This is a genomic window from Pseudomonas saxonica, from assembly GCF_007858365.1.
Taxonomy (GTDB): Bacteria; Pseudomonadota; Gammaproteobacteria; order Pseudomonadales; family Pseudomonadaceae; genus Aquipseudomonas; species Aquipseudomonas saxonica.
The window spans coordinates 1427747-1543089 of record NZ_VFIO01000001.1 but is presented as its reverse complement, the minus strand read 5'-3'; the positions used below and the strand labels follow the sequence as shown (position 1 = coordinate 1543089).

112 protein-coding genes (1 of these 112 cut by a window edge) are annotated in these 115343 nt (G+C 56.4%); 77 read left to right on the top strand and 35 right to left on the bottom strand.

Annotated features, from left to right (window positions below):
- The 40 genes from rplK to bfr all read left to right on the top strand — a co-directional run.
- Nucleotides 1–264, top strand: partial view of a 50S ribosomal protein L11 gene (gene rplK / locus FJD38_RS07195; RefSeq protein WP_003210097.1) — the 3' portion only. It extends 168 nt beyond the left edge of the window; 264 of the gene's 432 nt are visible here — the last part of the coding sequence; the start codon falls outside the window, past its left edge; its stop codon occupies nt 262–264.
- A complete protein-coding gene (gene rplA / locus FJD38_RS07190; RefSeq protein WP_122785688.1) occupies nt 264–959 on the top strand; it encodes a 50S ribosomal protein L1 in 696 nt (231 codons plus the stop codon). The genes rplK and rplA overlap by 1 nt, the downstream gene beginning before the upstream one ends.
- A 195-nt stretch (nt 960–1154) precedes the next feature.
- Nucleotides 1155–1655, top strand: a complete 501-nt coding sequence (rplJ, locus tag FJD38_RS07185) for a 50S ribosomal protein L10 (protein ID WP_122785687.1) — start codon at nt 1155–1157, stop codon at nt 1653–1655.
- Between the two features lie 80 nt (nt 1656–1735).
- Entirely contained in the window at nt 1736–2101 is a 366-nt protein-coding gene (rplL, locus tag FJD38_RS07180) for a 50S ribosomal protein L7/L12 (RefSeq protein ID WP_048378431.1), read from the top strand.
- A gap of 219 nt (nt 2102–2320) precedes the next feature.
- Nucleotides 2321–6394 (top strand): DNA-directed RNA polymerase subunit beta, encoded by a 4074-nt coding sequence (rpoB, locus tag FJD38_RS07175; RefSeq protein ID WP_122785686.1) that lies wholly within the window; start codon nt 2321–2323, stop codon nt 6392–6394.
- A 64-nt stretch (nt 6395–6458) separates the two neighbouring features.
- Nucleotides 6459–10658 carry a DNA-directed RNA polymerase subunit beta' gene (rpoC, locus tag FJD38_RS07170; RefSeq protein WP_122785685.1) on the top strand — a complete coding sequence of 1400 codons (4200 nt, stop codon included), beginning with the start codon at nt 6459–6461 and terminating at the stop codon, nt 10656–10658.
- A gap of 215 nt (nt 10659–10873) precedes the next feature.
- Entirely contained in the window at nt 10874–11245 is a 372-nt protein-coding gene (gene rpsL, locus FJD38_RS07165; protein ID WP_002555494.1) for a 30S ribosomal protein S12, read from the top strand.
- A 123-nt stretch (nt 11246–11368) separates the two neighbouring features.
- Entirely contained in the window at nt 11369–11839 is a 471-nt protein-coding gene (rpsG, locus tag FJD38_RS07160) for a 30S ribosomal protein S7 (RefSeq protein WP_019824369.1), read from the top strand.
- 30 nt (nt 11840–11869) lie between these two features.
- On the top strand, nt 11870–13975 hold the full coding sequence (gene fusA, locus FJD38_RS07155; RefSeq protein ID WP_122785684.1) for an elongation factor G: 2106 nt from the start codon (nt 11870–11872) through the stop codon (nt 13973–13975).
- Between the two features lie 35 nt (nt 13976–14010).
- Nucleotides 14011–15204: an elongation factor Tu gene (tuf, locus tag FJD38_RS07150; protein WP_146384565.1), complete on the top strand. Its 1194-nt coding sequence runs from the start codon at nt 14011–14013 to the stop codon at nt 15202–15204.
- 141 nt (nt 15205–15345) lie between these two features.
- Nucleotides 15346–15657 (top strand): 30S ribosomal protein S10, encoded by a 312-nt coding sequence (rpsJ, locus tag FJD38_RS07145; RefSeq protein ID WP_003186070.1) that lies wholly within the window; start codon nt 15346–15348, stop codon nt 15655–15657.
- 81 nt (nt 15658–15738) lie between these two features.
- The gene (rplC, locus tag FJD38_RS07140) at nt 15739–16374 is read left to right on the top strand and encodes a 50S ribosomal protein L3 (protein WP_003444377.1); all 636 of its coding nucleotides are present in this window, start codon (nt 15739–15741) and stop codon (nt 16372–16374) included.
- A gap of 12 nt (nt 16375–16386) precedes the next feature.
- Nucleotides 16387–16989, top strand: a complete 603-nt coding sequence (rplD, locus tag FJD38_RS07135) for a 50S ribosomal protein L4 (protein ID WP_019409903.1) — start codon at nt 16387–16389, stop codon at nt 16987–16989.
- Nucleotides 16986–17285, top strand: a complete 300-nt coding sequence (gene rplW / locus FJD38_RS07130; RefSeq protein WP_003444375.1) for a 50S ribosomal protein L23 — start codon at nt 16986–16988, stop codon at nt 17283–17285. The genes rplD and rplW overlap by 4 nt, the downstream gene beginning before the upstream one ends.
- Before the next feature lie 14 nt (nt 17286–17299).
- The gene (gene rplB / locus FJD38_RS07125; RefSeq protein WP_095037963.1) at nt 17300–18124 is read left to right on the top strand and encodes a 50S ribosomal protein L2; all 825 of its coding nucleotides are present in this window, start codon (nt 17300–17302) and stop codon (nt 18122–18124) included.
- A gap of 16 nt (nt 18125–18140) precedes the next feature.
- Nucleotides 18141–18416, top strand: a complete 276-nt coding sequence (gene rpsS, locus FJD38_RS07120) for a 30S ribosomal protein S19 (RefSeq protein ID WP_003232420.1) — start codon at nt 18141–18143, stop codon at nt 18414–18416.
- Between the two features lie 13 nt (nt 18417–18429).
- Entirely contained in the window at nt 18430–18762 is a 333-nt protein-coding gene (rplV, locus tag FJD38_RS07115) for a 50S ribosomal protein L22 (RefSeq protein WP_003444373.1), read from the top strand.
- 13 nt (nt 18763–18775) lie between these two features.
- The gene (rpsC, locus tag FJD38_RS07110) at nt 18776–19462 is read left to right on the top strand and encodes a 30S ribosomal protein S3 (protein WP_003176422.1); all 687 of its coding nucleotides are present in this window, start codon (nt 18776–18778) and stop codon (nt 19460–19462) included.
- Nucleotides 19463–19474: 12 nt separating this feature from the next.
- Complete coding sequence (rplP, locus tag FJD38_RS07105) at nt 19475–19888, top strand: 50S ribosomal protein L16 (protein ID WP_003444372.1); 414 nt, start codon at nt 19475–19477, stop codon at nt 19886–19888.
- The gene (rpmC, locus tag FJD38_RS07100) at nt 19888–20079 is read left to right on the top strand and encodes a 50S ribosomal protein L29 (RefSeq protein WP_003444371.1); all 192 of its coding nucleotides are present in this window, start codon (nt 19888–19890) and stop codon (nt 20077–20079) included. Before rplP ends, rpmC begins: the two co-directional genes overlap by 1 nt.
- Before the next feature lie 2 nt (nt 20080–20081).
- Nucleotides 20082–20348: a 30S ribosomal protein S17 gene (rpsQ, locus tag FJD38_RS07095; protein WP_003194644.1), complete on the top strand. Its 267-nt coding sequence runs from the start codon at nt 20082–20084 to the stop codon at nt 20346–20348.
- A gap of 23 nt (nt 20349–20371) precedes the next feature.
- A complete protein-coding gene (gene rplN, locus FJD38_RS07090; RefSeq protein ID WP_002555479.1) occupies nt 20372–20740 on the top strand; it encodes a 50S ribosomal protein L14 in 369 nt (122 codons plus the stop codon).
- 11 nt (nt 20741–20751) lie between these two features.
- The gene (gene rplX, locus FJD38_RS07085) at nt 20752–21066 is read left to right on the top strand and encodes a 50S ribosomal protein L24 (protein ID WP_003444369.1); all 315 of its coding nucleotides are present in this window, start codon (nt 20752–20754) and stop codon (nt 21064–21066) included.
- Nucleotides 21067–21088: 22 nt separating this feature from the next.
- Nucleotides 21089–21628 carry a 50S ribosomal protein L5 gene (rplE, locus tag FJD38_RS07080; RefSeq protein WP_003186044.1) on the top strand — a complete coding sequence of 180 codons (540 nt, stop codon included), beginning with the start codon at nt 21089–21091 and terminating at the stop codon, nt 21626–21628.
- A gap of 13 nt (nt 21629–21641) precedes the next feature.
- Nucleotides 21642–21947: a 30S ribosomal protein S14 gene (rpsN, locus tag FJD38_RS07075; RefSeq protein WP_019409906.1), complete on the top strand. Its 306-nt coding sequence runs from the start codon at nt 21642–21644 to the stop codon at nt 21945–21947.
- Between the two features lie 211 nt (nt 21948–22158).
- Nucleotides 22159–22551, top strand: a complete 393-nt coding sequence (gene rpsH, locus FJD38_RS07070) for a 30S ribosomal protein S8 (RefSeq protein WP_122782089.1) — start codon at nt 22159–22161, stop codon at nt 22549–22551.
- A 12-nt stretch (nt 22552–22563) separates the two neighbouring features.
- Nucleotides 22564–23097, top strand: a complete 534-nt coding sequence (gene rplF / locus FJD38_RS07065) for a 50S ribosomal protein L6 (protein WP_016779180.1) — start codon at nt 22564–22566, stop codon at nt 23095–23097.
- Between the two features lie 10 nt (nt 23098–23107).
- Complete coding sequence (rplR, locus tag FJD38_RS07060) at nt 23108–23458, top strand: 50S ribosomal protein L18 (protein WP_122782088.1); 351 nt, start codon at nt 23108–23110, stop codon at nt 23456–23458.
- 3 nt (nt 23459–23461) lie between these two features.
- Entirely contained in the window at nt 23462–23962 is a 501-nt protein-coding gene (gene rpsE / locus FJD38_RS07055) for a 30S ribosomal protein S5 (RefSeq protein ID WP_003186035.1), read from the top strand.
- Nucleotides 23963–23964: 2 nt separating this feature from the next.
- Entirely contained in the window at nt 23965–24141 is a 177-nt protein-coding gene (gene rpmD / locus FJD38_RS07050; protein ID WP_003444363.1) for a 50S ribosomal protein L30, read from the top strand.
- A gap of 3 nt (nt 24142–24144) precedes the next feature.
- Nucleotides 24145–24582 carry a 50S ribosomal protein L15 gene (gene rplO / locus FJD38_RS07045; RefSeq protein ID WP_003444362.1) on the top strand — a complete coding sequence of 146 codons (438 nt, stop codon included), beginning with the start codon at nt 24145–24147 and terminating at the stop codon, nt 24580–24582.
- Nucleotides 24583–25911 (top strand): preprotein translocase subunit SecY, encoded by a 1329-nt coding sequence (gene secY / locus FJD38_RS07040; RefSeq protein WP_003444361.1) that lies wholly within the window; start codon nt 24583–24585, stop codon nt 25909–25911.
- 28 nt (nt 25912–25939) lie between these two features.
- Complete coding sequence (rpmJ, locus tag FJD38_RS07035; RefSeq protein WP_002555468.1) at nt 25940–26056, top strand: 50S ribosomal protein L36; 117 nt, start codon at nt 25940–25942, stop codon at nt 26054–26056.
- Between the two features lie 129 nt (nt 26057–26185).
- Nucleotides 26186–26542 (top strand): 30S ribosomal protein S13, encoded by a 357-nt coding sequence (rpsM, locus tag FJD38_RS07030; protein ID WP_016779184.1) that lies wholly within the window; start codon nt 26186–26188, stop codon nt 26540–26542.
- Between the two features lie 30 nt (nt 26543–26572).
- The gene (gene rpsK, locus FJD38_RS07025) at nt 26573–26962 is read left to right on the top strand and encodes a 30S ribosomal protein S11 (protein ID WP_007924177.1); all 390 of its coding nucleotides are present in this window, start codon (nt 26573–26575) and stop codon (nt 26960–26962) included.
- An 18-nt stretch (nt 26963–26980) separates the two neighbouring features.
- On the top strand, nt 26981–27601 hold the full coding sequence (rpsD, locus tag FJD38_RS07020) for a 30S ribosomal protein S4 (protein ID WP_003444359.1): 621 nt from the start codon (nt 26981–26983) through the stop codon (nt 27599–27601).
- 22 nt (nt 27602–27623) lie between these two features.
- Nucleotides 27624–28625, top strand: coding sequence for a DNA-directed RNA polymerase subunit alpha (locus FJD38_RS07015; RefSeq protein WP_003176403.1), 1002 nt, complete (start codon nt 27624–27626; stop codon nt 28623–28625).
- A 42-nt stretch (nt 28626–28667) separates the two neighbouring features.
- Nucleotides 28668–29054, top strand: coding sequence for a 50S ribosomal protein L17 (rplQ, locus tag FJD38_RS07010; RefSeq protein ID WP_016779185.1), 387 nt, complete (start codon nt 28668–28670; stop codon nt 29052–29054).
- A gap of 179 nt (nt 29055–29233) precedes the next feature.
- Entirely contained in the window at nt 29234–30682 is a 1449-nt protein-coding gene (locus tag FJD38_RS07005; RefSeq protein ID WP_122782087.1) for a catalase, read from the top strand.
- 155 nt (nt 30683–30837) lie between these two features.
- Entirely contained in the window at nt 30838–31302 is a 465-nt protein-coding gene (gene bfr, locus FJD38_RS07000) for a bacterioferritin (RefSeq protein ID WP_122782086.1), read from the top strand.
- 65 nt (nt 31303–31367) lie between these two features.
- Here bfr and uvrA read toward each other — a convergent pair whose 3' ends face one another.
- On the bottom strand, nt 31368–34202 hold the full coding sequence (gene uvrA, locus FJD38_RS06995) for an excinuclease ABC subunit UvrA (RefSeq protein ID WP_122782085.1): 2835 nt from the start codon (nt 34200–34202) through the stop codon (nt 31368–31370).
- A gap of 197 nt (nt 34203–34399) precedes the next feature.
- Between uvrA and FJD38_RS06990 the strand changes: the two genes are divergently transcribed.
- Both FJD38_RS06990 and FJD38_RS06985 read left to right on the top strand, forming a co-directional pair.
- The gene (locus tag FJD38_RS06990; protein ID WP_122782084.1) at nt 34400–35791 is read left to right on the top strand and encodes an MFS transporter; all 1392 of its coding nucleotides are present in this window, start codon (nt 34400–34402) and stop codon (nt 35789–35791) included.
- Between the two features lie 9 nt (nt 35792–35800).
- Entirely contained in the window at nt 35801–36331 is a 531-nt protein-coding gene (locus tag FJD38_RS06985) for a single-stranded DNA-binding protein (protein ID WP_122782083.1), read from the top strand.
- A 132-nt stretch (nt 36332–36463) separates the two neighbouring features.
- On the opposite strand, the gene FJD38_RS06980 is transcribed toward FJD38_RS06985, so the two are convergent.
- Nucleotides 36464–38902, bottom strand: coding sequence for a membrane-bound PQQ-dependent dehydrogenase, glucose/quinate/shikimate family (locus tag FJD38_RS06980; protein ID WP_122782094.1), 2439 nt, complete (start codon nt 38900–38902; stop codon nt 36464–36466).
- Between the two features lie 683 nt (nt 38903–39585).
- Here FJD38_RS06980 and FJD38_RS06975 point away from each other — a divergent pair.
- A complete protein-coding gene (locus FJD38_RS06975) occupies nt 39586–40875 on the top strand; it encodes a carbohydrate porin (protein WP_122782082.1) in 1290 nt (429 codons plus the stop codon).
- 65 nt (nt 40876–40940) lie between these two features.
- Here the strand turns inward: FJD38_RS06975 and FJD38_RS06970 are convergent, their stop codons facing one another.
- The 18 genes from FJD38_RS06970 to FJD38_RS06885 all read right to left on the bottom strand — a co-directional run bounded on the left by FJD38_RS06970 (nt 40941) and on the right by FJD38_RS06885 (nt 61968).
- Nucleotides 40941–42518 (bottom strand): aldehyde dehydrogenase (NADP(+)), encoded by a 1578-nt coding sequence (locus FJD38_RS06970; protein WP_146384631.1) that lies wholly within the window; start codon nt 42516–42518, stop codon nt 40941–40943.
- Nucleotides 42519–42598: 80 nt separating this feature from the next.
- Nucleotides 42599–44038: an FAD-binding oxidoreductase gene (locus FJD38_RS06965; protein ID WP_146384564.1), complete on the bottom strand. Its 1440-nt coding sequence runs from the start codon at nt 44036–44038 to the stop codon at nt 42599–42601.
- A complete protein-coding gene (locus FJD38_RS06960) occupies nt 44035–44577 on the bottom strand; it encodes a permease (protein ID WP_146384562.1) in 543 nt (180 codons plus the stop codon). Before FJD38_RS06960 ends, FJD38_RS06965 begins: the two co-directional genes overlap by 4 nt.
- 47 nt (nt 44578–44624) lie before the next feature.
- Nucleotides 44625–45713 (bottom strand): ABC transporter permease, encoded by a 1089-nt coding sequence (locus tag FJD38_RS06955; RefSeq protein ID WP_146384560.1) that lies wholly within the window; start codon nt 45711–45713, stop codon nt 44625–44627.
- Nucleotides 45706–46710 carry an ATP-binding cassette domain-containing protein gene (locus tag FJD38_RS06950; protein ID WP_208727495.1) on the bottom strand — a complete coding sequence of 335 codons (1005 nt, stop codon included), beginning with the start codon at nt 46708–46710 and terminating at the stop codon, nt 45706–45708. Before FJD38_RS06950 ends, FJD38_RS06955 begins: the two co-directional genes overlap by 8 nt.
- A gap of 2 nt (nt 46711–46712) precedes the next feature.
- Nucleotides 46713–47774 (bottom strand): TauD/TfdA family dioxygenase, encoded by a 1062-nt coding sequence (locus FJD38_RS06945; protein WP_158637852.1) that lies wholly within the window; start codon nt 47772–47774, stop codon nt 46713–46715.
- Nucleotides 47775–47799: 25 nt separating this feature from the next.
- Nucleotides 47800–48462: a class I SAM-dependent methyltransferase gene (locus FJD38_RS06940; RefSeq protein WP_122782076.1), complete on the bottom strand. Its 663-nt coding sequence runs from the start codon at nt 48460–48462 to the stop codon at nt 47800–47802.
- 78 nt (nt 48463–48540) lie between these two features.
- Complete coding sequence (locus tag FJD38_RS06935; RefSeq protein ID WP_146384556.1) at nt 48541–51543, bottom strand: citrate/2-methylcitrate synthase; 3003 nt, start codon at nt 51541–51543, stop codon at nt 48541–48543.
- Between the two features lie 36 nt (nt 51544–51579).
- Nucleotides 51580–52575, bottom strand: coding sequence for a hypothetical protein (locus tag FJD38_RS06930; RefSeq protein WP_146384554.1), 996 nt, complete (start codon nt 52573–52575; stop codon nt 51580–51582).
- A gap of 4 nt (nt 52576–52579) precedes the next feature.
- Entirely contained in the window at nt 52580–54154 is a 1575-nt protein-coding gene (locus FJD38_RS06925) for an acyl-CoA ligase (AMP-forming), exosortase A system-associated (protein WP_146384552.1), read from the bottom strand.
- Between the two features lie 10 nt (nt 54155–54164).
- Nucleotides 54165–55340, bottom strand: a complete 1176-nt coding sequence (locus FJD38_RS06920) for a type III PLP-dependent enzyme domain-containing protein (RefSeq protein ID WP_146384550.1) — start codon at nt 55338–55340, stop codon at nt 54165–54167.
- Nucleotide 55341: 1 nt separating this feature from the next.
- Complete coding sequence (locus FJD38_RS06915; protein ID WP_146384548.1) at nt 55342–56319, bottom strand: beta-ketoacyl-[acyl-carrier-protein] synthase family protein; 978 nt, start codon at nt 56317–56319, stop codon at nt 55342–55344.
- Between the two features lie 13 nt (nt 56320–56332).
- A complete protein-coding gene (locus FJD38_RS06910) occupies nt 56333–57322 on the bottom strand; it encodes a ferritin-like domain-containing protein (protein ID WP_146384546.1) in 990 nt (329 codons plus the stop codon).
- Between the two features lie 2 nt (nt 57323–57324).
- Nucleotides 57325–57894, bottom strand: a complete 570-nt coding sequence (locus FJD38_RS06905) for a hypothetical protein (protein WP_146384544.1) — start codon at nt 57892–57894, stop codon at nt 57325–57327.
- Nucleotides 57894–58772, bottom strand: a complete 879-nt coding sequence (locus FJD38_RS24650; RefSeq protein ID WP_208727494.1) for a hypothetical protein — start codon at nt 58770–58772, stop codon at nt 57894–57896. The genes FJD38_RS06905 and FJD38_RS24650 overlap by 1 nt, the downstream gene beginning before the upstream one ends.
- Nucleotides 58773–58803: 31 nt before the next feature.
- The gene (locus FJD38_RS06895; RefSeq protein ID WP_122782068.1) at nt 58804–59055 is read right to left on the bottom strand and encodes an acyl carrier protein; all 252 of its coding nucleotides are present in this window, start codon (nt 59053–59055) and stop codon (nt 58804–58806) included.
- A gap of 27 nt (nt 59056–59082) precedes the next feature.
- Nucleotides 59083–60012 (bottom strand): hypothetical protein, encoded by a 930-nt coding sequence (locus FJD38_RS06890; RefSeq protein ID WP_146384542.1) that lies wholly within the window; start codon nt 60010–60012, stop codon nt 59083–59085.
- Between the two features lie 228 nt (nt 60013–60240).
- Nucleotides 60241–61968 (bottom strand): AMP-binding protein, encoded by a 1728-nt coding sequence (locus tag FJD38_RS06885; RefSeq protein ID WP_146384625.1) that lies wholly within the window; start codon nt 61966–61968, stop codon nt 60241–60243.
- Between the two features lie 674 nt (nt 61969–62642).
- Between FJD38_RS06885 and FJD38_RS06880 the strand changes: the two genes are divergently transcribed.
- From FJD38_RS06880 to FJD38_RS06870, 3 genes are all read left to right on the top strand, one after another.
- Nucleotides 62643–64766 (top strand): mechanosensitive ion channel family protein, encoded by a 2124-nt coding sequence (locus tag FJD38_RS06880; protein WP_146384540.1) that lies wholly within the window; start codon nt 62643–62645, stop codon nt 64764–64766.
- 134 nt (nt 64767–64900) lie between these two features.
- Nucleotides 64901–65785, top strand: coding sequence for a sugar nucleotide-binding protein (locus tag FJD38_RS06875; RefSeq protein ID WP_146384538.1), 885 nt, complete (start codon nt 64901–64903; stop codon nt 65783–65785).
- Nucleotides 65778–66707, top strand: a complete 930-nt coding sequence (locus FJD38_RS06870) for an NAD-dependent epimerase/dehydratase family protein (protein ID WP_146384536.1) — start codon at nt 65778–65780, stop codon at nt 66705–66707. Before FJD38_RS06875 ends, FJD38_RS06870 begins: the two co-directional genes overlap by 8 nt.
- 58 nt (nt 66708–66765) lie before the next feature.
- On the opposite strand, the gene FJD38_RS06865 is transcribed toward FJD38_RS06870, so the two are convergent.
- From FJD38_RS06865 to FJD38_RS06845, 5 genes are all read right to left on the bottom strand, one after another.
- On the bottom strand, nt 66766–67464 hold the full coding sequence (locus FJD38_RS06865) for an OmpW/AlkL family protein (protein ID WP_122782062.1): 699 nt from the start codon (nt 67462–67464) through the stop codon (nt 66766–66768).
- A 307-nt stretch (nt 67465–67771) separates the two neighbouring features.
- The gene (locus FJD38_RS06860) at nt 67772–68299 is read right to left on the bottom strand and encodes a DUF3299 domain-containing protein (protein WP_122782061.1); all 528 of its coding nucleotides are present in this window, start codon (nt 68297–68299) and stop codon (nt 67772–67774) included.
- Between the two features lie 10 nt (nt 68300–68309).
- Nucleotides 68310–69575: an ABC transporter permease gene (locus FJD38_RS06855; RefSeq protein ID WP_122782060.1), complete on the bottom strand. Its 1266-nt coding sequence runs from the start codon at nt 69573–69575 to the stop codon at nt 68310–68312.
- Nucleotide 69576: 1 nt separating this feature from the next.
- Nucleotides 69577–70287, bottom strand: coding sequence for an ABC transporter ATP-binding protein (locus FJD38_RS06850; protein ID WP_146384534.1), 711 nt, complete (start codon nt 70285–70287; stop codon nt 69577–69579).
- A 78-nt stretch (nt 70288–70365) separates the two neighbouring features.
- Nucleotides 70366–70929 (bottom strand): DUF2796 domain-containing protein, encoded by a 564-nt coding sequence (locus FJD38_RS06845; protein WP_122782058.1) that lies wholly within the window; start codon nt 70927–70929, stop codon nt 70366–70368.
- A gap of 133 nt (nt 70930–71062) precedes the next feature.
- On the opposite strand from FJD38_RS06845, the gene FJD38_RS06840 reads away from it, so the two are divergent.
- Nucleotides 71063–71422 carry a hypothetical protein gene (locus FJD38_RS06840; protein WP_146384532.1) on the top strand — a complete coding sequence of 120 codons (360 nt, stop codon included), beginning with the start codon at nt 71063–71065 and terminating at the stop codon, nt 71420–71422.
- Between the two features lie 156 nt (nt 71423–71578).
- Here FJD38_RS06840 and trxA read toward each other — a convergent pair whose 3' ends face one another.
- On the bottom strand, nt 71579–72454 hold the full coding sequence (trxA, locus tag FJD38_RS06835) for a thioredoxin (protein WP_146384530.1): 876 nt from the start codon (nt 72452–72454) through the stop codon (nt 71579–71581).
- Between the two features lie 60 nt (nt 72455–72514).
- Nucleotides 72515–72964, bottom strand: a complete 450-nt coding sequence (locus FJD38_RS06830; RefSeq protein WP_146384528.1) for a hypothetical protein — start codon at nt 72962–72964, stop codon at nt 72515–72517.
- 139 nt (nt 72965–73103) lie between these two features.
- On the opposite strand from FJD38_RS06830, the gene nrdR reads away from it, so the two are divergent.
- The 10 genes from nrdR to FJD38_RS06780 all read left to right on the top strand — a co-directional run bounded on the left by nrdR (nt 73104) and on the right by FJD38_RS06780 (nt 80652).
- Nucleotides 73104–73568, top strand: a complete 465-nt coding sequence (gene nrdR / locus FJD38_RS06825; protein WP_167654236.1) for a transcriptional regulator NrdR — start codon at nt 73104–73106, stop codon at nt 73566–73568.
- On the top strand, nt 73565–74698 hold the full coding sequence (gene ribD, locus FJD38_RS06820) for a bifunctional diaminohydroxyphosphoribosylaminopyrimidine deaminase/5-amino-6-(5-phosphoribosylamino)uracil reductase RibD (RefSeq protein ID WP_208727493.1): 1134 nt from the start codon (nt 73565–73567) through the stop codon (nt 74696–74698). The genes nrdR and ribD overlap by 4 nt, the downstream gene beginning before the upstream one ends.
- A 46-nt stretch (nt 74699–74744) precedes the next feature.
- Nucleotides 74745–75407, top strand: a complete 663-nt coding sequence (locus FJD38_RS06815) for a riboflavin synthase (protein ID WP_122782053.1) — start codon at nt 74745–74747, stop codon at nt 75405–75407.
- 15 nt (nt 75408–75422) lie between these two features.
- Nucleotides 75423–76514: a bifunctional 3,4-dihydroxy-2-butanone-4-phosphate synthase/GTP cyclohydrolase II gene (gene ribBA, locus FJD38_RS06810; protein WP_122782052.1), complete on the top strand. Its 1092-nt coding sequence runs from the start codon at nt 75423–75425 to the stop codon at nt 76512–76514.
- Between the two features lie 91 nt (nt 76515–76605).
- Nucleotides 76606–77082 (top strand): 6,7-dimethyl-8-ribityllumazine synthase, encoded by a 477-nt coding sequence (gene ribH / locus FJD38_RS06805; protein WP_003444275.1) that lies wholly within the window; start codon nt 76606–76608, stop codon nt 77080–77082.
- Complete coding sequence (gene nusB, locus FJD38_RS06800) at nt 77079–77579, top strand: transcription antitermination factor NusB (RefSeq protein WP_122782051.1); 501 nt, start codon at nt 77079–77081, stop codon at nt 77577–77579. The genes ribH and nusB overlap by 4 nt, the downstream gene beginning before the upstream one ends.
- A gap of 15 nt (nt 77580–77594) precedes the next feature.
- Complete coding sequence (gene thiL, locus FJD38_RS06795) at nt 77595–78554, top strand: thiamine-phosphate kinase (protein ID WP_146384526.1); 960 nt, start codon at nt 77595–77597, stop codon at nt 78552–78554.
- 273 nt (nt 78555–78827) lie between these two features.
- Entirely contained in the window at nt 78828–79445 is a 618-nt protein-coding gene (ribA, locus tag FJD38_RS06790) for a GTP cyclohydrolase II (protein ID WP_167654235.1), read from the top strand.
- Nucleotides 79442–79861 (top strand): MFS transporter, encoded by a 420-nt coding sequence (locus tag FJD38_RS06785; RefSeq protein WP_146384524.1) that lies wholly within the window; start codon nt 79442–79444, stop codon nt 79859–79861. The genes ribA and FJD38_RS06785 overlap by 4 nt, the downstream gene beginning before the upstream one ends.
- The gene (locus FJD38_RS06780; RefSeq protein WP_146384522.1) at nt 79861–80652 is read left to right on the top strand and encodes a cobalamin-binding protein; all 792 of its coding nucleotides are present in this window, start codon (nt 79861–79863) and stop codon (nt 80650–80652) included. The genes FJD38_RS06785 and FJD38_RS06780 overlap by 1 nt, the downstream gene beginning before the upstream one ends.
- A gap of 140 nt (nt 80653–80792) precedes the next feature.
- Here the strand turns inward: FJD38_RS06780 and FJD38_RS06775 are convergent, their stop codons facing one another.
- The 4 genes from FJD38_RS06775 to FJD38_RS06760 form a co-directional block, all read right to left on the bottom strand.
- A complete protein-coding gene (locus FJD38_RS06775) occupies nt 80793–82637 on the bottom strand; it encodes a TonB-dependent receptor domain-containing protein (protein WP_146384520.1) in 1845 nt (614 codons plus the stop codon).
- 118 nt (nt 82638–82755) lie between these two features.
- Nucleotides 82756–84654 (bottom strand): 1-deoxy-D-xylulose-5-phosphate synthase, encoded by a 1899-nt coding sequence (gene dxs / locus FJD38_RS06770; RefSeq protein WP_146384518.1) that lies wholly within the window; start codon nt 84652–84654, stop codon nt 82756–82758.
- A gap of 132 nt (nt 84655–84786) precedes the next feature.
- Entirely contained in the window at nt 84787–85674 is an 888-nt protein-coding gene (gene ispA, locus FJD38_RS06765; RefSeq protein WP_122782044.1) for a (2E,6E)-farnesyl diphosphate synthase, read from the bottom strand.
- The gene (locus FJD38_RS06760; RefSeq protein WP_122782043.1) at nt 85671–85913 is read right to left on the bottom strand and encodes an exodeoxyribonuclease VII small subunit; all 243 of its coding nucleotides are present in this window, start codon (nt 85911–85913) and stop codon (nt 85671–85673) included. The genes ispA and FJD38_RS06760 overlap by 4 nt, the downstream gene beginning before the upstream one ends.
- A 414-nt stretch (nt 85914–86327) precedes the next feature.
- On the opposite strand from FJD38_RS06760, the gene tssA reads away from it, so the two are divergent.
- From tssA to FJD38_RS06665, 19 genes are all read left to right on the top strand, one after another.
- Nucleotides 86328–87884 carry a type VI secretion system protein TssA gene (tssA, locus tag FJD38_RS06755; RefSeq protein ID WP_146384516.1) on the top strand — a complete coding sequence of 519 codons (1557 nt, stop codon included), beginning with the start codon at nt 86328–86330 and terminating at the stop codon, nt 87882–87884.
- 35 nt (nt 87885–87919) lie between these two features.
- Nucleotides 87920–88426 (top strand): type VI secretion system contractile sheath small subunit, encoded by a 507-nt coding sequence (gene tssB, locus FJD38_RS06750; protein WP_146384514.1) that lies wholly within the window; start codon nt 87920–87922, stop codon nt 88424–88426.
- A 28-nt stretch (nt 88427–88454) separates the two neighbouring features.
- A complete protein-coding gene (gene tssC / locus FJD38_RS06745) occupies nt 88455–89930 on the top strand; it encodes a type VI secretion system contractile sheath large subunit (protein ID WP_122782040.1) in 1476 nt (491 codons plus the stop codon).
- Between the two features lie 12 nt (nt 89931–89942).
- Nucleotides 89943–90350, top strand: a complete 408-nt coding sequence (tssE, locus tag FJD38_RS06740) for a type VI secretion system baseplate subunit TssE (protein ID WP_122782039.1) — start codon at nt 89943–89945, stop codon at nt 90348–90350.
- 55 nt (nt 90351–90405) lie between these two features.
- Entirely contained in the window at nt 90406–92193 is a 1788-nt protein-coding gene (gene tssF / locus FJD38_RS06735) for a type VI secretion system baseplate subunit TssF (protein ID WP_146384512.1), read from the top strand.
- Nucleotides 92157–93164 (top strand): type VI secretion system baseplate subunit TssG, encoded by a 1008-nt coding sequence (gene tssG, locus FJD38_RS06730; protein WP_122782037.1) that lies wholly within the window; start codon nt 92157–92159, stop codon nt 93162–93164. Before tssF ends, tssG begins: the two co-directional genes overlap by 37 nt.
- A 6-nt stretch (nt 93165–93170) precedes the next feature.
- Complete coding sequence (tssH, locus tag FJD38_RS06725) at nt 93171–95765, top strand: type VI secretion system ATPase TssH (protein WP_167654234.1); 2595 nt, start codon at nt 93171–93173, stop codon at nt 95763–95765.
- 10 nt (nt 95766–95775) lie between these two features.
- Nucleotides 95776–97290, top strand: coding sequence for a sigma-54 interaction domain-containing protein (locus tag FJD38_RS06720; RefSeq protein WP_146384508.1), 1515 nt, complete (start codon nt 95776–95778; stop codon nt 97288–97290).
- An 85-nt stretch (nt 97291–97375) separates the two neighbouring features.
- The gene (locus tag FJD38_RS06715) at nt 97376–97516 is read left to right on the top strand and encodes a type VI secretion protein (protein ID WP_122782034.1); all 141 of its coding nucleotides are present in this window, start codon (nt 97376–97378) and stop codon (nt 97514–97516) included.
- A gap of 17 nt (nt 97517–97533) precedes the next feature.
- The gene (gene tagH / locus FJD38_RS06710) at nt 97534–98733 is read left to right on the top strand and encodes a type VI secretion system-associated FHA domain protein TagH (RefSeq protein ID WP_146384506.1); all 1200 of its coding nucleotides are present in this window, start codon (nt 97534–97536) and stop codon (nt 98731–98733) included.
- The gene (gene tssJ / locus FJD38_RS06705; RefSeq protein ID WP_208727492.1) at nt 98730–99233 is read left to right on the top strand and encodes a type VI secretion system lipoprotein TssJ; all 504 of its coding nucleotides are present in this window, start codon (nt 98730–98732) and stop codon (nt 99231–99233) included. Before tagH ends, tssJ begins: the two co-directional genes overlap by 4 nt.
- 2 nt (nt 99234–99235) lie before the next feature.
- Nucleotides 99236–100567 carry a type VI secretion system baseplate subunit TssK gene (gene tssK, locus FJD38_RS06700; protein ID WP_122782031.1) on the top strand — a complete coding sequence of 444 codons (1332 nt, stop codon included), beginning with the start codon at nt 99236–99238 and terminating at the stop codon, nt 100565–100567.
- A gap of 5 nt (nt 100568–100572) precedes the next feature.
- Complete coding sequence (icmH, locus tag FJD38_RS06695; RefSeq protein ID WP_146384504.1) at nt 100573–101469, top strand: type IVB secretion system protein IcmH/DotU; 897 nt, start codon at nt 100573–100575, stop codon at nt 101467–101469.
- Between the two features lie 12 nt (nt 101470–101481).
- Nucleotides 101482–105012 (top strand): type VI secretion system membrane subunit TssM, encoded by a 3531-nt coding sequence (tssM, locus tag FJD38_RS06690; protein WP_146384502.1) that lies wholly within the window; start codon nt 101482–101484, stop codon nt 105010–105012.
- Nucleotides 105012–105740: a PP2C family protein-serine/threonine phosphatase gene (locus tag FJD38_RS06685; RefSeq protein WP_146384500.1), complete on the top strand. Its 729-nt coding sequence runs from the start codon at nt 105012–105014 to the stop codon at nt 105738–105740. The genes tssM and FJD38_RS06685 overlap by 1 nt, the downstream gene beginning before the upstream one ends.
- Nucleotides 105737–106606, top strand: coding sequence for a serine/threonine-protein kinase (locus tag FJD38_RS06680; RefSeq protein WP_146384498.1), 870 nt, complete (start codon nt 105737–105739; stop codon nt 106604–106606). Before FJD38_RS06685 ends, FJD38_RS06680 begins: the two co-directional genes overlap by 4 nt.
- Nucleotides 106607–106701: 95 nt before the next feature.
- Complete coding sequence (locus tag FJD38_RS06675) at nt 106702–107481, top strand: acetoin reductase (RefSeq protein ID WP_122782028.1); 780 nt, start codon at nt 106702–106704, stop codon at nt 107479–107481.
- Nucleotides 107482–107706: 225 nt separating this feature from the next.
- On the top strand, nt 107707–107973 hold the full coding sequence (locus tag FJD38_RS06670) for a helix-turn-helix domain-containing protein (protein WP_146384496.1): 267 nt from the start codon (nt 107707–107709) through the stop codon (nt 107971–107973).
- Entirely contained in the window at nt 107970–109307 is a 1338-nt protein-coding gene (locus FJD38_RS06665) for a type II toxin-antitoxin system HipA family toxin (protein ID WP_146384494.1), read from the top strand. Before FJD38_RS06670 ends, FJD38_RS06665 begins: the two co-directional genes overlap by 4 nt.
- A gap of 56 nt (nt 109308–109363) precedes the next feature.
- On the opposite strand, the gene FJD38_RS06660 is transcribed toward FJD38_RS06665, so the two are convergent.
- A complete protein-coding gene (locus tag FJD38_RS06660; protein ID WP_122782027.1) occupies nt 109364–109714 on the bottom strand; it encodes a DUF6124 family protein in 351 nt (116 codons plus the stop codon).
- A gap of 433 nt (nt 109715–110147) precedes the next feature.
- A complete protein-coding gene (locus tag FJD38_RS06655; RefSeq protein ID WP_146384492.1) occupies nt 110148–111086 on the bottom strand; it encodes a hypothetical protein in 939 nt (312 codons plus the stop codon).
- A gap of 309 nt (nt 111087–111395) precedes the next feature.
- On the opposite strand from FJD38_RS06655, the gene FJD38_RS24440 reads away from it, so the two are divergent.
- The gene (locus FJD38_RS24440) at nt 111396–111746 is read left to right on the top strand and encodes a hypothetical protein (protein WP_158637851.1); all 351 of its coding nucleotides are present in this window, start codon (nt 111396–111398) and stop codon (nt 111744–111746) included.
- A 365-nt stretch (nt 111747–112111) separates the two neighbouring features.
- Here FJD38_RS24440 and FJD38_RS06645 read toward each other — a convergent pair whose 3' ends face one another.
- On the bottom strand, nt 112112–113122 hold the full coding sequence (locus tag FJD38_RS06645) for a helix-turn-helix transcriptional regulator (protein WP_146384488.1): 1011 nt from the start codon (nt 113120–113122) through the stop codon (nt 112112–112114).
- A gap of 94 nt (nt 113123–113216) precedes the next feature.
- Nucleotides 113217–115328 (bottom strand): AAA family ATPase, encoded by a 2112-nt coding sequence (locus tag FJD38_RS06640; RefSeq protein WP_146384486.1) that lies wholly within the window; start codon nt 115326–115328, stop codon nt 113217–113219.
- Nucleotides 115329–115343: the final 15 nt, after the last annotated feature.

Sequence of the window (115343 nt, the reverse complement as noted above, 5' to 3'; positions counted from 1 at the left end):
GTGATCATCACTGTATACAGCGACCGTAGCTTCACATTCGAAACCAAATCGACTCCTGCTTCGGTTCTGCTGAAGAAGGCTGCCGGTTTGACTAGCGGTTCCGCTCGTCCAAACACCGTTAAGGTCGGCACTGTTACTCGTGCACAGCTGGAAGAAATCGCGAAAACCAAAAACGCGGATCTGACTGCTGCTGACATGGATGCAGCCGTGCGTACCATCGCCGGTTCTGCTCGTAGCATGGGCCTTAACGTGGAGGGTGTGTAATGGCTAAGCTGACTAAGCGCCAAAAGGCTATCGCCGGTAAAATTGAAGCTGGCAAGTCTTACAACTTTGTAGACGCTGCTGCTCTGTTGGCCGAGCTGTCGACTGTTAAGTTCAGCGAGTCTTTTGACATCGCTATCAACTTGGGCGTAGACCCACGTAAATCTGACCAGGTTGTTCGTAGCGCTACTGTGCTGCCACACGGCACTGGCAAGACTGTACGTGTAGCTGTGTTCACTCAGGGTCCAGCTGCTGAAGCTGCTCTGGCAGCCGGCGCAGATCGCGTTGGTATGGACGACCTGGCCGCAGAAATGAAAGGCGGCGACCTGAACTATGACGTAGTTATTGCCTCCCCGGACGCAATGCGTGTTGTAGGTCAGTTGGGTCAGATCCTGGGCCCACGTGGCCTGATGCCTAACCCGAAGGTTGGTACTGTAACTCCAGACGTAGCTACTGCGGTTAAGAACGCAAAAGCTGGTCAGGTTCGTTATCGCACCGACAAAAACGGTATCATCCACACTTCCGTTGGCAAGGTCGGTTTCGACGCTGTCAAGCTGAAGGAAAACGTTGAAGCCCTGGTCGCTGATCTGAAGCGTATCAAGCCAGCTTCCTCGAAAGGTATTTACGTTAAGCGCGTTACCCTGAGCACCACTATGGGCCCAGGCTTGGTCATCGACCAAGGTTCTTTGGACGCGTAAAACAAATTGGCGCAGCATGCTGCGCCAATGAAAGATTGGGGTCCCTGCCTGGCGGGGGCTATCCAAGACCGTAGGCGGTGAAAGCCTTAAACCTCAAGCCTACGCAGATGGTGCTCCCGGTTCCTTACCGAATCAGACACCAAAACGACATCCGACCCAGGTTGGATGAAACGGTAACAAGCAGGAGTTAAACCCGTGGCAATTAAACTCGAAGACAAGAAGGCCATCGTCGCTGAAGTCAACGAGGCTGCCAAAGTTGCCCTGTCCGCTGTTGTGGCTGATGCCCGCGGTGTGACAGTAAGCGCTATGACCGGACTCCGTAAAGAGGCTCGTGAAGCTGGCGTATACGTACGTGTTGTACGTAACACCCTGCTAAAGCGCGCTGTTGCTGACACTGAATACAGTGTTCTCAACGACGTGTTCACTGGCCCGACCTTGATTGCATTCTCCCAAGAACATCCGGGCGCTGCTGCTCGTATCTTCAAAGAATTCGCAAAAGGTCAGGATAAGTTCGAGATCAAGGCAGCTGCGTTCGAGGGCAAGTTCCTCGCAGCTAATCAGATCGACGTACTGGCAAGTCTGCCGACCCGTGACGAAGCAATTTCTCAGCTGATGAGCGTGATTCAAGGCGCTACCAGCAAATTGGCTCGTACTCTGGCGGCACTTCGCGACCAGAAAGAAGCTGCTGCAGCCTAAGGCTGAGCGACTTTTTTCGGCGTTTATTGTTTATTTCGATGGCCGCTTAGGCTGTCACCCCAATACAGGAATTAATAGTCATGTCTCTGACTAACGACCAAATCATCGAAGCAATCGGCGAAAAATCCGTTCTGGAAATCGTTGAACTGATCAAAGCAATGGAAGAGAAGTTCGGCGTTTCCGCTGCTGCTGCTTCTGCTGGTCCTGCTGCTGCCGCTGCTGTTGTTGAAGAGCAAACTGAATTCAACGTCATGCTGCTGGAAGCTGGCGAGAAGAAAGTTAACGTGATCAAGGCTGTTCGTGAACTGACTGGTCTGGGCTTGAAAGAAGCCAAGGCAGTAGTTGACGGCGCTCCAGCTATGGTTCTGGAAGCTGTTGCTAAAGACGCAGCTGACAAAGCCAAGGCTACCTTGGAAGAAGCAGGCGCTAAAGTCGAGCTGAAGTAAGCATCGACCTTGCGTCTCCAGCCCAGGCGTTAAGCTGAGGCTGATGGCTGGTGGCTCTTGCCACCGGCCTTTTTCCGTTATTGGCAACCGACTAGGTTGGTGCCTTTGACGTGCTGTAACCACCCTGTGCGGTGGAGCAAACCAAGGGGTTTGCACGATTTTCTGGCTGCTCCCGTCGGGAGAGGCCAAACAAGCAGGTGACCAAGCTGGGGAACGCTGATGGCTTACTCATATACTGAGAAAAAACGTATCCGCAAGGACTTTAGCAAGTTGCCGGACGTCATGGATGTGCCGTATCTCTTGGCAATCCAGCTGGATTCGTATCGTGAATTCTTGCAGGCGGGAGCGACTAAAGATAAGTTCCGCGACGTGGGCCTGCATGCGGCCTTCAAATCCGTTTTCCCGATCATCAGCTACTCCGGCAATGCTGCGCTGGAGTATGTCGGTTATCGCTTGGGCGAGCCGGCATTTGATGTCAAAGAATGCGTGTTGCGTGGCGTAACGTACGCCGTACCTTTGCGGGTAAAAGTTCGTTTGATCATTTTCGACAAAGAATCGTCGAACAAAGCGATCAAGGACATCAAAGAGCAAGAAGTCTACATGGGTGAAATCCCCCTGATGACTGAAAACGGTACCTTTGTAATCAATGGTACTGAGCGTGTAATTGTTTCCCAGCTGCACCGTTCCCCGGGCGTGTTCTTCGATCACGACCGCGGCAAGACGCATAGCTCCGGTAAACTGCTTTATTCCGCGCGTATCATTCCTTACCGTGGTTCGTGGTTGGACTTTGAGTTCGACCCGAAAGATTGCGTGTTCGTACGTATTGACCGTCGTCGCAAGCTGCCTGCATCGGTATTGCTGCGCGCGCTGGGTTATACGACTGAGCAGGTGCTGGACGCGTTCTACACCACCAACGTATTCCACGTTCAGGGCGAAACCATCAGCCTGGAACTGGTACCACAGCGTCTGCGCGGTGAAATCGCGGCTATCGATATTACCGATGACAAAGGCAAGGTTATTGTCGAGCAAGGTCGTCGTATTACTGCTCGCCATATCAACCAGCTGGAAAAAGCCGGTATCAAGCAGCTTGTTATGCCTCTGGACTACGTCCTGGGTCGCACAACGGCCAAAGCTATCGTGCATCCGGCAACTGGTGAAATCATTGCAGAGTGCAACACCGAGCTGACCACCGAGATTCTGGCGAAAATTGCCAAGAGCCAGGTTGTTCGCATCGAAACGTTGTACACCAACGATATCGACTGTGGTCCATTCGTTTCCGACACGCTGAAGATCGACTCCACCAGCAATCAATTGGAGGCGCTGGTCGAGATCTATCGCATGATGCGTCCAGGCGAGCCGCCAACCAAGGACGCTGCCGAGACTCTGTTCAACAACCTGTTCTTCAGCCCTGAGCGCTATGACCTGTCTGCGGTCGGCCGGATGAAGTTCAACCGTCGTATCGGTCGTACCGAGATCGAAGGTTCGGGCGTGTTGTGCAAAGAAGACATCGTCGCGGTACTGAAGACTCTGGTCGACATCCGTAACGGCAAAGGCATCGTCGATGACATCGACCACCTGGGTAACCGTCGTGTTCGCTGTGTTGGCGAAATGGCAGAAAACCAGTTCCGCGTTGGCCTGGTACGTGTTGAGCGTGCGGTCAAAGAGCGTCTGTCGATGGCTGAAAGCGAAGGCTTGATGCCGCAAGACCTGATCAACGCCAAGCCTGTGGCTGCTGCGGTGAAAGAGTTCTTCGGTTCCAGCCAGCTGTCCCAGTTCATGGACCAAAACAACCCGCTGTCCGAGATCACCCACAAGCGCCGTGTTTCTGCACTGGGCCCGGGCGGTCTGACGCGTGAGCGTGCTGGCTTTGAAGTTCGTGACGTACACCCGACTCACTACGGTCGTGTATGCCCGATTGAAACGCCGGAAGGTCCGAACATCGGTCTGATCAACTCCTTGGCTGCTTATGCTCGCACCAACCAGTACGGCTTCCTTGAGAGCCCGTACCGTGTTGTGAAAGATGCATTGGTGACCGACGAGATCGTTTTCCTGTCCGCTATCGAAGAAGCTGATCACGTGATCGCTCAGGCTTCGGCCACGATGAACGACAAGAAAGTGCTGATCGACGAGTTGGTAGCTGTTCGTCACTTGAACGAATTCACCGTTAAGGCGCCGGAAGACGTCACCTTGATGGACGTTTCTCCGAAGCAGGTAGTTTCGGTTGCAGCGTCGCTGATCCCGTTCCTGGAGCACGATGACGCCAACCGTGCGTTGATGGGTTCCAACATGCAGCGTCAAGCTGTACCGACCCTGCGTGCTGACAAGCCGCTGGTAGGTACCGGCATGGAGCGTAACGTAGCTCGTGACTCCGGCGTTTGCGTCGTGGCTCGTCGTGGCGGCGTGATCGACTCTGTAGACGCTAGCCGTATCGTGGTTCGTGTTGCTGATGATGAAGTAGAGACTGGTGAAGCCGGTGTCGACATCTACAACCTGACCAAATACACCCGCTCCAACCAGAACACCTGCATTAACCAGCGTCCGCTGGTTCGCAAAGGTGATCGTGTACAGCGTAGCGACATCATGGCTGACGGCCCGTCCACCGATATGGGTGAGCTGGCACTGGGTCAGAACATGCGCATCGCGTTCATGGCCTGGAACGGTTACAACTTCGAAGACTCCATCTGCCTGTCGGAACGAGTTGTTCAAGAAGATCGCTTTACCACGATCCACATTCAGGAACTGACCTGTGTGGCACGTGACACCAAGCTTGGGCCTGAAGAGATCACTGCAGACATCCCGAACGTGGGTGAAGCTGCACTGAACAAACTGGACGAAGCCGGTATTGTTTACGTAGGTGCTGAAGTTGGCGCTGGCGACATTCTGGTCGGTAAGGTTACTCCGAAAGGTGAGACTCAGCTGACTCCAGAAGAGAAGCTGTTGCGCGCAATCTTTGGTGAAAAAGCCAGCGACGTTAAAGACACTTCCCTGCGTGTACCTACCGGTACCAAAGGTACTGTTATCGACGTGCAGGTCTTCACTCGCGACGGCGTTGAGCGTGATGCTCGTGCCCTGTCGATCGAGAAGACCCAGCTGGACGAGATCCGCAAGGACCTGAACGAAGAGTTCCGCATCGTTGAAGGCGCCACTTTTGAACGTCTGCGCTCTGCACTGGTTGGCCGTATAGCCGAAGGTGGAGCTGGTCTGAAGAAAGGTCAGGAAATCACTAATGAAATCCTGGACGGTCTTGAGCATGGGCAGTGGTTCAAACTGCGCATGGCTGAAGACGCTCTGAACGAGCAGCTTGAAAAAGCTCAGGCCTACATCATCGATCGCCGTCGTCTGCTGGACGATAAGTTCGAAGACAAGAAGCGCAAACTGCAGCAGGGCGATGACCTGGCTCCGGGCGTGCTGAAAATCGTCAAGGTTTACCTGGCAATCCGTCGTCGCATCCAGCCGGGTGACAAGATGGCTGGTCGTCACGGTAACAAAGGTGTGGTCTCCGTGATCATGCCGGTTGAAGACATGCCGTACGATGCCAATGGCACCCCGGTTGATGTGGTCCTCAACCCGTTGGGCGTACCTTCGCGTATGAACGTTGGTCAGATTCTTGAAACTCACCTGGGCCTCGCAGCCAAAGGTTTGGGCGAGAAGATCAACCTCATGATTGAAGAACAACGCAAGGTCGCTGACCTGCGTAAGTTCCTGCATGAGATCTACAACGAAATTGGCGGTCGTCAAGAAAGCCTGGATGACTTCTCGGATCAAGAAATCCTTGATCTGGCGAAGAACCTTCGCGGCGGTGTGCCAATGGCTACCCCGGTGTTCGACGGTGCCAAAGAAAGCGAAATCAAGGCAATGCTTCGTTTGGCAGACCTGCCAGACAGCGGCCAGATGACGCTGACTGACGGTCGTACCGGCAACCAGTTCGAACGTCCGGTTACCGTTGGCTACATGTACATGCTGAAGCTGAACCACTTGGTAGACGACAAGATGCACGCTCGTTCTACTGGTTCTTACAGCCTGGTTACCCAGCAGCCGCTGGGTGGTAAGGCTCAGTTCGGTGGTCAGCGTTTCGGGGAGATGGAGGTCTGGGCGCTGGAAGCTTACGGCGCGGCATACACTCTGCAAGAAATGCTCACAGTGAAGTCGGACGATGTGAACGGCCGTACCAAGATGTACAAAAACATCGTGGATGGCGATCACCGTATGGAGCCGGGCATGCCCGAGTCCTTCAACGTGTTGATCAAAGAAATTCGTTCCCTCGGCATCGATATCGATCTGGAAACCGAATAACACGTGACGCGAATCGAGAGCGGGGCTGTTCTGCCCGCTCTCTGCTCCGCCAGGAGGAAAGGCCTTGAAAGACCTACTGAATTTGCTGAAAAACCAGGGTCAAGTCGAAGAGTTCGACGCCATCCGTATTGGATTGGCATCGCCTGAGATGATCCGTTCGTGGTCGTTCGGTGAAGTTAAAAAGCCGGAAACCATCAACTACCGTACGTTCAAGCCTGAGCGTGACGGCCTGTTCTGCGCCAAGATCTTTGGCCCGGTAAAGGATTACGAGTGCCTGTGCGGTAAGTACAAGCGCTTGAAGCACCGTGGTGTGATCTGTGAGAAGTGTGGCGTTGAAGTCGCACTGGCCAAGGTCCGTCGCGAGCGCATGGCTCACATCGAACTGGCTTCGCCAGTTGCTCACATCTGGTTCCTGAAATCGCTGCCGTCCCGTATCGGCTTGCTGATGGACATGACCCTGCGTGATATCGAACGCGTTCTCTACTTCGAGAGCTATGTCGTTATCGATCCGGGCATGACCACTCTGGAAAAAGGTCAGCTGCTGAACGATGAGCAGTATTTCGAAGCGCTGGAAGAGTTCGGCGACGACTTCGATGCCCGTATGGGTGCTGAGGCTGTTCGTGAGCTGCTGCACGCTATCGACCTGGAGCACGAGATTGGCCGTCTGCGCGAAGAAATTCCGCAAACCAACTCCGAAACCAAAATCAAGAAACTGTCCAAGCGCTTGAAGTTGATGGAGGCCTTTTTGGGCTCCGGCAACCTTCCTGAGTGGATGGTTCTGACCGTTCTGCCGGTTCTGCCGCCAGATCTGCGTCCTTTGGTTCCGTTGGATGGTGGTCGTTTCGCGACTTCCGACCTCAACGATCTGTACCGTCGAGTGATCAACCGTAACAACCGCTTGAAGCGCCTGCTTGATCTGTCCGCTCCGGACATCATCGTGCGTAACGAAAAGCGTATGTTGCAAGAAGCCGTCGATGCATTGCTCGACAACGGCCGTCGCGGTCGCGCTATCACAGGTTCCAACAAGCGTCCTCTGAAATCCTTGGCTGACATGATCAAGGGTAAACAAGGTCGTTTCCGTCAGAACTTGCTCGGTAAGCGTGTTGACTACTCGGGTCGTTCGGTAATTACCGTAGGTCCGACCTTGCGTCTGCACCAGTGCGGTCTGCCGAAAAAAATGGCACTCGAGCTGTTCAAGCCGTTCATCTTCGGCAAGCTGGAAATGCGTGGTCTTGCTACCACCATTAAAGCCGCCAAGAAGATGGTTGAGCGCGAGCTGCCGGAAGTTTGGGACGTTCTCGCTGAAGTCATCCGCGAACACCCAGTGCTTCTCAACCGTGCACCGACCCTTCACCGTCTGGGTATCCAGGCGTTTGAACCCGTACTGATCGAAGGTAAAGCTATCCAGCTGCACCCGCTGGTCTGTGCTGCGTACAACGCCGACTTCGACGGCGACCAAATGGCTGTTCACGTACCGCTGACGCTGGAAGCCCAGTTGGAAGCACGTGCGCTGATGATGTCGACCAACAACATTCTGTCGCCAGCCAACGGTGAGCCAATCATCGTTCCGTCGCAGGACGTTGTATTGGGTCTGTACTACATGACGCGTGAAGCGATCAACGCTAAAGGCGAGGGTCGTGTATTCGCTGACTTGCAAGAAGTTGACCGTGTATTCCGTGCCGGTGAAGCCGCACTGCATGCCAAGGTCAAGGTTCGCATCAGCGAAACTGTCAATGACCGTGATGGCGGCAGCGTGAGCAACACCCGTATCGTCGACACCACTGTCGGCCGTGCGCTGTTGTTCCAGGTTGTGCCAAAAGGTCTGTCGTACGACGTCGTCAACTTGCCGATGAAGAAAAAGGCGATCTCCAAGCTGATCAACCAGTGCTACCGCGTGGTTGGTTTGAAAGAGACCGTGATCTTCGCTGACCAGTTGATGTACACCGGTTTTGCTTACTCGACCATCTCTGGCGTATCCATCGGTGTTAACGACTTCGTTATCCCGGATGAGAAAGCTCGCATCATCGCGGCTGCAACCGATGAAGTGAAAGAGATCGAAAGCCAGTACGCCTCGGGCCTGGTAACACAGGGCGAGAAGTACAACAAAGTAATCGACCTTTGGTCGAAGGCTAACGACGAAGTTTCCAAGGCCATGATGTCGAACCTCTCGAAAGAGAAGGTTATTGATCGTCACGGTGTTGAAGTTGAGCAAGAGTCGTTCAACTCGATGTACATGATGGCTGACTCCGGTGCTCGGGGTTCTGCTGCGCAGATCCGTCAGCTGGCCGGTATGCGTGGTCTGATGGCCAAGCCAGACGGCTCCATCATCGAAACGCCGATTACTGCGAACTTCCGTGAAGGTTTGAGCGTACTTCAGTACTTCATCTCGACTCACGGTGCTCGTAAGGGTCTGGCGGATACCGCCTTGAAAACAGCTAACTCCGGTTACCTGACGCGTCGTCTGGTAGACGTTGCGCAAGACTTGGTGGTGACTGAGGTTGACTGCGGTACCGAACACGGTCTGCTGATGACTCCGCACATCGAAGGCGGTGACGTTGTTGAGCCGTTGGGTGAGCGCGTTCTGGGTCGAGTGATCGCCCGTGACGTATTCAAGCCGGGTACTGAGGAAATCATTGTTCCTGCAGGCACTCTGGTTGACGAGAAGTGGGTTGAATTCATCGAGCTGAACAGCATCGACGAAGTGATCGTTCGCTCGCCAATCAGCTGCGAAACCCGCTTCGGTATCTGCGCCAAGTGCTACGGCCGTGATCTGGCTCGTGGTCACCAGGTGAACATCGGTGAAGCTGTCGGCGTAATCGCTGCACAGTCGATCGGTGAGCCGGGTACACAGCTGACGATGCGTACGTTCCACATCGGTGGTGCGGCAAGCCGGACCTCTGCTGCTGACAGCGTTCAGGTGAAGAATGGCGGTACTGTCCGTCTGCACAACCTGAAGCACGTAGAGCGTGTAGATGGTTGTCTGGTAGCGGTATCGCGTTCCGGTGAGTTGGCGATCGCTGATGACTACGGTCGTGAGCGTGAGCGTTACAAACTGCCGTACGGCGCCGTTATTTCGGTTAAAGAAGGTGACAAGGTTGACGCTGGCTCTATCGTAGCCAAGTGGGATCCGCACACTCACCCAATCGTTACTGAAATGAAAGGTACCGTGACCTACGTGGGCATGGAAGAAGGCATCACGATCAAGCGTCAGACTGACGAATTGACCGGTATGACCAACATTGAAGTGCTCGATGCCAAAGACCGTCCAGCTGCCGGCAAGGACATTCGTCCAGCCGTCAAGATGGTTGGTGTTGATGGCAAGGATCTGCTGTTGCCAGGTACCGACGTACCGGCTCAGTACTTCCTGCCAGCTAACGCCTTGGTCGGTGTAGCGGATGGTGCGGAAATCGCGATCGGCGACGTTATCGCTCGTATTCCGCAAGAAACTTCGAAGACTCGAGACATCACCGGTGGTCTGCCACGGGTTGCTGACTTGTTCGAAGCGCGTCGCCCGAAAGAAGCCTCGATTCTGGCTGAAGTCAGCGGCACCATCGCGTTCGGTAAAGAAACCAAAGGCAAGCGCCGTCTGGTTATTACCCCGAACGACGGTACTGATCCGTACGAAGAGCTGATTCCAAAGTGGCGTCACCTGAACGTCTTCGAAGGCGAGCAAGTGAACCGCGGTGAAGTTATCTCCGACGGTCCTAGCGATCCACATGACATCCTGCGTCTGCTGGGTGTGAGTGCGCTGGCCAAGTACATCGTTAACGAGATTCAGGACGTTTACCGTCTGCAAGGCGTAAAAATCAACGATAAGCACATCGAGACGATTCTGCGTCAGATGCTGCGTAAAGTTGAAATTGCCGAGTCTGGTGATTCCACCTTCATCAAGGGCGACCAGATGGAGTTGACCCAGGTGTTGACTGAGAACGAGCGTCTGAGCACTGAAGACAAGTTTGTCTCCAAGTTCACTCGTGTTCTGCTGGGTATCACCAAGGCGTCGTTGTCGACTGAATCGTTCATCTCCGCGGCCTCTTTCCAAGAGACTACGCGAGTACTGACCGAAGCAGCGGTAACCGGCAAGCGCGATTACCTGCGCGGCCTGAAAGAAAACGTGGTCGTGGGTCGTTTGATCCCGGCTGGTACCGGTCTGGCTTATCACAGCGAGCGTAAGCGTCGCCGTGATGCTGACAAACCGTTGCGCGTAAGCGCCAGTGAAGTGGAAGCTGCACTGACCGAAGCGCTGAACTCGAGCGGTAACTGAGTTCTGCGGTAAATGATGGGCGGGCCCCGGCAGTTCCGTTCATCGAATCCTGGCAATTGTCTGGGTTTGGTGAGTGGAAGTGTCGGGGCCTTGCCTTGACTGGGGACAAGATCCTCTTTAGACTCTTGTACCCCTAAATTTGGCGGGAATTCGTTCCTGCCATTTTGCTTTTCTTGCAAGACAATAGCGTCGCAAGACAACAGTGGAGCTAGTAGATGGCAACTATCAACCAGCTGGTACGTCAGCCGCGTAAGCGTATCGTCGAGAAATCCGACGTACCTGCGCTGCAAAACTGCCCGCAACGTCGTGGCGTATGCACCCGTGTGTATACAACTACGCCGAAAAAACCTAACTCGGCACTGCGTAAAGTATGCCGTGTGCGCCTGACCAACGGTTTCGAGGTTTCCTCGTACATCGGTGGTGAAGGTCACAACCTGCAAGAACACAGCGTGGTACTGATTCGTGGCGGTCGTGTAAAAGACTTGCCAGGTGTTCGTTATCACACCGTTCGCGGCTCTTTGGATACTTCCGGCGTTAAAGGTCGTAACCAAGGTCGTTCGAAGTACGGTACCAAGAAGCCGAAGTAGTTTTCGGTTACTGGTAAAAATTGCAGATTTCTTTTTTTCTGAGTCGATAAGAGTAAGGTCGGGCGTGCATCCTCTGGGTGTAATGGTTCCGAGCTAACCTGAAGACCGTTTGAGGGCTTATCCATGCCAAGAAGACGCGTAGCAGCCAAGCGCGATGTGCTTGACGATCCAAAATACGGAAGCCAAATTCTGGCCAAGTTCATGAACCACGTAATGGAAAGCGGCAAAAAAGCCGTTGCCGAGCGTATCGTTTATGGCGCGCTGGAAAAGGTTAAAGAACGCAAGAACAGCGATCCCCTGGAAATCTTCGAGAAAGCTCTCGACGCCATCGCTCCGCTGGTCGAAGTGAAGTCGCGCCGTGTAGGCGGTGCTACTTACCAGGTTCCGGTCGAAGTTCGTCCGTCCCGTCGTAACGCCCTGGCAATGCGCTGGTTGGTAGACTTCGCCCGCAAGCGCGGCGAGAAGTCTATGGCTCTGCGCTTGGCTGGCGAACTGTTGGACGCTGCTGAAGGCAAAGGCGCAGCAGTTAAGAAGCGTGAAGACGTGCACCGTATGGCTGAAGCCAACAAAGCTTTCTCGCACTACCGCTTCTAATTTCAGCGCAACTCATTTTGCGAGGGCTTTATGGCTCGTACTACTCCGATTAATCGCTACCGTAACATCGGTATCGTTGCTCACGTGGATGCTGGTAAAACCACCACCACCGAGCGCGTCCTTTTTTACACTGGCAAAAGTCACAAAATGGGCGAGGTGCATGACGGCGCCGCGACCACAGACTGGATGGTTCAGGAGCAGGAGCGTGGTATTACCATTACTTCTGCTGCTATTACCGCCTTCTGGCAGGGTTCCGTTAAGCAGCACAAAGACCAGTATCGTTTCAACGTAATCGATACACCGGGCCACGTTGACTTCACTATTGAAGTTGAACGTTCCCTGCGTGTACTCGACGGCGCGGTCGTTGTGTTCTGCGGTACTTCGGGCGTTGAGCCTCAGTCGGAAACCGTATGGCGTCAAGCCAACAAATACGGCGTTCCACGTCTTGTTTATGTAAACAAGATGGACCGTGCTGGTGCCAACTTCCTGCGCGTGATCGGTCAGATCAAGCAGCGTCTGGGTCATACTCCGGTGCCAATCCAATTGGCTATCGGTTCAGAAGACAACTTCCAGGGTCAGATCGACCTGATGTCCATGGAAGCTGTTTACTGGAATGACGCTGACAAGGGTATGACTCCACGTCGTGAGGCGATTCCTGCTGAATTGCTGGAATTGGCTGAAGAGTGGCGCGGTAACATGGTTGAGGCTGCGGCCGAAGCCAGCGAAGAGCTGATGAACAAGTACCTCGAGGGTGAAGAACTCACCAACGAGGAAATCAAGGCCGCTCTGCGTCAGCGTACTATTGCTGGTGAGATCGTTCTGGCTGTTTGCGGTTCTTCGTTCAAGAACAAGGGTGTTCCCCTGGTTCTCGACGCCGTTATCGACTACCTGCCTGCTCCTTCCGAGATTCCTGCCATCAAGGGTACTGACCCGGATGACGAGACTATCGAGCTGGAGCGTCATGCAGACGACAACGAGCCGTTCTCGGCTCTGGCGTTCAAGATCGCTACTGACCCATTCGTGGGTACTTTGACCTTCGTTCGAGTTTACTCGGGCGTGTTGAACTCCGGCGACGGCGTAATCAACTCGGTTAAAGGCAAGAAAGAGCGTGTGGGTCGTATGGTGCAAATGCACGCAAACGCCCGTGAAGAGATCAAGGAAGTACGCGCTGGTGACATCGCGGCCTTGATCGGCATGAAGGACGTCACCACTGGTGAAACCTTGTGCAGCGCTGACAAGCCAATCATTCTGGTTCGTATGGACTTCCCGGAGCCGGTTATTTCGGTTGCCGTTGAGCCTAAGACCAAGGATGACCAGGAAAAAATGGGTATCGCTCTGGGCAAACTTGCTCAGGAAGATCCATCTTTCCGCGTAAAAACTGATGAAGAGACCGGTCAAACGATCATCTCTGGCATGGGCGAGCTGCACTTGGACATCCTGGTTGACCGGATGCGCCGTGAGTTCAACGTCGAAGCCAACATCGGTAAGCCTCAGGTTTCGTATCGTGAGCGCATCACGAAGAGCTGTGAGATCGAAGGCAAGTTCGTTCGTCAGTCCGGCGGTCGTGGTCAGTTTGGCCATTGCTGGATCCGTTTTGCACCTGCTGACGAAGGTCAGGAAGGTCTGCAATTCGTGAACGAAGTGGTAGGTGGTGTGGTTCCTAAGGAATACATCCCGGCTATCCAGAAGGGTATCGAAGAGCAGATGAAGAACGGTGTTGTTGCCGGCTATCCGCTGATCGGCCTGAAGGCTACCGTGTTTGATGGTTCTTACCACGACGTCGACTCCAACGAGATGGCGTTTAAGGTGGCTGCCTCCATGGCTACCAAGCAACTGGCCTCCAAAGGCGGTGGTGAGTTGCTTGAGCCGATCATGGCGGTAGAGGTTGTTACACCTGAAGACTATATGGGTGACGTGATGGGCGACTTGAATCGTCGTCGCGGCATGATCCAGGGTATGGAAGATACGGTCTCCGGCAAAGTAATTCGTGCTGAAGTTCCGTTGGGTGAAATGTTCGGTTATGCGACCGACGTTCGTTCCATGTCTCAGGGTCGCGCAAGCTACTCTATGGAATTCAAAAAATACGATACAGCTCCGTCGCACATCGTCGAAGCTGTTACTAAAAAACAAGGCTGATTTAGTTCAGTCCTTTAGGCAAGGAGTTAATTGTCGTGGCTAAAGAAAAATTTGATCGTTCCCTACCGCACGTCAACGTTGGCACTATCGGTCACGTTGACCATGGTAAAACCACACTGACCGCAGCTCTGACTCGTGTTTGCTCCGAAGTTTTCGGTTCGGCAATCGTTGACTTCGATAAAATCGACAGCGCGCCAGAAGAAAAAGCTCGTGGTATCACGATCAACACTGCGCACGTTGAATACAACTCGCTGATCCGTCACTACGCTCACGTTGACTGCCCAGGTCACGCTGACTACGTGAAGAACATGATCACCGGTGCTGCTCAGATGGACGGCGCTATCCTGGTTTGTTCGGCCGCTGATGGTCCGATGCCACAAACCCGTGAGCACATCCTGCTGTCCCGTCAGGTTGGCGTTCCGTACATCGTGGTTTTCCTGAACAAGGCTGACCTGGTAGACGATGCTGAGCTGCTGGAACTGGTTGAGATGGAAGTTCGTGACCTGCTGTCGACTTACGACTTCCCAGGCGACGACACTCCGATCATCATCGGTTCGGCTCGTATGGCGCTGGAAGGCAAAGACGACAACGAAATGGGCACCACTGCCGTTCGTAAACTGGTAGAAGTTCTGGATACTTACATTCCAGATCCAGTTCGTGTTATCGACAAGCCGTTCCTGATGCCAATCGAAGACGTGTTCTCGATCTCTGGTCGCGGTACTGTTGTAACTGGTCGTATCGAGCGCGGTATCGTTCGCGTTCAAGACCCACTGGAAATCGTTGGTCTGCGTGACACAACTGTTACCACTTGCACCGGCGTTGAAATGTTCCGCAAGCTGCTTGACGAAGGTCGTGCAGGCGAGAACTGCGGCGTTCTGCTGCGTGGTACCAAGCGTGACGACGTTGAGCGTGGCCAGGTTCTGGTTAAGCCAGGTTCGGTTAAGCCGCACACCAAGTTCGAAGCTGAAGTTTATGTTTTGAGCAAGGAAGAAGGCGGTCGTCACACTCCGTTCTTCAAAGGCTACCGTCCTCAGTTCTACTTCCGTACAACTGACGTAACTGGTAACTGCGAACTGCCGGAAGGCGTTGAGATGGTAATGCCGGGCGACAACATCAAAATGGTTGTTACCCTGATCAAAACTATCGCAATGGAAGACGGCCTGCGTTTCGCAATCCGTGAAGGCGGTCGTACTGTAGGCGCTGGCGTTGTAGCCAAAATCATCGAGTAATCGTTGATCGCTTAAAAAGGCCCCCGCTCAGCGGGGGCTTTTTTATTGAGTTGACACCCGCTGGGGCCGTCTATAGAATTGCGCCTCCTTTTAACGGGCGTATTGCGCTCGGTGGGAACAGCAATCGGAGTCTGAAATCCAATGCAAAATCAGCAAATCCGTATCAGGTTGAAGGCTTTTGACCATCGCCTGATCGACCAATCAACCCAGGAAATCGTGGAAACCGCGAAACGTACTGGTGCTCAGGTTCGTGGTCCTATTCCACTGCCTACTCGTAAAGAGCGGTTCACTGTTCTGGTTTCCCCGCACGTCAACAAAGACGCGCGTGACCAGTACGAGATCCGTACTCATAAGCGCGTACTGGACATCGTTCAGCCAACGGATAAAACCGTTGATGCTCTTATGAAGCTAGATCTGGCGGCCGGTGTGGAAGTACAGATCAGCCTCGGCTAAGACTTGGGTCTTAGTCGTGTAACGCTCTGAAATGGGCGGCCATAGCGGGTGAAAGCCCCGTACACTCATGAGGTTTACAACATGACTATTGGTGTAGTCGGTCGTAAATGCGGTATGACCCGTATTTTCACCGAAGAAGGTGTCTCCATTCCGGTCACGGTCATTGAGATCGAGCCGAATCGCGTCACCCAGTTCAAAACTGAAGAAACCGATGGCTATCGTGCAGTGCAAGTCACTGTCGGCGAGCGTCGCGCTTCGCGCGTAACAGCTGCTCAAGCGGGTCACTTCGCTAAAGCAAACGTTGCTGCTGGTCGTACCGTAATGGAATTCCGCCTTGAAGAAGGCGAGTACCAGGCAGGCGATCTGATCAACGCTGAAATCTTCACCGCAGGTCAGATGGTCGATGTGACCGGTCAGTCCAAAGGTAAAGGCTTCCAGGGTACGATCAAGCGTTGGAATTTCCGTGGCCAAGATAACACTCACGGTAACTCCGTTTCCCACCGCGTCCCGGGCTCTATTGGCCAGTGCCAGACTCCTGGTCGTGTATTCAAGGGCAAAAAAATGTCCGGTCATATGGGCGCTGAGCGCGTGACCGTGCAGTCCCTCGAAGTAGTGCGCGTCGACGCTGAACGCAATCTGTTGTTGGTCAAGGGTGCTGTTCCTGGCGCTACTGGCGGCAACCTGGTTGTACGTCCGGCGGCCAAGGCTCGCGGTTAAGGGGAAGCTGACATGCAATTAAATGTAAATGACGCTCAAGCGATCGAAGTTTCCGAACTGACATTCGGCGGCGAGTTCAATGAGACGCTGGTTCACCAAGCAGTCGTGGCCTACATGGCCGGCGGCCGTCAAGGTAGCAAGCAGCAAAAAACCCGTTCCGACGTTCGTGGTGGCGGTAAGCGCCCTTGGCGTCAGAAAGGTACTGGCCGTGCTCGTGCCGGTACTATCCGTAGCCCAATCTGGCGCGGCGGTGGTACTACTTTCGCAGCTCGCCCACAAGATCACTCTCAGAAGCTGAACAAGAAGATGTATCGCGCAGCAATGCGTTCCATCCTTGCTGAGCTGGTGCGTACTGATCGTCTGGTCGTGGTTCAGGACTTCGCTGTTGAAGCGCCGAAAACCAAAGATCTGCTGAACAAACTGACTGGCATGGGTCTGACAGACGTTCTGATCGTGTCTGAAGTTGTTGATCAGAACCTGTACCTGGCTGCTCGTAACCTGCCACACGTTGATGTACGTGACGTGCAAGGTTCCGATCCAGTTAGTCTGATCGCATACGACAAGGTGTTGATCACCGTGTCGGCCGTGAAGAAATTCGAGGAGCTGCTGGGATGAACCAGGAACGCGTATTTAAAGTTCTGCTTGGCCCGCACGTTTCCGAGAAGGCTACGGTTCTGGCAGACAAGAAAGGCCAGTTCGTTTTCAAGGTTGCTACTGATGCAACCAAGCTGGAAATCAAGAAGGCCGTCGAAAGCCTGTTCAGCGTGAAAGTTGAGCGTGTTACTACCCTGAATGTTCTGGGTAAGAGCAAGCGCACCGCTCGCGGCGTGGGCAAGCGTAATGACTGGAAGAAGGCAGTAATCTCCCTTCAGCCAGGCCAAGATCTCGATTTCAGCAGCAGTGCTGAGTAAGGAAGGGGTGCATCATGGCAATCGTTAAATGCAAACCGACTTCCCCTGGCCGCCGTCATGTGGTCAAGGTGGTCAACCAGGAGCTGCATAAAGGCGCTCCTCACGCACCGCTGCTCGAGAAAAAATCGAAGACTGGTGGTCGTAACAACAATGGCCGTATTACCACTCGTCACATCGGTGGTGGTCATAAACAGCATTACCGTATGGTCGACTTCCGTCGCAACGACAAAGATGGCATTCCAGCCACTGTTGAGCGTATCGAATACGATCCAAACCGTACTGCTCACATTGCTCTTATGTTGTACGCAGACGGCGAACGCCGTTACATCATCGCCCCTAAAGGCGTGAGCGCTGGCGACCAGCTGATTTCGGGTGCTTTGGCTCCGATCAAGCCAGGCAACCAGTTGCAGCTGCGCAGCATTCCAGTTGGTAGCACCGTACACGGCATCGAATTGAAGCCGGGCAAAGGCGCACAGATCGCTCGTTCCGCTGGTGCTTCGGCTCAGCTGGTCGCTCGTGATGGTGTCTACGTGACCCTGCGTCTGCGTTCCGGTGAAATGCGTAAAGTATTGGCTGAATGCCGTGCAACGCTGGGCGAAGTCTCGAACTCCGAGCACAGCCTGCGTTCGCTGGGTAAAGCTGGTGCCAAACGCTGGCGTGGCGTTCGCCCAACCGTTCGTGGTGTTGCCATGAACCCGGTTGACCACCCACATGGTGGTGGTGAAGGTCGTACCTCTGGTGGTCGTCATCCGGTATCGCCATGGGGCTTCCCGACTAAGGGCGCGAAGACTCGTGGTAATAAGCGTACCGACAAAATGATCGTCCGTCGTCGCAAGTAAATAGAGGGATACGACAGTGCCACGTTCTCTGAAAAAAGGTCCTTTTATTGATCTTCACCTACTGAAGAAGATCGAAGTGGCGGCGGAAAAGAACGATCGCAAGCCGGTGAAAACCTGGTCGCGTCGTTCGATGATCCTGCCACAAATGGTCGGTCTGACCATCGCTGTGCATAACGGTCGTCTTCATGTCCCAGTTCTCGTGAACGAAGACATGGTTGGCCATAAACTAGGCGAGTTTGCCGGTACCCGCACTTATCGTGGGCACGTGGCAGACAAGAAAGCCAAGCGTTAAGGGGTAAGGAACGATGGAAGTAGCCGCTAAGTTGTCGGGCGCTCGAATCTCCGCCCAGAAAGCCCGCTTGGTCGCCGACCAGATCCGCGGGAAGAAGGTGGGCGAAGCGCTCAACCTGTTGGCTTTCAGCAACAAGAAAGCCGCCGAGATCATCAAGAAAGTGCTGGAGTCGGCCGTAGCCAACGCCGAGCATAACGAAGGCGCAGACGTAGACGACCTTAAAGTCGCCACCGTTTTCGTCAACGAAGGGCGTTCGCTGAAGCGCATCATGCCGCGTGCCAAAGGCCGCGCTGATCGCATCGTCAAGCGGTCTTGCCATATCACTGTCAAGGTTGCTGACAAGTAACGGAGTCGAAGAGATGGGTCAGAAAGTACATCCCATTGGCATTCGCCTGGGAATCGTCAAGGAGCACACCTCCGTCTGGTACGCAGACGGTCGGACTTATGCGGACTACTTGTTCGCAGATCTGAAGGTGCGTGAATACCTCCAAGACAAACTAAAAAGCGCGTCCGTAAGCCGTATCGATATCCATCGTCCGGCCCAAACTGCACGCATCACCATCCACACTGCTCGTCCAGGTATTGTTATCGGGAAGAAAGGTGAAGATGTTGAGAAACTGCGTCAGGACCTGACCAAGCAAATGGGTGTGCCTGTGCACATCAATATCGAAGAGATCCGCAAGCCGGAACTCGACGGTATGCTGGTTGCGCAGAGCGTAGCTCAGCAGCTGGAGCGTCGTGTAATGTTCCGTCGCGCGATGAAACGCGCTGTACAGAACGCTATGCGCATTGGTGCCAAAGGCATCAAAATCCAAGTGAGCGGTCGTCTCGGCGGTGCTGAAATTGCACGTACTGAATGGTATCGCGAAGGTCGTGTGCCATTGCACACCCTGCGTGCCGACATCGACTATGCCAACTACGAAGCTCACACCACTTACGGTGTGATCGGTGTAAAGGTTTGGATCTTCAAAGGCGAAGTAATTGGTGGTCGCCAAGAAGAACTGAAGCCACAAGCACCAGCGCCTCGTAAAAAAGCTGCTAAGTAAGGGGTACGCCAAATGTTACAACCTAAGCGTACGAAGTTCCGCAAGCAGATGACTGGCCACAACCGTGGCTTGGCATTGCGCGGTAGCAAAGTCAGCTTCGGCGAATATGCGCTGAAGTCTGTTGCTCGTGGTCGTCTCACCGCTCGTCAGATCGAGTCAGCGCGTCGTGCACTGACCCGTCACGTTAAACGTGGCGGCAAGATCTGGATCCGTGTATTCCCGGACAAGCCTGTAACCAAAAAGCCACTCGAAGTTCGGATGGGTAAAGGTAAGGGTAACGTGGAATATTGGGTTGCCCAGATTCAGCCAGGCAAAGTCCTGTATGAAATCGAGGGTGTTACTGAAGAGCTGGCGCGTGAGGCTTTCGCCCTGGCTGCTGCAAAGCTGCCGCTCGCCACCTCCTTTGTTAAACGGACGGTGATGTGATGAAAGCGAATGAACTTCGTGAAAAATCCGCACAGCAGCTGAACGAGCAACTGCTCGGCTTGCTGCGCGACCAGTTCAATCTGCGTATGCAGAAAGCAACTGGCCAGTTGGGGCAGTCGCATCTGCTCTCGCAAGTTAAGCGTGACATTGCTCGCGTGAAGACTGTGCTCAAACAGCAGGCAGGTAAGTAATCATGGCTGAAGCCGAAAAAACTGTCCGTACGCTGACTGGCCGTGTTGTCAGCGACAAGATGGACAAAACCATCACCGTTCTGATCGAGCGTCGCGTTAAGCACCCGATCTACGGTAAATACGTTAAGCGTTCGACTAAGCTGCACGCGCACGACGAAACCAATCAGTGCCACATCGGCGACAAAGTCACTATTCGTGAAACTCGTCCGATGGCCAAGACTAAGTCTTGGGCATTGGTTGATGTTCTCGAACGCGCTGTGGAAGTCTAAGGACTAGGGGTCGGAGAAATTATATGATTCAGACTCAATCCATGCTCGATGTGGCCGATAACAGCGGCGCACGCCGCGTTATGTGCATCAAGGTGCTGGGTGGCTCCCATCGTCGTTACGCTGGTATCGGTGACATCATCAAAGTTACCGTGAAGGAAGCAATTCCTCGCGGTAAAGTGAAAAAAGGCCAAGTGATGACTGCTGTTGTAGTCCGCACTCGTCACGGCGTACGTCGTGCTGATGGCTCCATTATCCGCTTTGATGGCAACGCTGCTGTTCTTCTGAACAACAAGCAAGAGCCGATCGGCACCCGTATCTTTGGGCCAGTGACCCGTGAACTTCGTACTGAGAAGTTCATGAAGATCGTCTCGCTCGCCCCAGAAGTGCTGTAAGGAGATCCGACATGCAAAAGATTCGTCGTGACGACGAGATCATCGTGATCGCCGGCAAAGACAAAGGTAAGCGCGGTAAGGTGCTTAAGGTTCTCGCTAACAACCGTCTGGTTATTGGCGGTCTGAACCTGGTAAAGCGTCATACCAAGCCTAACCCGATGTCGGGCGTACAAGGCGGTATCGTCGAGAAAGAAGCTCCACTGGACGCTTCTAACGTAGCCATTTTCAACGGCGAAACCAACAAGGCTGACCGCGTTGGTTTCAAAGTAGAAGAAGGCAAAAAAATTCGTGTCTTCAAGTCGACCCAAAAAGCGGTTGATGCTTGAACACTGCTAGGTAGATAAGACCATGGCACGACTAAAAGAGATTTACCGGAAGGAAATCGCTCCGAAACTTAAGGAAGAACTTAAGCTTTCGAACGTGATGGAAGTTCCGCGCGTTACCAAAATCACCCTGAACATGGGTTTGGGCGAAGCGATCGGTGACAAAAAAGTCATCGAGCACGCTGTAGCTGATTTGGAAAAGATCACTGGTCAAAAAGTTGTTGTGACCTACGCTCGCAAGTCCATCGCAGGCTTTAAAGTTCGCGAAGGCTGGCCGATCGGCGTCAAAGTAACTCTGCGCCGTGAGCGTATGTACGAATTCCTGGATCGTCTGCTGTCGATCTCCCTGCCTCGGGTACGCGACTTCCGCGGCCTGAATGCCAAGTCCTTCGATGGTCGTGGTAACTACAGCATGGGCGTAAAAGAGCAGATCATCTTCCCGGAAATCGACTACGACAAAATCGATGCCCTCCGCGGTCTGGACATTACCCTGACCACCACTGCTCGGACAGATGATGAAGGTCGCGCCTTGCTGCGTGCTTTCAAATTCCCGTTCCGCAACTGATTGGAGTAGGACCATGGCTAAGATGAGCATGAAAAACCGCGAGCTGAAACGTCAGCTCACGGTTGCCAAGTTCGCCAAGAAGCGTGCTGAGCTGAAAGCTATCATCGTGGATCTGAACGCAAGTCCAGAAGCCCGTTGGGAAGCTCAAGTTGCTCTGCAGAAGCAGCCACGTGACGCAAGCGCTGCGCGCATGCGTAACCGCTGCCGCCTGACTGGCCGTCCGCATGGTGTTTACCGCAAGTTCGGCCTGGGCCGTAACAAATTGCGTGAAGCAGCAATGCGCGGCGACGTACCAGGTCTGGTTAAAGCCAGCTGGTAAGGCGCACAGGCAAAGTTATCGCTGCCAGGGTCTCAAGATCCTGACAGCCGGTGACCTTGAATATGAATCAAGCCCCTATTGGGGCTTGATTCATTTCTGACGTGTGTCTAGAATGACCGGCTCGCCTGAGCCCGTGCTTTTTGAGCATTGAGTACTCGGCGAAAGTTGTAGCCGCAAGGCTAATTTTTTTTGTATCAGGAGCATCTAGCCCATGAGTATGCAGGACCCGTTAGCGGACATGCTAACTCGAATCCGTAATGCCCAGATGGCTGAAAAGTCCGTCGTAAGCATGCCGTCTTCCACGTTGAAGGTAGCTGTAGCCAAAGTTCTTAAAGACGAAGGTTACATCGCGGATTATCAGATCAGCAGCGAAACAAAACCTCTGCTGTCTATCGAGCTGAAGTACTTCGAAGGCCGTCCGGTTATCGAAGAAGTTAAGCGCGTTAGCCGTCCAGGCCTGCGTCAGTACAAGTCCTCCGATGATCTGCCGAAAGTTCGTGGCGGTCTTGGTGTGTCTATCGTCTCCACCAACAAAGGTGTGATGACGGATCGTGCTGCGCGCGCTGCCGGTGTCGGCGGCGAAGTTCTTTGCACTGTGTTCTAAGGGGGGATAAGCATGTCACGCGTCGCTAAGAACCCCGTTAAGCTGCCAGCTGGTGTCGAAGTAAAATTCGCCGGCCAACAGCTTTCGGTGAAGGGTGCCAAGGGCACTCTAGAACTGAACATCCATTCGTCCGTTGAAATTGTTGAAGAAGCTGGTGAGCTGCGTTTCGCTGCTCGCAATGGCGATCAACAAACACGTGCAATGGCTGGTACCACTCGTGCGTTGGTAAACAACATGGTCCAAGGCGTAAGCCAAGGCTTCGAGCGCAAGCTCCAGCTGGTCGGTGTTGGTTACAAAGCGCAAGCAAAAGGCACAGTGCTGAACCTGGCTCTTGGCTTCTCGCACCCAGTGGATTACGAATTGCCGGAAGGCATCACCGCTGAGACCCCAAGCCAAACCGACATCCTGATCAAGGGTATCGATAAGCAACTGGTAGGTCAGGTGGCCGCTGAGATCCGCGGTTTCCGTCCACCAGAGCCTTATAAAGGTAAGGGTGTACGTTACGCGGACGAAGTCGTCCGTCGTAAAGAAGCCAAGAAGAAGTAGGGCATAGCAAATGACCGACAAAAAAGTTACTCGACTGCGTCGCGCTCGCAAAGCACGTCTGAAAATGCACGAACTCGAAGTCGTGCGTCTCTGCGTGTTCCGCTCGTCTCAGCATATATACGCCCAGGTCATCTCGGCCGACGGCAGCAAAGTCTTGGCAAGCGCCTCGACTTTGGACAAAGAACTGCGTGATGGTGCCACTGGCAACATCGACGCGGCCACAAAGGTTGGCCAGCTGGTCGCTACGCGTGCAAAAGCCGCTGGCGTCTCGCAGGTGGCTTTCGACCGCTCTGGCTTCAAGTACCACGGCCGCGTGAAAGCGCTGGCTGAGGCTGCTCGTGAAGCTGGGCTGGAGTTCTAAGTTATGTCAAATAACGACCAAAAGCGCGACGAAGGCTACATTGAGAAGCTGGTTCAAGTTAACCGCGTAGCCAAAACCGTTAAAGGCGGCCGTATCTTCACTTTCACCGCGTTGACCGTGGTTGGTGATGGTAAAGGGCGCGTTGGCTTCGGCCGTGGCAAGTCACGTGAAGTGCCTGCTGCGATCCAGAAGGCAATGGAAGCTGCTCGCCGCAACATGATTCAAGTGGACCTGAACGGCACCACTCTGCAGTACGCCATGAAATCCGCCCACGGCGCTTCCAAGGTTTACATGCAGCCTGCTTCTGAAGGTACCGGTATCATCGCTGGCGGCGCTATGCGTGCTGTCCTCGAAGTTGCTGGTGTTCAGAACGTACTGGCCAAGTGCTACGGCTCGACTAACCCGGTAAACGTGGTTCACGCCACTTTCAAAGGTTTGAAAGCTATGCAGTCTCCTGAGTCTATTGCCGCTAAGCGTGGCAAAAGCGTTAAGGAGATCTTCTGATCATGGCTACCGTTAAAGTAACGCTGATCAAAAGCATGACCGGCCGCATCCCTAATCACAAACTGTGCATTAAGGGTCTGGGTCTGCGTCGCATCGGTCACACTGTAGAAGTACTTGATACTCCCGAGAATCGCGGGATGATCAACAAGGCTTACTACATGCTGCGTGTAGAGGGTTAATCGATGAAACTCAATGATCTGAGTCCAGCGCCGGGTTCCCGTCGCGAAAAGCATCGTCCGGGCCGTGGTATCGGTAGTGGTTTGGGTAAGACTGGTGGCCGTGGTCACAAAGGTCAGTCCTCCCGCTCCGGTGGCACTATTGCTCCAGGCTTTGAAGGCGGTCAACAGCCGCTGCATCGCCGTCTGCCTAAGTTCGGTTTCGTTTCCCTGAAAGCCATGGATCGCGCAGAAGTGCGTTTGTCCGAGCTGGCTAAAGTGGAAGGCGACATCGTTACTGTGCAGACCCTGAAAGATGCCAACGTGATCAACGTCAACGTACTGCGTGTGAAAATCATGCTGTCCGGTGAAGTTACTCGCGCTGTCACAATCGGCAAGGGAATCGGCGCCACCAAAGGTGCGCGTTCGGCTATCGAAGCAGCTGGCGGCAAGTTCGAGGAATAAATGGCTAAGCAAGGTGCTCTCTCAGCGCTCAGCAAAGGCGGGTTGTCCGAGCTCTGGGCTCGTCTGCGATTTCTATTCTTGGCGATTATCGTCTACCGAATAGGCGCACACATCCCAGTTCCAGGTATCAACCCGGACCGGCTAGCGGACCTGTTTCGACAGAATGAGGGGACCATACTTAGCTTGTTCAACATGTTTTCCGGCGGTGCGCTGGAGCGGATGAGTATTTTTGCGCTGGGGATCATGCCGTACATTTCGGCATCGATCATCATGCAGCTTATGTCCGCTGTCAGCCCACAGCTGGAGCAGTTGAAGAAGGAAGGTGAAGCTGGTCGTCGCAAGATAAGCCAGTACACCCGCTACCTCACTGTCGCTCTTGCTCTTGTCCAGGCCATTGGCATGTCCATTGGTTTGGCAGGGCAGGGCGTCGCGTTCACTGGTGATCTAGGCTTCCATTTCGTTGCAGTTACCACGTTTGTGGCAGGTGCAATGTTCATGATGTGGCTGGGTGAGCAGATTACTGAGCGCGGAGTTGGCAACGGTATCTCGATGTTGATTTTTTCGGGTATCGTCGCCGGTCTTCCGAGAGCAATAGGGCAGTCTTTCGAGTCTGCGCGTCAGGGTGATATCAATATCTTCGCTCTGGTTGCTATCGGTTTGCTGGCAGTAGCGATTATCGGTTTTGTGGTGTTCATTGAGCGTGGCCAGCGTCGTATTGCTGTTCACTACGCCAAGCGTCAGCAGGGCCGCAAGGTGTTTGCTGCACAGACGAGCCACCTACCGCTGAAAGTGAATATGGCCGGTGTTATTCCGGCTATTTTTGCGAGCAGCATTTTGCTGTTCCCGGCTTCGCTGGGTGCCTGGTTCGGTCAGTCTGAAGGTATGGGCTGGTTGCAGGACATCTCGCAGTCGATCGCTCCTGGTCAGCCGTTGAATATTCTGCTGTTTAGTGCAGGGATTATTTTCTTCTGCTTCTTCTATACGGCGTTGATGTTCAATCCGAAAGACGTAGCGGAAAACCTGAAGAAGTCCGGTGCCTTTATTCCGGGTATCCGTCCAGGTGAGCAGTCGGCACGCTATATTGATGGCGTTTTGACTCGTTTGACTCTGTTCGGTGCTCTTTATATGACGGCCGTGTGCTTGTTGCCCCAGTTCCTGGTGGTTGCAGCAAACGTTCCGTTCTACCTTGGCGGGACCTCGTTGCTGATCGTTGTCGTGGTTGTTATGGACTTCATGTCCCAAGTACAATCGCACCTCGTTTCACACCAGTACGAATCCCTGATGAAGAAAGCCAACCTGAAGGGCTACGGCAGCGGAATGCTTCGCTGAAGTGTCCATAAGGTGATAGGAGTTGGTGATGAAAGTTCGTGCATCGGTGAAAAAGCTGTGCCGTAACTGCAAGATTATTCGCCGCGAAGGTGTTGTTCGAGTAATTTGCAGCGCGGAACCACGTCACAAACAGCGCCAAGGCTGAGTGTGATCTGTTTGAAGCCCAGCAGCTAGTGCGCTGCTGGGTTGATTATTTGTTATTACAGCGATATTATCTCGCGCCCTATTTCTTGGCTTCCGGGGCGTAGGTAGCTGTCAATTGGAGTCCCACTGAATGGCCCGTATTGCAGGCGTTAACATTCCAGATAACAAGCACACTGTTATCTCGCTGACCTACATCTATGGTGTTGGTCGCACTACCTCACAGAAAATCTGTGCGGATGCTGGTGTAAACCCAGCCGCTAAGATCAAGGATCTGAGCGACGAGCAGATTGAGTTGCTGCGTGGCGAAGTGGCGAAGTTCACCACTGAAGGTGACCTGCGTCGTGAAGTCAACATGAAAATCAAACGCTTGATGGACTTGGGCTGCTATCGCGGTCTGCGCCATCGTCGTGGTCTTCCAGTACGCGGTCAGCGTACCAAGACCAACGCGCGTACTCGCAAAGGTCCGCGTAAGCCGATCCGCAAGTAATCGCACCAGCGAATCGACAGGAATTTAGTCATGGCAAAACCTGCTGCTCGTCCTCGTAAGAAAATTAAAAAGACAGTGGTTGATGGCATCGCCCACATCCACGCGTCTTTCAACAACACCATCGTGACCATCACCGACCGTCAGGGTAATGCGCTTTCTTGGGCAACCTCCGGTGGTTCGGGTTTCCGCGGTTCTCGCAAGTCCACCCCGTTCGCTGCTCAAGTAGCTGCTGAACGTGCTGGTCAAGCTGCGCTGGAATATGGCCTGAAAAACCTTGACGTTAACGTTAAGGGCCCAGGTCCAGGTCGTGAGTCCGCTGTCCGTGCTTTGAACGGCTGTGGCTATAAGATCGCCAGCATCACCGACGTGACGCCTATCCCGCACAACGGGTGCCGTCCGCCGAAGAAGCGCCGCGTGTAATCCAGGAGACTGTAAAGAATGGCTCGTTACATTGGTCCAAAATGCAAACTGGCACGTCGTGAAGGCACCGATCTCTTCCTGAAGAGTGGTGTGCGCGCTATCGAATCGAAGTGCAATATTGAAGCTGCTCCAGGCATCCACGGCCAACGCCGCGGTCGCCAATCCGACTACGGTACCCAACTGCGTGAAAAGCAGAAGGTCCGTCGTATCTACGGCGTTCTCGAGCGTCAGTTCAGCGGCTACTACAAACAAGCTGCTGGCAAAAAAGGTGCAACCGGTGAAAACCTGCTGCAACTGCTCGAATGCCGCCTGGATAACGTCGTATACCGTATGGGTTTCGGTTCTACTCGTGCCGAATCTCGTCAGTTGGTATCGCACAAGTCGATCAGCGTTAACGGTCAAACCGTAAACGTTCCGTCCTACCAGGTTCGTGCTGGTGACGTGGTCGCTATCCGCGAGAAAGCAAAGAACCAGCTTCGCATTGTCCAAGCTCTCGATCTGTGTGCCCAACGTGGCCGCGTAGAATGGGTAGAAGTAGACACTGAGAAGAAGTCGGGCGTTTTCAAGAACGTTCCTGCTCGCAGTGATCTGTCCGCCGACATCAACGAAAGCCTGATTGTCGAGCTCTACTCCAAGTAAGGGCTAGAAAATAGGTGCATCCATGCAGATTTCGGTAAATGAGTTCCTGACACCTCGCCATATTGATGTGCAAGTTGTCAGTCCAACCCGCGCTAAAATCACTCTCGAGCCTCTCGAGCGTGGTTTTGGCCACACCCTGGGCAACGCGCTGCGACGCATCCTGTTGTCCTCAATGCCAGGCTGTGCAGTAGTCGAGGCCGAGATTGATGGTGTGCTCCACGAGTACAGCGCCATCGAAGGTGTACAGGAAGACGTAATTGAAATCCTGTTGAACCTTAAAGGTCTGGCTATCAAGCTGCACGGCCGTGACGAAGTTACGCTGACCTTGTCGAAGAAGGGTTCGGGGGTGGTTACCGCTGCCGATATTCAGCTGGATCATGATGTCGAGATCGTTAATCCCGATCACGTAATCGCCAACCTGGCGTCTAACGGCGCCTTGAACATGAAGCTCACCGTAGCTCGTGGTCGTGGTTATGAACCAGCAGACTCGCGTCAGAGCGATGAAGATGAAAGCCGCAGCATTGGTCGCTTGCAGCTTGACTCTTCGTTCAGCCCGGTTCGCCGTATCGCATACGTGGTGGAAAACGCCCGTGTCGAACAGCGTACTAACCTGGACAAGCTGGTTATTGATCTGGAGACCAACGGTACCCTGGATCCTGAAGAGGCTATCCGTCGTGCTGCAACCATTCTGCAACAGCAGTTGGCTGCATTCGTCGACCTCAAAGGTGACAGCGAGCCAGTGGTTATCGAACAGGAAGACGAGATCGATCCGATCCTGCTTCGTCCGGTTGACGATCTGGAACTGACCGTGCGTTCGGCCAACTGCCTTAAGGCGGAGAACATTTACTACATCGGTGACCTGATTCAGCGCACCGAAGTAGAACTGTTGAAGACTCCGAACCTGGGCAAGAAATCCTTGACTGAAATCAAGGACGTTCTGGCCTCCCGTGGTCTGTCCCTCGGCATGCGCCTCGACAACTGGCCGCCTGCAAGTCTTAAGAAGGACGACAAGGCGACTGCCTGATCGTCGTAATCACCGAACGTTGTGTTTGGTAAGGAATGAACCATGCGTCATCGTAAAAGTGGTCGTCACCTGAGCCGCACTAGCTCGCACCGCAAGGCTATGTTTCAAAACATGGCAGTGTCGTTGTTCGAGCACGAGCTGATCAAAACGACTCTGCCGAAAGCCAAAGAATTGCGTCGCGTTGCTGAGCCGCTGATTACTCTGGCCAAGATTGATTCTGTTGCTAACCGCCGTCTGGCTTTCGACCGTACTCGTTCGAAAGCTATGGTTGGTAAGCTGTTCAACGATCTGGGCAAGCGTTATGCAACTCGTGAGGGTGGCTACCTGCGCATCCTCAAGTGCGGTTTCCGCGCTGGCGACAACGCGCCTATGGCGTACGTCGAGTTGGTTGATCGTCCAGTTGGCGGTGAAGCTGTATCCGCTGAGTAAGACGTCAGTCTCTACAGAGAACCGGGCCTAGTGCCCGGTTTTTTGTGCGCGTCATTTAGCTATTGTTATTTTCTATTGGTTCGTGAAGTTCAATGCATTTGCCCGTTTAGAGATCGTGGTCAATACTCGTCCTCAGCCGATTAGCCGGCAGCATCAAGACTGACTGAGGAAGGATTAGCATGAGCCTGACCAAAACGCTTACGACCGCCAGTGGCGCCCCTGTTGCTGACAATCAGAACTCGCGATCGGCTGGGCCTCGTGGCCCCCTGTTGCTCGATGACTTTCATCTGATTGAGAAGCTCGCGCACTTTAATCGCGAAAATATTCCCGAGCGTCGTGTGCACGCCAAAGGTTCAGGTGCTCATGGCACCTTCACCCTGACCCGTGATATTGCGCAGTACAGCAGTGCCAAGCTGTTTGATACCGTTGGCAAGCAAACGCCCACCTTTATGCGATTTTCGACAGTAGGTGGCGAGCGCGGCTCCGCTGACACCGAGCGAGACCCGCGTGGTTTTGCGATCAAGTTCTACACCGAAGAAGGGAACTGGGACATTGTGGGTAACAACACTCCAGTGTTTTTTATCCGTGACCCGCTTAAATTCCCCGACTTTATCCACACCCAAAAACGTCTGCCGCAAAGCAATCTGAAAAGTGCGCAAATGATGTGGGACTTCTGGTCGCACTCTCCTGAGTCACTGCACCAGGTCACGATCCTGTTTTCTGATCGCGGGATTCCCGATGGCTACCGTCACATGCACGGTTTCGGCAGCCACACTTACAGTCTGATCAATGCGGCGGGTGAACGGCACTGGGTGAAGTGGCACTACAAGACCAAACAAGGCATCAAAAATCTACCGCCCGCTGAAGCAGCACGTCTGGCAGGCACCGATCCCGATTATGCTCAGCGCGACTTGTTTGAGGCGATAGAGCGCGGTGATTTCCCTAAATGGCGTGTGTGCATGCAAGTCATGACCGAAGCGCAAGCTGCGTCCCATCATGACAACCCGTTCGATGTGACCAAAACCTGGTCGCAGAAAGAGTTTCCGCTGATCGAAATTGGCGAGTTGGAGTTGAACCGCAACCCGTTGAACTACTTTGCTGAAGTTGAGCAGGCGGCATTCGGCCCAAGCAACATGATTCCCGGTGTGGGTCTCTCGCCTGACCGCATGCTGCAAGGGCGGGTGTTCGCTTATGCCGATGCGCATCGCTACCGTGTGGGCACCAACCATCAGCACTTGCCGGTCAACGCGCCACGTGTACCTGTGCACACCTATCAGCGTGATGGTTCGATGGCCTACGGTAACAACGGCGGCGCTGCACCTAACTATGAGCCTAACAGCTACGCCGATGCACCCAAGCAGGCTCCTCAATTTGCAGAGCCGCCACTGGCGTTGAGCGGTGCAGCCGATCGTTACGATCACCGCGAAGACTCGGACTACTACAGCTATGCCGGTGCACTGTTTCGTTTAATGAGTGACGAACAGAAGACGCTGTTGATCAACAACATTGCAGGCACCATGGCCAATGTATCAAGTGATGTCGTAGAGCGTCAGTTGCAGCATTTTTACAATGCCGACCAAGCCTATGGCGAAGGCATTGCCAAAGCACTGGGCGTAACTGGGAACTAACTCTAAGTGAGAAGCAGAACCGCCCTCAATTGGGCGGTTTTTGCGTTATTTAGCCTCATTTTCTACGCATATTGGATGTTTTATTGCGATTGATCCGTGACCTCTCGGTCGGCTTGGTTCAAACTACAGACTTTCAAGCAGGGAGATGTGCGGCGATGCAAGGGCACCCGGACGTAATCGATTACCTCAACACGTTGCTCACCGGTGAGCTGGCTGCACGTGACCAATACTTTGTCCATTCCCGTATGTACGAGGATTGGGGCTTCACCAAGCTTTACGAGCGTATCAACCACGAAATGGAAGAGGAGGCACAACACGCTGATGCGTTGATGCGCCGGATTCTGATGCTCGAAGGTACGCCGCGCATGCGCCCCGATGACCTGGACGTAGGCACTACAGTGCCCGAGATGTTCGCAGCTGACCTGCGCCTTGAGTACAAGGTGCGCGCTGCACTCTGTAAAGGCATTGCGTTATGTGAGCTGCACAAAGACTACGTGAGCCGAGACATGCTGCGTATTCAGCTGGCTGATACGGAAGAAGACCATACCTACTGGCTCGAAAAGCAGCTGGGTCTGATCAAATCGATTGGTTTGCAGAACTACCTCCAGTCGCAGCTCTGATCGATTCAAGCCTCAAAAAAAGCCCCTGCCATCTTTCGGTGACAGGGGCTTTTTCGTGGGTCAATTTAAGCCTTGTCGCGAATCAGCAATGGCTTCAGGTAGAAACCCGTATGCGACTGCTTCATCTCGGCAACCTCTTCAGGCGTACCCGTCGCAATGATCTGACCACCCTTGGAGCCACCTTCCGGCCCAAGATCCACCAACCAGTCAGCAGTTTTGATCACGTCCAGATTGTGCTCGATCACGACCACCGTATTGCCGTGATCACGCAAGCGATGCAGCACATCCAGTAACTGTTGAATGTCGGCAAAGTGCAGACCAGTTGTAGGTTCATCAAGGATGTACAACGTCTTGCCGGTATCACGCTTGGACAGCTCACGAGACAGCTTGACCCGCTGCGCCTCCCCGCCTGACAGCGTCGTGGCGGATTGCCCCAGCTTGATATACGACAAACCTACATCCATGAGCGTTTGTAGCTTACGAGCGAGCGCAGGTACAGCGTCGAAGAACACGCGGGCTTCTTCGATCGTCATCTCGAGCACTTCGTGGATGCTCTTGCCCTTGTATTTTATTTCCAGGGTTTCGCGGTTGTAGCGTTTGCTCTTGCACACATCACAAGGCACATAGATGTCCGGCAGAAAGTGCATTTCTACCTTGATCAAGCCATCACCCTGACATGCCTCGCAACGCCCGCCCTTCACATTGAAGGAGAAACGCCCTGGGCCGTAGCCCCGCGACCGAGACTCAGGCACGCCTGAAAACAACTCACGGATCGGGGTAAACAGGCCGGTGTACGTCGCCGGGTTGGAGCGGGGTGTGCGTCCAATCGGGCTTTGATCGATATCAACTACCTTGTCCAGATGCTCCAGACCTTTAATGCTGTCGTGAGCAGCTGCTTCCAGCGTAGTCGCGCCGTTCAAGGCGGTGGCGCTTAGCGGGTAAAGCGTATTGTTGATCAGCGTAGATTTACCCGACCCCGATACGCCGGTGACACAGGTCAGCAGGCCAATCGGGATTTCAAGATCCACGTTGCGCAAGTTGTTGCCGCGCGCACCTTTGAGTGACAGCGTCAGCTTTTTGTTGCGTGGTGTACGTTTGGCAGGCACGGCGATTTTCACACGGCCAGACAAATACTTGCCTGTCAGCGAGTCAGGGTGCGCCATCACTTCTGCCGGAGTGCCTTGGGCAACGATATGGCCGCCATGAACGCCCGCACCGGGGCCAATATCGACCACGTAGTCCGCCAGGCGAATAGCGTCTTCATCGTGTTCAACCACAATCACGGTGTTGCCGATATCACGCAGATGTTTGAGCGTGCCCAGCAAACGATCGTTGTCGCGCTGATGCAGACCAATCGAGGGCTCATCGAGGATGTACAACACGCCGACCAGGCCCGCGCCGATCTGACTGGCCAAGCGAATACGCTGCGCTTCACCGCCGGACAACGTATCGGCGCTGCGATCCAGCGACAGATAATCGAGCCCCACATTCACAAGGAACTGAAGGCGTTCGCGGATCTCCTTAAGGATTTTGTCTGCAATTTCACCGCGTCGCCCGGTCAGGCTCAGGGAGCTGAAGTACTCGGTCGCATCGCCAATAGGCATGCTGGTCACGGCAGGCAGTGTTTTCTCGCCCACCCATACGTGACGGGACTCGCGGCGTAAACGAGTACCACGGCAATCAGGGCATGACTGGGTACTCAAAAACTTCGCCAGCTCTTCGCGTACAGTGGCGGACTCGGTTTCACGATAACGCCGCTCAAGGTTCGGCACGATGCCTTCAAAAGGGTGCGCACGTTTCACGATATCGCCGCGATCATTCAGATAGCGAAAATCTACATTCTGGGTGCCGCTGCCATACAAAATGACCTTTTGCTTATCGGCAGGCAACTCACCAAACGGCACTTCCAGACTGAAATCGTAATGCTTGGCCAGCGCTCCGAGCATCTGGAAGTAATAAACGTTTCGTCGATCCCAGCCGCGTATGGCGCCTTCGGCAAGCGTCAACTCGCTATTGACCAGCCGCTTGATATCGAAAAACTGCTTCACCCCCAAGCCGTCACAAGTCGGGCAGGCACCCGCAGGGTTGTTGAACGAAAAGAGCTTGGGCTCCAGCTCACTGATCGCGTGACCACAGATAGGGCAGGCGAAGCGCGCAGAGAAGATCATCTCTTCGCCAGGCTCGTCGTCCATCGGAGCGACCAGCGCAATACCATCAGCCAGTTTTAGAGCGGTTTCAAACGATTCGGCGAGGCGTTGCTGCAAGTCGGCACGCACTTTAAAGCGGTCGACCACCACATCAATCGTGTGCTTTTTCTGCTTGTCGAGTTTCGGCAACTCGTCCAGCTCGCACAACTTGCCGTCAACGCGAGCGCGCACGAACCCCTGAGCTCGCAGCTCTTCAAAGACCGAAAGGTGTTCACCTTTACGCTCTCGGATCACCGGGGCCAGCAGCATCAGTTTGCTGCCTTCAGGCTGCGCCAGCACCAAATCAACCATTTGGCTGACGGTCTGGGCTTCCAGCGGAATATCGTGATCCGGGCAGCGCGGGATACCGACGCGGGCATACAACAGGCGCAGGTAATCGTAAATTTCAGTGATGGTGCCGACTGTCGAACGCGGGTTGTGCGACGTCGATTTCTGTTCGATGGAAATTGCCGGCGACAAGCCCTCGATCGTATCAACGTCAGGCTTTTCCATCATCGAAAGAAATTGCCGGGCATAGGCCGACAGTGACTCGACATAACGGCGCTGGCCTTCGGCGTACAACGTGTCAAACGCCAGGGATGATTTGCCGGAGCCAGACAGTCCGGTGATGACGATCAGTTTGTCCCTTGGCAGGGTCAAGTCGATGTTCTTCAGGTTGTGGGTTCGTGCCCCACGTATCAGGATCTTGTCCACTGCGGCCTCGCTTGGCGGGCATTACGTAAACGAATGAGTATACGGTTCTGTGCGAAAAGTGTGCAGGCCCTTAATGGCACGATGTCATTAAAGGCCATTTATAACTTTTACGTGACAAAGCGTCGCGCCTCTCTCGTGTGTGTGCTGTTACACGATGGGACTGGTAGAATCGCCGCCGGTTCACATGAGGTTTTTCCATGCACGATCCCCACAGCGAACGCATGAGCAGCGGCGAGACCCGAGCAGCAAGTGGTCTGGCCCTTGTGTTCGCCTTCCGTATGCTTGGCATGTTTATGGTATTGCCGGTGTTGGCGACCTACGGGATGGACCTCGCCGGTGCGACGCCTGCCCTGATTGGCTTGGCCATTGGCGCTTATGGTCTGACTCAGGCGCTTTTTCAGATTCCTTTCGGTGTCATTTCTGACCGTATCGGTCGCCGGCCCGTGATCTACCTTGGCTTGATCGTCTTCGCTCTCGGCAGTGTGCTGGCAGCTAACTCTGACTCGATCTGGGGTGTTATCGCTGGACGAGTCCTGCAGGGTGCAGGCGCGATCTCCGCAGCAGTGATGGCGCTGCTATCAGACCTGACCCGCGAACAGCACCGCACCAAAGCCATGGCCATGATTGGTATGACCATTGGTTTATCGTTTGCTGTCGCAATGGTTGTAGGGCCACTGCTGACCAACGCTTTTGGTTTGTCCGGCCTGTTTCTGGCTACGGCTGCAATGGCATTGGTGGGTATCGTGATCGTCATGTTCATGGTGCCGCGCTCAACCGGCACCTTGCAGCATCGTGAGTCCGGCGTAGCCAGGCAGGCGCTGTTGCCAACACTGCGTCATCCCGACCTGCTGCGACTGGACCTGGGCATCTTTGTGTTACATGCCATGTTGATGTCCAGCTTTATTGCGCTGCCGCTGGCGCTGGTAGAAAAGGCCGGCCTGCCCAAAGAGCAACACTGGTGGGTGTACCTGACCGCATTGCTGATTTCTTTCTTCGCCATGATCCCATTCATCATCTATGGCGAAAAGAAACGCAAAATGAAACGAGTTTTGCTTGGCGCTGTGGGTACGTTGATGCTCACTGAGCTATTCTTTTGGCAGTTCGGTGACAGCTTGCGAACATTGGTGATTGGCACTGTGGTGTTTTTTACCGCGTTCAACTTGCTGGAAGCTTCATTACCTTCGCTTATCAGCAAGGTGTCACCGGCAGGCGGCAAGGGCACGGCGATGGGAGTTTATTCCACCAGCCAATTCCTCGGCTCAGCATTGGGCGGCATACTCGGCGGCTGGTTGTTCCAGCATGGCGGTTTGTCGGTTGTGTTCCTGGGAGGCGCAGGTCTGGCTGCACTCTGGTTAGCCTTTGCTGTTACCATGCGCGAACCACCCTACGTAACAAGCTTGCGCTTGCCGTTGTCACCTGAAGCGTTGCGCGAAGCAGGTCTGGCTGAGCGTTTAAAGGCTGTTACGGGCGTTACAGATGCAGTGGTCGTTGCCGAAGAGGCCGCGATTTATATCAAATTGGACACCGAACTATTGGATCGCGCGACACTCGAGCAGTTGGTTAACCCAGCGCCGACGTGCGAAGCCTAGGAGAACGTTATGGCCCGTGGGGTTAACAAAGTTATATTGGTCGGCACATGCGGCCAGGATCCCGAAGTTCGCTACTTGCCTAACGGTAATGCCGTGACCAACCTGAGTCTGGCAACCAGCGAACAGTGGACTGACAAGCAAACCGGCCAGAAAGTCGAAAAGACTGAGTGGCACCGTGTATCGATGTTCGGCAAAGTTGCCGAAATTGCTGGCGAATACCTGCGCAAGGGTTCGCAGGTGTACATCGAAGGTAAGCTGCAAACCCGTGAGTGGGAAAAAGACGGTATCAAGCGTTACACCACTGAAATCGTGGTCGACATGCAAGGCACCATGCAACTGCTGGGTGGCCGTCCACAAGGCGACCAACAGAACCAGGGCGGCGGTAACAACTACCAGCAGCCACAGCAGTCCGCTCCGCGTCAGCAGGCTCAACGCCCTGCACCGCAGCAGCAACCGCAGCAACAACGTCAAGCGCCGCAACAACAGGCTCCACAGCCTGCTCCGGATTTCGACAGCTTCGATGACGATATTCCGTTCTAGGTCTTGCCTTAGGCTTAACAGCTTCAGCGTTACCTAAAAAGCCCCAAGAGTTCTGCTCTTGGGGCTTTTTGTTTGCCTCAAAAATAATCCCCGTAAACGGGGATTATTTTTTACATAAACGCAACCAGCCGTTTATTTTTCAGCGCTGTCCGGTAATGCATACGCAATGATGTAATCACCTACGTCAGGGGAGTGGCTCATGCCCCCTGCAGAGATCACCACGTATTGTTTGCCGGTAACCGGTGATTTGTAGATCAGCGGTGCGGCGACTGCGCCGACAGGCAAGCGTGCTTTCCACACTTCTTTACCGGTTGCCGAGTCGAGTGCACGCAGGTAGTAGTCTTGAGTCCCTGCAAAGAACACCAGGCCCGAGGCTGTTGAGGTTGGACCACCCAGTGTTGGCATGCCCAGCGGTATCGGCATGTGGGTTTTAATTCCCATAGGGCCGGTATCTTGGACGGTGCCCATAGGCACTTGCCACACCAGTTTCTGAGTATTGAGATCAATCGCACTCATGCTGCCGAACGGAGGTGTATTGCACGGCACGCCCAGTGGGGATTGCAGAATGTCGATTCTCACGCCGCCATAGATACCGGCGACTTGTGGACGAATGGTTCCCATGAAACCGGGCACTTCGTCAGTCGATACTTTGAACTTGCTGGTGTCTTCCTTCGTCACCAGCGACATCCGCAGGGGCACACGCATGTCGTTAACAAACATCATGCCTGTATTTTCGTCGATGGAGATGCCGCCCCAGTTCATGCCGCCCAACAAGCCTGGCCATTCGATGTACGGTTTCTCGGACGGAGGTGTAAACGGGCCCACGTAAACGGAGTCCTTGAACATGATCCGGCAGTACAGTTGATCGAAAGTCGTCACGCCCCACATGGACTTCTCAGTCAGTGGCTCAACACCAATAGTTGGCATTCCGACCGAAAACGGTTGAGTCGGTGACAGGTGCTCGCCTTCAGCGGCAGGTGAGGTTGGAACCGGACGTTCTTCAACTTCGGTAACAGGTTTGCCTGTACGGCGGTCCAGAACAAAAATATTGCCTGTTTTGCTGGTCTGGATCAAAACCGGCGTTTTCTCGCCGTCAGCGTTCTTCCAGTCATACATGACTGGCTGCGAAGGCAGGTCGTAATCCCACACATCGTGGTGAACGATCTGGTAAACCCACTTGGCTTTACCGGTCGATGCATCCACCGCTACAACCGCCGAGCCATATTTTTCTTTGGCCGCGTTGCGATCACCGCCCCAGTAGTCCGGAGGGCCATTGCCTGTTGGCAGGTAGACCAGGTTCAACTCTTTATCGTAAGTAGGAATAGTCCATACGTTAGGCGTTTCCAGCGTGAACTGGTGGTCGTCGGCAGTAGCGTCCTTACCCTCAGGTGCGCCAATGTCCCATGCCCAGGCCAAATCACCTGTCAGCACGTCAAAGGCACGCACGGCCCCTGAAGGCTCGCCCGCTACAATGTCACGCACCCAGCCGCCGACCACGGTCAGATGACCCATCACAACCGGCAGAGAGGTTGGGTGATAGCGTTTGCTCTTCTCGGTCGGGCCCATGCCTTTCTTGAGATCGACATAACCGTTCTCACCAAAGCTCGAACACAGGGCACCGGTGTGCGCGTCAAGCGCAAACAGACGGGCATCTACCGACGACACCAGAATGCGCTGACGGCATTGTTGGTCGTTGTCGTGCGAAGCCTTGACCTCAGCACTCAGGCTGTCGTCTTTATCGATGTCGTAATAACCCACGCCGCGGCAGGTGACGTGTTCTTCGGTTTTGGCTTTAGGGTCGAACTTCCAGAGAGGAGCCCCAGTATCACCATTCAGTGCGGTGATCAGATTCTCCGGTGTGCATGAATACAGCACGTTGCCAATCTGCAACGGCGTGTTTTCGTCTACGCCCGCACCAGCCCCGGTCGTTCTGCGCCCTGTTCTGTATGTCCAGGCGACCTGAAGGTCCTTGACGTTTTCTGGGGTGATCTGCGTGTAAGGCGCAAACCGGGTACCCGATGCGCTGCGACCATAGTATTCCCAATTTTCAGGCGTATCGGCAGTAGGTTCCTTCGGCTCGGATGCCTTCGACGCGACCACAGGATTTGAAATCGCACCGTGAGGGTAAAACGCAGCAATAAAGGTGGCGATCAACGCGGCAAATACCGCAAAGCCAAACCGGTTAGCCACGCGCTGAGTCGTCAGGGATGTACCCGGGAACGTCGCGCCCACCCACAAACTAAGTGTCAGGATAATGGCTGGAACCACAAGGCGTGGCAGCAGTTCCCAATAACTGAACTGGCCTACCTCATAAAATGCCCAGACGCATGTAGCAAGGAATATAAGTGCCGAAAATATAATGCTGAAACGTTTACGCCATAACAATAACGGGGTTAGTACCAAATAAGCCAACCCGGCTATTAGATAATAACTTGATCCGTCCAGAGCCAATAACTTGACCCCGCCGTATATCAATGTCAGTGCAACAGCAAAAACGAAGAGAGAAAATATTACTCTCGCGAGCGAGCTTATTGCCCGTCTTTTAGTGGGTGATTGATTGTCATCCGTCATTTTCATGAATGCTCTATGGGTGAATACAAAACTGTTCGTTGTCGGTGCGAACAGCCCGGCCGAATGATCGATTCGGTCGTAACTGGTTGGGCGTAAATCCTCTGGAGCCTCGTCATTCAGGCGTTAAAGCGCTGAAAAACCAGGCCGTTGCCCGGTGAGTCGGTTGCTGAACGCGCAGTTGCACGCAAAGGACTGAAGGTTCTACGAAACCTGGAGCGGAGCGTCAGAGCTCTATAGGGTTGGGTTTTGTGACTTTGTTTGTGCAAGCAGGCTTATTTTAATCGGATGATGTCTCGGATAAATCCAGCGCATTGGAAAACAATATTGATGAAACAGTAATAATCCAGTAGCCGTGAGCGACTCAATATGTGCCGAGCGTCATCGGTGCTGGGTGGCCAACGAACAGTGAGCTATTGACGCGATGAGCAAATCTGGCGAGTCAGCGGTTCAGGTTCGTGCCTGTTAGTTCAAGAGCTGGCATTAAGGTGAATTGTTACGAACGCACCAACAATGTTTCTTGCAGAGTTGGATTTATTCCCAAAAAGCTAATGCTTACACTTAAGCGTTGCTACTAACTTCAAGCGACGCTATCCAATCCTGTCCTTACACCCTGACGCAAGCAGTATTAGGCGACTTGCAAACAGCCTTGATCATCTGCGTTTTTTCAACGGAGCACCTTTCGAATGTTTTTTTCTTTCCGCGCGCTGACTACCAGCCTGTGCAGCGGTTTGTCGTTCTGTATGTTGGCCCCTGCTCCAGCGTTGGCGGATTCTACGGACTTGATGAGTCGCTCAACACTCACCGGCGATTGGGGAGGGGAGCGACAGAAGCTGGTCGACAAGGGGATTAAGCTGACGGGTGAATACAGCTCTGAGACGATTTCGAACCTGCACGGCGGGATAAAGCGCGGCACTCGCTATGCGCAACAAATACGCATTGGCGCGCAGTTTGATCTGAGCAAGTTACTCGACACTCCGGATGCTGGCGTGGTGCAGATCATTATCAATGACCGTCGTGGCCACAGCGCCACGGAAGATTTGCTCGGTAACCGCTTGTCAGCTCAGGAAAACTATGGGGGTGAATACACCCGGCTGACCGAGTTCAGCTATCAACGCAATCTGTTTTCCAAAGACCTGTCTGCCAAGGTCGGATATATGGTCATGGGCACCGAATTTGGGGGGATGCCCATCTTGACCAACTTTGTGAGCGCCGGTTTTTGTGCACACCCGTTAACCATGTCCAGCGGCAGTGGCTGGGGTAACTATCCGACGGCACACTGGGGGGGAGAACTGCGTTACGACGTTAACCCGTCGCTCACGCTGCAAACCGCTGTGTTCCAAGTCAACCCGGAGCACAACGCACGCCCTTCTGAAGCGTTTTCCATGCCCAGCAACGACACCACCGGGGCTATTTTGCCACTGGAGGCGATTTTTAATAATCATGCCTTTCTGGATGGTCAGTACAAAGTCGGTTGGTATTACGACACCTCCAATTACCAGAAAATTGGCAGCACACAAAAGAGCAGCAACCGTACCGGGGCTTACGTGTTGTTTGACCAGGCCATCTGGAAGGACGAGCAAGACCCTGAAAGCGTATTGCGCCTTTTCGGGCAAGCGGCCACCAGTAACGCTGCGACTTCACCGATGCGTCGTTGGTATTCGGTGGGTCTGGTCAAGCAAAAACCCTTTGCAAACCGTCCCAAAGATACTATCGCCTTTGGTTATGGCCGCGCCGTGATCAATCCGCGCACGCGCGATGAGCAAGAAGCGGCTGCAATCAATTTTGGTGAGTCAGACATGATCGCCAGCCTCGACAACGGCGAACAGATGCTTGAACTCAACTATGGCGCGCAAGTCACGCCCTGGCTGCTGGTGCGACCGGACATGCAGTACTACATCGAACCGGGCGCGTTCTTCGGCAAAAAAAGAGGAAACGCATTGGCTGTAGGGCTACAGATCAAAGCGACTTTTTAACCGACGGGCTGGCGCTTTGTGTGTTGCGAACCTGAAAGGGCAGGCCATGAAGCGATCTGCGCGACTCATGCCAGCACACATTGGCCATTGACCGTCCGCCAGAGTTCTAGCGGATTGCCATCTTGTAGCGCAGTCGGCATCAAGGCCGCAGGCAGGTCCTGATAACACACCGGCCGCAAGAATCTGTCGATAGCACTGGCGCCCACGGCGCTACTGCGACTGTCCGAGCTGGCCGGGAACGGGCCGCCATGCACCATCGCGTGAGAAACCTCGACGTTGTTCGCAAAACCGTTCACTAAAATGCGGCCCGCCTTGCGCTCAAGGATGGGCAGCAGTTTTCTGGCCAGCGCAAGATCAGCGTCATCCAGTAGCAATGTCGCTGTCAGCTGTCCTGACAGGTGCTCGGCGACAGCCAGCATTTCATCTTCATTCTTGCAGGCGACTATCAGCGAGCTGGGCCCGAATATTTCGTCGCCCAGTCGTTCTGTCGTCAGAAAGGTGGCTGCATCCGTTACGAACACTGTGGCTTGTGCTGCACATGGCTTTTGGGCAGTGCAACCTTGCGCCAGCGTCGTCACACCTTTGATATTGCCCGTCTCCTCGATACCGGTGAGGTAGGCATGATGAATGCCTGGCGTCAGCAGGGTTGCCGCGGCCTTTTTGCACAGGGCTTCCTGGGCGGTGTTGCAAAACTCGGTCAGAGGCTGACCTTCCAGGGCAATCACCAATCCGGGATTAGTACACAATTGCCCGGCACTCATTGTCAGCGCGTCCACATATGCACGGCCGATTTCGCTGGCGCGCATTGACAGTGCATGGGGCAACAGGAACATGGGATTGATGCAGCTCATTTCGGCGTATACCGGAATCGGCTCGCTGCGTTGCGCCGCTGTACGCATCAGCGCCAAGCCGCCTTGTCGCGATCCCGTGAAGGCGACGGCCTTGATTGCGGGATGACTGACCAGAGTCTGGCCGAACAGATTACTGTCGCCTATGAGCAGGGAAAACACGCCCTCTGGCAAATGGTGGGCAGCAACCGCCTGCTGAATCACCCGGCCTACCAGTTCAGACGTACCTGGATGAGCTTCATGCGCCTTGACCACTATCGGGCAGCCAGCGGCCAACGCTGCGACGCTATCGCCGCCGGCAACCGAAAACGCCAGGGGAAAATTGCTTGCACCAAATACAGCAACCGGACCGAGTGCGATCTTGCGCAACCTCAGATCGGAGCGAGAAGGGATGCGCGTCGGTAAAGCGCTGTCCAGGGTGGCGCCGAGGTATTGGCCATTGCGCACAACCGTTGCAAATAGCCGTAACTGGCTCACGGTACGGCCCCGTTCGATGATCAGGCGCGCGGCAGGCAAGCCAGACTCCAGGGCCGCGCGCTCGATCAGCGTGATCCCGAGCGCCAGGATGCCCGTGGCGATCGCTTCGAGGAATTGAGCACGCTGCTCTGCGGTGGTTTCGCGGTAGCGATCAAAGGCCTGCTGCGCCAGCGTGCAGGCCTGCTCAATGTCAGCGATACCGCCCACGCCGAAGTTGGGGGTCAGCGTTTCATGGGTGGCAGGATTGATTGCAGACAGTGATCCTTTGTCGCCACGCACTGCCGACTGACCGATAAGCATATTGCCGGTAATCATCATATTTCCTATAGCGTGCTGTGCCATCGTCAGACACGTATGGCTTGAATTGATCGGTGCAGGGGTTTCAGATTTCTTTGGCGCTATGTGTAGCGGTAGCGGCCCAACACAGCCTGCGGGTCCATCAAATGCTGCATAGCCCTGCTGATTTCCTGCACCTTAGGGGCCGTGTACTTACTGTAATAAGCGGCATTTACGGGCCCGACGCCATGCTCTGCACTGAAGCAGCCGCCGTTTTCCGACACCAGCTTGTAGAGGCCGCTACGCAAAGCGACCACCTTGGCGATGCCGTACTGGGCGATACAGGCGTGCGGGATTAGCACAATCAAATGGCAGCCGCCGTCGGCAAAATGGCCGAAATCGTAAAGCTGCAGCAGCGGATGTTCGTGCTGTAACCACTGTGCAGCTTGATCGCGGAAAGCGACCAATCGCGAGCGCGAAAATGCCACGTCGAACGAGAGCGGGAGACCTTCCTTGGCGATGGCCAGCGGCAGGTTGTCTCGCAGCGGCCAAAAGCTGCTGGTATTGCCCAAGGCGGCGTCGAGAATCCGGTCGCTTTCATAGAGCTGTTCCAACACCTGTTCCGTTCGTTGCGCAAAAATCGTGTGCAAGCCAGGCATGCTGCTGGCGATCTCTATCAGGGCATAACAACCTGCCGACGATTGGCCGAACGGGTGGCGCAGCGTGGGGAAGTTGCGCAAGGTAATGGCCAGAGCCGCGTCGGATATCACTTCGAAAGCGCCCAGTAGATCGCCAAAATGAAGCTCGAAGGCATGCAGCACCTCAAGCGCTGCCGCATGGTCAGGCAAGGCTACAAACATGCTCTGCGTCGACTGGTCGATGCGCTGGAGTTCCAGCGTCGCCGCCGTAATGATCCCGAAGGCGCCACCGGTGCCGACAAACAATTGCTTGAGGTCAAGCCCGGTATTGTTCTTGCGCAGCGGTGCCAGCAGCTGCACCACGGTGCCGTCACCATCGGCCAGAACCGCCTCGATACCGAGCAGGTTATGACGCACGTCGCCATGCTTGAGCAAGCGGCTGCCGCCGGCATTGGCGCCGATTAATCCGCCTATCGCCGGATCGCTGCCGATATCGACAGGAAAATACAGCGAGTGGGTTTCCAGTGTGCGATTGAGTTCTGACAAGAGTGCGCCGGCTTCGACAATGACCGTGCGGTTCAAGGGATCAATCTCGCGCACTCGGCGCAGGCGCGAAAGGGAAACGATCACTTGCTTGCCGGAGTTGTCGGTGATGGCACCGCCCACCAATCCGCTGCGGTTGCCTTGGGCGATCAGCCGTATGCGATGGCGCACAGCGATGCGCATCAGCGCGCTGACCGCGTGGGTATCGCGCGGGATGACGACCGCCGCCGCTTTGCCACGGCAATGAGCAACGTCAATTTCATAGGGGGCACAGGCCGCTCCGGTCAGCAGTGACGCCTGCCCCAACACTTCGGCGACTTCGGCCAGGAACGCGTCGAGTCCCGAGGCTTGTCTGTCCACGGTTTTTTCCAGGTCGCTCATTGCGTGGCAACCATGCGTTTGAGCAACTGGCTGCGTACCAGCACCAGTGCGACGATGGGCAATACGCCTCCCAGCAGCGTGTTATGGCGAAACGTCAGCGACACCGCGACTGCGATTGCCGCGCCAGCCAGCAGCATCACAGAGAGTTTTCGGACCAACCCCTGATCGCTGCTGGTTTCGCCGATGAAACCGAGAGGAGAAAGCCGGGTGGCAGCTATGCCAATCACGAATACACAAGCCAGCACGGGCGCTGCCCCAAGCTCCTGCCCCCACACTTGCAACGCTGCAGTAGAGACCGAGGCCAACAGGGCGCCAATCATCAGATACAGGTCGACGCTCAGTGCGATCCAATGGCCAGGGCGGTATTTGAACAGCCAGAACATATGCGCAATGCTGATAACACCGCTGACCACATACGCGGTCTCCCAGCGCACGCCTGCCTCACCTGGGCCGAAACGGCCATACAACAGGAACACGATCACCGGAATGAATGCACTGGCATTCGACAAATAGGCACGGCCTAACTGGCTGACAGACATGCTGGTTTCCTTGAATAGAGGTGCAATGAAATGCCTGAGTCCCGGGCTTAACTCTTGTGCCAGCGGAACATTAAGGTTGCTGCGGTGAGAAACAATGCGGTCCAGCCTGCCATGGTCAACAAGGGCAGCCACAGCGAAGGCAACGAAGCACCTTCGAGCATCACTTGACGCAGTACCGAGACAAACTGGTTGATCGGAATCACCGAGAGAATGTTTTTGATCCAGGCGGGCGCATCGTTCAACGGGATGGTCAGGTTGCCGAAGAACAGGGCCGGGTAATGGATCAGATGGCAAAGCAATTCGGTTTCTTTTACCGAGGAGGTTCGGCTGGCCAGCAGGGTGCCGAGGCACAGCAACATGGCGCCGCCCAGCAGAATGACCGGCAACGCACGCAAGGTTTGCGAACTCCACAGCGAGATGTCGATGCCGTATCCATAACGCGCCACCAACAGCAAGGTGCCCACCGAAATCAGCATCATGACGACCCGAGACAGGAGGATCGAGGCCAGAAACACCAGCTTCGGCACGGGAAAGCAGGCGTAGATCTTGAGTGCATTGTGCTCACGCAAGCTTGCAATCGATAAGGCGGTGGACATGATGCCCAGTGACATCAAACAGATGACCAAAATGCCGGTTGTGAAAAACTGGCCGTAGTCGAAGGGCTTGGCGCCGGAGGCCGTATCTTCGAAACGCACCAGGTCTGTCGACACAATCCCGCGCTTGGCCGCCGAACACCTGACCGCGGCGATCTCGATCACGCGCGCGGCGGCGCGTACCGCGAGCTGACCCTTGAAGTCATAGTGCACCTGCAGCGGTTCGGCGCCTGCCGCAAATACGATGCGTACCGTATCTGCTGCGGAGGCAGCCGTGCTGCTGACGGTTGAAAAACTGGCCTTTACTGGATCTCCTCCCGCAAATGCCTGCTCAATCGCCAACTGGCAGCTGGTATCCGAGCTGGCCTGGTCAGCGTCCACAAACTGGACATTGACCGTGCCGAGTGAGCCAGGATGACCGAAAGCCATCAGCATCACGGTCAGCAGCAGAATGGGAAAGGCCAGCGCCCAGAACAACGCCGATTTGCTGCGAAAAAACCCCAGCAGCTCGTTGCGCGTCAATATCGCCAGTATGCTAAACATGCTGTTCCCCCTGGGCGCAGAGGTGCAACATATCGCGGTAGTGGGTGGGGCCGAACTCAAAGTGCTGGAACGCGACATGACCGATCAGGGTGCGTATCGACCGGTCCAGTTCCTGGGTGCCATAGACGCTGATTTCATTACTTGAAGGCCTCGACAGCCGCAGCGTGGCGCCTTCGCGTTCCAACTGTTGATAGATGGCGTTGATCTGATCACGGTCGTCCAGCTGCAAATAGGCATGGAAGGCGCCAACCAGGCGGTTCTTCAATGCTTCTTTATCGCCCCGATACTCAACCCCGCCGTTGCACACCCACACCACATCGCTTGCTGTATCCAGTTCCTCAACCGAGTGGCAAATCATAATGATGGTCAGGTCAGCCAGCTCGTACCGCAGCAGGTGTGCGACGCGTTCGATATACGCCCGGTCAAGCCCGGTAAAGGGTTCGTCAAGGATTGCAATTTCCGGATGGTGAGCCAGCGCCACGAACAAATCGAGCCGCTGCTTCTGGCCACGTGACAGTGCCCGATAGGGGAGTGTGCGCAGCGCTTCGATATCCAGTGCCTGCGCCACCTGTGGGTCTTGCTTGCCGTACAGGGCCAGATGCAAATCGAGAATCTCTCTGACATTGGACGAGTCTTCATATTCGACCCGCTGCAGTTGCACCCCCAGTCGCTTGCGGTGCCGGGTGCTTTGCAGAAAACGCGCCGCTGGAACCCCCAGAATCTGAGCGCCTTCCAGATGCGCCTGCCGGAACCCGAGCAAGGCTTCGATCAGGGTGCTCTTGCCGGCCCCATTGGGGCCGATGATGGCGGTATGGCGACCGCGTTCGAAATACAGATCGCGGACCTCGAAGCGGAAACTGCCGGCGCTGACCTGGATAAGTTTGGCCGCCGCCGCATAGGGTTCATCAATGCGCGTGCGTGCGTGCTGCCTCTCAGGATGCAGGGCATTTTCGGACAGCCCGGGTTTGTCGTCCGTCATCAGGCGTTGACTGTTCATGTTCAATCGAACAACGCGACTTGGACATCGCGTTTGCCTTTGAAGGGATTGCGGCCATGGGCGACGGCAATGTTATCGATCAACAGCAGGTCACCGCTGTGCCAGGGAAAGGCGATCTCCTGCGCCTCCAATGCGTCGTAAATAGGCGCGATTTCAGCCTCCGAGATCGGCGTACCATCGCCGAGCCGCACATCGTACGGGCGTGCCAGTTTGTCCTGATAGGCGTGCTGGATGTAGGTGTAACCCGGCTTGCCGAGGGAGCGGGTGTTGTTATGTTGGGTCGACAGTTGATTGAACCATATAGGTTCGCCCGTCAGCGGATGTTTTAAAACGGCGTCACCGGTATGCGACACCGTGATGCTGCCATCTTCGAGCCACTGGTAATCGAGGTCAGTATCGCGGCACAGCTGTTCCACCCGCTGCGGATCATCGGTCAGGAACGCTTCATCCCAGGGCCGGTGGTATTCGCGCATGTGGGTGTTGCGCGGTTCATTCTCGGGCGTGCTGGGTGCCCGGAAGTTGCGCAAGTACAAAATGCGCGCGGCGCAGAGACGTTCGATCAGTGACGGTGGCAGGCGGCGGGTAACGGCTCGCATGTCACACAGTATGGTTTCGCCGCCTTGTTCGGAGGGATGTTTGCAAAAGAAGGCCAATTTCTGTGGGTAGTGCGCCATGTAGGCCTTTTCCTGATGCAGACCGATTTTCAGGGTGGCCGGGATACGAGTCGATTCGTAGACTCTGCCCTCGATGTTCTTGCGTGGCGTGGCGCCGCCGATATAACCGAACGCATGCTCAGGATAGTTCTGCGCAATAGCCTGGAAGTCCGCGTTTTCGCGCAGTGGAAAGCCACGGAACAACAGGCAACCGAATTCCAGCAGCATGCTGTCGAAGACCGCCTGATGGTGGCGATACCACGTCGCAAAAACCTCGCGGTCACCGCTTAGCGTGCTGTCTACAGGCGTAATGACGAGCGGCATGCGCTCAGGTGACAGAAAACCACACTGTACCTGCGAGCTGCCCAGCATTTCCTGAAAGTGCTCAGCCCGATCTGTACGTTGGTCCATAGTCTTTCCCCTGGCGAGTTGCATATCAAGCCAACACAGGCTTTTTAATGAGGATTTCGAAACCCAGCGCACCCATGCCGGAGCTGGGGCTGGTCACTACCGTGCAGTGGTCCAGACCGGCCTCGACGACCAGCGCGCGCGCTTCTTCGAGGGTGACTTTTTCTTCGACATGGGTCGGTGGATAACCCACTGAAGCGCGCATTTGAGTGAATTTTTCCAGCAAGTCGGGGGCGACGTCGCGGCGCATGTCGTGCACCAGGCCAACTCCGCCCGGCTGCAATACGCGATACATCTCCGTCAGGCTTTTCACCTTGTCCGGCAAGTGATGCAAGGTGGCGCGGCTGACAGCCATTGTCAGACTGTTGTCCGCGAAGGGCAGGTCCAGGGCGTCGCCCACCTTGAGTTCGATGGCATCGCTCAGGCCCAAGGCTTCGATGCGCGGCCGGCCCCCTTCGAGCATGGTTTCGTCCAGATCCAGGCCGATGAAATGCCAGCCCTTTAATACGGGGTCGGCCGCCAGGCGCACCGGGACCACGACGGTGGCGGTGCCGATATCGACCAGAGCGCCGGGCTGCAAGTCGCGGGCAATCTGGCGGATGCGGGTGACGAACAACACATCCCAGGGTTCCAGTGCTTGCGAGGCAAAGCGGTCGTATTCGTCGGCAGGTCGTAGATTTTTCAATAACATGTAAACGTTCTCGTCGTGGATGGCGTTGGAAGAAAATTCAGCGTTTGAATATCAGGTGCGGCTTGCTCGTTTCTTGTCCTACAGCCAACCCACTGGCACGGTGGCCAACAACTTGCGCGCGGCTTTGCTGTTCACACCGAAAGCAGGGCGATCACGTCGCTCGATGGCATGCGCGACCATGGCAGCCACCCGGCCACAGAGCCCCAGGCCAACACTCCAGCGGGCCTGCGTCACGCCGAGATCGAGCAGGGCCGCGGCGGTGATGAAATCTATATTCGGACGTAAGCCTTTACGTTCCAGGACGTGGGCACAGACGACGTCGAAGATCTCCAGGTAGCGCCCCCCGAAGCCCCATTTGGCAAACAGGTCACTGATATGCGGCGGCCGTGGATCCTGCACAAACAGCGGATGGCCGAAGCCGAATAGCAAGTTGCCCGGTTGATCCAGCGCGTGGTCGACCGCTTGCCGTATGTCCGCATGGCTGTCTTGTGCACGGATGGTCTTGAGCCAGGTCATTGCCTCTTCTGCTGCGCCGACATGTTTCGGCCCGCTGGCCATGAAACCGGCCGCCACGGCCTGCGCAAGGGTGACGCCGGTGCCGATGGCGGTACGTGGAACCAGCACCGTCGGCGTGATGTAGCCGAAACCGGCGTGCCAGGCCACCAGCAGGGCGTCGACGACACGAATGGATACTGGATCGATATGGGGCGCACCCATTGCAGTCAACACGGCCTCGGCGTGCTGGGTTGATGGTGCGCCGGGGGCTGCATACCCGAGCGCCGCGTGCAGGAAATGCGGGGTTGAGGCAACGCTGATCAGGCCCAGGATGAAATCCTGATGCGTGGGCAAACCGCGCGCGGTCGCTTCGCTCAGGGCGATAGTTTCCAGCGCTGCCAGATCGCCGAGCAGGCCGCAGGCTGCGGCTTGAACGATGCCTGCACCGCTGTCGGCGACGGCTTCGATACCACGCCGATAGGCGGGGGCTTGCGACAGGTGGTCGGCAATGTGCACCAGCACGGCATCAACGGCCTGGCTCTGTGCAGTGGACGGCATGCTGCCAAACCACGCCAGCCATAGTGCAGTGGGGAAGTCGACGATGCCGATCAGGTCATTGAGGTTGCGACCCCTGACCCACAGGCCTTCATTTGGCTCTATCGTGGCGCCGTCGATATTAGTGCCGCGATACAGCGTGCGCGGTCCGCCAAACAGGCTCTGCGGCGATGCGGGTGTCGGAGTGTCTGTCTGTACCAACTCATCAAGCCCAATGCTGCAGTGAGCGACCAGCAGGTTTTCCAGGGTGTGGGCGTGTTGCGTAACCGTCGGCAGGATGTTGGCGAAAAAATAGTGCGCGGTTTTGACCTTGCCACGGTAAAAAGCGGCTTCTTCGGCACTCTGTGGCTGGAGCAACTGACGCTCTGCCACGCAGGCCGATTCAAGCAGCACCCAGGCGCTGGCGGTGAGGCCGATCATTTCCAGAAAACGGGTATAGAACTGGCTGGTTTCGTGGGTGCGGCCTGCACGCACGTGCTCATTGATACGTGAAAGCGCCTGCTCAACGGCGAGCATGGCGTTTTCCAGTGCCGGGAATGTGTCGTTCAGTTCAGTACTGACGGCCATTTTGCTGCTCAAAAAGGCATCCAGTTCTTCACGCAGAAACTTGATCAGGCGTGAGTTCCTGCCAAATCCCAGCTTGTCGCGCACCAAGTCCTGAGACTGGATGTAGTTAGTACCTTCCCAGATCGACAGGATTTTTACGTCGCGCGCATTTTGCTCGACAGGGTAAGCATCGGTGTAGCCGATGCCGCCATGCACTTGTATCGCCAGTTCGCAGATTTTCCAGGCTTGGTCCGAGACAAAAGCCTTGCACACCGGGGTGAACAACAGCACCAGCTTGCGGTATTTTTCGATCTGGGCTTCGTCCAGTGCAGAGTCGGCTTCCAGGGCAAACGCCTGGGTCGAGGCACCGGTCAATTTGCCGAGCAGCCCACGGCAGCCCTCTACCCGAGCCTTCATTTCCAGCAGCATGCGCTGTACATCAGCGTGTTCGATGATGGCCTGAGGGGGAGCGCTGGCATCGGACGTTCGACTGATGGCGCGGCCCTGGATCCGTTTACCGGCGAAATCCACTGAATGCAGATAGGCGCTGGACGCCAAACCCAGGCCGATAATCGCCGTGCTCATACGCGCCTGATTCATCAAGGGCACCAGTTGCAGCAAGCCGGCATTTTTGCGGTCGCCCAGCAGCACAGCGCGGGTAGTGCCGCTTCGACCAAACACCAGGTGGGTATTGGCGCAGCCCTTCAATCCCATTTTGCGCAGTAATGACGTGCACTCGACGTGGTTGTCTTCCAACTCACCGGTCACCGGGTTGGGCCAGAAACGCGGCACTAGCAGGCAGGACAGGGAGTAAGAGGTCGAGGTCGTGGTGTTGATGCGGCCCAAGACAAAATAAACGGTGTTTTCAGTCAGCGAATGCATGCCCGCCGAGATGTAGACTTTTTCGCCGCTGACGGCGTATTCGCCGTTTTCAAGAGGCTTTGCGAGTGTGGTGACAGCGGTCAGGTCGCTGCCCGCCTGCTGCTCGGTGGCGCAGAAACACGCGTCCCAGTCGTAGTGCTGAAGCTTGCGCAAGTACGTTGCCTTTTGCGCTGCGCTACCGTGCAGCTTCAATAGCTTGATGGCCGGAAAATTGAAGCCGCCGTAGGTCATGAACGCCGGGTTGGCACCCATGAACATTTCCTGAATGGTTTGCCGGATCAGGGGGGGCATGGAGGGTTGCTGCGATTCGCTGTCGTTGCCCAGCACCTGAATCCACTCAGCCTTATAGCGTTGCCAAAGCCCGTGGAATTCCTTGGGGATTTCGACTGTGCCGTTTTCCAGCAAGTGGCATTCCTGTCGGTCGGAGGCTTGATAGGCTTTGCCTAACTCATAAGCGAACGCCCTGGCGCGCTCCAGCAAGGCATCGTAGTAGGCACGACTCTTGTCGTTGAACGGTACCCGTGCGAGAAACTGCTGGTCGGTTTTATGCAGTTCCCACAAAAAAAAGCGAAGCTCACGCAGGCTGACTTTATAAGCAGACATAGGTTTTCCTGATTAATAAGCGGTTTGAATCTTGATTCAGGCGCCAGCCTGTATCTCGGCCACAATGGCGCCAGCGGTGCCGCACAACGCTGCATCCCATAGCAAGGCGGTGGCCGTTTTACCCTGAGGGAGGGTGGCACGCAGGCGCATCAGCGACAGCAAGGGGGCCGCGCTTGAGTGGTGAGGTCGGGCACCGAATTCGAAATGTCGCTCTTGCGCAATGCCCAGTTCGCGACTGACGCCGAGGGTGAAGCTGTCGCTGAATCCCGCCGGCAACACCCAATCGATGTCGCTGGCTTTCAGGCCGGAACGTTCGATGGCCGTTTGCGCTGCGCTTACCGCCATCGGATGCAGACGTTCAGCCTGGGCGGCAGGCGTCAGTTTCCAGGGGTTGTCAATGGCCGAGCCATAGTGCATCGCTGAGGCGCGTATGGCCCCCCAGCCTGACGGCGTCTGAGCCTCGCCATCGAGCAAGATGGCGGCTGCGCCGTCGCCATACACCACCAGATCACCCCAGGCGCGAAAGAAGGGGTAAAGCCACTTATCGGACGCCACCAACAGTACTTTGCCGCCGAGACTGACCAGCGCTTCGATCATGGTCAGTGCGTTGAATACCCCGGCAGTGCCCGACTGGCCGATGGCGAAAGGCAACGCTTTGGGCAAACCCAGTGCATGCTGGATACGGCCTGCGACCGATTCGTTAATGCGTTGGTTAAGGGCGGTATTGGTCACCACTATGTGGGTCACTTGTGCCAGCGTTTCTGGCGCAACCTGTTGGCGCAAGAGCGCTACCGCTTCCAGAGCCAGGTCGGCACAGCTTTGCAAGGGGGGCGCTACGGGCAGCGCGATGCTCGCCGTAGGGAGCAGCCGACGCTCTTCTTCGGCGTCGATTCTGCCCTTGCCGCGAGGCATGGAAAAGACAGCCGTCTTGTACAACAGATGGCCATAGCCGATGTTTTTTTCCTGGGCTTGTACCGCTCGGAACGGGGTCGTATCGGGAACGTGAGAAGCGATAGCGCGAATTCGAAGCATGAGGCTATTCCGTGACCGTAAGTGGGGTGGAGAAAAACTCGGAAAACTGCTGTTTAAGCTGCTTTCGGTCGATCTTGCCGTTCGGATTGCGCGGTAAAGGCGAGTCATGCAAGGACACATGCAGCGGCACCATATAGGTCGGCAGTTTGTCCCTGCATAGCTTGATCAGTGCCGGGGTCGTGATCTGTCTGTGCGGGTGGGCGAACAGGCTGATGATGATGGCTTCGCCCAGTTGTGGGTGCGGCACACCAAACGCTGCCGCTTCGGTCACTTCATCCAGGGCAAACAGGACTTCTTCGACTTCGGTGGGGCTGACGCGATAACCGGAGGTCTTGATCATGTCGTCGCTGCGCGCAACGAAATACAGATAATCGTCTTGGTCGCGGTAGACGATATCGCCCGACCAGACCGCTGTTTCGGTGCGCAAAATCTGCCGGTCCGGGCGAACCCAGGGACGAAAGCGTTGAGCGGTCAGTTCTGGGTCATTCCAGTACCCGAGGGTGACGAACGCCCCCCGGTGCACCAATTCTCCGTGCTCTCCAGCAGCACATTCAGTGCCGTTGGGGCGCAACACGCGGATATCGGCGTTGGGCACTGCCTTGCCGATGGAGTCGGGCCGCGTGACGGCCGCTTCCGGCGGCAGGTAGGTCGAACGGAAAGCCTCAGTCAAGCCGTACATCAAGTAGGGCAGCGCATTGGGAAATGCACGTTTGAGTTTTTCCAGCAAAGGGGGAGGCATATGCCCGCCGGTATTGGCAAAGCAGCGAATGCGTGCGCCGGCAGGTTGAGGCCACTGTACGGACGCCAGTTGCATCCACAGTGGCGGCACGCCGGTAATCACGGTGACGCCATGGGCTTCACAGAATGTCGGGACTTCGCCTGCTTGCAGGAAATCCAGCGGCGCGTAGCAAGCACCGCTGACCAGCGCTGTGGTCAACTGGCTAAGCCCGGCATCGAAGCTCAGGGGCAATATGCCCAGGATGACGTCATCGGCCTGCAAGCGCAGATAGTGAGCGACGCTATAGGCGCCCGACACCAGGTTACGTTGCGACAGCACCACGCCCTTGGGTCGTCCCGTCGAGCCGGAGGTATACAAAATGGCAGCAGGGTCACTGTCGGTGACGGTGCTATGTGGGTTGACAGGCGCCGTATCGGGCGGCGTGTTCAAGTTGTCGGGCTGTAGTTTTTCCAGTGACCAGGTGTCGAGTTCGATGTCCATCAACGCCGCCTCGATACGTCTGAGGCGTGGGCCCGTACTGATGAGCAAGCGAGCACCGCTGTCCAGCAGAATGTGGCGTGCCTGTTGCTCTTTGAGTTGAGGGTTGATGGGCACCAGGATCGCACCCCGGGCATTGATTGCCAGGAACGTGACGATGGTTTCGTACTGCTTGCCGGCATAGACAGCGACGCGATCGCCGGCTTGCACGCCGTTATAAGCCAGCCTCTTTGCGGTCAGGCGCACGTCCTCCAGCAGTTCTGAATAAGTCACTGTCTTTGCGCCCTGCGCAAATGCACGGCGGTCGCCATGCTGGTGGGCGCTGTCCTGCAAAAGGTCGTACAAACTGATGTGGGCGGTCATGGTGACGTCCCTAGGATTGGTGGATATAGGTGTGTGCCGGACTTTGCGAGAGAAAAGCGCTGACGCTGTAGGTCTGGTTATAGGCGCCGCAGTTCTCGAAGATCACCAGGTCGCCCACGCTCGGTGGGGCCGACACGTCATGGCGCCAGCCGATCACGTCGGCGCGGCTGCAAGTACTGCCCACGAACTGGGTCGGCAACAGTGGCGCGTCAGTCGGCGCCTGCTGGCGCCGCAGCAGGCGCGGCTGCGCGTAGTTCTTCAACATGGATTCAGTTTTGGCCAGCAAGAAGTTGTGGCTCAGGCCACCGTCGCAGATTGCAACGTAGCGTTCACCCAGTGCTTTGACTGAACGCACGCGGGTCACGAAGGTGCCTGCGCCAGCGAAGACTCCGCGTCCGGACTCGTGAATGACCTTGAAGTCTTTGTGCAGCGGTGCAATACGCTGGCGATAAGCGTCAAACGTCTGCGTCTGGCTATGGAAGTGCTCTGAGAAACCTCCACCGACGTTAAGAAACTCAACCGGCATGCCGGTGAGGCGTGCTATTTGCGGCGCAAAGGCAGCGAGCGCGTAGGCAAGGGCGGCAGAATCGGTAGCCTTGTCATCGATGTGAAAGGCATTGGAACCCGCAAAGGTATGCAGGCCTGCGATGGGCACGTTGGCCTGAGCCAATGCAACCGTCGCCAGCAAAGCGTCGTTGCGACTCATGCCGAAATGGTCCGCCAACTGTTTGCCCGAGCCGACCAGGTGACCCGCATTCAGGCGCAATACCGTTTGCGGCGGGGCCTGTTTACCGATGACGCGAATCAGTCTCTGCGCCTGCTCCAGGCTGTCGATAATGAAGGTGCAGCGTGATGCCAGGGCCGCACGCATGAAATCTTCATCCATGGACGGATTGTTAACGTATTTGGGGGTGTTGATGCGACCCGCCACAATATCGAGTTCACCCTGGCTGGCCAGCTCAACACCGTCGACGAACGCGTGGCCGCAACGGATCAACAGATCCAGATTGGGGTTGGCCTTGAGCGACACAATCAACGGTGTACCCAACCGCTCGCGTAAATCAGCGTAACGGGTCATTACGACAGTGGGGTCGAGTACATAGCACGGCGTTTTCAGATTCAGCAGCCATGGGTCGGTCGTTGCTGCGTCGCCACTGACCGGAGAGAAGGCGGAGGTCATGGTCATTTCAATTCACCGGATGAAGGGTCAATGCCGAAAACGAACCGTTGTCCGATTCCGTTATGTTCATCAGGTGCGCCCCCGCATCGACCTTGCTTAAGCCAATATCGGCAAGGTTGATGGCCAGGTCCGAGCCAAAGGAGTGACCCTTGTTCAGGATGTTGTCGCTATAGAGCGTGGAGGCAGGAATCGCCATGGCGTTACAAAAGGCGTTCCAGCCAGAGTGGTTGGAGTTGTAAGGCAAAATGCAGGAAAAATCGCTTAGCGCCATGCCACAGTCGGCCACGGCTTCCATCATGACTTTGCGGGTGTAGTGCCACTCCAGATTGAACATTTCCTTTTTCACCGCGTTATTGGTCACGGAGCCCAGGTACCAGCTGCCATAGTTGCGCACGGCCGTTGCACCGACCCGGTTACGCCGGCTGTTACGGGTCACCAGCAAGCACCCCGCGCCATCACTTAATATGCTCGCCTGCAACACCCGGTAGCGTTCAATAAAGACGCGGTCGGACGACACGATCAGCACCGAGTGCAATTGGCTATGTACATTCATCAACGCCTTGGCCATCTGAATGGCGACGCTGATCGACGAGCAATTGAGCTGTGCGATCGAGCCGGCCCAGATAGGCTTGATGCCGAAGGCCGTGGCCACTTCCAGGGGCAGACTGCGTGGCGCCGGCGGTATGCTGAAGAGCCCGGTATGCACATGGATCAGTGCGCCGATGTCGCTGCCCTTGAAGCCTTGTTCTTCTTGCAGGCGAGCGACAGCGCGCTTTGCCAGCTCGACCTCGTCGATGTCCGGTGCCACATGGAAATAACGGCAACCCGCATTGCGAATCATGTCTATGCGCTCGGCTGGCAACTTGTATTGCTGAGCCCAGTCATTGATGTCCTGGCGTTCGCCGGGCAGTTCGTAAGCGGCGGCTTCAATACCGATCGTGTAGGGGGCGCAGTTGTGTGTTGCCGCGGTAGTTGGGGACGTCATGTCTGTCTTCCTGTTAAGCCGGCATTGGCATGGCGGCGTAGTCCAGCACTCTGAGCTTTTCAAAGGCATCGCTTACACGGGGCGTCAGCAAACCCATTTCGCGGATGGTCGGCACCAGCCGGCGGAAAATGGAACGGCGCATGGAGTTGGCCACTTCCGAACTCCTGACCAGGTGGCTGCACTCTTTTTTGGATAAGCCCATCGGCTCCCATATGTCGTCGGCGCACAGGTGTTCGTACAAGGTGTAAGCCCCTTCAACCACAAACTCTTCGCGTTCCTTGCGTTCAGTGCTGCTCATTTCCTTGTACACGCTGCCCAGCGTGATACGGCCAATGGCGAAGTGGCGTGCTTCATCGCGCTGAATGCGAGTCATCAAGTCTTTGATGAAAGGGTCCTTGGTGTAGGCGACCATGCTTTGAAACAGTGACAGCGCAATGCCCTCGACCAGCACTTGCATGCCCAGATTGGTCATGTCGAGTTTGTCGGTGGTAATGGTGTCTTGCAGCAGGCCTTTAAGCGCCTTGCTCATGGGGTAGCTGATGGGCAGCTTGTTATTCACCAGCCGACCGAATGCTTCAATGTGACGGGCTTCATCGATGATTTGCCCGGCGGCACACAGACGGGCCGAGAGGCTTTCTTCGGCCACTGCCAGTTTCGATGCGCAAATCAGGGCAGCCTGTTCACCGTGCAGGACCTGTGACAGGGTCCAGCCTTGGGAGTGATGGCGAATCTCGGCTCGGTTTTGTTCATTCATCTTGTTCCAGACATCGGTGCCGTAGATCAGCAATGTGCCGTCCGGCATGCCCAGTGGATTGTCTGGATTGAGCTCGTAACTCCAATCGATGTCGGTGTTGACATCCCATTGGTTGGCCTTGGTTTTCTGGTACAGCGCATTCAAGCTGTCATCGCTGAAATCGTAGGTCTGAGACATGTAAGCGTCGACCGAGAATTTCCACTTGATCGGCTCGCCATCATCCACTGTCTGTTTGTGCTCTGTTTGCATGATCACCCCTGTACGTGCGTGCGTGTCGGTTGAGAGGTCGTGAACGGCTCGTGAACAGGTGATGCATGCACCTGCGCTGCGAGATAGTTCAGGTCGGGTAAGAACCACTGGGTGATGGCGGGCGTTTGTGCGGTATTCCAGGCTGCAATGTGCAGGAGGTTATCGCCGCCGTCCCACAGGTCGCGCCGGATCTGTTCGGCGCTGATCCAGACCACCGGCGTCTGTATCTGGCGCGCCCAGAACAAGGCCTCATTGCATAAATGAGCGCCCATCGTCACGCGTGGATCGAGCAGGTTTTTTGGCAAGGCAAGGTCGATGGAAGGCATGCGTACTTGCGCAAAGAGCAGCGTTTGTTCACCGCAGTTATCCCAAATGCGCCGGGCCAGCGTGGACAGCAGGGTGTAGTACTGTTGGTTGTTGACCAGTACCGGCGTTGGATTGTCGTGTGCGTACACACTTCGGCGTGCATAGTCTTGCGTTTCGAACAGAGGCAGGTTGCGAGCCGAACAAGGGATCGCCAAGTGGTGATCCGGGTTGCGCTGCAACAGCAGGGAACAGGTTTGCGCGCTCATCACATTTCACCTTCCAATGCATAGTGCAGATCGGGTGCGAGCGTTATCTGGGCAATCGAGAAATAGCCATTCATTGCCAGCGAAGAAACGATGCAGTCGCTGCCGGGGTTCGCTGAACCCGCGCCAAGCTCGCCCAGTAGCGAAAGCCAGGGGTCGCTGCCGAAGGAATGACCGAATCGTTGATAGTGGTCGGCATGCACGCAAGCAGTGTCGAAGCACTTGAACAGTGCGCGGCGTGACATCTCCGGGAAAAACGGTACCGCGATGCCTAAACCAGGTCGGCTTTCGGTGAAACTGCGCAGGTTTCTTCCTAATTGCAGCAGCGCATTCGCCTGGCTTGAAGTGCCGATGAGCAGCATATTTTGGGCCTCTGGGATCACGTCAATCACTAACGTGCAGATGCCAAAACCGGATTTCCCCCACCGGTTGTTGCCTAACCAGTAAGTAAAATTGTGGATGTCCGTATCGACAATCTGCAGCAACAGCCTGCGACGACCATTGAACTGCGCCTTCTTCTGCATGTAACGCAGGATGAAACCCCAGCCAGTGCATTCATAGGCGTTGGTTATCCAGTCAGGACGGCGCCCGTAATGGGTGGCTATCTCATCCTGGAAATAGCGTGCATGTGGCGAACCGTCAGCCAAAAACTGTGACAGCACGGTAGAACTCACCACGTAGTCGTCGATAGGGCCTGCGGCGCTTGCATGACGGCAAGCCTCATCGCCTACCCACTGCCCCAGCATCAACGCTGCATCCTCCAGGCTGACCTGGGACGCCACAAAGGGCGTTTCTGTGCGCCGGTAAGCGACCGTATGGACCCTGAAAGCCGGGACGGTGCCAAGCGACGGCGTTGATGCTAAGGGCTGCGAGTTCGACATGGTGAGCTTCTGGTATGAGGGTGGCTGGCGATCAAGCGACTTGTTGCTGATGCAACTGCGTGTCGATTTGCTCCAGGGTGGTGTACTGCGTGATGTTGAGTTGCTCAGGATCAATGGATCCGTAGAGCTGTTCGCAATAGACGATCAGCTCAACCACATTGAGTGAATCGATTCCCAGCTCGCCCAAGCCGACATGGGTATCAACGCTTTCGATATTGAGGATCTTGGCGGCTTCCTTCTTCAGAAGTTCCAGAGTGTTGAGGCTTTCAGTCGTCGTAGTCATAGTTGTTTCTCTTTGAGTTAGAGCGGTTTAAAGGGAGGTGGATACAGGCTTGGCCACGCGCATGCTGGCGCGCAATTCGTGATAACAGCGGTAAGAACTGCCTTCCATTTTGGTAAACGCCAGCAGGTCACGCTGGTCGAGAAAGCTCGCCACGGCGCCACGGCTGACCAGATGCAAAAGCAGTTCGTTTGAGGCGAGTTTCAGTGCCAGCACGCGGTGCACGTCTTCGCTCTCGTAGCGGTCGGCGAGCGTCTTGGTGCGGGCGGCGGCGGCAATGAAGTCGCGTGAAGCGCGTTCGTCCGGCGTCAGTTCGAGGCGCCCTTGACTGGCCAGCCAGTCAACATGGGCCATCAGTGCGCGCACCAGAAAAGGCCGTACCGTTGTCAGGTATTTATTGAGTACCGCCGGGCCGCCCACTTTGAGGCGATCCTCTTGGGAAACCTGCACCGTGCCCTTGACGTTCCCCAGCTGCACGACATCGCCGAGAAAGGGTTCGCCGCAGAGCGTTCGCTTGAGTGTCTTGTATTGCTCGGGCCAGACCAGAAAGGCCGACGGGAAAAACGAGCCAGGCGTGCGGGCGGCAACAATTGCCATGCCATCAAGGTTGGCGTACATGCCCCAGACCTTGTCGATGTGCAGCTTGAAACCATCACCTTCCGGCTGGGCGACAGTGCGCCAGCTAGTGAGAGTAGGGCCGCCGGCATCACTCATCAGGAAACGCAGGGCGCTGCCGGCATCAATGCTGGCGCGTGCCCGTTCATATTGATCCGGCGTCAGGAACAGCGAAAACAAATGGGCGAAGTTCTGCATGAATGATCGATAGTGCAACGCCAGCCCTTCTTGCTGAATGCGTTCCAGAATAGATTCCAACTCATGGGTCGGCTGTGACAGGGCCACCGAGGGCCGGTTTAATTGCTCGGCAGACTCAAAGTTGTGCATCGTCTGCGAAATCAACATGTCGGAATCCATCAGTCGCACGCAAGCGCGCGAAATGATCTGGATCAACTGAGCAGGAAGTTCGCCATATATAGATAAGCGGTGAAGAACCGGTTGCGCACACACATTCAATAATGAATGGCGTGACGAACCCGTCTCCCCACCTTGCGTCAAAGTGTGCATAGTGAGTGATCCAGTATTTAAAGTTGCAGTGCGTCAGCGTTTGGATGTAACTGGCGTGGTTAGTCGTTAACTCACAAGCTGCGCTATATCGGTCTTGTCGTTATTGTTCACTACGGTTTGCAGATAAATAGTTCGACACTCCAGGCGCTTGAGTTTATTGCTGGTCGTGCGTGGCAAACTTCCGGGGGGGACGAAGTTAATGGCGTGGGCGCCAAATCCAAACTTGTCGCGCAACTGGTTTTGAAGTTGGGTGCGCAGTTCCAGTTGGTTCTGCTTGGCGTCAAGCTCAACCAGAATGGCCAGGCTCTCGGTTCTCTGTGCCTCGTCGTAGATACCAAAGGCTGCTATTGCATTACCCCCGCTTGCCAATAAAGGGTGTAAGGCAATGACGTCTTCAATTTCATGGGGGAAATAATTACTGCCACGGATGATGATGAGTTCTTTCTTGCGCCCGAGTACAAATAAGTGTTCATCCACTCGATAGCCTATATCCCCGGTCGCAAACCAGTCGCCGCTTTGGTAATGCTCGGCCTGGCCTTCGGCGGGCAAATAGCCGGACATGACAGAAGTCCCACGTATGAAAATTTCACCCACTTCGCGGTCTTTAGCGTCGGAATTGTCCAAGGCCCTTACCGCTACTTGCATCCCGCTAATCGGCCGACCCATCGACAGTACGGTTTCTACCCTGCGGCTGTTATCGTCGGCGCGGCGTGCTTGCCAATGGTCAATCACCGAGCCGGAGTCGATACGGTCAGAAATCACGTAAGAGAGCGCCTGCTCATCGTAATTAAAGTTCGTATTATGCATGGTCACCGCCAGCGTCGATTCCGCCATGCCGTAACAGGGTTGCAGCGCAGAACGTGAAAGACCGTGGGGCGAGAACGTCTGTGCAAAGTCCCTCAGGCAGACTTCATCGACCCTTTCGGCGCCGACAAAGATATTGCGCAACTTGCTTAGATCGACATCTTTCATTGACGCTTCGCGGTAACGGCGAATGCAATACTGCAGGGCGAACGTCGGCGCAGCCGTGGTGGTTGTGCCAAAGCTGGACATGCGTTTGAGCCAGCCAAGCGGATTGCGAATAAAACTGGCCGGCTGCATCAAGAGCAGAGGTGCCTGGTAATACAGGTTCGACAATAGTGTCACCAGGCCCATGTCGTGATGCAGCGGCAGCCAGGAAGCGGAGGCGTCGCCGCGGTCGGCACTGTAGCCAACGACACCGCCGATACCGCGCACATTGGCGATGACATTGCGATGACTCAGGATGGCGGCCTTGGGGCGACCGGTCGAGCCCGAGGTCAGTTGCACATGATGGCCGCTGTCCGCTTGGCAGCGTTCCAGGCGGCTTGGAAAACCTGCGCTGGCCGCGACTTTCACCTCTGCGCTCGAGACCACACGTACAGGCATTTGAGCAAGCAAACTCTGGAGTGCGGGTGCGTTGCTTTCGGATGCGATCAGCAGGCGCGGTGCAAATAACTGACAGGCAACATATATCTGGTTGCGCGGTGAGTCTGCCATTAATCTTCCGGGCAATGCGACTGTGCAAGGCAAGGCGCCTATCAGAACGCACCCAGTCAATAGCAACAAGTGATCGATAGATGCAGGCAGGGCAAGAATAACCAGGTCATTACGAACAACACCCAATTCGGTCAGGGCTGAAGAAACCGCCAACGCTTGTTGTGCCAACGTCGCATATGAAATGCTTTTTTCTTCCCCGTTCTCTTCTATGACAGTAATTTCTCGCAGTGCGCTGTGCTGTGGGTTTTCCAAGGCGCACACAATAGCATCGATCATTGTGTCCAATTGATGATCTCCGGGAAGTCAATCAAACAAGTTTGTGAAATATTAAAAATTCAATACAACGTTCGAATGAGCCTGCAAACCTGTAGTGCCCGGTGCGAGTGACTCTAAGGTATGAAATAGTGTTTGTAAATATGTCGACTGAAACTTTCATCATCTTTCATGTTTGCTGCGCTTTGCGCTAATGCCGGTTTTTTAAGTGGGTGTTAGAGCCGTTTAAGTTTCTAAACATTTGGTGGATTGAATCGGAAGTTTTGTATTTGAGCGATAGCGTCCGTTGTTTGCTTTTGTAATACATGTCGGCTATTTGTTCTTGTGCGTAGGCGCGGTCATGTCTTTGGGTTGATGCAGAATAAACCGGGTTTTAAAGTTGTCGTTTATACGCATTGCCTAAGTATTTTAATAAGGGCCGCGTTCTTCAGTGTTCGAGCGTTCTATTCTTCGTTTAGTGTTTATGGCAGTTGTTATACCTTGCTCTTCGGGTTACACATTTTGTCGGGTCGTGTATTGGTTGGTGGCAACGTAAGGCAGGCCATAGCCGATTATTTCTGGCGCCTGACGTGTCATTGACTACGCTGCACTTGATCGAACGTACCGACGCGCCCTGTATCGAGCCTCGTCAATTCGTTACGGTTTGTTTTTCAAGGATGTGAAGGAGGCCCGCGGGTTTGTCCAAATTCAAAGCAGTCATCGTCTTCCTCGTACTGTTGCTCTCAGGCAACGGCATGCTTCAAGCAGCACCTACTCTGGCCTCTGTAATGAAGGCCGAGGAGCGAGATGGTAAACCTCCCGTGCTGGTCGACGGTGGCCTGCTCGGGGCGCTAGGTGCGGGGATGGATGAGGTTCAAGAAAAACTTGGACTGAGTTTGAGTCTGCTGGACGTGTGGCGTTTGCGTATCGAGCGTGCCGCCAACGAAGCCGGGGTGCTGCTAGAGCAAGCATCGAGCCGCCCGGATTGGAGTACAGCAGGCGACTTTTTCCTGTTGTCGGCTATTTGGTTTGGCGTTTTTATTGCCTTGATGCTGGGCGGTCGGTTGGTTGCGCATCACGTGTGCAAACGCCGCGATATTGCGATAAGACCGAGGGTGCAAAAGCTTCTGGGTTATCTGCTGCCTTACCTGCTGCCCTCGTTTATCAGCCTGAGCATCACGTTGTATGCCAGTCGTCTTATACAAGACTCCCTCAGTCGCTCGCTGGCGCTCAGTTTCGCTTACAGCAGCAGCGGCGGCGTGTTTTGTGCCGCGCTGGTCCTGTCGTTGAGTGCGATGTTCTATATAGGCCACAAGCGTCGAGCGGTGGCGATCATTGAGCGGTATGCGGTGCGTCCGTTGTTTCTGATCGGCTTTTTTGCCGCGTTCAGCGATGCCATGAGCAGTGCTCAAACGGCCGCTCAAATCGGCGAAAACCTCGCGAGCTGTGTATCGGTGCTGACGGGATTGCTGGCCTGCACGGTCTTTGCTTTTCTGGTAATCAGGCTGCGTCGGCCCGTGGCCCACCTCATACGTAACCGTGCGTTGGCGCAACGCATAGGGCAGCCGGCGCTGCAGGAATCCCTGCGCATCTTTTCAGTGCTGTGGTACTGGCCTATTTTGCTGATGCTGTTGGTGTCAGCATTCAACTTGCTGGGTGTGGGTGAGGGCAGCGAGCGCGCTTTGCGAAACGCCCTGCTGACCTCTGCATTGTTGATCGGCACTGTTTTCCTGAGCACGATCTTTCATCACTCATTTACGACCAACACCGAGCATGCAGGTGCCTATAAGGCGCGGTTGATGACCGTGGTATACGCGGTGCTGCGAATCGCCTTGAGCGTGACGTTTATCGAACTGCTGGCGCAGATTTGGGGTTTTTCGCTGTGGGCTTTTGCCTCGGACAGCCGCACAGGGAAGGTCATCAGTGATTCGTTAGGGCATATTCTGTTGATCTTGCTGGTGACGTGGCTGGCTTGGGTGGTGCTCGATACCGCCATTCAACAGGCGTTGCAACCGCCCGCCAATCGACGTGGAACCCGTGAGCCCAGCACCCGCATCAAAACCATCCTGCCTTTGATGCGCAACGCGATCAAAGTCATTTTGGTGGTGGTCTGCACCATCACCACCATGGCCAATCTGGGTGTCAATGTGGCTCCTTTTCTGGCCGGTGCGGGCGTCATCGGCTTGGCCATAGGCTTCGGTTCCCAACAGCTGGTACAGGACGTGATTACGGGTCTGTTCATCATTATTGAAGACACCATCTCGGTCGGTGACTGGGTGGTGGTCGATTCAACCCATGCTGGCACGGTGGAGGGGCTGACCATCCGGACTTTGCGTCTGCGTGACTCCAGGGGTTTTGTTCATTCTGTACCCTTTGGGCAGATCAAGGCGGTCATTAACCATTCCAGGCAATTCGCTTACGCCTTCTTTACCGTGCAGTTCACGTATGACACCGACATGGATAAAGCGACAGATCTGATCCGTGAAGCGGGTCAGCAGATCAGCAATGACCCTATACTGAGCCTCAGCTTGCAGGGCACATTGACCATCTTCGGGGTCGATAGCATGACGCTTGATGGGGTGACAATTACAGCGCAGTTCCGAACCGTGTCTGGGGCGCAAAACACGGTGAGCCGTGCGTTCAATGGCCGGCTTAAAAAGCTTGTGGATAAATCGGATGATGTGCACTTTGCGCAACATTATCCACAGGGTTTTTTACTGCCTGTTCGGGAGTCGGGGGAGGGCGCGGCACCCGTGGGTGGGCAAGCGCGCTCCTCGGTACTCCTGGCTGACCTACCCGGTAGCCTCAATGAGGGTCATTGAGACGCGGCGCAGTTTGTCAGTGACGACAGGCGGATAAACCCGCAAAATGCGTAATTGTTGATCATGACCAACGGTTTGCGAGGTTGGTTTCTGGTATATATCACCCTTTTGAATAGACTGAGCCTGCACAATCTATGCGAATGCGCCTTATGTTACTGGGCGGCGGAAATGCTCTCGGGCAGGCGCTGATCCGTCAGGGTGCCGAGGAAGACATCAATTTCCTCGCCCCGCGTCCGCCGCAAGACGGCTGGGACGCTGCAAGCCTCACACAACTGCTTGATGACACCCGTCCAGATGCGGTGATCAACCTTGCCTACTATTTCGATTGGTTCCAGGCGAGGGCAGTGGACGAGACTCGTCTTGCGGCTCAGGAGCGCTCTGTCGAACGTTTGGCTGAGCTGTGCCAGCATCACAACATCATTTTGTTGCAACCCTCCAGCTATCGCGTGTTCGATGGTTCGCGGGCAACTGCCTATAGTGAAAAGGACGAGCCTGTCCCGCTGGGGTTGCGCGGTCAGGCGTTGTGGCGCATTGAGCAAAGCGTAAGGGCCATTTGCCCTCAACACGTTTTGTTGCGCTTTGGCTGGCTGCTCGATGACAGTCCCGATGGCACGCTGGGGCGCTTTCTTGCTCAGGCTGAAAAGCCGGGCGAAGTGTTTCTGGCCGATGATCGCCGCGGTAACCCTACGCCGGTAGATGATGCTGCCCGCGTGATTATTTCTGTGCTTAAACAGCTCGATTGTGCGGCTCCGCTTTGGGGCACCTATCACTACGCGGGGCATGAGGCGACAACGCCGCTGGCGCTGGGGCAGGCGATCTTGACCGAAGCGCGCAACTTGCACCCACTGGCCATCGAAAGTCCCACGCCGCAGGCTCATGCAGCGTGCCCGGACGCGGCTCAAGAGCCGCAACATGCCGTACTGGCCTGTAAAAAAATTCTACACACTTTCGGAATCAAGCCCCGCGCCTGGCGTGCGGCGCTCCCGACTTTACTTGACAGGTTTTATCGTCATGGTTGATGCACCCGTTTTAGTCACTGGCGGAGCCGGATTCATTGGTTCCAATCTGGTCGATGCATTGTTGGCCAAAGGCTACGCCGTTCGAATTCTCGATGACTTATCCACCGGTAAACGCAGCAACCTGCCGCTGGACAACCCCAAGGTCGAGCTAATCGAGGGTGACGTAGCGGACGCGGCATTGGTCCTCAAGGCCATGAACGGTTGCAGCGCAGTCGTTCATCTGGCGGCAGTTGCTTCGGTCCAAGCCTCGGTAGACGACCCTGTACGTACTCATCAAAGTAATTTCATCGGCACGCTGAACGTCTGCGAGGCCATGCGCGAGACTGGGGTCAAGCGGGTTGTCTTTGCGTCCAGTGCGGCGGTCTACGGCAATAACGGCGAGGGCGAGTCGATCGCTGAAGACACGCCCAAGGCACCGCTGACACCTTACGCATCGGACAAGCTGGCCAGTGAGCACTATCTGAATTTCTACCGCCGCCAGCATGGCCTGGAGCCGGTGATTTTTCGCCTCTTCAACATCTTCGGGCCGCGCCAGGATCCATCTTCGCCTTACTCGGGTGTGATCAGCATTTTCAGTGAGCGCGCGGTAAAGGGTTTGCCCATCACCATTTTTGGCGACGGGGAGCAAACGCGCGACTTCTTGTACGTAGGCGATCTGGTCAACATTCTGATGCAAGCCATCGAGGCCACAGAGGTTGAGGAAGGTGCGGTCAACGTGGGTTTGAACCAAGCCACCACCCTCAACCAAATGCTGCAGGCGTTGAGCGGCGTGGTGGGAGAGTTGCCACCGATCAGCTATGGCCCGGCCCGCTCCGGCGACATCCGGCATTCGCGGGCTGACAACAGCCGTCTGTTGCAGCGTTTTACACTGGGTGAAATCACGCCCATGAGCGAAGGGTTGGCCCGTTTGCTCGGTCGTTAATAACCTCTCGGTCATAAAAAAGGCGCCTGTATAGGGCGCCTTTTTTCTTGCTGCTTAGTTAAAACTTGTAACCAATGCCGACCATGTAAACGAATGGGTCCACGTCTACGTTGACCTTGGCGCGCGTGCCGGGTGCCACGGCGTTGTTTTCTACCGTCGCGCGGGTATCGATATCGATATAACGCGCCTGGGCGTTGATCATGATGTTATCGGTCAGCATATAGTCCGCACCGATCTGCCAGGCCAGGCCCCACGAGTTTTTCGCCTTGAAGTTGTCAAAGCCTGCTGCGCTGGCGCTGCTGCCGACGTGTTCGTCGTAGATCCAGGTGTAGTTGATGCCGGCGCCGACGTAAGGCTGGAATACTGATTTAGGGTCCAGCGGGTAGTACACAACGCTCAGGGTCGGAGGCAAGTGCTTGAGGCTGCCCAATTTACCGTTGGCCGCAGCCAGGCCGGTGCCCTTCAGCTTGACGTCGTGCTCAAACGGCGTGGCCGCCAGCAACTCGATACCGACATGGTCGGTGATCATGTACGCAAAGTTGAGACCCAGCTGCGTGTCGCTGCTCATGGTCGCCTTGCCACCCAGATCTGCCCCTGCCAGCGGACCCTGATCAACCTTGACGCTGGAGCTGTCGGCTTTCGGGTTAACCGTGATGGCACCGGCCCGCAGGATGATGTCGCCTTCCGTGTGTGCTTGGGCAAGCGGTGCGACGACAGCGAGCGCAAGGGCTGCGGCGCTAAGCAAGGACTTGTGCATTGGAGCTCCATTGGGATGTTTAAAATTTATATAACCAATGGTAATGAGCGAAAGATGAGCTTCCGTTGACCCAGCTCAATGAATGGGCAAAGTTGTGAAAAATTCGTTAAAAGTTAACCGCATACCCTCACCCTAGCCCTCTCCCAAAGGGAGAGGGGACTAAAGTCAAAAGCGGTTAGACGCAACACCACCGGTTAAGCCCCCTCTCCCAAAGGGAGAGGGGACTAAAGTCAAAAGCAGTTAGGCGCAACACCACCGGTCAAGCCCCCTCTCCCTTTGGGAGAGGGTTGGGGTGAGGGGGTATGAGTTATTCAGGCAACTCATACACAACGATCTTCTGCGCATCCATCTGATAACCCGCGTCTGCCAGTTCGCTGGTGCTGGCTTTGACCTGCAAGGCACCGACGATCCAGTAGGGCTGATACAGCTCATCGACCTGAACCCCTTCCTTGCTGGTCACATGCACGATCTGGTTCGACGGCGGAGGCGGCACATGAATGCAGGCGCCAAAGTAAGGCACCAGCAAGAACTCGGTTGTGCGCCCGGCTTCATTGACTTCAAGCGGGACGATATACCCCGGCAAGCGAATCAATTGGCCGTTCAGTGATGTCACCACCGGCGCATTGGGCAAGTCCTGTTTGGCCGCCGGAGCGGCCTCCATGTCGCCCATCTGTGACAAGTCATGCATCGGCGCCATGTCTGGCACCTCGGCCGGGGCGTCCGGCGGGATCATTTCCGACCAGGTCAGCTCCTTGGGCTCAGCCGCCCACAAGGGTGTAGCCACCACCACCAGCACGAGGGCAAGCAATGCGCGAGACAGAGCAGACGTCATCATAAAACCGGACTCATAAACGAATGGACAGACCATCGGCCAGCGATTGTCGGTAGGCGCGCCATGCCGGCACGCAGCCCATCAACAGGGCGGCCGCCAGAATACCGCCGAGCAGTGTCCATTCATATTCAGTTGGCCAGGACAGCGGCAAATATAACCCGTAGTTTGATTGCACATAGCCTTGAGCCACGGCGATGCACACATACAGCAAGCCAACACCCGCCACCACGCCGGCCAAGGCCAAAGCCAAGGCCTCGAACACCAATAAAGTGGCGATATGCCAAGGTCGGGCGCCGACGGAGCGCAAAATCGCCATCTCACGACGGCGTTCGTTGAGGCTGGTCAAAATCGCGGTCAGCATGCCGATCAAGCCGGTTAACACCACAAACAAAGACACCACAAACAGTGCTTTTTCAGCAGTGCTCATCAAGCTCCAAAGCTCTTGCAGGGCCACGCCGGGCAAGATAGCCATCATCGGTTCACCACGGAAATCATTGATTTCACGCTGCAAGGCAAAGGTCGAAATTTTACTGTTAAGGCCCAGCATAAACGCTGTGATGGCTTGCGGTGTCAGGTCCATATTGCGCGCCTGATCCGCAGTGACACGCCCGGCGCCTCGGGCGGGCACACCGTTATGCCAATCGATATGAATCGCTTCCATGCCCCCCAGACTGATATGCAGCGTGCGGTCGACCGGCGTGCCGGTACGTTTGAGAATCCCGACCACGGTGAACGGCTTGTCATCATGTTTGACCAGGCTGATGGCCGCCACGCCGTGGGCCAGTACCAGCTTGTCGCCCAGCTTGTAATGCAGGGCCTCAGCCACTTCGGCACCCAGCACCACCTCAAAAGGGTCGGTGGCAAAGGGCCGTCCAGCGGCCAGTTCGAGATTTTGCCGATGACCGTATTGATAGTGCTCGAAATAGGCCTCGCTGGTGCCCATCACCCGATAGCCACGGTGTGAATCACCCAGTGACATGGGGATTGCCCATTTCACCTTGGGGTTATTGGCGAAGTGTTCAAAGCTGTCCCAACGAATGTTGTTGGTGGCATTGCCAATGCGAAACACTGAATACAGCAGCAAATTAACTGAGCCGGAGCGGGCGCCGACAATCAGGTCGGTGCCGCTGATGGTGCTGGCGAAGCTGGCGCGAGCTTCGGTGCGCACACGCTCCACGGCCAGCAGCAGGCAGACCGACAGGGCAATGGCGAAGGCGGTCAGCAGCGCGGTGAAACGGCGGTTAGCCAGGCTGGCCATGGCAAGACGAAACAAATACATCTCAGACCTCTGCCTGTGTGGCGGCGCGATTGAGTTCAGACAACGACAGGTTACGGTCAAACAACGGCGCCAGGCTTTGATCATGACTGACGAACAGCAAGCTGGCGCCCGCATCCCGGCACTCGGCAAACAGCAACTGGATAAATGCTTCACGGGCATCGGCGTCGAGGGCGGATGTGGGTTCATCCGCGATGACCAGTTCGGGCTGACCAATCAGTGCCCGGGCGGCTGCAACCCGTTGCTGCTGACCGATGGACAGTGAATCCGCACGCCGCTCCAGCAGGGCCGGATCTTTAAGGCCCAAATGTGTCAGTAGGGTTTGCGCGGCGTTGCCCACGCTGCCGTGCCGTTGCACGGCGCGGCTGGCGCGCAGTTTGGAAAAGTGACAAGGCAGTTCGACGTTCTCACGTACCGACAAAAATGGCAGCAAATTGAATTGCTGAAAGATATAGCCCGTGTGGTCGACCCGGAAACGATCACGAGCGCCTGAGCCGAGTTCACTCAACTCCTGGCCCAGTAAGCGAATGGTTCCTTTGTTGGCTTTTTGCACACCGCCCAGCAAGCCCAGTAAGGTGGTTTTGCCGCTGCCGCTCGGGCCTTTGAGAAACAGGGTTTCACCCGGTTCCAGGCGAAAGGTCGGAATATCCAGCAACACGGGTTGTCCCGGCCAGCTGAAGCTTAAGTTGGCGAGTTCGATAAGCGCTTGGGTCATGGGTAAAGACTGTCGCCTGCAATGGGGTAAACATTATGTCGTCGCAGCCTGTGGCCGCGACGGCACCTGCGCTTTTGCTTAAAACTTCAACGTTGGCGCTTTAGGTGTTGCTTCTACCGATTGCTGCCCTGTACTGCCGATCAGTTGTACCTTGATTGTATGAGTGCCGGGGAAAGTCTTGAAAAACTGAGCCAGATCCAGCGTCTTCAATGCGTCCGGCTGGCTGCACGTGAAGGCGTAATGCGCTTCGATATCGCTGTGATGATGCTCACCTTTGACTGCGCCTTCTTCCGGTGCAGGCTCAAAGAGCGGGCTCTTCAATTCTTGAGCATCGGCGGTGCAGCCAGCGGCCTTTGGAATGCTGAACAGCACAAGCGGATTTTCCAGTTGCTGGCGAGCCGAGGCAACCTTGGCCTTGTCAGCGTCAGTGGTCGCGACGTGCTCGAATCCCACCAGGTTCATCGAGGGCCCGTCGAGATCCAGCTCCAGCGTTTGGCCGTCCAGCGCGACGTTTAAACTGCCTACTCCATGCTCATGGGGGGGCAAACTGCCGTGTTCATGGTCGTGATCATGCGCGTCGGCGGCATGCGCCATGGCCAGTGGTAACAAAGCAAACGGCAAGGCAAGAAGCAAACGGCGCATGGCGGACTCCAGCTGAATGATGAATAAATTGTTATGTGATCTTATAACAATGTTGGCGGGAGTTTGCCTGTCTGCTTGGCGTTAAGCAAGTCGCATGGGAGCATGCCTTCATGAAACTTTTGGAGCAGCGTTGATGGTGCGTATTCGCGGAATGATCGGCGACTGGCCGGTGGATTTGACGGTTGAGCTCGATGACAGCGATTGGGCAAGACTAGGGGCGCAGTTGCACGTGAGCGAAGCGCCGACCAGCACGGTGCCACCCAAGCCTGTGAGTCAGGACGATGCAGTCTGGGAAACCACCAAAGACGTGTTGCGCAAAGCCGGGTCAATCTCCGGGCCTGAGTTATTAGGCCAGCTTGAAGCCCTGACTGGCAGCGTCGGCGCTGGCAAGCGCTTATTGGTGCGCTTGCGCCATTGCGCCGAAGTGAAGGTGGTCAGCGGTGCTGATTCACCGATTTATAGCTGGGTCGACCAGGGACCCTCAATTCCGTAGCCGCTGAGGAGCGTAGCGAGGCTGCGTTCGAGCGCGAAGCGGTCGTAAACCCGGAATGCTTGATTGACCTGACACGCAGCAGGTGTCTGGTTTTGCGACGGCTTCGCCGCCGGACGCAGCCTCGCTTCGCTCCTCAGCTGCTACGTGGCGGTGGGTTTAGTACAGCGCCGCGAACAGTTTGCGGCGATAAGTGGTGACGAGCGGATGATCGTTGCCCAGCAGGTCGAATACTTGCAACAAGGTCTTGTGGGGGAGGCCTTCGTTGTAGCTGCGGTTGCGGGTAAACAGTTTCAACAAGCCATCCAGTGCAGCTTCGTATTGCTGGCGGGCCAATTGCTGGATTACCAATTGATACGCGGCTTCGTCATCCTGCGGGTTTTGCGCAATGCGGGCTTTCAAGTCAGCCACATCCGGCAAGTCTGCGGCCTGGCGCAGGAAGGTTACTTGCGCTTTTGCGCCTGCCAGTTCAGCTTTATGTTCGTCACTTTTGACAGCGTCCAGCACGGCTTGCGCTTCTGTCAGTTCGCCACGCTCGGCCAGACAACGGCCATACAGAATCAGCGCTTTGGCGTTGGTGTTGTCCTCGGTCAGGATGCCTTTAAGCGCCGTTTCGGCGTCAGCAAAACGGCTCTCGGCAAATAACGCTTCAGCTTGCACCATCGGGTCTTCTTCGACGGGTTCGGGCATCACGACATGGGGGGCGAGCATGGTGCGAATCGCGGATTCGGGCTGCGCCTCCTGAAAGCCGTCGACCACTTTGCCGTCTTTAAACAGCACCACGGTCGGCAGGGTTTGAATGCCGATACGGCCAACAATGTCTTGCTCAACGTCACAGTTGACCTTGGCCAGCAGTAATTCGCCCTGATAGTCCTCGGCAATCTGTTCCAGGATGGGCAGCATCACCTTGCACGGTGCGCACCATTCGGCCCAGAAATCCACCAGTACGGGTTGGTCAAAAGACGCTTGGACAACCTGTTTGTCGAAGTCAGCAGAGGTCACGTCGAAGCTGTAAGAAGGCGTAGGCTGATTCATGTTGTGTCTCAAAGCAGGTAAAAATTAAGGCAACTATAAGGGCAAAGCGGGACGGTAGGCTCAGGGGGCTTTGACGAATGCCAAGGTTCCCATGGCCTGCGTCGACGGCTGGCTGATAATTCGCGATGGCAGGTGCAGGATCAACTGCCCTGACTGACTGGCGCGCCCGCGCAGTTCAACCCGTGCCCCAGCAGGAAAGGCTTCAGGGTTGAAACGCAGTTTGAACGGCAGCGCCTGGTTATTGCCGGTGATCTTGCTGCTGGCCATCAAACCTTGCGGACGCCCGCGCTCATCAATGATCAGTATGGCCAGTTCTACTTCAGCACCGGCCGGTACGCCGGTCAGTACGCCGCTGATCTCACGCTGATAAGCCGGGAGCGGGCCCAGGTCTTTCGGGACGTCAGTCTCTGGCTCCATCAGTACCTGAGGCTGCACAGGTTTTGGCGGTTCACTGCTACACGCGACCAGCAAACTGGCGAGGCACAGCAAAACAAGCGTTCGTAGCGGCATAGACGGCTCCAGCGGCAAGTCAGTCGGCGTAACAGATGGTGTGAAACATAGTCGGCGGACTGTATACCGTAAAGCCTATGACTTGTCTTGCCAGTGGGATGCGCTAACATGGCGCTCCCCATTTTTGTTGGCTGCCACCATGCACTGTCCCTTCTGCGGTGCCAACGACACTAAAGTCATCGACTCGCGTCTGGTTGCCGAGGGCGATCAGGTGCGTCGCCGGCGTGAATGCCTGGCCTGTGGTGAGCGCTTCACCACCTTTGAAACAGCTGAGTTGGTATTACCCCGCCTGATCAAGCAAGACGGCAGCCGTCAGCCGTTCGACGAAGAAAAACTGCGTGCTGGCATGCAGCGTGCGCTGGAAAAGCGCCCGGTCAGTGTCGAGCGTCTTGAAGCCGCCCTGGCTCACATCAAAAGCAAGCTGCGTGCAACGGGTGAGCGCGAGGTCAAATCCCTTGTTGTCGGTGAGTTGGTCATGGCTGAGCTGCAAAAGCTCGACGAAGTGGCCTATATCCGTTTCGCCTCTGTGTATCGTCGCTTCCAGGACCTTAACGAGTTCCGTGAAGAGATTGACCGCCTTGCCCGAGAGCCTTCAACCAAATGACCGTATCCACTGAACAAGCCGTCCTGGACGGCCATTACATGGCCCGCGCTATCGAATTGGCGCGCAATGGCCTGTACACCACACACCCTAACCCGCGTGTCGGATGCGTGATTGTGCGCGACGGGCAGATTGTCGGTGAAGGCTGGCACGTGCGCACGGGCGAGCCCCATGCCGAAGTTCACGCTTTGCGAGCGGCGGGCGCGTTGGCCCGTGGTGCCACCGCATACGTTACGCTTGAACCGTGCAGCCATCACGGCCACACACCGCCGTGTGCCGATGGACTGGTCAATGCCGGCGTTGCACGGGTTGTTGCGGCGATGCAAGACCCCAACCCGGATGTCGCGGGGCGTGGTCTAAAACGGCTGTCAGACGCGGGCATCGATGTGCGCTGCGGCGTGCTTGAGCACGAAGCCCGCGCGTTGAATCCGGGTTTTCTCAAGCGTATGGAGCACGGCCTGCCGTTTGTGCGGGTCAAGATGGCAATGAGCCTGGATGGCCGTACCGCGATGGCCAATGGCGAAAGCCAATGGATTACCGGCCCGGCTGCGCGCTCGGCGGTTCAGCGTTTGCGCGCGCAAGCCAGTGTGGTGTTGACCGGTGCAGACACCGTTTTGGCCGATGGCGCTCGCCTGACCGTGCGAGGCCCGGAGCTGGGCTTGAGCCCTGAACTGACCGCGCTGGCGCTTAGCCGTCCACCGTTGCGGGTGTTGATTGACGGGCGTTTGCGGGTGCCGCTGGATGCTCCGTTCTTCAAGGCCGGGCCGGCGCTGGTCGCCACGTGTGTGCCGCCCGCCGAACAGTACCGCACGGGGCCGGAATGCCTGGTGATTCACGGGGCCAACGGCCAGGTCGACCTGCGCAAACTGTTGGAAGCGCTGGCCGCCCGTGGTGTCAACGAGGTGCTGGTCGAGGCCGGCCCAAGGCTGGCGGGCGCGTTTGCCGAGCAAGGTCTGGTGGATGAATACCAGATTTTTGTCGCGGCCAAGTTCTTGGGTTCCAGCGCCCGGCCATTGCTTGAGCTGCCGTTGAACCATATGAGTGAAGCAGTGTTGCTTAAAATTACAGATATGCGCGCAGTAGGCGATGACTGGAGAGTCACAGCCATACCTGTGCCATCAGCGAGCGTATAATTCTCAGCCTCCGTTTAATGCAGGCTTGGTTCTCAAGGGGAACGCCATGTTTACCGGCATCATCGAATCCATCGGCACCATCCGCGCACTGACCCCTAAAGGCGGTGATGTGCGTGTTTCTGTAGACACCGGCAAGCTCGACCTGAGCGACGTCAAACTCGGTGACAGCATCGCGATCAATGGCGTGTGCCTGACTGCCGTTGAACTGCCGGGTAACGGGTTTGCGGCGGATGTCAGTCGCGAAACGCTTGATTGCACCGCGTTCAACGAATTGAAAAGCGGCAGCCGGGTCAATCTGGAAAAAGCCCTGACCCCGACCACGCGTCTGGGCGGTCATCTGGTGAGCGGTCATGTGGATGGCGTCGGCGAAGTGATCTCCCGTGAAGAGAACGCCCGCGCCATTGAATTCGTGATTCGTGCCCCGAAAGAACTGGCCAAATACATTGCCCATAAAGGCTCGATCACCGTCGACGGCACCAGCCTGACCGTGAACTCGGTCAATGGCGCCGAGTTCTCGCTGACGATCATTCCGCATACCCTGAGCGAAACCATCATGGACGACTACCGTCCGGGCCGCCGGGTGAACCTAGAAGTTGATTTGTTGGCGCGTTACCTGGAACGCTTGTTGCTGGGCGATAAAGCCGCCGAGCCAACCTCGGGTGGCATCAGCGAAAGTTTTCTGGCCGCCAACGGCTATCTCAAATCCTGATTAAGGGGGTGCCGCGTGGCGCTCAACAGCATCGAAGAACTGGTTGAAGACATCCGCCAAGGCAAGATGGTCATCCTTATGGATGACGAAGACCGTGAGAACGAAGGCGACCTGATCATGGCAGCCGAGTGCTGTCAGGCCGAGCATATTAACTTCATGGCGCGGTTTGCCCGTGGTCTGATCTGCATGCCGATGAGCCGTGAACGCTGCGAGCTGCTGAAGCTGCCGTTGATGGCTCCGCGCAATGGCTCCGGCTTTGGCACCAAGTTCACGGTGTCAATCGAAGCGGCGACAGGTGTGACCACCGGCATTTCAGCGGCGGACCGTGCGCGCACCGTACAGGCGGCTGCGGCCAAAGACGCCAAAGCTGAAGACATCGTCAGCCCTGGCCATATTTTCCCGTTGATGGCCCAAGCCGGCGGCACCCTGGCCCGTGCAGGTCACACCGAGGCGGCTTGCGACCTGGCCCGTATGGCCGGTTTTGAGCCAAGCGGCGTCATTTGTGAAGTGATGAACGACGACGGCACCATGGCCCGTCGTCCGGAACTGGAACTTTTTGCCGCCGAACACGGCATCAAGATCGGCACCATTGCCGACCTGATCCACTACCGCATGATTCACGAACGTACCGTTCAGCGGATTGCCGAGCAGCCACTGGACAGCGAACTGGGCCAATTCAACCTGGTGACCTATCGTGATTCAGTCGAAGGCGATGTGCACATGGCACTGACCCTGGGCAAGATCAGCGCAGAAGAACCGACGCTGGTGCGTGTGCACAACATGGACCCTTTGCGTGACCTGTTAATGGTCAAGCAGCCGGGCCGCTGGAGCCTGCGCGCGGCCATGAGCGCGGTGGCAGAGGCGGGCAGCGGTGTAGTGCTGTTGCTGGGGCACCCCTTGGATGGCGACGTATTGCTGGCTCATATACGTGAAACCGCAGACGCGGTGCCGGCCAAAAAACCGACCACGTACAGCATCGTCGGTGCCGGTTCACAGATCCTGCGTGACCTGGGCGTGCGAAAAATGCGCCTGATGAGTTCACCAATGAAGTTCAATGCCATATCCGGTTTCGATCTGGAAGTTGTAGAATACGTGCCCTCCGAATAAAGACCGGTCGTGTCCAGTCCGAATTCGTGGCCCAATATCCTTAAAGAGCGCACGCAAGTGCGCTCTGGCTCTTTAATACGAGACATACCGAATGACCCTGAAGACCATCGAAGGTACCTTCATCGCCCCCAAAGGTCGCTACGCGCTAGTAGTCGGCCGTTTCAACAGCTTCGTCGTCGAAAGCCTGGTGAGTGGTGCCGTTGATGCCCTGGTTCGCCACGGTGTGAACGAAAGCGACATCACCATCATCCGTGCTCCGGGCGCGTTTGAAATCCCGCTGGTTGCGCAAAAAGTTGCCCAGCGCAACGAATTCGCCGCCATCATCGCCTTGGGCGCTGTAATCCGTGGCGGTACTCCGCATTTCGAATACGTTGCAGGCGAGTGCACCAAGGGCTTGTCTCAAGTGTCCATGCAGTTCGGCGTACCGGTTGCCTTCGGCGTGCTGACCGTTGACTCGATTGAACAAGCCATCGAGCGCTCCGGCACCAAAGCCGGCAACAAAGGCGCAGAAGCTGCCTTGTCCGCCCTTGAAATGGTTAGCCTGTTGGCACAGTTGGAGGCCAAGTGATTTCCGACGAAAGCGATCGTTTCAACCCGCGCGACCCGAAACCTGCGGACGCTGGCAAACCTTCCAAGAGTGCCAAGCGCCGTGAAGCGCGTCAGTTGGCGACTCAAGCCCTGTACCAGTGGCACATGGCTAAACAGTCCCTGAACGAAATCGAAGCGCAGTTCCGCGTCGATAACGATTTCACCGACGTTGACGCTGCGTACTTCCGTGAAATCCTGCATGGCGTGCCTGCGAACAAAGTCGAGATTGATACGGCTCTGACGCCTTGCCTGGACATCACCATCGAAGAACTCGATCCGGTTGAGTTGTCGGTGCTGCGCCTGTCTACCTGGGAACTGCTCAAGCGTGTCGACGTGCCTTACCGCGTTGTGATCAACGAAGGCATCGAGCTGGCCAAAGTATTCGGTTCCACCGACGGCCACAAGTTCGTCAACGGTGTGCTCGACAAACTGGCGCCACGTCTGCGTGAAGCCGAAGTAAAGGCTTACAAGCGCTAAATCGCGCTGTCGGCCATGGGCGAGTTTGAGCTGATCCGCAACTTCTTCGCTGCTGCGCCGTGTGCGCAGGGCGGCGCTGGGGTTGCTCTGGGCATCGGCGACGACTGCGCCCTGCTGGATGTTCCCCACGGGGAACAGCTAGCGATTTCCACCGACACCCTGGTTGCCGGGGTGCACTTCGCAGATCCATGCGACCCTTTCTTGCTCGGTCAGCGTTCGCTGGCAGTGGCGGCCAGTGACTTGGCGGCCATGGGCGCAACACCCCTGGCGTTTACCCTTGCCCTGACGTTACCCACGGTTCAAGCCGACTGGTTGCAAGCGTTTGCCCGTGGTTTAAATAGGATGGCGCAACACTGTGGCTTGCAGCTTATCGGCGGCGATACCACGCGCGGGCCGCTGTGCCTGACGCTGACGGTTTTTGGCCGTGTTCCCAATGGCCATGCGCTGAAGCGTAGCGGCGCTCGCCCTGGGGATTTGCTGTGTGTGGGCGGCGAGTTGGGCAATGCCGCAGGCGCTTTGCCTCTGGTGTTGGGTCAGCGTACGGCCGCGCCGTTGATCAGCGAGCCGCTGCTGGCGCACTACTGGTCGCCCCAACCGCAGCTGGCACTCGGCCAGGCGCTGCGTGGCAAAGCCACCTCGGCACTGGATATTTCCGATGGCTTGCTTGCAGACTGCGGCCATATCGCGACAGCGTCGCGGGTGGGCTTGGTCATTGACCTGGACCGTGTGCCGGTTTCGCTGGCGCTGGAAGAGTTTCTGGGCGATAGCGGCGCGCAACTAGCGGCGTTGAGCGGCGGTGACGATTATGTGTTGGCGTTCACCTTGCCTGCGCTAGAGCTGCCGACCTTGCTGGCCGATGGCTGGCCGATTCATGTGATCGGCCGTGTTGTTGAAGGGCAGGGCGTTAGGCTGCTGGATGACGAGGGTCAGGACATCACCCCGACAACGCGTGGTTACCAGCACTTCGGCGTTTGATTGGCTCCCGTAGCAGCTGCCGCAGGCTGCGATCGATTGCGCAGCGATCGTAAAATCAGAGTACTCGATTTAATTGATAACCCGCGCCCGCTGATTTTGCGACGGCTGCGCCGCCGGACGCAGCCTACGGCAGCTGCTACGAAATCGTGTGCAGCAAGACATCAAACTTTTTGATATTTATCCTCCACAATTCAGCCTAAGCGTCTGTAGGAACGTCCTGTTACAATGCCGCCTCTGCGAATATCCAGTACTCAAATTGATCAGGAGCACACGGTGCCCGTCGCTTTTGTTGCCGCATGCAAACTTCCCACCCCTTTTGCCGAATTCACCATGAATGGCTTCCTAGAGAAGGCCACAGGTCGTGAACACGTTGTGCTCAGTTTGGGCGACGTGGCAGACGGGGCGCCGGTATTGGGCCGGATCCACTCCGAATGCCTGACGGGCGATGCCTTGTTCAGCCAGCGCTGTGACTGCGGCTCGCAGCTCGAAGCCGCGTTGCAAGCGATCGCGCGTGAAGGTCGTGGCGTATTGCTGTACCTGCGTCAGGAAGGCCGTGGAATTGGCTTGCTGAATAAAATCCGCGCCTACGAGTTACAGGACGGCGGTGCAGATACCGTGGAAGCCAATGAGCGTCTGGGCTTCGCTGCCGATCAGCGCGACTACGCCATCTGCTTGCCGATGCTGGAGCATCTGGGTGTGAAGTCGCTGCGTTTGATGACCAACAACCCGCGCAAAGTCAAAGCCTTGACCGACATGGGCATCACCGTGGCCGAGCGTGTTCCGCTGCACACGGGCCAAAACCCGCACAACAAGCTGTATCTGGCGACCAAAGCCAGCAAACTCGGGCACATGATGGGCAATCAGCATCAAAGCGAAGCCGATCCCGCGTGACCCGGGGTCAGATTCGCCGACGTTTGAGCTTCAGTTGGTGGCAGCAGCTTGTGCTTACGATGCTGCCCTTATTGTTGGCTGAGATTTTCTTTGGCGAATCGCCCCCCTTGCTGCCCTTTCTGAAAATGCCGCTGTTCATCGCCGGTGTTGCCTCCATGTTTGTCACGCTGCGGTTCTTCGGGCCTTACAAACACGCGTTGATCGCCCTGCAAAAATCGTTGGGCAGCCCGCAAGAGCCTGCTGCCTGGGCGACGCTCGCCCGGGTGCGTTATCCGGCGTTGCTGGTGGCGGGCTTGCCGGCCTGGCTGGCCACCCTGGCCGTGTTTGTCGGTCTTGAAGGCGTGCCATTGCTGTTGCTGGTGGTCTCCACGCTGCTGCTGTTTTACCTCTACCGCATACCGCGTCAGATCGGCTGATGCGTATCGGGCTGGTGGTATTGCTGCTGGCGTTAGGCATTCCGGCCATGGCGGCCTCGCGCGTGGTGAGCCTGGCGCCGTCCTTGACTGAAATGGTGGTCGAGCTGGGGGCAGCCGATTTGCTGGTGGGTCGGCTGGATGCCGGCGAGTCATCACCGGCATTGGCTGATGTGCCTTCGGTGGGTCGCTATGGTCAGTTGAACATGGAGCGTTTGCTCAGCCTGCAACCCGATCTCATCCTGCTCTGGCCCGGCAGCGTTGGTGCTGCTCAGCGTGAGCAACTGCACCGGCTAAATTTGCCCACCTACGTTGCCGAACCCAACAGCCTTGATCAACTGGCGAACCAGATTGAAGCCTTGTCGCGCGTCTTGAACCGGCCCGAACGCGGGCAAGCGGTGGCGGCACAGCTGCGCGAGCGTCTGGCTCAACTGCGAGCCGAGTACCGGCGCGACAAACCGTTGCGGGTGTTTTATCAAGTGTGGGATCAGCCGCTCTACACCGTAGGCGCAGGCCAGATTATCAGCGACGCCCTGGCGGTGTGTGGAGCGAGGAACGTCTTTGACGACCTAAAGCTCCCGGCGCCGCAGGTCAGTATCGAGTCGGTGTTGCAGCGTAATCCCGAAGTGATCATTGCTGGCAGCCAGGCGCAGCTGGATGCCTGGAAGGTCTGGCCGCAACTCGATGCGGTCAAGCATGGGCGTCTACTGTTGTTGAAGGACAAAGGCCTTGAGCGGCCAAGCGGGCAGATGATTGAAGCGACCGCCCAGCTGTGTGAACAACTTAACCCGTAGCAGTTGCCGAAGGCGACGTGCGATTGCGCAGCGATCGTAAAGCCTGAAATCCCAAACTCATGGAGACACCGCGCAAGTAGGCTTTGCGACGGCTACGCCGCCGGACGCAGCCTCGTTCCTCGACAGCTGCTACGGTGAAGTCACAGGGTGGGGGTCCAGGTGACGGCCAATTGCACACTGCGGCGCTCTTCGCGATAGCCATAGTAATTGCCGTCATAGCTGTAGAGCGCTCGGGTAAAGGATTTGTCCAACAGGTTGTCGACTTTCAACTCCAGCCGTACCTCTGGGCTGGCGATCCAGTTGCCACGCAGCCCCAGCAACCCGTAGCCACCAATCGGTTGCTTGTTGTCGTCGTCATTAAAGCTGCTGCTCACCGCTTGCCAGCTGGCCCCGACACCCAGGCGGTCGAACTGGCGGTCCAGATCCAGGCTCACAGTACGCCGCGCGCGGCGGCTTAAGGTATGACCGGTATCGCGATCCCGCGGGTCGATAATGGCCACGCCCAGACTGCTCTGCCAGCCGAACCACTCCTGATGCAATGCGCTTTCAAACCCGGTGATCCGTGCGGCACCAATATTCTGCTGAATGAAATCGGCGTCCGCCACGATCGCATCACGAATGTCGGTGCGGTAAACCGACGTTTCCAGTCGGCTGCTGTCAGTCAACTGGCTGCGCCATTGCAGCTCGTAACTTTTCGAATATTCAGGTTTGAGAGCCGAATTGCCATATTGCGGGTAGTACAAATCGTTAAAGGTCGGCGCCCTGAACCCTTCGCTGTAAGACAGCAGCACCTCGTTGTCCACATTGAGCGGTACGCTCAGACTCGCGCTCCAAGTGTTGTGACTGCCGAACTGCTGGTTCTGATCGTGGCGCACGCCTAACTCGGTCGAAAAGTAATCCCCATGAAAGCGGTGTTGAACAAACACGGCGCGGTTCCAGCGGCTGTCTTCGTCGAAAACGGTGCTGCTGCGCACGCGGTCTTCATAGCTGTCGGCACCCACAATCAGGCTGTGCTGATCATTGAGTGTCAGGTTGTTTTGCCAGTTCAGCGAGTCGCGATAGGTATTGAACGCGTAAAGATCCGGGCTGAGTTTGTCCCGGGTCTTCTCGCGGTTTTCGCTATGACCCCATTCGACACGTGAGTTCCAGCGGTCGTTGATTTGCGCGTCGATAAAGCCTCCGACACTGCTGATATCAAAGTCGCTGTAACCCTTTTGCCCGAACATGGCGTCCAGCTCGGTTTTGCCGGTGTTTTTAATGGCACTGACGCCTACTTCGACGGCATCAGTAAGGTTGTGGCTGAGATTCAAGCTCACGGACTTATTGCGGTACGCGTCGTGGTCGTTATCCACCGGGTACGACACGGTAGTGCGATTAATCCCCGCCGTGTTTTCGAGGCTGGCGCTCAGGTTATAACGGGTTTGCGTATCACCCCCGGAGATGCCGAGGCTGTTCAGCGTGCTGCCGTAACTGCCCACGGCACTGTGCAGCCGTAGCTGAGGGGCGTGAACTGCACCCCGGCGGGTAAAAATCTGAATCACCCCACCAATCGCATCGCTGCCATAGATCACCGAACGCGAGCCGCGCAGGACTTCCACGCGCTCGATTTGGTCAATGTTCAGGTATTGCAGGTTGCTGTCCGCTGACGTGGCGTTGGCCATACGCTGGCCGTCCACCAGCACCAGGCTTTGCGCCGATTTAGTGCCGCGAATATAGATACCCGGCAACGCTCCACGCCCGCCACTGCGTGCGACTTGCACACCGGGAACCCGGCTTAACAGATCCGTCAGGCTGGTGGGTTGCAGGCGGTCGATATCGTCACGGGTGAACACGCTGTTGGCGCTGGTACTGTCCGAGCGCGCTTCAACCTGTCGATTGCCGGTAATCAGTGTTTGCGGGAGCTTGAGTGCATTTTCGCGTTCAAGGGTGTCGGCGAGTAACTGGCTGGCGGGGATAAATCCAAGTAACAGTACGAGGTGTTTCATGGTGTCAACTCTGTAGCCGCTGCCGCAGGCTGCGATAAGGGCCACAGGGCCTTCTACAACGGGGTCGCTACGCAACCCATCGCAGCCTGCGGCAGCGGCTACACGTCAGCAGTTCGGGTTACAACCCCAACAACGCCATTCGCTCACGCACTGAGGCTTCAATGCCCGCAGCATCCAGTCCGCATTCCGCCAGCATCTGGCTAGGTTTGGCATGTTCGACGTACACATCCGGCAAACCCAGGTGCAGCACAGGCATAAGCACGTTTTCACGGGCCAGGAACTCACTGACAGCCGAACCCGCGCCGCCCATGATGGCGTTTTCTTCAATGGTTACCAGCAGCTCATGGCTGTCGGCCATTTCGCGAACCAGTGTTTCATCCATCGGTTTGACGAAGCGCATGTCGACCACGGTCGCGTCGATTTTTTCTGCCACTTGCAGGGCTTCAGCCAGCTGTACGCCGAATACCAGCAGCGCAACTTTGTTGCCCTGACGGCGAATGACACCTTTACCGATTTCCAGCGGTTCCAGGGTTTTTTCGATTGGCGCATTCGGGCCGGTGCCGCGCGGGTAGCGAACGGCTGCAGGGCCGTTGTACAGATGCCCGGTGGTGAGCATTTTGCGCAGTTCGTTTTCGTCGCTTGGGGTCATGATGACCATGCCCGGAATGCAGCGCAGGTAGGAGAGGTCGAAGCTGCCGGCGTGAGTCGGGCCGTCTTCACCCACCAGACCGGCACGGTCGATGGCAAACAGTACATCCAGGTTCTGCACGGCAACGTCATGCACCAACTGGTCATAGCCGCGCTGCAAGAAGGTCGAGTAAATCGCAACAACCGGCTTTGCGCCTTCGCAGGCCATGCCGGCCGCTAAAGTGACCGCATGCTGCTCGGCAATCGCTACGTCGAAATAACGCAGCGGGAAGCGCTCGCTGAAAGCGATCAGGTCCGAACCTTCTTTCATCGCCGGGGTAATGCCGACAAGACGCGGGTCTGCCGCAGCCATGTCGCACAGCCACTCGCCGAACACCGCCGAGTACTTTGGTCCGCTGGCGACTTTTGGAGCCGCTTTTGGCGCGTCCAGCGGTTCAAGTTTGGTGATGGCGTGATAACCGATCGGGTCCGCTTCGGCCGGGGCGAAGCCCTTACCCTTTTTGGTCACGATATGCAGGAACTGCGGGCCTTTAAGGTCGCGCATATTGCGCAGCGTCGCGATCAGGGTCGGCAGGTCGTGGCCATCGATAGGGCCGATGTAGTTCCAGCCCAGCTCTTCGAATAGTGTGCCGGGGACCAGCATGCCCTTGGCGTACTCTTCGGTACGGCGGGCAATCTCCCAGGCGCCCGGCAGGCGTGACAGCACTTTCTTGCTGCCTTCACGCATGCTGGCGTAGGTGCGGCTCGACAGGATTTTGGCCAGGTAATTGGACAAACCACCGACATTGCGCGAGATCGACATGTCGTTGTCGTTGAGAATCACCAGCATGTTGGCATCGACTTCAGGCGCATGGTTCAGCGCTTCAAACGCCATGCCCGCCGTCAGCGCGCCGTCACCAATCACAGCAATCGCTTTGCGCTCGCTGTTTTGCAGGCGGGCGGCAATGGCCATGCCCAGCGCTGCGCTGATAGACGTGCTGGAGTGGCCAACGCCAAAGGTGTCGTACTCACTCTCAGTACGGCGCGGGAAGGCGGCAATGCCGTCCTTCTGGCGCAGACTGTGCATCAGCTCACGGCGACCGGTGAGGATTTTGTGCGGATACGCCTGATGGCCCACATCCCACACCAACCGGTCATCCGGGGTGTCGAACACATAGTGCAGGGCAATCGTCAGTTCAATAACACCCAGGCCGGCACCAAAATGCCCGCCCGTCTGGCCGACGGTGTAGAGCAGTTCCTGGCGCAGTTCATCGGCCAGCGTTTCCAGCTCGGCTTCGGCCAGTCGGCGCAGGCCCACAGGCGTGCCCGCCCGGTCGAGCAGAGGAGTGGTTGGGCGCGTGCGGGGAATCTCTTGAAACGTCGTTGGCATCAGGCGAATCGTTATAGATATAAAAGAAGCCGCAGTTTACCTCATGGAACGTAACCTGCCCACGCAGTCTGGCATTCGTTAGTCAGACCTTGGCATTAGAAACTGTCAGAAATAACTGGGTTTTACGACCTGTTAGTGGCGGCGATCCACGATATAGCGTGCCAGTGCGCGTAATGGGTCTGCAGCTGTGTCAAAAGTTTGCAACGCTTTCAGTGCTTGATCGCGTAACTCCAAGGCATAGTCTTTTGCCCCCTCTAGCCCCATCAGTGCAGGGTAGGTGGGTTTGTCTCTGGCAATATCAGCGCCTTGGCGTTTGCCCAGGGTAGCGGTATCGCTTTCAACATCGAGAATGTCGTCCTGTACCTGAAACGCCAGACCAATCGCCCGTGCATAGCTGTTGAGCGCAGCCAGGTCGGCAGCAGTAGAGCGACCACTTGCAAGCGCCCCGAGTTGCACGCTGGCTTCGATCAGGGCGCCGGTTTTGTGCCGGTGCATGAACTCAAGGGCTGTGCGGTCGAGCTTGATTCCGACCGACCCCAGGTCAATGGCCTGACCGCCAACCATGCCTGCCGGGCCTGCGGCCAACGCCAACGCCGAGACCATCTGCAAGCGCGTATCGGCGTCCAGCGTATTGAGTTGCGGGTCGAGCAGGGTGCTGAACGCCAAGCTTTGCAGGCCATCACCCGCAAGGATGGCGCAGGCTTCGTCAAAGGCTTTATGGGTGGTCGGTTGGCCACGGCGCAAATCGTCATCGTCCATCGCCGGCAAATCGTCATGCACCAGCGAATAGGCGTGGATGAGCTCTACCGCACAGGCCGCGCCATTTGCTCGTTCAGGGGCAACCCCCAGCGCTTCGCAGGCTGCATAAGCCAGCAGCGGTCTCACCCGTTTGCCACCATTCATCACGCTGTAGCGCATGGCCTCGTAAAGCCTGGCCAGCTCAGGTGCCGGAGCGACAAACAAGTGCTCAAGCGCCGCATTGACACGTGCCTGGCTGCTGGTCTGGTAAGCATCAATCATTCGGGCTGTTCCGCATCAAAGGGCTCTTGCGCCAACTCACCATCACGCTCAAGCAGGATCTGCACTTTCTGTTCGGCTTGAGCCAGTGCGCCCTGGCAATCTCGCGTCAGGCGGATGCCTTGTTCGAAGGCGGTCAGGGAGTCTTCCAGTGACAACTCGCCATTTTCCAGACGCTCAACCAGCGTTTGCAGGTCGGCTAAAGATTGTTCGAAGTCAAGGGGCGTTTTTTTGCGGGCCATAGCGGCGGTCTCGGTAGGCTTTTTAACCGGCCGACACTAGCAGACACCGGGGTTTGGGGCAAATCGGAAGGCTGCTCATGAAGTCCTGGCGTGGGATGGCTCTCTTTGAATCCAACCTTTTCTCACTTCGTTATGAAGGCTACGTACCGCTGCTCAATCCTTCGTATGTTTTCACACCAAAAGCTGTAGGAAAAAAGTCGAGATAATGTGCGATTGGCCCTTACAAATCGGGGGTTTGCTGTTTTTTTTGGTTCGCGGAACTTTCTTTCGAAATTGCAGAAAATTCCGACATTTTTCTTTTGAACTATCGCCTAAGGTCTCGCCAATTGAATGGAGTCGGTCGAGAGCAGTGAACAATCCCTTTAGCTTTTGCATGGTTTTCGAAATGCGCCCGAGTTCGGGGTGCGAGAAGCGATGACTTACTCCAGCAAGCTGTTTGCTCGCCACATCGACTTGGCTAAAACGCCCGTGTTCAAAGATAACTTCGCGGGTAGTGACGTGCGCTATTCGAATGAGTTCGAGGCGCTGGAGCTTGAGTTGGGCAAATCGCAGTCCATGCATGAGCAAAACCAGGTCGACTGGTTTGTCGTGATGGAGCAGAGCGAGGCTTTGCTGCGAGACCACTCCAAAGACTTGCGTGCCGGCGTCTGGCTTACCTGGGCGTTGTATCAGAGAGAGTCGTATCAAGGGTTACTGGCCGGGCTGGGGCTGCTGCATTACCTGTGCAAGCACCATTGGGCAGACATACACCCTTTGAAGGTGCGCACCCGTGGCGCGACCATCAGTTGGTTGTCGTCCCGCCTGGATCTGGTGCTCAACGAAAGCATCCCGATCAAAGAGCAACTGCCGCTTTTCAAGCACATGGTTGAGCTGTTGTTGGAGTTGGAGAGCATGCTGGCTCAGCACATGGGGAATGACGTGCCTTTGCTGTTACCGGTTTGCCGCCGCTTGGGGCGCATGGTTCAGCGCGCCGCAGAAAGCCTGCCCGACTCAGGCTCGATTGCGGCAGCAGTGGCGCAGGTCAAGCAAGTTGCCTCGCAGTTACTGGAGCCCGCGGCCCCAATCAATAACGAAAAAGACGCACACAAAGCGTTGCGTGGCTTGCAGGAAGTTGCCCGCCCACTGTGTGTGTGGTGGTTGAAACAGCAGGCCAGCGATGCGCGGGCGTTACGTCTGAATCGCACCCTGACCTGGCTGGCCATCGACGTCACCCCGGAGCGCAATCTGGAGCACATCACCCAATTGCGCGGACTGCCCGCAGACAAGCTCAAAAGTTACAAGGAGCGGTTTGCTCAGGGGCAGTTTGCCGATGTGTTGGTCGACCTTGAGACCAGCCTCACGAAATCACCCTTTTGGCTCGACGGTCAGCGCATGGTCTGGGAGTGCCTGCACGCGTTGAAAGCCGATGGTGCCATGCGTGAGGTCGAGCACCATTTGGCACTGTTGCTCCAGCGCCTGCCTGGGCTTGTGGAGCTGCGTTTTAACGACGGTGCGCCGTTCGCCGACCTGCAGACCCGCACCTGGATTGCTGCTCAGGTGATGCCCCATCTTCAGGCCCCGAGCGAGTCACTGGCGGTGGCTACGGTGGCCCAGATGCCGGCATGGGAGATCGCGCTTGAAGCGGCGATGACCGAGTTTCGCGACAGTGGTTTTAAACCCGCGGTGCAATTGCTCAAGCGCGCCCAGAGCGGTGTTCAAGGCGAGAGAGTGCGTTTCTTTTGGCAGATGACCCTCGCTCGCCTGTGCTTTCAGGCCAAGAAATACGAACTGGCCAAGACCCAGCTCGAAATGCTTGACCAGCAACTCCATCGCAACGGGCTACAGGCATGGGAACCCGATCTGGTTCTTGAAGTTTTGCGTCTTCTACATCGCTGCTGCGAGCTCCTGCCGCAGAACCACGAAGTGCGAGAACGCAAGGATGAGATGTATCGCAGGTTGTGCCACCTCGATCTGGAAGTGGTACTCGAATAGGCCTCAGGGCCGCTCACACGCAAGGAAAAAACGTCATGGCCAAAGAAAGCTCGGTAGCCCCCAAGGAACGTATCAACATCACGTTCAAACCCGCGACTGGAGGGGCTCAGGAAGAAATCGAACTGCCGCTCAAACTGCTCGTGGTCGGCGACTATATCCATCGTTTTGATGATCGAAAGCTTGAAGACCGCAAGCCTATTTCCATCGACAAAATGACCTTTGACGAGGTGCTTTCCAAGCAGGGCCTGGAGTTAAGCATGGGCGTGCCTAATCGCCTTCAGGACGAAGGCGGTGCGGATGAGCTGGCGATTGCGCTGAGTATCCGGGCAATGAAGGACTTCACCCCGGCCAGCCTGGTGAATCAAGTCCCGGAGCTTAAAAAGCTAATGGAGCTGCGAGACGCACTGGTGGCGCTGAAGGGCCCGCTGGGTAATGCGCCGAGCTTTCGCAAGGCGATTGAAGGCGTACTGGCAGATGACGATTCCCGCGCTCGGGTACTGAGCGAACTCGACTTGGTCGTCACTCCGGCCTCTGACGTTTGAGCCCTCTATCAGCAAAGGAAGTCACTTTATGAGCACCCGTGCCACCCAGCAAACTGACAATCAAAGCGTGTCGCACAGCGTCCTTGACGACATCATCGCGCAAACCCGACTCACTCCCGAAGACGATGCCTATGACATTGCCAAGCGCGGCGTGGCGGCGTTTATCGAAGAGCTGCTCAAGCCACATAACAAGGGCGAGCCGGTCAAGAAGGCCATGGTTGATCGCATGATCGCAGAGATCGATGCAAAGCTAAGCCTGCAGATGGACGAAATTCTCCATCACCCGGCGTTCCAGTCGCTGGAATCGGCGTGGCGTGGCCTGCAGTTGTTGGTCGATCGCACCAACTTCCGTGAAAACATCAAGATCGAAATTCTCAACGTCTCCAAAGAAGACCTGCTGGACGATTTTGAAGACTCCCCCGAAGTCATGCAGTCGGGCCTCTACAAACATATTTATACCGCTGAATACGGCCAGTTCGGTGGCGAGCCGGTGGGCGCGATTATCGCCAACTACTACATGACCCCCAGCTCTCCCGACGTGAAGCTCATGCAGTACGTGTCCAGTGTGGCGTGCATGTCTCATGCGCCGTTCATTGCCGCTGCCGGGCCGAAATTCTTCGGCATTGAAAGCTTCACCGGCATGCCCAACCTCAAAGACCTGAAAGACCATTTTGCCGGGCCGCATTTTGCCAAATGGCAGAGCTTTCGTGAGTCCGAAGATGCTCGCTACATGGCCCTCACGGTTCCGCGCTTTCTGTTGCGCAACCCTTACGACCCTGAAGAAAACCCGGTCAAGACCTTCGTCTACAAAGAAACCGTTGCCAACAGCCATGAGCATTACCTGTGGGGCAACACCGCGTACACCTTCGCGTCCAGGCTGACCGACAGTTTCGCCAAGTTCCGCTGGTGCCCGAACATCATCGGCCCGCAAAGCGGCGGGGCGGTCGAAGACCTGCCGTTGCACCACTTCGAAAGCATGGGCGAAATCGAAACCAAAATACCCACCGAAGTCCTGGTGTCCGACCGCCGTGAATACGAGTTGGCCGAGGAAGGTTTTATTTCCCTGACCATGCGTAAAGGCAGTGACAACGCCGCGTTCTTCTCGGCCAGCTCAGTGCAAAAACCCAAGAACTTCGGCATCAGTGCAGAAGGCAAAGAGGCCGAGTTGAACTACAAGCTCGGCACTCAACTGCCTTACATGATGATCATCAACCGGCTGGCGCATTACTTGAAAGTCTTGCAGCGCGAGCAGTTGGGTTCGTGGAAGGAGCGTTCCGATCTTGAGCTGGAACTCAACAAATGGATCCGTCAGTACGTCGCCGATCAAGAGAACCCGGGCGCTGAAGTGCGTGGTCGCCGTCCGTTGCGTGCCGCACAGATCACCGTCAGCGACGTAGAAGGCGAACCTGGCTGGTACCGCGTGAGCCTCAACGTGCGCCCACATTTCAAGTACATGGGCGCTGACTTCACCTTGTCGCTGGTTGGCAAGCTGGACAAAGAGTAAGGGGAGCCGCTCATGACTGGATACGGCAGCCTTTTCGAGCGCCTGGGCGACGACGCGCACACCCGCAGCACCCTGCGTCGGGAAGACAGCGTCCTGGCGTCCGTGGCTGCCCATCTGGCCAAGATGCTCAGCACTCGAGCGGGCAGCGTGCAAACGCTGCCCGACTACGGGTTGCCCGACCTTAACGACATGCGCCTGAGCCTGCATGACTCGCTGGCTCAGGCACGTCAGGCCATCGAATCATTCATCGCCCGCTACGAACCGCGCCTCAGTCAGGTGCAGGTCAAGCCTCTGGCTAAAGGCGACAGCGAGCTCAAGCTGTCCTTCAGCATTGAAGGCTGGCTGCAAGTTGAAGGGTTCAAGCGCCATGTCGGTTTCACGGCAGAGCTCAATGGCAGTGGCGAGGTCAAGGTCACGTGAAGCTCTGTGAAGGTTTTTCAATGTCTGTAGCAGCCGACTATTAACAGGTAACGCCGTGTCCTTTAACCATTACTACCAAAGCGAACTGACTGCACTGCGTCAGTTGGGAAGCCTTTTTGCCGAGCGTAGCCCGGCGTTGGCGCCGTTTTTGGGGCAGGCGGGGCGCGACCCGGATGTCGAACGGCTGCTGGAAGGTTTTGCGTTTTTGACCGGGCGTCTGCGTCAAAAGCTGGATGACGAGTTGCCTGAGCTGAGCCATTCACTGATGCAGTTGCTATGGCCCAATTACATGCGCCCGCTGCCGGCATTCAGCATGTTGCAATTTCAACCGCTCCAACGCCCTGGTCCTGCATTGCTCGTCGAGCGCGAAACCCGCGTGGAGAGCAAGCCTGTAGAGGGGGTGAACTGTCAGTTCAGAACCTGCTACCCGACCGAGATATTGCCCTTGCAGCTGGTTGAGCTCAAACACTCGGTCAAAGGTGAAGGCTCGATGTTAAGCCTGCGTCTGGACATGACCTGTGACGGTCATTTGGGCGAACTGAAGCTAAGCCGCTTGCGCTTGCATCTGGCGGGCGAGCGATACATCAGTCAAATGCTCTACCTCGGATTATTACGCCATCTGCACGACATTGTGCTGGTGCCCCTGGATGCCCAAGGGAAGGGATTGACTGACGCGGACAACTCTCCGCTGACCTTCACGCTTGGCCCTGAGCGTGTTCAGCCTGTGGGGTTTGCCGAAGAAGAAGCACTGATTCCTTACCCACTGAATACGTTTCGCGGTTATCGCTATTTGCAGGAGTACTTCGCCTTTCAGGACAAGTTTCTGTTTGTCGACCTGGACGGGTTGGACCGGCTGGCGACCCTGTCTGAAGACAACCTGCAAAAGGTGCGCGGGCTGGAGCTGCGTTTCGATATTCGCAAAAGCAGCACCCAGCGCCTGCAGCCCACCCTGCAAAACGTAAAGTTGTACTGCACACCCATCGTCAACCTCTTTACCCACGATGCGATGCCGACCCGCCTGGATGGCAAGCAGGACGAATACCTGCTGATGCCTTCACGCTTGGGGCTAGAGCATTGCGGTGTGTTCTCGGTCGACAAGGTGACAGGCTGGAAAGTCGCTGGCAGCGGTTTGCAGGACTATGTGCCGTTCGAGTCCTTTGAGCACGACCCCAGTTTTGACGTGCTCAAAAAACAGGCCCATTACAGCGTGCGCCAGCGCACGGCACTGCTGCATGAGGGGCTCGACACCTACCTGAGCTTTGGCGCCCGCCAGCCTGAAGAAAGCGAAACCCTTTCCATAGAGCTGACCTGCACCAACCAGAACCTGCCCAGAAGCTTGAACCCGGGTGATATCTGCCTGGCCAGCCCGGGTACGCCCGAATACCTGGAGTTCAGCAATATCACCGTAGTCACGGCCAGCTATGCGCCGCCGCTGACCCGTGACTTCCTCTGGAAGCTGATCAGCAACATGTCCCTTAACTACTTGTCGCTGGCCAACGTGGATGCCTTGAAGGTGATTCTCGAAACCTACGACTTGCCACGTTACTACGACGAGCACGCCGAGCGAGTCAGTAAGCGCCTGCTCGGCGGCCTCCAGTCGATTCGTCACGAACACGTTGACCGGCTGCATCGCGGCTTGCCGCTGCGGGGCCTGCGTACCGAGCTGATCATCGACCCGCAAGGCTACATCGGTGAAGGCGACCTGTTCGTTTTTGCGTCGGTGCTTAACGAGTTTTTTGCGCTCTACGCCAGCCTCAATTCGTACCACGAACTGAGGGTCAAGAGCACCCAAGGAGAAACGTACCAATGGACACCGCGCATGGGTCTACAGCCCCTGCTCTAAGCGGGCTGGCCCAGAGCATTCGCGAGTACTCGCTGTTTCAATCGGTGCTGCTGGTCATTGACCGGCTGCGCGATGGCGACCCCGATATCTCTGAGGACGAGCTTTACGAGCGCGTGGAATTTACCGCAAATCCAAGCCTCGGTTTTGCCGGCAGCGACGTTGACCGTGTCGAGTTTTTTACCGAACGCGGGCAAACCCGTGCGCGACTGCGCTTCAACTTGATGGGCCTGGTGGGCGCCGGCTCGCCCTTGCCCGTGTTCTATTGCGAGCAGGCGCTGGGTGACAGTGATGACGGCAATCCAACCCGCGTGTTTATGGATCTGTTCAACCATCGCTTACAGCGGCTCATGCTGCCGATTTGGCGCAAATACCGCTACCGCGCCCGCTTTCAAAAGGGCGCGACGGACCCCTTTTCCAGTCAGCTGTTTGCCCTCATTGGTTTGGGTGGCGAGACCATCCGTGATGCCGAGGAACTGAACTGGCGACGCTTGTTGCCGTACCTGGGTTTGCTGAGTTTGCGCGCGCATTCCGCAGCCCTGATCGAATCGGTGCTGCGCTACTACTTCAAACACGCCGAGTTGACCATCGAGCAATGCATCGAACGGCGCGTGAACATTCTGCAAGAGCAGCGCAACCGCTTGGGCATTGCCAATCACCAGTTCAGCGAGAGCCTGGTGCTGGGTGAGCGAGTACGCGATTGCAGCGGCAAGTTCCGCATTCATATCCGCCAACTGTCGTGGGAACGTTTTCACGAATTGCTGCCGATTGGTACGGGTTACCAACCGCTGTGCGCGCTGGTGCGTTTCACCCTGCGAGATCCGCTGGATTACGACATTCGGCTGGTACTGCGACATGAAGAAATTCGCGAATTGCGCATTGCCGAACTCAGCCCCTGCCGCCTTGGCTGGACCAGTTGGCTGGGCCGTGAACAGGCCGACGGCGTCGTCACCCTTGCCAGCAAAATTCATTAAGGAACCATGGCCATGATCAATGTAGACCTGCAACAACTGATACAGGCACTGGACGCACCAACCCGGCGTGATCTGGAAGGCTGCGCCGAACGTTGTGTTGCCCGGGGTGCCAATAAAATTCTGGTGGAAGACCTTCTGCTGGCGTTGCTCGAACGCCCGCAAGGGCTGCTGGCAAGGGCAATGCTGGATTCCGATATTGATGCCGGTCAGTTGAGCGCAGCGTTGCAGTCGGACGCAGAGAGCAATCCGTCACGCAACCCGGTATTCGCCCCGGAGTTGGTGCAGTGGTTACAGGACGCCTTGCTGGTGGCCAGCCTTGAGCTGGGCCAAAGTCAGGTTGATCAGGCAGCACTGATTTTGGCGTTGTTACGCAACCCTTTGCGCTACGCAGGCAGCCGCTATCAAGTGCTGCTGGCGAAGCTGGATATCGAACGGTTGAAAGGCTTTGCGCTGTCACAGCAAGACACGCCGGCCAACGGCAAGCCGGCTGCTGCGGGTGAATCGTTGCTCGCTCGTTTTACCCATAACCTCACCGAACAGGCGCGGGCAGGCCAGCTTGACCCGGTGCTGTGTCGTGACGATGCGATTCGCCAGATGATCGACATACTGGCCCGTCGGCGTAAAAACAACCCGATTGTGGTGGGCGAGGCGGGCGTGGGTAAAACCGCGATTGTCGAAGGCCTGGCTTCTCGTATTGCCGCGGGTGAAGTGCCTGCTGTGCTGCAAGGCGTTGAATTACTCTCCCTGGACATGGGCCTGCTGCAAGCCGGGGCCAGCGTCAAAGGGGAGTTTGAACGTCGCCTCAAAGGCGTGATCGACGAGGTCAAGGCTTCGCCCAAACCCATCATTCTGTTTATCGACGAAGCCCACACCCTGATTGGTGCCGGGGGCAACGTGGGCGGCTCGGATGCCGCCAACCTGCTCAAACCGGCGCTGGCGCGTGGCGAATTGCGCACGATCGCAGCCACGACGTGGGGCGAGTACAAAAAATACTTCGAAAAAGACCCGGCACTGGCCCGGCGTTTTCAGCCAGTGCAACTGCATGAGCCGACAGTCGGTGAGGCCGTGACCATTCTGCGAGGTCTGGCGCAAGTTTACGAAAAGAGCCACGGCATCTATCTGCGTGATGACGCCGTGGTCGCGGCCGCCGAGTTGTCTGCGCGCTATCTGGCAGGTCGTCAACTGCCCGACAAAGCTGTGGACGTGCTCGACACCGCCTGCGCCCGAGTGCGAATCAGCCTGGCGGCCGCCCCGGAACGCCTGGAACGCTTACGCGGTGAACTGGCCGAGGGCGGTCGGCAGCAACAGGCCATGCAACGTGATGCCGACGCGGGGTTGCTCATCGACCAGGCAGTACTGGCTGCGTTGGTAGAGCGGCTGGACGAGGCTGAGAGCGAGCGTGCCGCACTAGAAGTGCGTTGGGACGAACAGCGCACGCTGGCGCAAAGGCTTCTGAGCTTGCGTCAGAAAGTGGCCGAGGCCCGCGACGCGTCGCAAATAGAAGCCTGCGAAACCCTTGCAGGCCTCGAAACCGAGCTTAACGAAACCCACCGTGCGCTGAGCGACGCCCACGGTATCGATCGGCTGGTGAGCTTCGAAGTGTGCCCGCGTCTGGTCGCCGAGGTCATCAGCGCCTGGACCGGTGTGCCGCTCAGCCAATTGGCGCGGGAACACAGCAGCAAGGTCGCCAGCTTTGGTAGCGACTTGCGCAACCGTATCAGGGGGCAGGAGCAGGCCGTGCAGGCGCTGGACCGCTCAATGCGCGCCACGGCCGCGGGCCTCAATAAACCGGATGCCCCGGTCGGGGTGTTCCTGCTGGTCGGCCCCAGCGGGGTCGGCAAGACCGAAACCGCGCTGGCGTTGGCCGACCTGCTGTACGGCGGCGAGCGGTTTATCACCACCATCAACATGTCCGAATTTCAGGAAAAACACACCGTCTCGCGGCTGATCGGCGCCCCTCCCGGATACGTGGGTTATGGCGAGGGTGGCATGCTCACCGAAGCCGTGCGCCAGAAGCCTTACTCCGTGGTGCTGCTCGATGAGGTCGAAAAAGCCGATCCCGATGTGCTCAACCTGTTCTATCAAATCTTCGACAAAGGCGTGGCCAATGATGGCGAGGGCCGGGAAATTGATTTTCGCAACACGCTGATCCTGATGACCTCCAATCTGGCCAGTGAGCGCATCAACACCCTGTGTGAAAACGGCGCCCGGCCGAGCGCCGAAACCCTGGAACAAAGCATCCGCCCAGTGCTCAACAACCATTTCAAACCAGCGTTGCTGGCCCGAATGCGCGTGGTGCCTTATTACCCGGTCAGTGGGCCTGTGTTGCGCGAGCTGGTTGAAATCAAACTCCAGCGCCTGGGCGAGCGCTTACAGCGGCGTCACTTGCAGTTCAGTCATTGCCAGGGGCTGGTCGACCATCTGGCCGAACGTTGCACGCAAAGTGACAGCGGTGCGCGCCTTATCGATTACCTGCTCGACGCCCATGTCCTGCCGTTGATTGCTGATCGCTTGCTGGAAGCCATGGCCAATGCTCAAACCTTGACCCGCGTGCACGTAACGCTGGACGCCATGGCCTCTGTGCAGTGTGAGTTTGCATAAGGTGGCGCAGATGTTCGCGCACGTCGCACAGCCGCTGGCGTATGCCGAGTTGCTGTTGCAACAGTTTGCCTGTGTGGCCAGAGCCGGCGACGCTGCGACAGCGGCCTCGGCGTGTGTGCGTGCCATCGCACCGCTTACCGGGTGTGAACTGGGCCAACTGTATGTGCTCGATGCTTCTCATAAGTGTCTGGAACGCCTGGCCGAGTGTTGTCAGGGGCAAGGCAGCGCTCAACCACGGCAGGCCGCCGGTGTGCCGGTTGATTACACCGGCGAGCAACTGCTGCAATTTGCCCTGTGCCAAAACCGGGTGGTGTGTATCGGCGATCTGAACGCGGGGGTCTACGACCTCGGCTTTTTACCCCAGCAAACCCAGCCCTGGCGCTCACTGCTGTGTATACCCCTGGTGAACGCTCACCACGCGGTTGAAGGCCTGTTGTTGGCGGCCAGTCACGAGGCGGTCGAACTTCAGGGGTATGCGCCATCGTTAGGCGCGCTGGGGGCGTTTGCCGTGATGCAACACCGCGTGCTGCAACAGGGTGTAAAGGTCCTCTTGCCACCTGAACGGAGCATTACGTCAACCGGGCTGGTGGGCAAAAGTGCAGTGATGCGCCGCACCTATGGCCTGATCAACAAAGTGATCCACAGCCCGTACACCGTGTTGCTATTGGGCGAAACCGGCACCGGCAAAGAAGTGATTGCGCGCACGATTCACGACAGCAGCACCCGCCGCAGTCAGCCCTTTGTTGTGCAGAACTGCGCAGCATTCCCTGAAAACCTGCTCGAAAGTGAGCTGTTTGGTTACCGCAAGGGCGCGTTTACCGGTGCAGACCGTGACCGTGTCGGACTATTTGACGCGGCCAGCGGTGGCACCTTGCTGCTGGACGAAATTGGTGACATGCCGTTGTCGCTGCAAGCCAAGTTACTGCGGGTGTTGCAGGAGGGTGAAATCAGGCCCTTGGGTTCCAACGAATCGCACAAGATCGATGTACGCATCATCGCGGCGACCCACCGCAACCTGACCGAACTGGTCAGCCAAGGCCAGTTTCGCGAAGACCTTTACTACCGCCTTGCGCAGTTCCCTATCGAATTGCCCGCCTTGCGTGAGCGTGAGGGCGACCTCCTTGAGCTGGCCCGGCACTTCGCTGACAAGGCGTGTCAGTTTTTGCAACGCAAGCCTGTGCTCTGGAGTGATGCGGCGCTGGCCCTGCTGGCGGGCTACGCCTTTCCCGGCAACGTTCGCGAGCTTAAAGGGCTGGTTGAGCGGGCTGTTCTGCTGTGTGACGGCAGCGAGTTACAGGCAGAGCATTTCTCATTGCGCAGAGATGTCAGCCCTGTCCCCCTCCACTTGAGCCTGCGAGCGCGAATGGAGCACGTAGAGCGCGGGCTGTTACTCGACTGTTTGCGCAAGCACGCCGGCAACCAGACCCGCGCCGCTCACGAACTGGGCGTGGCGCGACGCACGCTGCTGTATCGACTGGAGCGCCTGAACATCGTGCCGGATGACTTTAAGGCGATGGCCTCGTGATGCCCTCTGACTGCTTTATGCCTTTGCCCGCAAGGCCCTCGACGGGTCAAGCCGAGGCCCTGATCACCCCCTGGAGACTTCCCCTATGACTGCTCGTCACTGGTACGCCGTCCTGCTGACCCTCGCCGTGCTGTGTGGTGCGAGCGGCTGTGGTGGCAATTACAAATTCAACGACAACAGCTATCGCCCATTGGGTGATCCGCAGGCGGTCAATCGCGGCAAATGACCGCAAGGAGTCTGAACATGGAATTGATTTTTGAGCTGCTGAGCCATCCGTCACTCACTGCCACGCAGGAGATGCGCAAACGCTTTGACGAGAAGGGCGGGGTGATAGGACGCAATGCCGATTGCACCTGGCAGGTGGTCGATGGCGAGCAAAAAGTATCCAAATACCACGTCACAATCAGCTATCTGGACGGTGCGTTCTTTATCACCGACACCAGTACCAACGGTGTAGAGGTCAATGGAACGGGAACCTACCTGGTCCGTGACAAGCCCGAGCGAATTGGGCACGGCACCCGCTACTCTCTTGACCGGTTCGTCATCCGTGCTGACCTGCCACAAGAGTTGCAACGTGCATTACTGCTCGCCAGGGAGCCCCAACCCGCGGGCATAAAAATCCCGGACGATGCGTTTATGGGCGGCACCTTGCTTGATCCGCTAGAGCCTGAGGTACTGAATTACTCAGTGTTCGATGTCACGCAGAGCGACAACACTCCGGCGTCAATGGACCTTCAGTTCACCGATCGCGCGCCTCTGGATTTCGAAAATCTCAGCGTGCCGCAATTGGTAGAAGCTACTCAGGCACCCACCCCGCAGCCTGAATGCGAACCGCAAGCCCCTGACATGGATGGCTTCTGGGCCGAATTCGGAGCAGCACTGGGTGTTGATGTACTGGCAATGGAGCAAGCCGGGCGTGAGGCACTGGCCATTAAGGCCGCCACTGTGCTTAAACAAACGGTTGCCGGTTTACAGCAAAGTCTGTGGACCCGCAGCGAGCTGAAAAATCAGCTTCGGTTGGCCCGTACGGTTATTCCCGGTACCCGGCACAACCCGCTTACGTCGACCCATGACGCTGGCGAAGCCTTAGAACTGCTGCTGGCGCCCCACAAGGCTCATCAACTCTCGGCTGAACAAGTGGTATGGCGCGCATTCCGTGACCTGCAGGCGCATCAGGTCGCGCTGCTCAGTGCCAGCCGCGCAGCGGTGCGCGCCAGCCTTGAACATTTCTCGCCCCAACAACTGACCTTGCGTCAGGAGCGCGACGGGCATCAGCCCTGGTTCGCCACCTCTGGCAGCCGCTGGCGCGCATTCAGTCGTTATCACCAGGCATTGCAACAAGACGACGACTGGTGTGAACGCATGTTGGCCCGCGATTTTGCGCAAGCCTACGAAGAACAGGTGCGGCTGATTACGACCCTTCACAACGACACTCAAGGATGATGCGCATGCCATGCCCACCTCTTTATCTCAAGGCCATGCTGGCTTTTGCCGTACTGCTGCTCACTGGCTGCACGGCGCTGTCGCCTTACTCCAGTGTGACCAAACTCAACCTCGGTTTAAGCGCCAGCGATCAGGTCAACCCTGACCTCAATGGGCGCCCGTCACCGGTGGTGGTTCGGTTGTTCGAGCTCAAACACCCGGTCGCCTTCGAGAATGCCGACTTCTTCAGCCTTTATGAGCGCGCTAAAGAGTCACTGGCCCCCGACCTGGTGACCAGTGAAGAGCTGGAGCTACGCCCTGGGCAAACAGTGCAGCTCAAACTCAGTGTTGAGCCCGGCAGTCGCTATGTCGGCGTACTGGCCGCTTACCGCGACCTGCCTCAAAGCCAATGGCGCTATGTCATACCGCTCACTGCGATGGCCCTGACTGAATCGAATCTGGTGCTCGACCAGACCGGGATTCGCAGTGCCGACCCCGCCCATGAGCAGGGAGGTAACTGAGCATGACGACTCATAAAGTGCTGTGGCTGGAAGGCATGTTGTTGCGCCCCCAACACTTTCAGCACAGCGATCGTTATTACGATCAACAAATGAAAACGCGAACCCGATTATTGGGGCGTTACACCTGGGGGTTCTTGAGTCTGGAGGTCGACGAGCAGTTTCTCAATATGGGTAAGCTGGTCGTTAGCCAAGCGTCAGGCGTGCTGCCCGATGGCAGCTTGTTCGACCTGGGCGGCAGCTCCGAACTTCTGGCTCTGGATATACCGCCTAATACGGGTAAAACCGCCGTTTACCTGGCACTGCCGCTGGTTACCGGTAACCACATCGAAGCGCGGCGCAAGGACCAGGTCGACGTACTGGCGCGTTATGTCGCGTATGAAACCGAAGTCAGCGACTCCAACGCAGGCGAAAACGCCAACAGCCAAGTCAGTTGCGCCCGTCCTGACTTTCGCTTGCTGCTGGGTGAGCAGCAAAGCGATCAGGCCTGCGTCAAATTGCAACTGTGTCGAATTTTAGGCACCAACAGCGACGGCGCCATCAGCCTTGACGCTCAATTCGTACCGACCTTTATCCACAGCCATGCGTCGAGTTACGTACTGTCTTGTTTGAAAGAAGTCATCGGCATGCTGAGCCTGCGGGGTGACACGCTGGCGGCGCGTATTCGCTCAAATGGCAAGGTCGGCGGGGCTGAAGTCGGTGACTTCATGATGCTGCAACTGATCAACCGAACGGAGTTGGTGCTTCTGCATTATCTGGATCTGGAACAACTGCACCCGGAAGAATTGTATTGCGCCTTGCTGGCGATGCTGGGGGAGTTGGCCACCTTTGCCAATGACAGCAAGCGACCGCAACTTGCGAGCAAATATCAGCACAGCAATCAGGGTGAAAGCTTTCGCGAGTTGATGGAGGCCATTCGCCAGGTGCTGTCGATGGTGCTTGAGCAACATGCCAACGAGCTGAAACTGGAAGCACGTCAATACGGCATTCTCGTCTCGCAAATGAGTGACCACAACGCCCTCGCGCTCACCACCTATGTGCTGGTGGCAAAAGCCAATTGTGACAGCGAAGAACTGCGCCACCGCTTGCCGGCGCATCTCAAAGTCGGGCCGGTCGAAGGCATCCGTCAGTTGGTCAACCTGCACCTGCCAGGCTTCAAGGTAAAACCCTTGGCGGTGGCCCCCCGGCAAATCCCGTTCAACTCCGCCAAAACCTACTTCAGCCTTGAACTCAGCGCCGATGACGTGACGCAGATGGAGCGCTCCGGTGGTTTTGCGTTCCATGTGTCGGGCGAGTTTTCAGAGCTTGAACTGCAATTCTGGTCCATCAGGAATTAATCGCCATGAGCAAAGATACCCCCATGGAAGATGAAAAAACGGTACTGGCGGCCAAACACCGTCCTGGTGCGGACACGCTGGCCAAGCAACCGGCCATGATCGACGGGCCCGTTCTGACTGATCAATCACCGCCACCGACCATTGAAAAGCTTGAAGACCGAATGATCTTTTCCGCCCGTTTGCAGGCTGCGGGCACCTTCAATGTGAGCCTCAATCCGCTGGTGGCCGCGGCCAGTGGCTTGTTGTCTTGCGTGGTCGGCCTCAAGCACAGCGAAGTAGCGCCCGGCATCCCGGAGCTGCGTGAGCAGCTAATTAATGACCTCAACGCATTTGTACAAGAGGCTCTCTACAACGGTGTGGACTACGACCTGGCCATGAAAGCCCGGTATGTGATGAGCACGGTGCTTGATGAAACGGTCGTGACCACCCCGTGGGGTTACGAAAGCGAATGGTCACAGCACACCCTGCTCAGCAGCCTGCACAACGAAACCTTTGGGGGAGAAAAGGTCTTCCACGTACTGGAGCAACTGTGCCGTAACCCGGTGGTCAACCTCTCGCTGCTGGAGCTGATCTACCTGTGCCTGTCGCTGGGGTTTCAGGGCAAATACCGAGTGGTCAATCACGGCACCTCCGAGCTCGACTCCATTCGTGATGCCCTGTACCGACAAATTCGTCACTTGCGCGGCGATGTGCCTCGAGAGCTTTCGCCCCATTGGCAAGGGCTCACTGATCGACGTCACCGGTTTATCCGCAGTGTGCCCGGCTGGGTGCTGGGCACACTCACGGTGGGATGCCTGTTGGTGATGTTCTCAGGCTTTGCCTGGGTGCTGGGTGAGCAACGCGAGGCGGTATTGCGACCGTATGAGCAGCTCGAATCTTCGGTTGTTCAGCAGCAGTCGTAAAAGGGATATGTGATGAAAAACAGTTTAAAAAAAGTGGCTGCCTTTATGCGTCAAACCTGGGTCTGGACTCTGGCGCTGCTGCTGACCATTGCTCTGCTGGTGTGGTGGGTCGGCCCGCTATTGGCGGTCAACGACCATAAATTCTGGGCCGATTCCAATGCCCGGCTGCTGAGTATCAGTGCGCTGTGCCTTCTATGGGGCCTGATGATGGTCTTCGTCAGCTGGCGCGCGGGGGTACGCAAAAAAGAGCGCGAAGACAGTGAACTGGGTAAAGCCCGTGAGCTTAAAGACGCGAAGCTGGAGACCACCCAGAAAGAACTGCGGCAACGCTTCAAAGAGGCCCTGCGTACGCTCAGCACCTCCAGCGTGTACCGCGGGCGCAGTGAACGCTGGCGAGATGAGTTGCCCTGGTACTTGGTGATCGGCCCGACTTCCAGCGGTAAAACCAGCTTGCTGGACTTCTCGGGCCTGGATTTTCCGCTGAACAAGATCGACCGCAAACTCACCCGCGACATGAACGGTACTGCGCATTGCGACTGGTACTTTGGCGAGCATGGCGTGCTGATAGACACTGCCGGGCGCTATCTGGAGCAAAATGAACCCGACATTGACGCCAGCAACTGGCGCACCTTGCTGGAGCTATTGCGTAGCCGCCGACGAGCGCGGCCGTTGAACGGTGTGTTGGTCACGGTGCCGGTCGAGTGCCTGTTTCCGGTCAATGAAACGATCATGTCAGGACTGGGCGATGTGGTGCGCAACCGCCTGCAAGAGATTCATCAAATTCTGCATGTTGATGTGCCGGTGTATCTGGTGTTGAGCAAGGCCGACAGTTTGATCGGCTTCAGTGAATTTTTTGACCAGATGACCCGTGAAGAGAGTGATCAGGTGTTCGGTGCCAGTTTTGGCAAAGACCAGACCGGCTCCGACGTATCCATTTTGCGCACCGAGTTTGACGCGCTGTTGGGCCGGCTTACGGGGCAGGTCATCTCGCGTATGCATCAGGAGCGCGACACTCACCGTCGAGCGCGCATTCTCGATTTCCCTCATCAGTTGGGGGCCATTGGCGAGCGCCTTTGTGTCTTTGTCGACACTGCATTTACCGGTAATCGTTATCAGCGCGCCAGCCCGTTGCGCGGCTTTTACCTCACCAGCGCCCCCCATGTAAAACGAGAGGCGCAGCCCGAAACCAAGAAGCTGAGCGAGTCTTTAGGGATCAAGGCACACGCCTTGCCGGTTCTGCACAGCGGTCGCTCGCACTTTATCCATCACCTGCTGAGTCGAGTGATTTTCCCGGAAGCCCAATTGGCCAGTCTGGACAAGCGTGAGCGGCGACGTATTCAGTGGACACAGCGCTCAATGTACGTGGGTGCCTTGTCAGTGCTGGGGGTGATGGGGCTGGTGTGGGCGCAGAGCTTTGCGGCCAATCATGAGCGTCTGGATACACTGCGCGAGCTGGCTCAGCAGCTTAATAAACAGCGTTCGTTGCTGAGCCCGCGTGACGACAGTGCCGCGGTGCTGAGCATGCTCGACACCCAATTTGCGGCCTCGCAGGTATTTCCCTCAACACTGGATGTGGGGCTGTTCGAACGCACCGGCTTGTATCAGGGCGGCGCCAGCAACCCTCTGCTTGAACAGGCCTACCAACACCAACTGCAAGCCCAGTTATTACCACGGGTCGCTCAACAGCTGGAAAGCCAGATCCGCGCGAATTTAGGGGATCGAGCACGGTTGCTGAACAGCCTGCGCGCCTACCTGATGTTGGGCGAGGCTGATCGTCGCGACAACGCCTGGCTCAAGACCTGGGTGGCCACTGACTGGTCAGCCCGCTACCCCGGCAACACGTCGGTGCAGAACGGTTTGAGCCAGCACTTCGACCGCCTGCTGGCTCTGCCATTCAACTATCCACTTAACCAGCCACTGATTGCCAAGGCCCGTCAGGTGCTGCGTAGCGAATCACTGGCCTCGGTCGTTTACCGAATGTTGCGCGAACAGGCAGACGGGTTGGCGCCCTATAGCTTCGATCAACACCTTGGCCCGCAAAGTCAGGTATTTAATGGCGCCGACTACGTGATTCCGGGGTTCTATACCCAGCAAGGTTATCAACAGTACTTTTCGGTTAAGGGCGCCGCCCTGGTCAGTGACATCCTGCGGGACAACTGGGTGCTGGGCGAGGGCAATACCCTCAGCGCCATGGACATGCGCAAGCTGATGGTTGAGCTGGAACAACTGTACTTCCGTGACTACGCCACACAGTGGGGCGAAGCCATCGGGCAACTGACCCTGCAGCCTTTCACGGCAGCGAGCGAAGGCGCCGATCAGCTTGCAGCGCTGACCTCTGCCAATTCGGCCATCGTGCAATTGCTGATCGAAGTGCGTGAAAATACTCGCTTCCCAAGCTTCATTGATGAGCTACCGGTACCCACCGAGGGCGACGAAACGGGGGCCGCTAAAAAACTCGGCGCACTGGCGGGTACCGCAACAGCAACCATAGCCAAAGCGGCGGATACCTTGGCCGCCAAGCTGCCGGATAACGCCAAGCAAGCCCTGCAGCGACGGTTCGAACCGCTGCACCGTTTGCTTGACGAAAACAATGCACCGACTGCCACCCTCACGGCAGCCCTGCAAGGGCTCAACGACGTGCAGCAGCAACTGGCCAGTCTGGCCCGCGCCAGCGCACCCGATCAGGCGGCCTTCGACATGGCCAAATTGCGCATGGGCGGTCAGCGCGACGCGCTCAGTCATTTGCGTCAGGCCGCACAACGACTGCCGCGTCCGCTCAGCGGCTGGTTCGAAGGTGTCGCTGAAGACACCTGGAGCCTGGAACTGGACAACGCCTACCACTTCATCAACCAGCGGTATCAGCGTGAGCTGTACAGTTTTTACGACCGCGCAATCAAGCAGCGCTATCCCTTCAGTGCCCACAGCAGCAGCGATGTGGCCCTGAATGACTTCCGCGAGTTTTTTCGGGCCCAAGGGCTTAGCGAGCGTTTTTTTGACAGCTACATGCGCCCGTTCGTCAGCGGTGAGGCGGGTAACTACCGGCTGCGCAGCATTGATGGGCGGAGTTTGCCAGTGTCCAAGGCTTACTTTGATCAAGTGGCCGCCGCGCAAGTCATACGCCAGGGCTTCTTCGCCCAGAACCCGGCAGAACCCCTCGTACAATTTACCCTTGAGCCTTACAGCCTTGACCCCGCCGTCAGCCGTGCGGAGTTGCGTTTTGGTAACCAGTCGCTTGATTACCGCCACGGGCCGATAGTGCCCATCACCTTGCAATGGCCCACGGAGGCTGAAAACGGTCGCAGCAGTCTGGTACTCGACAAAATGTCCGGCCGCCCGGTCGGCATCGAAAAAAGCACCGGGCCGTGGTCCTTATTTCGCTTGCTGGACTTGATGACCGTTGAGTACCTCAGCGGTCGCGATGTGATGGTGCTCAAAGCGGACGTGGGCGGCATGCGGGCCAACTACCTGCTAATGAGTCAACGCACGCCTAACCCGTTTGACCTGAGCGTATTGCGTAGTTTCCGTTTGCCCGAGCAACTGTAATGGGCGAAAACGCGCAATGGCGCAGCGCCGCGGGCACCGATCCGGGCAAGGTGCGTACCCGTAACGAAGACGCCACCCTTGATTGCCCGCAGCTTGGGTTATGGGCGGTGGCGGATGGTATGGGCGGTCATCGGGCGGGCGACATTGCCAGCCAGATGATCGTCAACAGCCTGGCCGAGTTGAACCAGCCGCAGACCTTTGATCAACGGCTACTGGCCGTGCGCAAATGCCTGCACTGGCTTAACCGCCGTTTTAGTCAGGAGCTGACGGTCAGCGATCAGAACGGCGACAACATCATGGGCAGCACCGTGGTCGCCTTGTTGCTTGAAGGCAACCGCGCTGCCTGTGTCTGGGCGGGCGATAGCCGGTGTTACCTGTGGCGTCGGCAACAGCTGTACACCCTGTCGCGCGATCATTCATTGCAGCAGCAATTGATGGACGAACAGCATATGACCCAGGAGCAAGCGCTGGCCCAGCCGGGTTCCCGGGCTTTGACCCGGGCAATTGGTGCGTGCGAGCGACTGCGCCTGGGCGTGCTGGAACTGGAAGTGCAGCCAAACGATGTGTTTTTGCTGTGCAGCGATGGTCTCTATCAAGAGTTGAGCCATCGTGAAATGGGCAACGCACTCAGCCTCATTTCACCCCAGGCGGCGCTTGCGCGATTACTCGACGGCGCCTTGAGCGGGGCGGCACGTGACAACGTGAGTGCCGTGGTGATTCGTCAATGACAGCGTCCTTGCCCGAGGTATTGAGCGGGCGTTATCGGATTGAACGGTTATTGGGCGCGGGAGGCATGAGCACGGTCTATCGTGCCCGTGACCTGCTGCATGAACAGTTCGCGGATCCACACCCCTGTGTGGCCCTGAAAATCCTCAGCGACGACCTCAGCCAATCCCCCGACGCCAGTGCTGTGCTGTTCAACGAATACGCGCTGATCCGCCACTTGCGTCATCCCAATATCCTGCGCATGTACAGCTTCAATGTAGACACCGCACACCAGCGAGTCTTCATCGTCATGGAGCTGTTACAGGGCCCCACCCTTGACCGATTACTGTGTGAGCGGCCTCTGGGTTTGCCTTGGCAGGAACTGCGCGAAATCGCCCTGCCACTGCTCGACGCGCTGGCGCATAGCCACGCGTCGGGCATCCTTCATGGCGACATAAAGCCCAGCAATATTTTGCTCAGCGAAGAGGGCGTGCGCCTGTTCGACTTCGGCCTTGGGCAGGCTGAAGCGGGGCGGCTGGACGGTTTGGCCGCGATCAGTCGTCAGCGCATGAATGCCTGGACACCCGGCTACGCCGCGCCGGAAATCCTCGAAGGTAGCGCCCTGACCCGCACAGCAGACGTGTACGCAATGGCTTGCGTCATCTACGAACTGGCGAGTGGTAAACACCCGTTCAACCGCATGCTGTCGACGAAGGCCCGCGACCAGCGGCCTGCGCTGCCCCTCAAAAAACCCAAGCGCCTGCCAGCTCGCGTGTGGCGTGCAGTGCGTAAAGGCCTCACCTTCGACCCGGCTAAACGCACCGTCAGTGCTGCCCAATTGCGCGCGGTCGTCGCCGCCCGGCAAACACCTTGGTGGTGGCCCGGTTAGACCCGGGGAGTGCCTTGCATCAATGGGCATTGTGCGCAGTGGTCTATGGTTAAGGCCGCTGGACGCAGACCCCCCTCGTTGAAAGGAGCCAACACATGAAGCTTTCAGGAAAGATTGCATTAGTCACAGGTGCGGCACAGGGCATTGGTCGTGGTATTGCACTGCGCCTTGCCAAGGATGGCGCCGATATTGCGCTGGTCGACCTTAACCTTGAAAAACTTGGCCAGGTCGCCGAAGAAATCAAAGCATTAGGGCGCAACTACACCGTATTTGCGGCCGATGTGGGTGATCGCGATCAAGTATTTTCGGCGGTTGACTACGCCCACAACCAGCTCGGCGGGCTGGACATCATGGTCAACAATGCGGGCATCTGTCAGGTCAAACCCCTGATGGACGTCACCCAGCAAGACATTGAGCACATCTACCGCATCAACGTGCAGGGCACCTTGTGGGGCATACAGGCCGCGGCAGAAAAATTTCAGGCGCTTAAACGCAAAGGCAAAATCATCAACGCCTGCTCCATTGCCGGTCATGAAGGTTATGCCCTGCTGGGGGTTTACTCCTCCACCAAATTTGCCGTACGCGCCTTGACCCAAGCGGCGGCCAAGGAACTGGCGATGCACGGCATCACCGTCAACGCCTACTGTCCGGGCGTCGTAGGGACTGACATGTGGGTGGAAATCGACAAACGCATGGCCGAAGTGACGGGCGCCCCGATTGGCGCGACCTACGAAAAATTCGTCAGCGGCATTCTGCTGGGGCGTGCGGAAACGCCGGAAGACGTTGCGGCATTTGTTTCCTACCTGGCCAGCCCGGACGCGGACTACATGACCGGTCAAGCCCCCTTGATTGATGGCGGGATGGTGTTCCGTTAAGGGATAAGACACAAATAACGCGCCTGCTTGCACTCAGGCGCGTGCTGCTTGGCGATTGATGCTTACAGGCTACAAAAGGTAGTTATAAAAGGTTTTTTGATGCTTCTGGGCTACAAGTGTTGCCTTCAAATGAGCAAGATCAAATCTGACCAGCTCTGGCAATATTGTGTCCTTAGGGCTACATTAATAACAGATTCAGGAGTTATTGATGCTTGAGGGCTACAAATGAGCACCTTGTATGATGTGGCTGAAATGTTGAAAGAGGCCCGTGCCGAATCACGCTTGAGCCAACACGCATTGGCCAGCCGTGCAGGCGTATCCCGCTCGACAGTGGCGCGCATGGAAACCCTTGCCAAGGGCGATATGAGCGTTTCGGCTCTGGTTCGTTTACTGGAGGCGGCGGGCTATGACTTGAAACTGGTTAGAGCCGGCCATGAGCGAACAGTCGAGGACATCTTGACTGAGCAGCGATCTGGAATATACAGGCCATGATTCTTGATGTGCAGGTCAGTGGCACTACTGTCGCCCAGCTTTATCGCGAGCGTGATGACTATGTGCTGAAATACCTCCCCGCTGCCACAGCGCAAGATTTTGTCAGCTTGACGTTGCCTGTTCGAGACGAACCATGGCGTTGGCCGCGTGATCTTTTTCCCTTCTTTCGGCAGAATTTGCCTGAAGGATATTTGCTTGGGGTTATCCGCGAAGAGTTCGGGGCATTACTGGATGGCACTGACTTATCCCTGCTAGCCGTGATCGGTGGCTCGGGTATTGGGCGGGTGACAATTACACCTGAGGGGCAGGTTCCCGGCATTGAAACTGAACCACTGGAGATAGGGCACCTGCTGACTGCAGAAAACACGGATGAACACTTTGCGACCTTGGTACGCCGTTACGCACGTGCAGCAATTTCTGGTGTAGTGCCCAAGTTCATTGCGCGGGATGCCAGCAAAACAGCACTGCCTTTGGGTAAGCCGACCCTGCGAACCGACTTGCACATCATCAAAGGATCCGATGAAACGACGCCCTACCTGGGCTTCAACGAGTTTTATACGCTGCGTGTGCTGGAGCGGCTGAACGTCGTGCCGGTAGCAACCAGCCGGATGTCCGAGGATGGCCGAGTGCTGGTGGTGGATCGGTTCGATGTCGATGAGCAGGGTTTACCACGTTGCGGTCTTGAAGACGCTTGCGGACTATTGGGCTTGCCTCCCCATGAGAAATACGCGACTACCACGGAGCGAGTTTGGAACGCCACTCGGGCCTATCTGCCTGCAGAGTCACTTCGTCAGCAGCGAGTGCATTTAGGGTGGCATCTGCTGGCCAACTACGTCGTGCGCAATGCTGACTGTCATGCCAAAAACATCGCGCTCTATTACACCTCGCGAGCAGATGTAGGATTTACTCCGATCTTCGATTTGGTAACTACCCAAGCCTACCCGCGCTTTGCCAGTAACCCACCGGGATTATCCGTGGGCTGGCGGCAAATCTGGACGCCGGGACGCACGCTTGAAACCTTTTTCAATAGTCGTCTGGGTATCTCACCCCGTCAGTACTCGGCCATGGTCGAGCAACTGTGCGAGTCAGCAATTGTTGTAGGCAAGGAAGTGATCGAAGCGGCGAAAAACGAACCCGCATGGCGTGACGTAGCCAAGCACATGGTGCATGCCTGGAACGACGGGATGGAGTCGCTACGCAGTTCGCGCGCCGCGCCCCATTTGCGAGGGCTGGACACGGCCATTACAGACGCGGGTTTTTCAGGCCCCAGAGCTCCGGAAAGTGGGCGGGTTCAAATAGGTCGTTCACCCTTGCTGGCGCCACCGAAACGCTGAACAGAGGGTGCGATAGAGAACTATGACGCGCCTGCTTGCACTCAGGCGCGTGCTGCTTAGTGCATCGTTAAACCGTCCAGCGACTTGTCGACATACGCTTTGGCCAGCTCCACCAAGTGCACAACCGACAACACCAGGTCGCGCGGCAACCCGCTCAAACCATTCCCCGCCTCACACGCTGAAGCACCCGCACAGCGCAACAAGTCTGACGCTTGGGCCAAAGCCGCTTCTAAATTGACACTGTCCGGGATGGCATACGTCACCGTGCTTACCGGCCGTGGAGGTCTGTGGTCGAGCAAGTAATAATCGAGCGCGCGATCGGCGGCAGCGCGGTCCAACGACTGTGCATCGCACTGAGCAGCATCGTGCAGGGTGAAGGAGGGCGGATCGGGGGTGATTCTTTTCATGGCGATTAATCCGAGGCATTTTTAGGAGCTGTTACCTGTCGCGACTAAACGAAGGGGTGGCAGCCGTACGCAGGTTAGTCGACCGGTGCACTCGGAACCCGGCGCGCCCGAAGGCGCCCTACGCACGGCCACCATAACGCGGGGCCGAAAAAAAGCGCCTCGCGGAGGTGGCGCCTTGCGCCGAGTACTGCATCGGGCGACTAAACCCGATCGCTGATTGTGCAGCGATGGGCCGAGACTATGCCCCGAAATGAGCGGGCGCAAGGGAACGGGATTTTCTCGGATGTTTCACGTGATTGAAAGGGAAACGTCGTACGAAACGGCTGATTTTAAAGGCGTGAAACACACCCCTTCGTAGCAGCGGACGAGTAACACGAGGCCGCGTTCGGCCGCGCAGCGGCCGCAAAACCGTCCAGCGCGGAGGTTGAGTCGACTACATAAATTGTCGACCCAGCGTGGCCCGTACGCGCTGTGCAACAGCCGGGTCAACCTTGGCATTGTCGAGAATAAAACTGCATCGACCTACAATCGCAAACTCACGGATCATATTGATTTCAAACCCGCAAAAGTTGAAGTTTAAAACCACGCAAGACACCTCATCGGTTAAGTGAGGCTTGAGCAAAGTCATCTTGTCTTCAATCGTCTCGGCGATATCCGCCTCTATTTGCCTGTAGAGATTTTCCGCGACCTCATCTTCATCGGGAGGCGGCTTGAGATACGGCCGCACCCCGGCCTGATCGTGAATATAGGCCGTATGCTTAACGTCCAGTATCTCAGTCACATCGATATACACCACCCCATTGGCGGCTTCACCGGCTTCCTGTTTTTGTAACTGTTCGATGGCCTTTTTAAAACGCCGCACCAGTAACTCCGGCGACTGAATGCGCTTGCATTCAATGGCCAGCGCCAAGTCGGTGACGATGATGTCGGTACGCTTCGACACGTCGATACGGTGGGCCTGCGCGGCATAGCTGGAGGCAATGCCCAGCTCGAACATATAGTTGCGATCCTGATCCTTGCCCGGCGTGTCATTTTCATGGCTGAAGTTAATGCCGTACATGGCAGCATGTAATGTCTTATTGAATTGGGTCGAGGCCTGCTGTTCTTTAAGTTGCTCACTGCACTTCACCACGTGATGCATTTCAGACACTGCATGCAAGAACTCAAACATCTTCGGGCCGTATGAACCACGGACAGCGTCATAGTTCTTGATGACCTCCCGGTAGTACGGAATACGGCCTTTGACCTTCAGCCCACGGCTTTCCAGCCATTCGCAACTCTCTTGCGCACGGGCCAAAAAAAGCGGAAGGCAATCGGGGCGGCTGTAAGGCGCTACGTTAACGAAGAAGGTTTCTATGAACATCTTATCCATAAGAATGTAGATATCTCGAAGCGGATAGTTTTATGACAGGCATTAAAAAGCCGGCTTGTGGTTAGCTTTTTATTGATCTATCTATTTGAAAAACAATGATTTAGCTATTTTAAACAGCGCCAAGATCCCCCACCTGCTCCCCCACTTTTTGCGGTTTTTAGCTGATTTTTTTCCGGCAAATGACCGGCTTTTTTGACCAGTTTTGATGATGTCTACACATGAGTTTGAGCTGTAGGAAGTGGACGTGACCGGATGGAATAGGCTAGGCGATTGTACGTTCCTCCATGTTCAGCTCCGGTCATGTTTCTGATGGCTACTCACTTGGGTGACATCAACGTCCAGGTATATGGGCGGGTCGCTGATGCCCGAGCTTTTACCTTGGAAAATTTAGCCCATGTCATCTATCAAGTCGATGACATGGGCGGCCAAGGATATGAAAAGCTGCAACGCGCTGGCATGTTGCCCCACAAAGGCGGCTGTGAACGTGCCGCAGTGGCTACCCTAGCTCAATGCTCGCCAAGTGACTGCGTCTGTCTGTTCCCAGACCTGACCTTGTTCGAAGTGAAGGTATGCGCGCCACCCTTCGATGTCTTTAAATGGCAGATCAAAGTCGACCTCAGCCACTGTCACGTGATTCCCAAAGTGCTCGAACAAGTATGAATTGAGCCCGTGAAAAAACATGTCCGGAAGCTTGGTGCTGCAGGTTATATAACACGATGTTCCGTTGGCGAAGAGGTCGCACGGCTGCACGACCGACCACAATGTAGCGGGCGGTTGATCAGGGTATTCTTTTATCCAGCTTTGGGCTGCTTGATGGATCAATTGATGCCAGTTACCGTCAGCGTATGGGCCTTCAATACCCCACATATCAACTACAAAAAACAGAGTGATCTTTTTAGGGCGACGAAGGTCGGGCGCAAATTCATGGGTGTCTGTCATTTAAAATCCTTAGCTATTTAGTAACGCAGATAAACCGTGATGACCGTATGCCGATAGCCGGCCATTTTTTCCAGCACGTTCCATTTTCATTCATACCCAGACGCCGCACTGCGCAGCTTCTCTGCGATCTGCTCGCGAAGACTCTGCGGCTTCTCAACAACCACCGCATTACCGAGCGACAGGATCCACCACTGCAGTTGCCAGCTATCGCTAATCGTCGCAGTAACGCGATAACCGTCACCATTACCAAGATCGGTCAGGGCCATATCGACACTCAGCGGAGTTTCCCGGAGTAGCCGCGCCTGTTTTTCGCTGAGCCAGGCTTGGAAAGAAATTCGTTCGGTCTTGCCGAATTGCAGAGCATCCGTGCTCAGGTAGATTTTAAGATTAAAGTCCTTCAGCCCCTGCGTTGCGGTGGGTAGGAGAGCCAGTTCGCGGAATCTGTGTACCGCATACTGGCGAACGTCGGTGTAGGGATGAGCAGTGCCAATCAGGTAAGTGATCAGGCCACGTTGCACCAAGGCCAGAGGGTTGAGTGTCAGCTGGCTGAGTTTGTCAGTATGTGCGGAGTAGTACTGGCACTGCAGCTGCTTTTCCTCCAGCAAGGCCTGTTGCAACGTCTCCAGGATCTCTTCGGGAATATCCGGCGCCTGCAGGTTCAAGTCCGGGCTCACGCTGGCCACTTTATCCAGCCAGCGGGCAGCGTGATTCTCCTCGCCCAGGGTCTTGAGTTTTTGTCGAGCGTGGCTGAAGCGCTGCTCCAGCACCCTTAGCATGCTTTTGGGTAGAAGGGGACGGATCGCGTCTTCGACTAAAGCCAGACTCAAAGCCTCGGTCAGTGTAATGCCCTGTAGCTCGACGCTGACGCCGGGTTTCCAGTACCAACCGTAAGGCGCGCTTGCGTCGTTGCATTGCAGGGGAAACATCAACGACAAATCAATCAAATCACGTTCAATCGTGCGCTTGCTGATGGTGTAACCCGCCGACTGCAGGCGCGTGGTGATTTCGGAGGTGGTAATGCCGGGTGATTTCGACGGCAACTGACGAAGCAATTCCCACTGACGACTGACAGTGGAATGGGCTTTGGCGGAGGGCAAGACAGGCATCCTTGAGTAGTGCTTAAGCTCAGCATGGCGGCAAGGGCGCTATATGGCAATATGCCATTTAGCGCCCGCCGTGAAGTCAGCGCTGCTAATGGACGAAGCCGATGGGTCGCTGCTGCCCGGCAGTCTTGAGGCGAGATTCGGCGATCAGCGCACTGGCCAGCTCGTTCGCGGTCGCGAAGGGCTTGAAGCGTGCCCGCCGGGCTACTGATGCGAAGTCACCGGGTGTCAATTGCTGTTCGTTTTTCAAGCGCAGACCTGCTGCCTTGACGGGGTCCTTGAGCTTAAGTGCCAGCAGGTGGGCGCCGAACAACTGTTGCACTTGCGGCTGAGCGAGGTAGCCAAAGTGAATCTTCATATCGAAGCGGCGCAGCGAGGCTTCGTCCAGATCACTGATCAGGTTCGTAGAAGCAATAAACAGACCGCGATAGCTTTCCATCTGGGTGAGCATTTCGTTGACAGCTGTTACCTCCCAGCTTTGCCGGGCCTTGCGGCGATCCTGCAGAAAGCTGTCGACTTCATCGAGTAGCAAAACCGAGCCATCCTGACTGGCCTTTTCAAAGGCTTTGGCCAGATTTTGTTCGGTCTGGCCCACGTAAGGTGAAACCAGGTCCGATACACGCTGCACCATCAGCGGCCTGTCCAGCTCCTGTGCCAGCCAGCAGCCGAAGGCGGTTTTGCCCGTGCCGGGTGGCCCATAAAAGCACAAGCGAGCTTCTGCATGTTTGCGCAGGCCTTCGACGAGTCCGTCGAGTGACACGTCGGCGTTGATCAGATCGGGTGAATAGAAACTCGGCAGCCGCTGGCCATGTGCGGCTTCCAGCTTTTCAAAACCTTGGGCTTTGAGCGTGCTATCGACCAGGCACTCGACCGTCGCATCGAGTGTTTTGCCAGCGCGGGGATTAAGGCTGCGGGCGATGTGCACTGCGCGGGTGAGCACTGCCGGTGTGGCATGCTCGTGATCGACGAGCTTCTCTACGAGTTCGTTGCCTAGCTTGTTGGCGCTGCAGTCCCTGACGATTTGCTCGCGTTGCGCCCGAGGCGGGTTGGGTAGCTCAATGATCAGATCGAAGCGACGGATATGTGCGGCGTCCAGTGATTCGACGCTGTTGCTCAACCAGAAGCAGGGCAGGGTGTTTTCCTCAAGCATCCGATTGATCCAGCCTTTTTGCGCCTTGCTTCGAGCGCCGATACCCATGGGCATGGGGCTATCAAAGATATCTTCGATTTCGTCCAGGACCAGTAGCGAGTTGTGCGAGTGCAACACGCTCATGGCCGAGCGCAATGCGCACAGGCGCTGGTTAGCACTGACCGGATCACCGTCGCTGTCGGAACAGGCGATTTCATACAGGTCGGTATTCAGCGTCTTGGCAAGCAGGCGGCTGAGTTGCGTCTTGCCCGTCCCTGGCGGGCCGTAGAGCAGAATGTTCACCCCGATACGGCCTTCAGCCAGAGCCTTGCTCAGGTAGGCTTTGGCGATATCAACGTGCTGACGCAGGTGTTCGTAGTTGTCGAGCTGCAGAGTGCCTGGAGGGCTGAGTCTAAAGGCATACTTGAAGAGCTCGATGGGCTCTTCCTGATTGAAACGCATCAAGCCCGGCAGATCAGAATTACCCACGCTCAATCGGCTGCTCAGGGTGGTGACTGCGGAGGACATGGTATTGACCTCAAGCAACCCCGCCCGGACCAGTCGACCGTCGTTGCTCAGGTAATGCGTCAATTGCAGTTGCGGAATTTCCAGCAGGGCGCTGAGAGCAGCGAGCATGCGGTTGAAGCCGAGCATGCCCAGTAGGTCGGCAGCGTTATTGAGCGTCGGATCGGTTTGCATCAGGACGCAAAAACCGAGAATCCGCAGTTCTGCTGAATCCAGGCCCAGCAACTCCCCCAACGCGTCGAGATTATCCTCCAGCAGGTCAGGGTAATCGCAGTCGGTAAACGTCTCATCGAACAGCTTGCGCTCGCCCTTCAAGCGCAGCAGCGCCTGGCGCGGATTGAAATCATCTTCATCGATAAGGGCTTGCAGGCCAAGCTCGACGGCCAGGTCGTCATCGTTGAAGCCATGTCGCTGGATAAGATTCCGATGCCCGCCAAGCTCGAGCATCATCATGAACGACCACTTGAGCGTCAGGGTGCAGGTGTCCGCGTTGTGCGGGCCGGAACTACGTACTTTGCTGCGGTTCAGCGAACGCGGGATGGGCACGGCGACTTCTCCTGA

What these genes read in the sequence shown, in the direction of transcription:
- FJD38_RS24440 (WP_158637851.1), top strand. Translation starts at nt 111,396, where the DNA reads ATGGCTACTCACTTGGGTGACATCAACGTCCAGGTATATGGGCGGGTC.
- FJD38_RS06675 (WP_122782028.1), top strand. Translation starts at nt 106,702, where the DNA reads ATGAAGCTTTCAGGAAAGATTGCATTAGTCACAGGTGCGGCACAGGGC.
- FJD38_RS06970 (WP_146384631.1), bottom strand. Translation starts at nt 42,518, where the DNA reads ATGATGATTACCGGCAATATGCTTATCGGTCAGTCGGCAGTGCGTGGC.
- tssM (WP_146384502.1), top strand. Translation starts at nt 101,482, where the DNA reads ATGAAAAACAGTTTAAAAAAAGTGGCTGCCTTTATGCGTCAAACCTGG.
- thiL (WP_146384526.1), top strand. Translation starts at nt 77,595, where the DNA reads ATGGGCGAGTTTGAGCTGATCCGCAACTTCTTCGCTGCTGCGCCGTGT.
- rpsD (WP_003444359.1), top strand. Translation starts at nt 26,981, where the DNA reads ATGGCTCGTTACATTGGTCCAAAATGCAAACTGGCACGTCGTGAAGGC.
- FJD38_RS06855 (WP_122782060.1), bottom strand. Translation starts at nt 69,575, where the DNA reads ATGTATTTGTTTCGTCTTGCCATGGCCAGCCTGGCTAACCGCCGTTTC.
- FJD38_RS24650 (WP_208727494.1), bottom strand. Translation starts at nt 58,772, where the DNA reads ATGTCGAACTCGCAGCCCTTAGCATCAACGCCGTCGCTTGGCACCGTC.
- FJD38_RS06895 (WP_122782068.1), bottom strand. Translation starts at nt 59,055, where the DNA reads ATGACTACGACGACTGAAAGCCTCAACACTCTGGAACTTCTGAAGAAG.
- nrdR (WP_167654236.1), top strand. Translation starts at nt 73,104, where the DNA reads ATGCACTGTCCCTTCTGCGGTGCCAACGACACTAAAGTCATCGACTCG.
- rpsN (WP_019409906.1), top strand. Translation starts at nt 21,642, where the DNA reads ATGGCTAAGATGAGCATGAAAAACCGCGAGCTGAAACGTCAGCTCACG.
- rplA (WP_122785688.1), top strand. Translation starts at nt 264, where the DNA reads ATGGCTAAGCTGACTAAGCGCCAAAAGGCTATCGCCGGTAAAATTGAA.
- tssJ (WP_208727492.1), top strand. Translation starts at nt 98,730, where the DNA reads ATGATGCGCATGCCATGCCCACCTCTTTATCTCAAGGCCATGCTGGCT.
- rpsK (WP_007924177.1), top strand. Translation starts at nt 26,573, where the DNA reads ATGGCAAAACCTGCTGCTCGTCCTCGTAAGAAAATTAAAAAGACAGTG.
- rplE (WP_003186044.1), top strand. Translation starts at nt 21,089, where the DNA reads ATGGCACGACTAAAAGAGATTTACCGGAAGGAAATCGCTCCGAAACTT.
- FJD38_RS06980 (WP_122782094.1), bottom strand. Translation starts at nt 38,902, where the DNA reads ATGACGGATGACAATCAATCACCCACTAAAAGACGGGCAATAAGCTCG.
- FJD38_RS06955 (WP_146384560.1), bottom strand. Translation starts at nt 45,713, where the DNA reads ATGTTTAGCATACTGGCGATATTGACGCGCAACGAGCTGCTGGGGTTT.
- rplL (WP_048378431.1), top strand. Translation starts at nt 1,736, where the DNA reads ATGTCTCTGACTAACGACCAAATCATCGAAGCAATCGGCGAAAAATCC.
- rplV (WP_003444373.1), top strand. Translation starts at nt 18,430, where the DNA reads ATGGAAGTAGCCGCTAAGTTGTCGGGCGCTCGAATCTCCGCCCAGAAA.
- rpsJ (WP_003186070.1), top strand. Translation starts at nt 15,346, where the DNA reads ATGCAAAATCAGCAAATCCGTATCAGGTTGAAGGCTTTTGACCATCGC.
- FJD38_RS07005 (WP_122782087.1), top strand. Translation starts at nt 29,234, where the DNA reads ATGAGCCTGACCAAAACGCTTACGACCGCCAGTGGCGCCCCTGTTGCT.
- rplO (WP_003444362.1), top strand. Translation starts at nt 24,145, where the DNA reads ATGAAACTCAATGATCTGAGTCCAGCGCCGGGTTCCCGTCGCGAAAAG.
- FJD38_RS06845 (WP_122782058.1), bottom strand. Translation starts at nt 70,929, where the DNA reads ATGCGCCGTTTGCTTCTTGCCTTGCCGTTTGCTTTGTTACCACTGGCC.
- FJD38_RS06930 (WP_146384554.1), bottom strand. Translation starts at nt 52,575, where the DNA reads ATGCTTCGAATTCGCGCTATCGCTTCTCACGTTCCCGATACGACCCCG.
- rplP (WP_003444372.1), top strand. Translation starts at nt 19,475, where the DNA reads ATGTTACAACCTAAGCGTACGAAGTTCCGCAAGCAGATGACTGGCCAC.
- rpsE (WP_003186035.1), top strand. Translation starts at nt 23,462, where the DNA reads ATGTCAAATAACGACCAAAAGCGCGACGAAGGCTACATTGAGAAGCTG.
- rplC (WP_003444377.1), top strand. Translation starts at nt 15,739, where the DNA reads ATGACTATTGGTGTAGTCGGTCGTAAATGCGGTATGACCCGTATTTTC.
- FJD38_RS06925 (WP_146384552.1), bottom strand. Translation starts at nt 54,154, where the DNA reads ATGACCGCCCACATCAGTTTGTACGACCTTTTGCAGGACAGCGCCCAC.
- FJD38_RS06985 (WP_122782083.1), top strand. Translation starts at nt 35,801, where the DNA reads ATGGCCCGTGGGGTTAACAAAGTTATATTGGTCGGCACATGCGGCCAG.
- fusA (WP_122785684.1), top strand. Translation starts at nt 11,870, where the DNA reads ATGGCTCGTACTACTCCGATTAATCGCTACCGTAACATCGGTATCGTT.
- dxs (WP_146384518.1), bottom strand. Translation starts at nt 84,654, where the DNA reads ATGCCAACGACGTTTCAAGAGATTCCCCGCACGCGCCCAACCACTCCT.
- bfr (WP_122782086.1), top strand. Translation starts at nt 30,838, where the DNA reads ATGCAAGGGCACCCGGACGTAATCGATTACCTCAACACGTTGCTCACC.
- rplW (WP_003444375.1), top strand. Translation starts at nt 16,986, where the DNA reads ATGAACCAGGAACGCGTATTTAAAGTTCTGCTTGGCCCGCACGTTTCC.
- FJD38_RS06920 (WP_146384550.1), bottom strand. Translation starts at nt 55,340, where the DNA reads ATGACCATGACCTCCGCCTTCTCTCCGGTCAGTGGCGACGCAGCAACG.
- FJD38_RS06910 (WP_146384546.1), bottom strand. Translation starts at nt 57,322, where the DNA reads ATGCAAACAGAGCACAAACAGACAGTGGATGATGGCGAGCCGATCAAG.
- ispA (WP_122782044.1), bottom strand. Translation starts at nt 85,674, where the DNA reads ATGATTGATGCTTACCAGACCAGCAGCCAGGCACGTGTCAATGCGGCG.
- FJD38_RS06875 (WP_146384538.1), top strand. Translation starts at nt 64,901, where the DNA reads ATGCGAATGCGCCTTATGTTACTGGGCGGCGGAAATGCTCTCGGGCAG.
- tssK (WP_122782031.1), top strand. Translation starts at nt 99,236, where the DNA reads ATGACGACTCATAAAGTGCTGTGGCTGGAAGGCATGTTGTTGCGCCCC.
- FJD38_RS06775 (WP_146384520.1), bottom strand. Translation starts at nt 82,637, where the DNA reads ATGAAACACCTCGTACTGTTACTTGGATTTATCCCCGCCAGCCAGTTA.
- rplD (WP_019409903.1), top strand. Translation starts at nt 16,387, where the DNA reads ATGCAATTAAATGTAAATGACGCTCAAGCGATCGAAGTTTCCGAACTG.
- tssG (WP_122782037.1), top strand. Translation starts at nt 92,157, where the DNA reads ATGGACACCGCGCATGGGTCTACAGCCCCTGCTCTAAGCGGGCTGGCC.
- rpmC (WP_003444371.1), top strand. Translation starts at nt 19,888, where the DNA reads ATGAAAGCGAATGAACTTCGTGAAAAATCCGCACAGCAGCTGAACGAG.
- rpoB (WP_122785686.1), top strand. Translation starts at nt 2,321, where the DNA reads ATGGCTTACTCATATACTGAGAAAAAACGTATCCGCAAGGACTTTAGC.
- FJD38_RS06935 (WP_146384556.1), bottom strand. Translation starts at nt 51,543, where the DNA reads ATGTCTGCTTATAAAGTCAGCCTGCGTGAGCTTCGCTTTTTTTTGTGG.
- FJD38_RS06760 (WP_122782043.1), bottom strand. Translation starts at nt 85,913, where the DNA reads ATGGCCCGCAAAAAAACGCCCCTTGACTTCGAACAATCTTTAGCCGAC.
- tssB (WP_146384514.1), top strand. Translation starts at nt 87,920, where the DNA reads ATGGCCAAAGAAAGCTCGGTAGCCCCCAAGGAACGTATCAACATCACG.
- tssA (WP_146384516.1), top strand. Translation starts at nt 86,328, where the DNA reads ATGACTTACTCCAGCAAGCTGTTTGCTCGCCACATCGACTTGGCTAAA.
- trxA (WP_146384530.1), bottom strand. Translation starts at nt 72,454, where the DNA reads ATGAATCAGCCTACGCCTTCTTACAGCTTCGACGTGACCTCTGCTGAC.
- FJD38_RS06945 (WP_158637852.1), bottom strand. Translation starts at nt 47,774, where the DNA reads ATGGACCAACGTACAGATCGGGCTGAGCACTTTCAGGAAATGCTGGGC.
- FJD38_RS06670 (WP_146384496.1), top strand. Translation starts at nt 107,707, where the DNA reads ATGAGCACCTTGTATGATGTGGCTGAAATGTTGAAAGAGGCCCGTGCC.
- FJD38_RS06865 (WP_122782062.1), bottom strand. Translation starts at nt 67,464, where the DNA reads ATGCACAAGTCCTTGCTTAGCGCCGCAGCCCTTGCGCTCGCTGTCGTC.
- secY (WP_003444361.1), top strand. Translation starts at nt 24,583, where the DNA reads ATGGCTAAGCAAGGTGCTCTCTCAGCGCTCAGCAAAGGCGGGTTGTCC.
- tssH (WP_167654234.1), top strand. Translation starts at nt 93,171, where the DNA reads ATGGCCATGATCAATGTAGACCTGCAACAACTGATACAGGCACTGGAC.
- rplF (WP_016779180.1), top strand. Translation starts at nt 22,564, where the DNA reads ATGTCACGCGTCGCTAAGAACCCCGTTAAGCTGCCAGCTGGTGTCGAA.
- rpmD (WP_003444363.1), top strand. Translation starts at nt 23,965, where the DNA reads ATGGCTACCGTTAAAGTAACGCTGATCAAAAGCATGACCGGCCGCATC.
- rpsH (WP_122782089.1), top strand. Translation starts at nt 22,159, where the DNA reads ATGAGTATGCAGGACCCGTTAGCGGACATGCTAACTCGAATCCGTAAT.
- rplN (WP_002555479.1), top strand. Translation starts at nt 20,372, where the DNA reads ATGATTCAGACTCAATCCATGCTCGATGTGGCCGATAACAGCGGCGCA.
- FJD38_RS06840 (WP_146384532.1), top strand. Translation starts at nt 71,063, where the DNA reads ATGGTGCGTATTCGCGGAATGATCGGCGACTGGCCGGTGGATTTGACG.
- FJD38_RS06885 (WP_146384625.1), bottom strand. Translation starts at nt 61,968, where the DNA reads ATGATCGATGCTATTGTGTGCGCCTTGGAAAACCCACAGCACAGCGCA.
- FJD38_RS07015 (WP_003176403.1), top strand. Translation starts at nt 27,624, where the DNA reads ATGCAGATTTCGGTAAATGAGTTCCTGACACCTCGCCATATTGATGTG.
- rpsC (WP_003176422.1), top strand. Translation starts at nt 18,776, where the DNA reads ATGGGTCAGAAAGTACATCCCATTGGCATTCGCCTGGGAATCGTCAAG.
- tssE (WP_122782039.1), top strand. Translation starts at nt 89,943, where the DNA reads ATGACTGGATACGGCAGCCTTTTCGAGCGCCTGGGCGACGACGCGCAC.
- FJD38_RS06655 (WP_146384492.1), bottom strand. Translation starts at nt 111,086, where the DNA reads ATGGATAAGATGTTCATAGAAACCTTCTTCGTTAACGTAGCGCCTTAC.
- FJD38_RS06680 (WP_146384498.1), top strand. Translation starts at nt 105,737, where the DNA reads ATGACAGCGTCCTTGCCCGAGGTATTGAGCGGGCGTTATCGGATTGAA.
- rplB (WP_095037963.1), top strand. Translation starts at nt 17,300, where the DNA reads ATGGCAATCGTTAAATGCAAACCGACTTCCCCTGGCCGCCGTCATGTG.
- FJD38_RS06905 (WP_146384544.1), bottom strand. Translation starts at nt 57,894, where the DNA reads ATGAGCGCGCAAACCTGTTCCCTGCTGTTGCAGCGCAACCCGGATCAC.
- FJD38_RS06830 (WP_146384528.1), bottom strand. Translation starts at nt 72,964, where the DNA reads ATGCCGCTACGAACGCTTGTTTTGCTGTGCCTCGCCAGTTTGCTGGTC.
- rpsG (WP_019824369.1), top strand. Translation starts at nt 11,369, where the DNA reads ATGCCAAGAAGACGCGTAGCAGCCAAGCGCGATGTGCTTGACGATCCA.
- FJD38_RS06685 (WP_146384500.1), top strand. Translation starts at nt 105,012, where the DNA reads ATGGGCGAAAACGCGCAATGGCGCAGCGCCGCGGGCACCGATCCGGGC.
- rpsL (WP_002555494.1), top strand. Translation starts at nt 10,874, where the DNA reads ATGGCAACTATCAACCAGCTGGTACGTCAGCCGCGTAAGCGTATCGTC.
- tagH (WP_146384506.1), top strand. Translation starts at nt 97,534, where the DNA reads ATGGAATTGATTTTTGAGCTGCTGAGCCATCCGTCACTCACTGCCACG.
- FJD38_RS06870 (WP_146384536.1), top strand. Translation starts at nt 65,778, where the DNA reads ATGGTTGATGCACCCGTTTTAGTCACTGGCGGAGCCGGATTCATTGGT.
- rplX (WP_003444369.1), top strand. Translation starts at nt 20,752, where the DNA reads ATGCAAAAGATTCGTCGTGACGACGAGATCATCGTGATCGCCGGCAAA.
- FJD38_RS06780 (WP_146384522.1), top strand. Translation starts at nt 79,861, where the DNA reads ATGCGTATCGGGCTGGTGGTATTGCTGCTGGCGTTAGGCATTCCGGCC.
- FJD38_RS06850 (WP_146384534.1), bottom strand. Translation starts at nt 70,287, where the DNA reads ATGACCCAAGCGCTTATCGAACTCGCCAACTTAAGCTTCAGCTGGCCG.
- ribH (WP_003444275.1), top strand. Translation starts at nt 76,606, where the DNA reads ATGACCCTGAAGACCATCGAAGGTACCTTCATCGCCCCCAAAGGTCGC.
- FJD38_RS06860 (WP_122782061.1), bottom strand. Translation starts at nt 68,299, where the DNA reads ATGATGACGTCTGCTCTGTCTCGCGCATTGCTTGCCCTCGTGCTGGTG.
- rpmJ (WP_002555468.1), top strand. Translation starts at nt 25,940, where the DNA reads ATGAAAGTTCGTGCATCGGTGAAAAAGCTGTGCCGTAACTGCAAGATT.
- FJD38_RS06975 (WP_122782082.1), top strand. Translation starts at nt 39,586, where the DNA reads ATGTTTTTTTCTTTCCGCGCGCTGACTACCAGCCTGTGCAGCGGTTTG.
- FJD38_RS06950 (WP_208727495.1), bottom strand. Translation starts at nt 46,710, where the DNA reads ATGAACAGTCAACGCCTGATGACGGACGACAAACCCGGGCTGTCCGAA.
- FJD38_RS06715 (WP_122782034.1), top strand. Translation starts at nt 97,376, where the DNA reads ATGACTGCTCGTCACTGGTACGCCGTCCTGCTGACCCTCGCCGTGCTG.
- rplR (WP_122782088.1), top strand. Translation starts at nt 23,108, where the DNA reads ATGACCGACAAAAAAGTTACTCGACTGCGTCGCGCTCGCAAAGCACGT.
- FJD38_RS06990 (WP_122782084.1), top strand. Translation starts at nt 34,400, where the DNA reads ATGCACGATCCCCACAGCGAACGCATGAGCAGCGGCGAGACCCGAGCA.
- rplQ (WP_016779185.1), top strand. Translation starts at nt 28,668, where the DNA reads ATGCGTCATCGTAAAAGTGGTCGTCACCTGAGCCGCACTAGCTCGCAC.
- FJD38_RS06965 (WP_146384564.1), bottom strand. Translation starts at nt 44,038, where the DNA reads ATGAGCGACCTGGAAAAAACCGTGGACAGACAAGCCTCGGGACTCGAC.
- FJD38_RS06665 (WP_146384494.1), top strand. Translation starts at nt 107,970, where the DNA reads ATGATTCTTGATGTGCAGGTCAGTGGCACTACTGTCGCCCAGCTTTAT.
- FJD38_RS06890 (WP_146384542.1), bottom strand. Translation starts at nt 60,012, where the DNA reads ATGTTGATTTCGCAGACGATGCACAACTTTGAGTCTGCCGAGCAATTA.
- icmH (WP_146384504.1), top strand. Translation starts at nt 100,573, where the DNA reads ATGAGCAAAGATACCCCCATGGAAGATGAAAAAACGGTACTGGCGGCC.
- FJD38_RS06960 (WP_146384562.1), bottom strand. Translation starts at nt 44,577, where the DNA reads ATGTCTGTCAGCCAGTTAGGCCGTGCCTATTTGTCGAATGCCAGTGCA.
- FJD38_RS06940 (WP_122782076.1), bottom strand. Translation starts at nt 48,462, where the DNA reads ATGTTATTGAAAAATCTACGACCTGCCGACGAATACGACCGCTTTGCC.
- FJD38_RS06660 (WP_122782027.1), bottom strand. Translation starts at nt 109,714, where the DNA reads ATGAAAAGAATCACCCCCGATCCGCCCTCCTTCACCCTGCACGATGCT.
- rpsM (WP_016779184.1), top strand. Translation starts at nt 26,186, where the DNA reads ATGGCCCGTATTGCAGGCGTTAACATTCCAGATAACAAGCACACTGTT.
- ribD (WP_208727493.1), top strand. Translation starts at nt 73,565, where the DNA reads ATGACCGTATCCACTGAACAAGCCGTCCTGGACGGCCATTACATGGCC.
- FJD38_RS06815 (WP_122782053.1), top strand. Translation starts at nt 74,745, where the DNA reads ATGTTTACCGGCATCATCGAATCCATCGGCACCATCCGCGCACTGACC.
- FJD38_RS06720 (WP_146384508.1), top strand. Translation starts at nt 95,776, where the DNA reads ATGTTCGCGCACGTCGCACAGCCGCTGGCGTATGCCGAGTTGCTGTTG.
- FJD38_RS06915 (WP_146384548.1), bottom strand. Translation starts at nt 56,319, where the DNA reads ATGACGTCCCCAACTACCGCGGCAACACACAACTGCGCCCCCTACACG.
- rpsQ (WP_003194644.1), top strand. Translation starts at nt 20,082, where the DNA reads ATGGCTGAAGCCGAAAAAACTGTCCGTACGCTGACTGGCCGTGTTGTC.
- tssC (WP_122782040.1), top strand. Translation starts at nt 88,455, where the DNA reads ATGAGCACCCGTGCCACCCAGCAAACTGACAATCAAAGCGTGTCGCAC.